This is a genomic window from Actinomycetospora callitridis (assembly GCF_028737265.1).
Lineage (GTDB): Bacteria > Actinomycetota > Actinomycetes > Mycobacteriales > Pseudonocardiaceae > Actinomycetospora > Actinomycetospora callitridis.
Map to the genome: position 1 here is coordinate 962253 of NZ_JAQZAK010000002.1, position 111261 is coordinate 1073513.

The 111261-nt window shown below is 74.1% G+C and carries 112 protein-coding genes, 3 tRNA genes and 1 pseudogene (1 of these 116 cut by a window edge); 44 read left to right on the forward strand and 72 right to left on the reverse strand.

Annotated elements, in window-relative coordinates; genetic code table 11:
* Positions 1 to 121, reverse strand: the start of a protein-coding gene (locus tag PH191_RS10545) for a type III secretion system chaperone family protein (RefSeq protein WP_274194521.1). It extends 383 nt beyond the left edge of the window; only the first 121 of its 504 coding nucleotides appear in the window; it begins with the start codon at positions 119 to 121; its stop codon lies off the left edge, out of view.
* The gene (gene mshA / locus PH191_RS10550) at positions 118 to 1410 is read right to left on the reverse strand and encodes a D-inositol-3-phosphate glycosyltransferase (RefSeq protein WP_274194522.1); all 1293 of its coding nucleotides are present in this window, start codon (positions 1408 to 1410) and stop codon (positions 118 to 120) included. The genes PH191_RS10545 and mshA overlap by 4 nt, the downstream gene beginning before the upstream one ends.
* A 138-nt stretch (positions 1411 to 1548) precedes the next feature.
* Between mshA and PH191_RS10555 the strand changes: the two genes are divergently transcribed.
* A complete protein-coding gene (locus PH191_RS10555; protein ID WP_274194523.1) occupies positions 1549 to 2325 on the forward strand; it encodes an SDR family NAD(P)-dependent oxidoreductase in 777 nt (258 codons plus the stop codon).
* On the opposite strand, the gene PH191_RS10560 is transcribed toward PH191_RS10555, so the two are convergent.
* The 3 genes from PH191_RS10560 to PH191_RS10570 form a co-directional block, all read right to left on the reverse strand.
* Positions 2322 to 3482, reverse strand: a complete 1161-nt coding sequence (locus tag PH191_RS10560; protein WP_274194524.1) for a L,D-transpeptidase — start codon at positions 3480 to 3482, stop codon at positions 2322 to 2324. The genes PH191_RS10555 and PH191_RS10560 overlap by 4 nt on opposite strands.
* A gap of 73 nt (positions 3483 to 3555) precedes the next feature.
* Positions 3556 to 4743, reverse strand: coding sequence for a L,D-transpeptidase (locus PH191_RS10565; RefSeq protein WP_274194525.1), 1188 nt, complete (start codon positions 4741 to 4743; stop codon positions 3556 to 3558).
* A 115-nt stretch (positions 4744 to 4858) separates the two neighbouring features.
* A complete protein-coding gene (locus PH191_RS10570) occupies positions 4859 to 5983 on the reverse strand; it encodes a UDP-N-acetylmuramate dehydrogenase (RefSeq protein ID WP_274194526.1) in 1125 nt (374 codons plus the stop codon).
* 25 nt (positions 5984 to 6008) lie between these two features.
* Here PH191_RS10570 and PH191_RS10575 point away from each other — a divergent pair, with 25 nt between their 5' ends.
* Both PH191_RS10575 and purU read left to right on the forward strand, forming a co-directional pair.
* Positions 6009 to 6509 (forward strand): DUF2505 domain-containing protein, encoded by a 501-nt coding sequence (locus PH191_RS10575; RefSeq protein ID WP_274194527.1) that lies wholly within the window; start codon positions 6009 to 6011, stop codon positions 6507 to 6509.
* A 2-nt stretch (positions 6510 to 6511) separates the two neighbouring features.
* Positions 6512 to 7411 (forward strand): formyltetrahydrofolate deformylase, encoded by a 900-nt coding sequence (gene purU / locus PH191_RS10580; protein ID WP_274194528.1) that lies wholly within the window; start codon positions 6512 to 6514, stop codon positions 7409 to 7411.
* 49 nt (positions 7412 to 7460) lie between these two features.
* Here the strand turns inward: purU and PH191_RS10585 are convergent, their stop codons facing one another.
* From PH191_RS10585 to PH191_RS10610, 6 genes are all read right to left on the reverse strand, one after another.
* Complete coding sequence (locus PH191_RS10585) at positions 7461 to 8438, reverse strand: pirin family protein (RefSeq protein ID WP_274194529.1); 978 nt, start codon at positions 8436 to 8438, stop codon at positions 7461 to 7463.
* Between the two features lie 81 nt (positions 8439 to 8519).
* Positions 8520 to 9080: a YbaK/EbsC family protein gene (locus tag PH191_RS10590; protein ID WP_274194530.1), complete on the reverse strand. Its 561-nt coding sequence runs from the start codon at positions 9078 to 9080 to the stop codon at positions 8520 to 8522.
* The gene (locus PH191_RS10595; protein ID WP_274190949.1) at positions 9077 to 9376 is read right to left on the reverse strand and encodes a DUF2516 family protein; all 300 of its coding nucleotides are present in this window, start codon (positions 9374 to 9376) and stop codon (positions 9077 to 9079) included. Before PH191_RS10595 ends, PH191_RS10590 begins: the two co-directional genes overlap by 4 nt.
* A 130-nt stretch (positions 9377 to 9506) precedes the next feature.
* Entirely contained in the window at positions 9507 to 10229 is a 723-nt protein-coding gene (locus PH191_RS10600) for a hypothetical protein (RefSeq protein ID WP_274194531.1), read from the reverse strand.
* 51 nt (positions 10230 to 10280) lie between these two features.
* Positions 10281 to 10745 (reverse strand): helix-turn-helix domain-containing protein, encoded by a 465-nt coding sequence (locus PH191_RS10605; RefSeq protein WP_274194532.1) that lies wholly within the window; start codon positions 10743 to 10745, stop codon positions 10281 to 10283.
* Between the two features lie 116 nt (positions 10746 to 10861).
* Positions 10862 to 12070 carry a DUF445 domain-containing protein gene (locus tag PH191_RS10610; RefSeq protein WP_274194720.1) on the reverse strand — a complete coding sequence of 403 codons (1209 nt, stop codon included), beginning with the start codon at positions 12068 to 12070 and terminating at the stop codon, positions 10862 to 10864.
* A 749-nt stretch (positions 12071 to 12819) separates the two neighbouring features.
* On the opposite strand from PH191_RS10610, the gene PH191_RS10615 reads away from it, so the two are divergent.
* Positions 12820 to 13404, forward strand: a complete 585-nt coding sequence (locus PH191_RS10615) for a TetR/AcrR family transcriptional regulator (RefSeq protein WP_274194533.1) — start codon at positions 12820 to 12822, stop codon at positions 13402 to 13404.
* Positions 13401 to 14306 (forward strand): annotated as a pseudogene (locus PH191_RS10620) (FAD-dependent monooxygenase); the annotation flags it as partial. The gene PH191_RS10615 and the pseudogene PH191_RS10620, both read left to right, overlap by 4 nt.
* Positions 14307 to 14586: 280 nt before the next feature.
* Here the strand turns inward: PH191_RS10620 and PH191_RS10625 are convergent.
* From PH191_RS10625 to PH191_RS10640, 4 genes are read right to left on the reverse strand one after another with little or no spacing between them, the layout of a single operon-like run.
* Positions 14587 to 16119, reverse strand: coding sequence for an ATP-binding protein (locus PH191_RS10625; RefSeq protein WP_274194534.1), 1533 nt, complete (start codon positions 16117 to 16119; stop codon positions 14587 to 14589).
* The gene (locus PH191_RS10630; RefSeq protein ID WP_274194535.1) at positions 16116 to 17783 is read right to left on the reverse strand and encodes an NAD(P)/FAD-dependent oxidoreductase; all 1668 of its coding nucleotides are present in this window, start codon (positions 17781 to 17783) and stop codon (positions 16116 to 16118) included. The genes PH191_RS10625 and PH191_RS10630 overlap by 4 nt, the downstream gene beginning before the upstream one ends.
* A 58-nt stretch (positions 17784 to 17841) precedes the next feature.
* Positions 17842 to 18762 carry a hypothetical protein gene (locus PH191_RS10635; protein ID WP_274194536.1) on the reverse strand — a complete coding sequence of 307 codons (921 nt, stop codon included), beginning with the start codon at positions 18760 to 18762 and terminating at the stop codon, positions 17842 to 17844.
* The gene (locus PH191_RS10640) at positions 18759 to 19694 is read right to left on the reverse strand and encodes a hypothetical protein (protein WP_274194537.1); all 936 of its coding nucleotides are present in this window, start codon (positions 19692 to 19694) and stop codon (positions 18759 to 18761) included. Before PH191_RS10640 ends, PH191_RS10635 begins: the two co-directional genes overlap by 4 nt.
* Positions 19695 to 19862: 168 nt before the next feature.
* Between PH191_RS10640 and mycP the strand changes: the two genes are divergently transcribed.
* Positions 19863 to 21317, forward strand: coding sequence for a type VII secretion-associated serine protease mycosin (gene mycP, locus PH191_RS10645; RefSeq protein WP_274194538.1), 1455 nt, complete (start codon positions 19863 to 19865; stop codon positions 21315 to 21317).
* Between the two features lie 70 nt (positions 21318 to 21387).
* The gene (locus PH191_RS10650) at positions 21388 to 22245 is read left to right on the forward strand and encodes a nitrilase-related carbon-nitrogen hydrolase (RefSeq protein ID WP_274194539.1); all 858 of its coding nucleotides are present in this window, start codon (positions 21388 to 21390) and stop codon (positions 22243 to 22245) included.
* A 7-nt stretch (positions 22246 to 22252) separates the two neighbouring features.
* Here PH191_RS10650 and PH191_RS10655 read toward each other — a convergent pair whose 3' ends face one another.
* A complete protein-coding gene (locus PH191_RS10655; protein WP_274194540.1) occupies positions 22253 to 23020 on the reverse strand; it encodes a GIDE domain-containing protein in 768 nt (255 codons plus the stop codon).
* Between the two features lie 117 nt (positions 23021 to 23137).
* The gene (locus tag PH191_RS10660; RefSeq protein ID WP_337994057.1) at positions 23138 to 23977 is read right to left on the reverse strand and encodes a PhzF family phenazine biosynthesis protein; all 840 of its coding nucleotides are present in this window, start codon (positions 23975 to 23977) and stop codon (positions 23138 to 23140) included.
* A 372-nt stretch (positions 23978 to 24349) separates the two neighbouring features.
* Here PH191_RS10660 and PH191_RS10665 point away from each other — a divergent pair, with 372 nt between their 5' ends.
* Positions 24350 to 25123 carry a coniferyl-alcohol dehydrogenase gene (locus tag PH191_RS10665; protein WP_274194542.1) on the forward strand — a complete coding sequence of 258 codons (774 nt, stop codon included), beginning with the start codon at positions 24350 to 24352 and terminating at the stop codon, positions 25121 to 25123.
* Between the two features lie 92 nt (positions 25124 to 25215).
* Positions 25216 to 26031, forward strand: coding sequence for a serine protease family protein (locus tag PH191_RS10670; RefSeq protein ID WP_274194543.1), 816 nt, complete (start codon positions 25216 to 25218; stop codon positions 26029 to 26031).
* Between the two features lie 3 nt (positions 26032 to 26034).
* On the opposite strand, the gene PH191_RS10675 is transcribed toward PH191_RS10670, so the two are convergent.
* Positions 26035 to 26238, reverse strand: coding sequence for a hypothetical protein (locus tag PH191_RS10675; RefSeq protein WP_274194544.1), 204 nt, complete (start codon positions 26236 to 26238; stop codon positions 26035 to 26037).
* Between the two features lie 197 nt (positions 26239 to 26435).
* Here PH191_RS10675 and PH191_RS10680 point away from each other — a divergent pair, with 197 nt between their 5' ends.
* Both PH191_RS10680 and PH191_RS10685 read left to right on the forward strand, forming a co-directional pair.
* The gene (locus PH191_RS10680; protein ID WP_274194545.1) at positions 26436 to 26834 is read left to right on the forward strand and encodes a nuclear transport factor 2 family protein; all 399 of its coding nucleotides are present in this window, start codon (positions 26436 to 26438) and stop codon (positions 26832 to 26834) included.
* Positions 26831 to 26962 carry a hypothetical protein gene (locus tag PH191_RS10685; protein ID WP_274194546.1) on the forward strand — a complete coding sequence of 44 codons (132 nt, stop codon included), beginning with the start codon at positions 26831 to 26833 and terminating at the stop codon, positions 26960 to 26962. Before PH191_RS10680 ends, PH191_RS10685 begins: the two co-directional genes overlap by 4 nt.
* Positions 26963 to 27328: 366 nt before the next feature.
* Here PH191_RS10685 and PH191_RS10690 read toward each other — a convergent pair.
* The 9 genes from PH191_RS10690 to PH191_RS10730 all read right to left on the reverse strand — a co-directional run bounded on the left by PH191_RS10690 (position 27329) and on the right by PH191_RS10730 (position 33368).
* Positions 27329 to 27402 (reverse strand) — tRNA-Phe (locus PH191_RS10690).
* A gap of 31 nt (positions 27403 to 27433) precedes the next feature.
* Positions 27434 to 27507 (reverse strand) — tRNA-Asp (locus tag PH191_RS10695).
* Positions 27508 to 27527: 20 nt separating this feature from the next.
* Positions 27528 to 27600, reverse strand: a tRNA-Glu gene (locus tag PH191_RS10700).
* Between the two features lie 74 nt (positions 27601 to 27674).
* Positions 27675 to 28415, reverse strand: a complete 741-nt coding sequence (locus PH191_RS10705) for a TetR/AcrR family transcriptional regulator (protein WP_274194547.1) — start codon at positions 28413 to 28415, stop codon at positions 27675 to 27677.
* A 79-nt stretch (positions 28416 to 28494) separates the two neighbouring features.
* Positions 28495 to 28665 carry a hypothetical protein gene (locus PH191_RS10710; RefSeq protein WP_274190983.1) on the reverse strand — a complete coding sequence of 57 codons (171 nt, stop codon included), beginning with the start codon at positions 28663 to 28665 and terminating at the stop codon, positions 28495 to 28497.
* A 354-nt stretch (positions 28666 to 29019) separates the two neighbouring features.
* Positions 29020 to 30264, reverse strand: coding sequence for a serine hydrolase domain-containing protein (locus tag PH191_RS10715; RefSeq protein ID WP_274194548.1), 1245 nt, complete (start codon positions 30262 to 30264; stop codon positions 29020 to 29022).
* Positions 30265 to 30268: 4 nt separating this feature from the next.
* Entirely contained in the window at positions 30269 to 31159 is an 891-nt protein-coding gene (locus PH191_RS10720; protein WP_274194549.1) for an alpha/beta fold hydrolase, read from the reverse strand.
* Between the two features lie 26 nt (positions 31160 to 31185).
* On the reverse strand, positions 31186 to 32451 hold the full coding sequence (locus PH191_RS10725) for an FAD-dependent monooxygenase (protein WP_274194550.1): 1266 nt from the start codon (positions 32449 to 32451) through the stop codon (positions 31186 to 31188).
* A 110-nt stretch (positions 32452 to 32561) separates the two neighbouring features.
* The gene (locus PH191_RS10730; RefSeq protein WP_274194551.1) at positions 32562 to 33368 is read right to left on the reverse strand and encodes a phosphatase PAP2 family protein; all 807 of its coding nucleotides are present in this window, start codon (positions 33366 to 33368) and stop codon (positions 32562 to 32564) included.
* A 104-nt stretch (positions 33369 to 33472) separates the two neighbouring features.
* Between PH191_RS10730 and PH191_RS10735 the strand changes: the two genes are divergently transcribed.
* Positions 33473 to 34333 (forward strand): hypothetical protein, encoded by an 861-nt coding sequence (locus tag PH191_RS10735; protein ID WP_274194552.1) that lies wholly within the window; start codon positions 33473 to 33475, stop codon positions 34331 to 34333.
* 54 nt (positions 34334 to 34387) lie between these two features.
* On the opposite strand, the gene PH191_RS10740 is transcribed toward PH191_RS10735, so the two are convergent.
* A complete protein-coding gene (locus PH191_RS10740) occupies positions 34388 to 34561 on the reverse strand; it encodes a CsbD family protein (RefSeq protein ID WP_274190989.1) in 174 nt (57 codons plus the stop codon).
* Positions 34562 to 34630: 69 nt separating this feature from the next.
* Positions 34631 to 36397, reverse strand: coding sequence for an MFS transporter (locus PH191_RS10745; protein ID WP_274194553.1), 1767 nt, complete (start codon positions 36395 to 36397; stop codon positions 34631 to 34633).
* A gap of 59 nt (positions 36398 to 36456) precedes the next feature.
* Here PH191_RS10745 and PH191_RS10750 point away from each other — a divergent pair, with 59 nt between their 5' ends.
* The gene (locus PH191_RS10750) at positions 36457 to 36831 is read left to right on the forward strand and encodes a VOC family protein (protein WP_274194554.1); all 375 of its coding nucleotides are present in this window, start codon (positions 36457 to 36459) and stop codon (positions 36829 to 36831) included.
* A 32-nt stretch (positions 36832 to 36863) separates the two neighbouring features.
* On the opposite strand, the gene PH191_RS10755 is transcribed toward PH191_RS10750, so the two are convergent.
* Together PH191_RS10755 and PH191_RS10760 are read right to left on the reverse strand one after the other, a co-directional pair.
* Positions 36864 to 37757: an LLM class F420-dependent oxidoreductase gene (locus PH191_RS10755; protein WP_274194555.1), complete on the reverse strand. Its 894-nt coding sequence runs from the start codon at positions 37755 to 37757 to the stop codon at positions 36864 to 36866.
* A gap of 9 nt (positions 37758 to 37766) precedes the next feature.
* Positions 37767 to 38405 carry a MerR family transcriptional regulator gene (locus PH191_RS10760; protein ID WP_274194556.1) on the reverse strand — a complete coding sequence of 213 codons (639 nt, stop codon included), beginning with the start codon at positions 38403 to 38405 and terminating at the stop codon, positions 37767 to 37769.
* A 98-nt stretch (positions 38406 to 38503) separates the two neighbouring features.
* On the opposite strand from PH191_RS10760, the gene PH191_RS10765 reads away from it, so the two are divergent.
* Together PH191_RS10765 and PH191_RS10770 are read left to right on the forward strand one after the other, a co-directional pair.
* The gene (locus tag PH191_RS10765) at positions 38504 to 39427 is read left to right on the forward strand and encodes a hypothetical protein (RefSeq protein WP_274194557.1); all 924 of its coding nucleotides are present in this window, start codon (positions 38504 to 38506) and stop codon (positions 39425 to 39427) included.
* A complete protein-coding gene (locus PH191_RS10770) occupies positions 39424 to 39783 on the forward strand; it encodes a DUF2834 domain-containing protein (RefSeq protein ID WP_274194558.1) in 360 nt (119 codons plus the stop codon). The genes PH191_RS10765 and PH191_RS10770 overlap by 4 nt, the downstream gene beginning before the upstream one ends.
* Before the next feature lie 50 nt (positions 39784 to 39833).
* Here PH191_RS10770 and PH191_RS10775 read toward each other — a convergent pair whose 3' ends face one another.
* From PH191_RS10775 to PH191_RS10785, 3 genes are all read right to left on the reverse strand, one after another.
* On the reverse strand, positions 39834 to 40982 hold the full coding sequence (locus tag PH191_RS10775; protein ID WP_274194559.1) for an acyl-CoA dehydrogenase family protein: 1149 nt from the start codon (positions 40980 to 40982) through the stop codon (positions 39834 to 39836).
* Entirely contained in the window at positions 40979 to 42952 is a 1974-nt protein-coding gene (locus PH191_RS10780; RefSeq protein ID WP_274194560.1) for an acetyl/propionyl/methylcrotonyl-CoA carboxylase subunit alpha, read from the reverse strand. The genes PH191_RS10775 and PH191_RS10780 overlap by 4 nt, the downstream gene beginning before the upstream one ends.
* A gap of 71 nt (positions 42953 to 43023) precedes the next feature.
* Positions 43024 to 44568, reverse strand: coding sequence for a carboxyl transferase domain-containing protein (locus tag PH191_RS10785; RefSeq protein WP_274194721.1), 1545 nt, complete (start codon positions 44566 to 44568; stop codon positions 43024 to 43026).
* 125 nt (positions 44569 to 44693) lie between these two features.
* On the opposite strand from PH191_RS10785, the gene PH191_RS10790 reads away from it, so the two are divergent.
* Both PH191_RS10790 and PH191_RS10795 read left to right on the forward strand, forming a co-directional pair.
* Positions 44694 to 45260: an SACE_7040 family transcriptional regulator gene (locus tag PH191_RS10790; protein ID WP_274194561.1), complete on the forward strand. Its 567-nt coding sequence runs from the start codon at positions 44694 to 44696 to the stop codon at positions 45258 to 45260.
* Between the two features lie 61 nt (positions 45261 to 45321).
* Positions 45322 to 45693: a YbjQ family protein gene (locus PH191_RS10795; protein WP_274194562.1), complete on the forward strand. Its 372-nt coding sequence runs from the start codon at positions 45322 to 45324 to the stop codon at positions 45691 to 45693.
* A gap of 16 nt (positions 45694 to 45709) precedes the next feature.
* Here the strand turns inward: PH191_RS10795 and PH191_RS10800 are convergent, their stop codons facing one another.
* The 5 genes from PH191_RS10800 to PH191_RS10820 form a co-directional block, all read right to left on the reverse strand.
* On the reverse strand, positions 45710 to 46192 hold the full coding sequence (locus PH191_RS10800; protein WP_274194563.1) for a hypothetical protein: 483 nt from the start codon (positions 46190 to 46192) through the stop codon (positions 45710 to 45712).
* A gap of 97 nt (positions 46193 to 46289) precedes the next feature.
* Positions 46290 to 48290, reverse strand: a complete 2001-nt coding sequence (locus PH191_RS10805) for a S9 family peptidase (protein WP_274194564.1) — start codon at positions 48288 to 48290, stop codon at positions 46290 to 46292.
* An 84-nt stretch (positions 48291 to 48374) separates the two neighbouring features.
* Complete coding sequence (locus PH191_RS10810) at positions 48375 to 49919, reverse strand: acyl--CoA ligase family protein (RefSeq protein ID WP_274194565.1); 1545 nt, start codon at positions 49917 to 49919, stop codon at positions 48375 to 48377.
* Between the two features lie 9 nt (positions 49920 to 49928).
* Positions 49929 to 51284, reverse strand: a complete 1356-nt coding sequence (gene gdhA / locus PH191_RS10815; RefSeq protein WP_274194566.1) for an NADP-specific glutamate dehydrogenase — start codon at positions 51282 to 51284, stop codon at positions 49929 to 49931.
* A gap of 58 nt (positions 51285 to 51342) precedes the next feature.
* The gene (locus PH191_RS10820; RefSeq protein WP_274194567.1) at positions 51343 to 52182 is read right to left on the reverse strand and encodes an Fpg/Nei family DNA glycosylase; all 840 of its coding nucleotides are present in this window, start codon (positions 52180 to 52182) and stop codon (positions 51343 to 51345) included.
* Between the two features lie 80 nt (positions 52183 to 52262).
* Here PH191_RS10820 and PH191_RS10825 point away from each other — a divergent pair, with 80 nt between their 5' ends.
* Positions 52263 to 52694: a nucleoside deaminase gene (locus PH191_RS10825; RefSeq protein WP_274194722.1), complete on the forward strand. Its 432-nt coding sequence runs from the start codon at positions 52263 to 52265 to the stop codon at positions 52692 to 52694.
* A 24-nt stretch (positions 52695 to 52718) separates the two neighbouring features.
* Here the strand turns inward: PH191_RS10825 and PH191_RS10830 are convergent, their stop codons facing one another.
* On the reverse strand, positions 52719 to 53399 hold the full coding sequence (locus PH191_RS10830; RefSeq protein ID WP_274194568.1) for a TetR/AcrR family transcriptional regulator: 681 nt from the start codon (positions 53397 to 53399) through the stop codon (positions 52719 to 52721).
* 83 nt (positions 53400 to 53482) lie between these two features.
* Here PH191_RS10830 and PH191_RS10835 point away from each other — a divergent pair, with 83 nt between their 5' ends.
* The 11 genes from PH191_RS10835 (at position 53483) to PH191_RS10885 (ending at position 67090) form a co-directional block, all read left to right on the forward strand.
* Positions 53483 to 54979 carry an acyl-CoA synthetase gene (locus PH191_RS10835; protein WP_274194569.1) on the forward strand — a complete coding sequence of 499 codons (1497 nt, stop codon included), beginning with the start codon at positions 53483 to 53485 and terminating at the stop codon, positions 54977 to 54979.
* Entirely contained in the window at positions 54976 to 56205 is a 1230-nt protein-coding gene (locus PH191_RS10840; protein ID WP_420791777.1) for an acyl-CoA dehydrogenase family protein, read from the forward strand. Before PH191_RS10835 ends, PH191_RS10840 begins: the two co-directional genes overlap by 4 nt.
* Positions 56202 to 57023, forward strand: a complete 822-nt coding sequence (locus PH191_RS10845; RefSeq protein WP_274194570.1) for a TIGR03084 family metal-binding protein — start codon at positions 56202 to 56204, stop codon at positions 57021 to 57023. Before PH191_RS10840 ends, PH191_RS10845 begins: the two co-directional genes overlap by 4 nt.
* The gene (locus PH191_RS10850; protein WP_274194571.1) at positions 57020 to 58645 is read left to right on the forward strand and encodes an acyl-CoA carboxylase subunit beta; all 1626 of its coding nucleotides are present in this window, start codon (positions 57020 to 57022) and stop codon (positions 58643 to 58645) included. The genes PH191_RS10845 and PH191_RS10850 overlap by 4 nt, the downstream gene beginning before the upstream one ends.
* Before the next feature lie 82 nt (positions 58646 to 58727).
* On the forward strand, positions 58728 to 60734 hold the full coding sequence (locus PH191_RS10855; RefSeq protein ID WP_274194572.1) for an acetyl/propionyl/methylcrotonyl-CoA carboxylase subunit alpha: 2007 nt from the start codon (positions 58728 to 58730) through the stop codon (positions 60732 to 60734).
* The gene (locus PH191_RS10860; protein WP_274194573.1) at positions 60731 to 62467 is read left to right on the forward strand and encodes an acyclic terpene utilization AtuA family protein; all 1737 of its coding nucleotides are present in this window, start codon (positions 60731 to 60733) and stop codon (positions 62465 to 62467) included. Before PH191_RS10855 ends, PH191_RS10860 begins: the two co-directional genes overlap by 4 nt.
* A complete protein-coding gene (locus PH191_RS10865) occupies positions 62464 to 63480 on the forward strand; it encodes a TIGR03617 family F420-dependent LLM class oxidoreductase (RefSeq protein WP_274194574.1) in 1017 nt (338 codons plus the stop codon). Before PH191_RS10860 ends, PH191_RS10865 begins: the two co-directional genes overlap by 4 nt.
* A complete protein-coding gene (locus PH191_RS10870; RefSeq protein ID WP_274194575.1) occupies positions 63477 to 64991 on the forward strand; it encodes a class I adenylate-forming enzyme family protein in 1515 nt (504 codons plus the stop codon). Before PH191_RS10865 ends, PH191_RS10870 begins: the two co-directional genes overlap by 4 nt.
* 1 nt (position 64992) lies before the next feature.
* Positions 64993 to 66135 carry an acyl-CoA dehydrogenase family protein gene (locus PH191_RS10875; RefSeq protein WP_274194576.1) on the forward strand — a complete coding sequence of 381 codons (1143 nt, stop codon included), beginning with the start codon at positions 64993 to 64995 and terminating at the stop codon, positions 66133 to 66135.
* Between the two features lie 49 nt (positions 66136 to 66184).
* On the forward strand, positions 66185 to 66667 hold the full coding sequence (locus PH191_RS10880; RefSeq protein ID WP_274194577.1) for a GNAT family N-acetyltransferase: 483 nt from the start codon (positions 66185 to 66187) through the stop codon (positions 66665 to 66667).
* A gap of 21 nt (positions 66668 to 66688) precedes the next feature.
* Positions 66689 to 67090: a hypothetical protein gene (locus PH191_RS10885; RefSeq protein ID WP_274194578.1), complete on the forward strand. Its 402-nt coding sequence runs from the start codon at positions 66689 to 66691 to the stop codon at positions 67088 to 67090.
* A 6-nt stretch (positions 67091 to 67096) separates the two neighbouring features.
* Here PH191_RS10885 and PH191_RS10890 read toward each other — a convergent pair whose 3' ends face one another.
* A complete protein-coding gene (locus tag PH191_RS10890; protein ID WP_274194579.1) occupies positions 67097 to 67330 on the reverse strand; it encodes a hypothetical protein in 234 nt (77 codons plus the stop codon).
* 171 nt (positions 67331 to 67501) lie between these two features.
* Between PH191_RS10890 and PH191_RS10895 the strand changes: the two genes are divergently transcribed.
* From PH191_RS10895 to PH191_RS10905, 3 genes are read left to right on the forward strand one after another with little or no spacing between them, the layout of a single operon-like run.
* Positions 67502 to 68137, forward strand: coding sequence for a hypothetical protein (locus PH191_RS10895; RefSeq protein ID WP_274194580.1), 636 nt, complete (start codon positions 67502 to 67504; stop codon positions 68135 to 68137).
* A gap of 38 nt (positions 68138 to 68175) precedes the next feature.
* Positions 68176 to 69489, forward strand: coding sequence for an O-acetylhomoserine aminocarboxypropyltransferase/cysteine synthase family protein (locus PH191_RS10900; protein ID WP_274194581.1), 1314 nt, complete (start codon positions 68176 to 68178; stop codon positions 69487 to 69489).
* Positions 69486 to 69989, forward strand: coding sequence for a CoA-binding protein (locus tag PH191_RS10905; RefSeq protein ID WP_274194582.1), 504 nt, complete (start codon positions 69486 to 69488; stop codon positions 69987 to 69989). The genes PH191_RS10900 and PH191_RS10905 overlap by 4 nt, the downstream gene beginning before the upstream one ends.
* Here the strand turns inward: PH191_RS10905 and PH191_RS10910 are convergent, their stop codons facing one another.
* The 9 genes from PH191_RS10910 to PH191_RS10950 all read right to left on the reverse strand — a co-directional run bounded on the left by PH191_RS10910 (position 69990) and on the right by PH191_RS10950 (position 78086).
* Positions 69990 to 70391 carry a hypothetical protein gene (locus PH191_RS10910; RefSeq protein WP_274194583.1) on the reverse strand — a complete coding sequence of 134 codons (402 nt, stop codon included), beginning with the start codon at positions 70389 to 70391 and terminating at the stop codon, positions 69990 to 69992.
* A 56-nt stretch (positions 70392 to 70447) separates the two neighbouring features.
* On the reverse strand, positions 70448 to 72049 hold the full coding sequence (locus PH191_RS10915) for an Hsp70 family protein (protein ID WP_274194584.1): 1602 nt from the start codon (positions 72047 to 72049) through the stop codon (positions 70448 to 70450).
* Complete coding sequence (locus PH191_RS10920; RefSeq protein WP_274194585.1) at positions 72046 to 72435, reverse strand: hypothetical protein; 390 nt, start codon at positions 72433 to 72435, stop codon at positions 72046 to 72048. The genes PH191_RS10915 and PH191_RS10920 overlap by 4 nt, the downstream gene beginning before the upstream one ends.
* A complete protein-coding gene (locus PH191_RS10925) occupies positions 72432 to 74282 on the reverse strand; it encodes a dynamin family protein (RefSeq protein ID WP_274194586.1) in 1851 nt (616 codons plus the stop codon). The genes PH191_RS10920 and PH191_RS10925 overlap by 4 nt, the downstream gene beginning before the upstream one ends.
* Positions 74279 to 74605 (reverse strand): nucleotide exchange factor GrpE, encoded by a 327-nt coding sequence (gene grpE, locus PH191_RS10930; protein WP_274194587.1) that lies wholly within the window; start codon positions 74603 to 74605, stop codon positions 74279 to 74281. The genes PH191_RS10925 and grpE overlap by 4 nt, the downstream gene beginning before the upstream one ends.
* A gap of 20 nt (positions 74606 to 74625) precedes the next feature.
* Positions 74626 to 74967 (reverse strand): hypothetical protein, encoded by a 342-nt coding sequence (locus PH191_RS10935; protein ID WP_274194588.1) that lies wholly within the window; start codon positions 74965 to 74967, stop codon positions 74626 to 74628.
* 107 nt (positions 74968 to 75074) lie between these two features.
* Positions 75075 to 75881 (reverse strand): serine/threonine-protein kinase, encoded by an 807-nt coding sequence (locus PH191_RS10940; protein WP_274194589.1) that lies wholly within the window; start codon positions 75879 to 75881, stop codon positions 75075 to 75077.
* A gap of 117 nt (positions 75882 to 75998) precedes the next feature.
* On the reverse strand, positions 75999 to 77501 hold the full coding sequence (locus PH191_RS10945) for a dynamin family protein (protein ID WP_274194590.1): 1503 nt from the start codon (positions 77499 to 77501) through the stop codon (positions 75999 to 76001).
* Positions 77502 to 77525: 24 nt separating this feature from the next.
* Positions 77526 to 78086 (reverse strand): RNA polymerase sigma factor, encoded by a 561-nt coding sequence (locus PH191_RS10950; RefSeq protein WP_274194591.1) that lies wholly within the window; start codon positions 78084 to 78086, stop codon positions 77526 to 77528.
* Between the two features lie 227 nt (positions 78087 to 78313).
* On the opposite strand from PH191_RS10950, the gene hrpA reads away from it, so the two are divergent.
* Positions 78314 to 82336, forward strand: a complete 4023-nt coding sequence (gene hrpA / locus PH191_RS10955; RefSeq protein ID WP_274194592.1) for an ATP-dependent RNA helicase HrpA — start codon at positions 78314 to 78316, stop codon at positions 82334 to 82336.
* 32 nt (positions 82337 to 82368) lie between these two features.
* Here the strand turns inward: hrpA and PH191_RS10960 are convergent, their stop codons facing one another.
* Positions 82369 to 82674 (reverse strand): DUF3040 domain-containing protein, encoded by a 306-nt coding sequence (locus PH191_RS10960; RefSeq protein ID WP_274194593.1) that lies wholly within the window; start codon positions 82672 to 82674, stop codon positions 82369 to 82371.
* 92 nt (positions 82675 to 82766) lie between these two features.
* On the opposite strand from PH191_RS10960, the gene glsA (PH191_RS10965) reads away from it, so the two are divergent.
* The 3 genes from glsA (PH191_RS10965) to PH191_RS10975 are packed head-to-tail and all read left to right on the forward strand — an operon-like array spanning position 82767 to position 85010.
* Positions 82767 to 83777, forward strand: a complete 1011-nt coding sequence (glsA, locus tag PH191_RS10965) for a glutaminase A (protein ID WP_274194594.1) — start codon at positions 82767 to 82769, stop codon at positions 83775 to 83777.
* Between the two features lie 35 nt (positions 83778 to 83812).
* Positions 83813 to 84817, forward strand: coding sequence for a glutaminase A (gene glsA / locus PH191_RS10970; RefSeq protein ID WP_274194595.1), 1005 nt, complete (start codon positions 83813 to 83815; stop codon positions 84815 to 84817).
* A gap of 7 nt (positions 84818 to 84824) precedes the next feature.
* Complete coding sequence (locus tag PH191_RS10975) at positions 84825 to 85010, forward strand: DUF1707 SHOCT-like domain-containing protein (RefSeq protein ID WP_274194596.1); 186 nt, start codon at positions 84825 to 84827, stop codon at positions 85008 to 85010.
* Here PH191_RS10975 and PH191_RS10980 read toward each other — a convergent pair.
* A complete protein-coding gene (locus tag PH191_RS10980) occupies positions 84979 to 85287 on the reverse strand; it encodes a hypothetical protein (RefSeq protein WP_420791778.1) in 309 nt (102 codons plus the stop codon). The two genes, PH191_RS10975 and PH191_RS10980, sit on opposite strands and share 32 nt — an antisense overlap.
* Positions 85284 to 85463 (reverse strand): PspC domain-containing protein, encoded by a 180-nt coding sequence (locus PH191_RS10985; protein ID WP_274194597.1) that lies wholly within the window; start codon positions 85461 to 85463, stop codon positions 85284 to 85286. The genes PH191_RS10980 and PH191_RS10985 overlap by 4 nt, the downstream gene beginning before the upstream one ends.
* A gap of 206 nt (positions 85464 to 85669) precedes the next feature.
* Here PH191_RS10985 and PH191_RS10990 point away from each other — a divergent pair, with 206 nt between their 5' ends.
* On the forward strand, positions 85670 to 86569 hold the full coding sequence (locus tag PH191_RS10990) for an IclR family transcriptional regulator (RefSeq protein ID WP_274194598.1): 900 nt from the start codon (positions 85670 to 85672) through the stop codon (positions 86567 to 86569).
* On the opposite strand, the gene PH191_RS10995 is transcribed toward PH191_RS10990, so the two are convergent.
* The 14 genes from PH191_RS10995 to PH191_RS11060 all read right to left on the reverse strand — a co-directional run bounded on the left by PH191_RS10995 (position 86550) and on the right by PH191_RS11060 (position 100686).
* Entirely contained in the window at positions 86550 to 88400 is a 1851-nt protein-coding gene (locus PH191_RS10995) for a sigma-54-dependent Fis family transcriptional regulator (protein ID WP_274194599.1), read from the reverse strand. The two genes, PH191_RS10990 and PH191_RS10995, sit on opposite strands and share 20 nt — an antisense overlap.
* Positions 88401 to 88558: 158 nt before the next feature.
* Complete coding sequence (locus PH191_RS11000; protein WP_274194600.1) at positions 88559 to 89089, reverse strand: bifunctional nuclease family protein; 531 nt, start codon at positions 89087 to 89089, stop codon at positions 88559 to 88561.
* Between the two features lie 11 nt (positions 89090 to 89100).
* Positions 89101 to 89358, reverse strand: a complete 258-nt coding sequence (locus tag PH191_RS11005; protein WP_274194601.1) for a hypothetical protein — start codon at positions 89356 to 89358, stop codon at positions 89101 to 89103.
* Entirely contained in the window at positions 89355 to 89960 is a 606-nt protein-coding gene (locus tag PH191_RS11010; RefSeq protein ID WP_274194602.1) for a hypothetical protein, read from the reverse strand. Before PH191_RS11010 ends, PH191_RS11005 begins: the two co-directional genes overlap by 4 nt.
* Positions 89957 to 90550 carry a hypothetical protein gene (locus PH191_RS11015; RefSeq protein WP_274194603.1) on the reverse strand — a complete coding sequence of 198 codons (594 nt, stop codon included), beginning with the start codon at positions 90548 to 90550 and terminating at the stop codon, positions 89957 to 89959. The genes PH191_RS11010 and PH191_RS11015 overlap by 4 nt, the downstream gene beginning before the upstream one ends.
* Positions 90551 to 90584: 34 nt before the next feature.
* Positions 90585 to 91298 carry a metal-sulfur cluster assembly factor gene (locus PH191_RS11020; RefSeq protein WP_274194604.1) on the reverse strand — a complete coding sequence of 238 codons (714 nt, stop codon included), beginning with the start codon at positions 91296 to 91298 and terminating at the stop codon, positions 90585 to 90587.
* The gene (locus PH191_RS11025) at positions 91295 to 92362 is read right to left on the reverse strand and encodes an amidohydrolase family protein (protein WP_274194605.1); all 1068 of its coding nucleotides are present in this window, start codon (positions 92360 to 92362) and stop codon (positions 91295 to 91297) included. The genes PH191_RS11020 and PH191_RS11025 overlap by 4 nt, the downstream gene beginning before the upstream one ends.
* Before the next feature lie 19 nt (positions 92363 to 92381).
* Positions 92382 to 93410 carry an NAD(P)-dependent alcohol dehydrogenase gene (locus PH191_RS11030; RefSeq protein ID WP_274194606.1) on the reverse strand — a complete coding sequence of 343 codons (1029 nt, stop codon included), beginning with the start codon at positions 93408 to 93410 and terminating at the stop codon, positions 92382 to 92384.
* Between the two features lie 29 nt (positions 93411 to 93439).
* Entirely contained in the window at positions 93440 to 95128 is a 1689-nt protein-coding gene (groL, locus tag PH191_RS11035; RefSeq protein ID WP_274194607.1) for a chaperonin GroEL, read from the reverse strand.
* 121 nt (positions 95129 to 95249) lie between these two features.
* Positions 95250 to 95573, reverse strand: coding sequence for an MmoB/DmpM family protein (locus PH191_RS11040; protein WP_274194724.1), 324 nt, complete (start codon positions 95571 to 95573; stop codon positions 95250 to 95252).
* Between the two features lie 56 nt (positions 95574 to 95629).
* Positions 95630 to 96820, reverse strand: coding sequence for a ferritin family protein (locus tag PH191_RS11045; protein WP_274194608.1), 1191 nt, complete (start codon positions 96818 to 96820; stop codon positions 95630 to 95632).
* A complete protein-coding gene (locus tag PH191_RS11050; RefSeq protein WP_274194609.1) occupies positions 96817 to 97875 on the reverse strand; it encodes an NADH:ubiquinone reductase (Na(+)-transporting) subunit F in 1059 nt (352 codons plus the stop codon). Before PH191_RS11050 ends, PH191_RS11045 begins: the two co-directional genes overlap by 4 nt.
* A 161-nt stretch (positions 97876 to 98036) precedes the next feature.
* Positions 98037 to 99689, reverse strand: a complete 1653-nt coding sequence (locus tag PH191_RS11055) for a ferritin family protein (protein ID WP_274194610.1) — start codon at positions 99687 to 99689, stop codon at positions 98037 to 98039.
* Between the two features lie 130 nt (positions 99690 to 99819).
* Positions 99820 to 100686, reverse strand: coding sequence for an IclR family transcriptional regulator (locus PH191_RS11060; RefSeq protein WP_274194611.1), 867 nt, complete (start codon positions 100684 to 100686; stop codon positions 99820 to 99822).
* 361 nt (positions 100687 to 101047) lie between these two features.
* On the opposite strand from PH191_RS11060, the gene PH191_RS11065 reads away from it, so the two are divergent.
* The 4 genes from PH191_RS11065 to PH191_RS11080 are packed head-to-tail and all read left to right on the forward strand — an operon-like array spanning position 101048 to position 104208.
* Positions 101048 to 101587: a DUF2505 domain-containing protein gene (locus PH191_RS11065; protein WP_274194612.1), complete on the forward strand. Its 540-nt coding sequence runs from the start codon at positions 101048 to 101050 to the stop codon at positions 101585 to 101587.
* Positions 101587 to 102489, forward strand: coding sequence for a nuclease-related domain-containing protein (locus PH191_RS11070; RefSeq protein WP_274194613.1), 903 nt, complete (start codon positions 101587 to 101589; stop codon positions 102487 to 102489). The genes PH191_RS11065 and PH191_RS11070 overlap by 1 nt, the downstream gene beginning before the upstream one ends.
* Position 102490: 1 nt before the next feature.
* Positions 102491 to 103678, forward strand: coding sequence for an MFS transporter (locus PH191_RS11075; RefSeq protein WP_274194614.1), 1188 nt, complete (start codon positions 102491 to 102493; stop codon positions 103676 to 103678).
* Positions 103675 to 104208 carry a GIY-YIG nuclease family protein gene (locus PH191_RS11080; RefSeq protein WP_274194615.1) on the forward strand — a complete coding sequence of 178 codons (534 nt, stop codon included), beginning with the start codon at positions 103675 to 103677 and terminating at the stop codon, positions 104206 to 104208. Before PH191_RS11075 ends, PH191_RS11080 begins: the two co-directional genes overlap by 4 nt.
* Before the next feature lie 39 nt (positions 104209 to 104247).
* On the opposite strand, the gene PH191_RS11085 is transcribed toward PH191_RS11080, so the two are convergent.
* The gene (locus PH191_RS11085) at positions 104248 to 104571 is read right to left on the reverse strand and encodes a TraR/DksA C4-type zinc finger protein (protein ID WP_274194616.1); all 324 of its coding nucleotides are present in this window, start codon (positions 104569 to 104571) and stop codon (positions 104248 to 104250) included.
* Positions 104568 to 105476 (reverse strand): diacylglycerol/lipid kinase family protein, encoded by a 909-nt coding sequence (locus PH191_RS11090; RefSeq protein ID WP_274194617.1) that lies wholly within the window; start codon positions 105474 to 105476, stop codon positions 104568 to 104570. Before PH191_RS11090 ends, PH191_RS11085 begins: the two co-directional genes overlap by 4 nt.
* 77 nt (positions 105477 to 105553) lie before the next feature.
* On the opposite strand from PH191_RS11090, the gene PH191_RS11095 reads away from it, so the two are divergent.
* Together PH191_RS11095 and PH191_RS11100 are read left to right on the forward strand one after the other, a co-directional pair.
* Positions 105554 to 106264: a DsbA family protein gene (locus PH191_RS11095; protein WP_274194618.1), complete on the forward strand. Its 711-nt coding sequence runs from the start codon at positions 105554 to 105556 to the stop codon at positions 106262 to 106264.
* A 1-nt stretch (position 106265) separates the two neighbouring features.
* Complete coding sequence (locus tag PH191_RS11100; RefSeq protein ID WP_274194619.1) at positions 106266 to 107081, forward strand: cytochrome c biogenesis CcdA family protein; 816 nt, start codon at positions 106266 to 106268, stop codon at positions 107079 to 107081.
* Positions 107082 to 107146: 65 nt separating this feature from the next.
* Here PH191_RS11100 and PH191_RS11105 read toward each other — a convergent pair whose 3' ends face one another.
* From PH191_RS11105 to PH191_RS11115, 3 genes are read right to left on the reverse strand one after another with little or no spacing between them, the layout of a single operon-like run.
* Positions 107147 to 107797, reverse strand: a complete 651-nt coding sequence (locus tag PH191_RS11105) for an HAD family hydrolase (protein ID WP_274194620.1) — start codon at positions 107795 to 107797, stop codon at positions 107147 to 107149.
* Between the two features lie 19 nt (positions 107798 to 107816).
* Positions 107817 to 108284 carry a CinA family protein gene (locus tag PH191_RS11110; RefSeq protein WP_274194621.1) on the reverse strand — a complete coding sequence of 156 codons (468 nt, stop codon included), beginning with the start codon at positions 108282 to 108284 and terminating at the stop codon, positions 107817 to 107819.
* 39 nt (positions 108285 to 108323) lie between these two features.
* Positions 108324 to 110687, reverse strand: coding sequence for a heavy metal translocating P-type ATPase (locus PH191_RS11115; RefSeq protein ID WP_274194622.1), 2364 nt, complete (start codon positions 110685 to 110687; stop codon positions 108324 to 108326).
* A 261-nt stretch (positions 110688 to 110948) separates the two neighbouring features.
* Here PH191_RS11115 and PH191_RS11120 point away from each other — a divergent pair, with 261 nt between their 5' ends.
* Positions 110949 to 111158, forward strand: coding sequence for a CsbD family protein (locus PH191_RS11120; protein ID WP_274194623.1), 210 nt, complete (start codon positions 110949 to 110951; stop codon positions 111156 to 111158).
* The last annotated feature ends 103 nt before the right edge of the window (positions 111159 to 111261 follow it).

Sequence of the window (111261 nt, forward strand, 5' to 3'; positions counted from 1 at the left end):
TCTTCGTGCCCGGCAGCGTCACGAAGAAGCGTCCCGGACCCGGGCGGGTGTAGGTCAGCTCGCGCTCGTCGAGGGCGTCGACGAGCACCTTCTCCAGCTCGTCCGGGGCAGGGGAGCTCACACCGCCATCCCTCGTGTCCGGTCGCGGTCCTTCGCCCGCGAGGCCTCGGCGTACGTCGCGAGCAGCGCGTCGGCCGTGCGGTCCCAGGAGAACATCGCCGCGTGCTCGACGGCGCCGGCGGAGAACCGCTGGCGCCCGGCCCGGTCGAGGCCGACGCGCTCGAGGGCGTCGGCCCAGTGCTCGGGGTCGTGGCCGTCGACCAGCAGTCCCGAGCGCTCGTGGGCGACCGCGGTGGGCAGCCCGCCCACGGCGGCGGCCACCACCGGGGTGCCGCAGGCCTGCGCCTCGAGGGCGACGAGACCGAAGGACTCCGAGTAGCTGGGCACCGCGACGACGTCGGCGGCGCGGTAGACCTGCGCGAGCTCGTCGCCGCGGCGGGGCGGGAGGAAGCGCACGACGTCGGCGATCCCCAGCTCCCGGGCGAGCGCCACCAGCGACTCCGGCTCGGCGAGCCCCGTGCCCGAGGGACCGCCGACGACGAGGACGACGAGCCGCGCACGCAGCTCCGGGCGGCGCGCGAGCATCGTCGCGGCGGCGCGCAGCAGGACGTCGGGCGCCTTGAGCGGCTGGATCCGCCCCACGAACGCCATCGCCGTGTCGTCGGGCCGGATCCCCAGGGCGGCGCGGGCGGCGTCGCGGTCGGACGCGGGGGTGAAGGTGCGCAGGTCGACGCCCGGCGCGATGGTGCGGACGCGGTCGGGGTCGGCTCCGTAGGCGGCGACGAGGTCGTCCGCCTCGGCCTGCGTCGACGTGACGAGGCGGTCGGCCTCGGCCACCACCTGCTCCTCGCCGACCACCCGCGACAGCGGCTCGGGCCGGTCGCCGTCGGCGAGCGACGCGTTCTTGACCTTGGCCAGGGTGTGCGCCGTGTGCACCAGCGGCACGCCCCACCGGTCCCGCAGGAGCCACCCGACCTGGCCGGAGAGCCAGTAGTGGCTGTGCACCACGTCGTACCAGCCCGGCTCGTGGCGGGCCTCGTCCCGCAGCACCCCGGCGGTGAACGCGCACAGCTGGCTGGGCAGGTCCTCCTTGCCGAGGCCGCCGTACGGCCCGGCGATGACGTGCCGGACCAGTACTCCGGGCGCCAGCTCGGCCACCGGCGGCAGGTCGGACGACGTCGCCCGCGTGAAGATCTCGACCTCCACGCCGCGCTGGGCCATCCGCCGGGCCGTCTCCACGACGTAGACGTTCATGCCGCCCGCGTCCCCGGTGCCGGGCTGGGCGAGCGGTGAGGTGTGCAGTGAGATGACCGCGACCCGGCGGGGTCGTCCCGGATGCGGACGAACCACCCGACCGGGGGGACGGGAACGGGTCGCCGGAGATGCCGTCGCCGTCGTCGCCGCCGGGGTCACCCCGCCAGCTTAGGTGTGCCGGGCCCTCGCGGGCTCGCCGAGGACCACGTGACGAACAGACCTAGGGTGCGGGGCATGAGCACGCCCACACCGGGAACCGACCGTCCCCTCGCCGTCGTCACCGGCGCCAGCTCGGGGATCGGGGCCGCCACCGCGCGCGCCCTCGCCGCCGACGGCTGGCACCCCGTCCTCGGCGCGCGCCGCGTGGAGCGCCTCACGGAGGTCGCCGACGAGGTCGGCGGCACCGCCCTGCCCCTCGACGTCACCGACGCGGACTCGGTGGCCGCCTTCGTCGACGGCGTACGCGACCTCGTCACCCCGCAGAGCCCGCTGCGCGGCCTGGTGAACAACGCCGGCGGCGCCAAGGGCACCGAGAAGGTGATCGAGGCCGACGAGGAGAAGTGGCGCTGGATGTGGGAGTCCAACGTCCTCGGCACCCTGCGCGTCACGAAGGGCCTGCTGCCGCTGCTGATCGACTCGGGCGACGGCCACGTCGTCACCATCACCTCGATCGCCGGCCTCGAGGTCTACGACGGCGGCTCGGGCTACACCGCCGCCAAGCACGCCGAGGGCGCCATGCACCGCACCCTGCGCGGCGAGCTGCTCGGGGAGCCCGTGCGCGTCACCGAGATCGCGCCCGGCGCGGTGGAGACCGAGTTCGCGCTCGTGCGGTTCGCGGGCGACGAGGACCGTGCGGCCAAGGTCTACGAGGGCATCACGCCGCTGGTCGCCGAGGACGTCGCCGAGGTCGTGGCGTTCGCCATGAGCCGGCCGTCGCACGTCAACCTCGACACCATCGTCCTCAAGCCCCGCGACCAGGCCACGGGGATGCGCTTCCACCGCACCACCTAGAGCGCGGACATCCCCTGCCACTCCGCCCACGGGATGGCCCAGTCGTAGATGTCGCCGTCCCTGGGCGAGTAGTTCACCCCGGAGTTGGTGACCTCCACCGGGTCGCCGTACTGGGCGGTGTCGTAGTACGCCCGGGCATCGGCCTCGGAGAGGTTGATGCAGCCGTGGGTGACGTTGCTGGAGCCCTGGGCGCCGGTGGACGCCGGGTTGGCGTGGATGAACTCGCCGTTGTTGCTGATGCGTACGGCCCAGCGCTCGACGAGGTCGTAGCCGTACTGCTCGCTGACCATCCGCTTGTTGGTGAACTTCTCGGTGACGACGTGGATGCCCGAGCGCGTGGTGCGGTTCGGGTCGGAGTCGGTCCCGTAGCTCGCGGGGACGTCCATCACCTGCTGGCCGTCGCGGATGACGACCATGCGGAAGCTGTTGACGTCGGCCTGCACGACCTGCGAACGGCCGATCCGGAACGACGTCGTGAGGTCCTCACGGCCCCACGCGCCGCCGCCGAACGGCGTGCCGAGGAGGTTCGCGCGGACGTCGACCTGCGTGCCGGGCCACCAGTACTCCTTCGGACGCCAGTGCACCCGCGACCCGCCGTCCTGGTCGGGCAGCCAGGCCCAGGAGCCCTCGGTGGGCACCGACGTGCGCACCTGCAGCGCCCGCTCCACCGCCGCCTTGTCCTCCACCGGGGCCGCGAACTGGATCGTGATCGGCGCCGCCACCCCCACCTCGCGGTCGTCCCCGATGTTCAGCGTGGCCCGGACGGTCTGCCCGGGCGCGACCGTGGTGAACGAGCCGGTGACCGGCGAGGAGCTCCCGCCGGGCCCGGTGGCCGTGCCGCCCCAGGTGTAGGTGGCGCCGTAGGCCAGCGGGCCGGACGGCGTCCAGCGCTTCCGGTCGGGCGACAGCGTGCCGGCCACGGCACCGCCCGGCGAGGCGGTGAGCGTGACGTCGGTGAACGTCCCCTCGGTGCTGGCCGCGACGGTGGCCCGCGGCGCGACGTCGGCGGCGTTCGCGGCCGGCTCGACCGCCACGCCGACCGGCGGCGGCGCCTCGGTGGACGCGCCGGGTGCGCCGGACGTCGGCGCCCCCGAGCCGCAGGCCGTCAGCACCACCAGCAGCAGCCCGCTGAGCACCGTGACGAGCGCCCGACCCATGCGTCCCCCGAACCTCTCCCGGTGCGTCGCCACCATCGTGGCACCGCACCCCGACGGCCCGCCGGGTCGAGGATCAGCTCAGCGCCGACATCCCGCGCCAGGTGTCCCAGTCGAGGGCCCAGTCGTAGACGTCCCCGTCGGCGGCGGAGAGCTGGACCGGGGAGTTCGTGACCTCGACGGGGTCGCCGTAGATGGCGGTGTCGTAGTACGCCCGCGCGTCGGCGGTCGAGAGGTTGACGCAGCCGTGGGTGACGTTGCTCGACCCCTGGGCGCCGGCCGAGGCCGGGTTGGCGTGGATGAACTCGCCGTTGTTGCTCATCCGCACGGCCCAGTGCTCGATGAGGTCGTAGCCGTACTGCGCGCTGGTCATCCGCTTGTTGTCGAACTTCTCGGTGACGACGTGGGTCCCGCTGCGCGTGATGCGGTTGGGGTCGCTGCCCAGCCCGTAGCTCGCGGGGACGTCCATGACCTGCTGGCCGTCCCGGATCACGACCATCCGGTGGCTGGCGACGTCGGCCCGCACGATCTGCGAGCGCCCGACGGTGAGGTGGTTGGTGAGGTCCTCACGCCCGTAGGCCCCGCCGCCCAGGTCCACGCCGTACAGGTCCGCCGCGACGTCGACGACCGTGCCGGGCTGCCAGTACTCCTTCGGCCGCCAGTGCACCCGCGATCCCAGCGCGTCGTCGGGCAGCCAGGCCCAGGAGCCCTCGGTGGGCACCGACGTGCGCACCTGCAGGGCCCGCTCCGCGGCGGCCTTGTCGGCGACCGGGCCGTCGAACTGGATGGCGATGGGCGCGGCCACGCCGACGGTGGCGTCGTCGGGCTGCGCGAACTGTGCGCGCACGACCCGCTCCGGGCTCACCGTGGTGAAGCCACCCGCGACCGGCGTGGTGGCCCCGTCGGCGCCCACCGCGACACCGGACCAGGTGTAGGGCTTGCCGTAGCCGAGCGCCTCCGTGGCGGCCCAGCGGTGTCCGTCCGGGGTCACGGCCCCGGCGATCGGGCGGCCGTCGGCGCCGGTCAGCGCGACGTCGCGCAGGGCGGCGTCCGGCGCCGTCACGCTGATCTCGCCGCCCGGGTCGACGTCGGCGCGCCCCGGTACGGCCGTCGTGGTCACGGTCGGGGGCTGCGTCGCGTCACTCCCCGCCGGCCGGGGCGTCGCACCCGCAGCCGCACACCCCGCGACGACTCCCGCGACGGCGACGAGCGCCACCACCACGGCCAGCACACCCTGCACGCGTTCCCGCACCCCGAGGGCCACCTCTCCTGATCGATCCCGAACGCATGACGCGAACGGCCCCGGGGCGGTTGTCAGGCCACGGGCACACTCACACCCGTGGCCCAGTGATCGTGAGGGGCGTCTCGCCGCAACTCGGTCAGAGGGCGCAGGCGACGAGCACGGGCTCGGGTTCGAGGAGGAGACCGAAGGCGGCGTCGACCCGGTCGCGCACATCACGGGCGAGCGCCAGGAGGTCGTCGGTGGTCCCGCCGCCGCGGTGGGTCAGGGCGAGCGTGTGCTTGGTGGAGACCCGCGCCGGGGCGTGCTCGCCCGGGTGCCCGCGCGGGACGCCCGCGCGCTCGATGAGCGCGGCCGCGGAGAGCTTGACCAGCCCTCCCGGCTGCGGCCACGCCGTGACAGGGACCTGGCCCGCCGCCTCCGTGCGGGCGGCGACGCGGGCCGCGGTGGCCTCGTCGACCACCGGGTTGGTGAAGAACGAGCCCGCGCTGCGGCTGTCGGGGTCCGCGGGGTCGATGACCATGCCCTTCCCGCGGCGCAGGGCGAGCACGGCGGCGCGCGCGTCGGCGACGGGCACCCGGGTGCCGGGCTCGACGCCGAGGGCGCGGGCGAGCTCGGCGTAGCGGACCGGGGCCGACAGGCCGTCGGTGGTGAGCCGGAAGCGCACGCCGAGGACGATCTCGCCGTCGACGTTGCGGGTGCCCTTGAGGCGGCTGGTGCGGTAGCCGAGACCGAGGTCGGCGGCCGGGACCGTGCCCCGGCGGCCGGTGCGGCGCGCGTAGAGGTCGACGTCGACGAGGAGATCCCCGACCTCGACGCCGTAGGCGCCCACGTTCTGCACCGGCGTCGCCCCGGTGCGCCCGGGGATGCCCGAGAGGCACTCGAGCCCGCCGAACCCGTCGGCGACGGTGTCGGCGACGAGCGCGTCCCAGTCGTGGCCGGCCTCGACGTGCAGGACGACGGAGTCGGCGTCGCGGCGCACGACCTCGTGGCCCTCGGTGTCGATGAGCAGCGCGGTGCCGGCGAACCCGGCGTCGCCGATGACGAGGTTGGAGCCCCCGCCGACGAGCAGCAGCGGCTCGCCCGCCCCGTCGGCGGCGCGGGCCCGCTCGACGACCTCGTCGGCCGTCGTCGCCCGCACCAGCCGGCGGGCGGGGCCGCCGAGACCGAGCGTCGTGTGCGGCGCGAGGAGCGTCGCGGCGTCGGTGTCGACGGGGCCGTCGCCCGCCGCGGGCGTCGTCTGAGCGGTCGGACCGGGTGCCACGGCCTCCGACGGTAACCTCCCGCCCGTGTCGACCCGCATCGCCCACCGCGCCACCTGGGACGTCCCCGCCGAGGAGGTGTACGCGGAGCTCGTCGACGGCGACCACCTCCGGGCACGCCTCGAGGAGCTCGGCGGCAAGGATCCCGCCCTCGTCGAACACTCCGTCGACGCCTCGGGCGCCCGGCTGGAGCTGCGCCACTCGGTGCCCGTGGAGTTCCTGCCGACGGCGGTCCGCCGCTTCACCGGCGACGACCTGGTCCTCGACCGCGTCGAGACCTGGCGCGTGCGCCAGGACGGCGGCTACGACGGCACGTTCGAGGTCACGGTCCGTGGCCTACCCGGGACGATGACCGGGACGCAGGAGCTCACCGACTCCGGCGGTGGCGCGGTCACCGAGATCCAGGGCGAGGCCACGGTGTCGGTGCCGATGGTCGGCGGGCGCATCGAGAAGGTCGTCGTCGAGCAGGTCGGCGCGCTGCTCGACGCCGAGGACGCCTTCACCCGCCGGCGGCTGGAGAAGCGCTGACCATGGCGACCCATCGCCTCGTCGTCACCCTGAGCTGCCCGGACCGCACCGGCATCGTCGCCACGATCACGGGACGGCTCGCGGCGCTCGGTGCGTCGATCACCGAGGCCGCGTACCACGCCGACACCGAGGCGGGCTGGTTCGTCACGCGCCAGGTCGTCGACGCCGCCTCGGTGCCCGGCGGGGCGGACGTGCTGCGCGTGGTGATGGGCCAGGTGGCCGCGGGCCTCGAGGTGCCCGGCGGCGACCCGGTGCGCTGGCAGGTGCGCGACGCCGCCGAGCCGCCGCGGGTGGTGCTGCTGGTCAGCAAGGAGTCGCACTGCCTGCACGACCTGCTCGGCCGGGTCTGGGGCGGCGAGCTCGAGATGGACGTGCGCGCGGTGGTGGGCAACCACGAGGTGCTGCGCCCGCTCGCCGAGGCCCACGGCGTGCCGTTCCACCACGTGCGGTTCCCCTCGCGCGCCGAGGACGACGAGGCCCGGTCCGGACGCGACGCCGCGTTCGCGCAGGTCGCCGCCCTCGTCGACGAGCACGACCCGGCGGCGATCGTGCTGGCGCGGTTCATGCAGGTGCTGCCGCCCGAGCTCTGCGAGCGGTGGGCCGGGCGGGCCATCAACATCCACCACAGCTTCCTGCCCTCGTTCGCCGGTGCCCGCCCGTACCACCAGGCCCACGCCCGCGGGGTGAAGCTCGTCGGCGCGACGTGCCACTACGTCACCGCGGACCTCGACGCCGGCCCGATCATCGAGCAGGACGTCAGCCGCGTGGACCACGCCGACACCGCCGAGGACATGGTCCGCCGCGGCCGCGACGTCGAGAAGCTGGTGCTGGCCCGCGGGCTGCGGGCCCACCTCGAGGACCGCGTGCAGGTGCACGCGGGCCGCACGGTCGTCTTCCGCTAGGTGCCTGCGGCATGTGAGCACTTTGCGGTGCTCTAGCACCGCAAAGTGCTCACGTGCGCGTGCGCACCCGCTCGGCGGGGATCGCGCCCAGCCGGCCGGCGTGGAAGTCGACCATCGCCTCCCGGACCTCCTGCTGGGTGTTCATGACGAACGGCCCGCCCCACGCCACCGGCTCGCGGATCGGGCGCCCACCGAGCAGCAAGACCTCCAGCTTCGGGTGCCGACCCTCCTGCCCGGGGTCCGCGGCGACCCGCAGCGACTCGCCCGGGCCGAAGACGACGAGCTGGCCGGTGCGCACCGGCCGCCGCTCGGCGCCGACGGTGCCGTCGCCGGACAGGACGTAGAGCAGCGCGTTCTGCTCGGGGTCCCAGGGCAGGTGCAGAGCGGCGCCGGGCTCGAGCGAGGCGTGCGCCATCGTCATCGGCGTGTAGGTCGAGCCGGGCCCCTCGTGCCCGCCGATCTCGCCGGCGATGACCCGCACGAGCGTCCCGGCGTCGGCGGAGGTCAGCAGCGCGGCCTGGCCCGAGCGGAGGTCCTGGTAGCGGGGCTGCACCCACTTCTGCGCCTGCGGGAGGTTCACCCACAGCTGCAGGCCGTGGAAGAGGCCGCCCGACGCGACGAGCGCCTCCGGCGGGCGCTCGATGTGCAGCACCCCGCCGCCCGCGGTCATCCACTGCGTGTCGCCGTTGGTGATCGAGCCACCGCCGCCGTGGTTGTCGGCGTGCTCGAACGTGCCGTCGATGATGTAGGTGACGGTCTCGAAGCCCCGGTGCGGGTGCCAGGCCGTGCCCTTGGGCTCGCCGGGCGCGTACTCGACCTCGCCCATCTGGTCCATGTGGATGAAGGGGTCGAGCAGCGCGAGGTCGACGCCGGCGAACGCGCGGCGCACCGGGAAGCCCTCGCCCTCGTAGCCCTGCGGCGCGGTGGTCACCGTGCGGACGCCCCGCTCGGTGACGCCGACGCGGGGTCCCGCGGGCTCGGGGATGCGGGGCAGGACCGTCAGGTCGGCGACCGTGAGAGCGGGCATCGTCCCCTCCTCAGTAGTTGAACGTTCAATGTGGAGCGGAGAACGTTCCCCGGGGGCGACCGATTCCCACCGGGACCCGCGTCAGCGGCCGAGGCCCTCGAGGGCCTCGGCCCCGGGCAGTGCACCCAGCGAGGCGCCGGGCACGAGGAGCTTGCTCTCGCGCCGGCCGCTGCCCACCACCACCGCGGGCGTGGCGAGCACCGCAGGGTCGACGAGGACGGGCCACGACGCCGGCAGCCCGAACGGGGTGATGCCGCCGTGGGCCATGCCGGTGAGCTCGACGGCCTCGTCCATCGGCGCGAACGACGCCTTGCGGACGTCGAGGCGCTTGCGGACGACGGTGTTGACGTCGGCGCGCATGGTGGCCAGCACGACGCAGGCGGCGAAGCGACGCTCGCGGGAGCGGGAGCCGGCGACGACGACGCAGTTGGCCGACGCCTCCAGCGGCGAGCCGTAGGCCTCGCAGAACGCGGCGGTGTCGGCGAGCGTGGGGTCGATCGCCGCGACCAGGCAGTCGGCGACGACGTCGGCCGGCAACGTGCGCAGGGCGTCGACGACGGGCCCGGCCAGCAGGTCGGTCCGCTCGAGGGCGGGCACCGGCTCCAGCGACCCGGCGATGGCCAGGGCGGCCGGCGACGTCACCAGCGCGGGCCCTGCTGGATCTCGATCACCCGCGGGCGCACGTCGACGATGTAGATGAGCACGGCGATGATGCCGACGAGCCAGAGGAAGCTGTAGGGGCCGCTGGTGGAGATCGCGAGGATCGCCAGGCCGACGCCGGTGATCGCGCACCAGACGGGCTTGGTCAGCTTGTCCGCGGCCGTGAACGCGTCGGAGCGCTGCATCAGGGCGTGCACGAAGGCGTACAGGCCCACCGGGATCCCCAGGAGCCACAGCACCAGCAGCACGTAGCCATCGAGGTTGTAGAGCACCGACACGCCACCACGATACGTGCCCCGTGCAGCGGGGCGACAGGCGCGCGGTCCTCCCCCGGACACACGACGACCCCGGGACGGCGGAGCGTCCCGGGGTCGTGTCGAGCAGAGCGTCACCGCACGGTGGCGGGAATCAGCCCTTGGGGGCCCGCTTGGCGCCGCCCGCGGTGGCCGCGGACTTCGGCGCGTTCTTCGGGCCCTGCTTCTTCGGCGCGGTGCGCGCGGCGGCCTTGCGCGTGGTGCTGCGCGTCTCGGACGCCACCTCGTCACCGGCCTCCTTGATCTCCTCGGAGAGCTCGGAGCCGGCCTCGGCGACGACCTCGGCGGCCTGGGCGCTGAAGCGCTGCGTGGTGCGGGCGGCGCGCTCGCCGACCGAACGGGTCTGCTTGGTGACCCCGGCGAGAGCGCTCTCACCGCGGACGCGGACACCCTCGACGGCGTCCTCGAGGCGGTCCTCGATCTCGCTCGAGACCTGGTCGACCGTGTTCAGCGCCTGCTTGACCTGCGGCTGCGACGTGATGTCGCGGTACGCGGACTCGCCGCGCTTGATGAGGTCGGTGTAGACGCTGCGGACGGCGGCCAGGTAGCTGTCGACCAGGCGGCGGAAGTCCTCCGCGGTCAGCTTGGTGCGCAGCTCCTGGACCTCGGCCGGGAGGTCCTCGACGCGGGCCTGCACCTCGGTGGCGCCGGACTGCACGCGCTCGGCGGCCTCACGGGCGGCGGCGACGGCCACGTCGCCGAGGCCCAGCACGGCCAGGGCGGGCTGGCGCAGCGGGTCGATGGCGTCCGAGACGGCCTTGCTGGCCTGGTCGCGGACCTCGCGGACGTCGAACTTGGTGGGGAAGGTGACAGCCATGGTCGTCCTCTCTCCTGAGTACGTGTGGGACGTGCGTGCCTGAGCGGTAGGTCAGGACGTGCGCGGGGCCGGTGCCTCGACTGCCTGGGCGGCAGCGTCGATGGCGGCCACGGCGAGCGCGGCGTCCTCGGTCCCGGTCGCGGTGCTGGTCTCGGCAGCGTTGCCGCGACGGAACGATTCGTAGATGTCGGTGAGCACCTGCTTCTGGCGCTCGGTCAGCTCCGTGTCCGACGCGAGGGCGTCGAGCACCGGGGAGTGCTCCCGGGGCTCGAGAATCCCTGCCCGGACGTACAGCGCCTCGGCGGAGATCCGCAGGCCGGTCGCGATCTGACCCAGGATCTCGGCGGACGGCTTGCGCAGCCCGCGCTCGATCTGGCTCAGGTAGGGGTTGCTGATCCCCGCGACCTTCGCGAGTTGACGGAGGCTGACCTCCGCGCCCTCACGCTGCCGGCGGATGTAGGCACCGATGTCCTCGACGGCCTGGCCGATCTTCTCGACCCCGTCCGTCCCGGACACCGATGACCACCTCCTCCGAACTCGCTGACACCCACGCTAACACGAGTGCTAGCTGGCGCAAGCACTGTGCTTGCGCAGGTCGCGTGGGCTGCCACACACACTTCCGGGGGACGGCGTCAGACGAGCAGCTCGCCCACCGTGTAGATCACCAGGCCCGCGAGGGCGCCGACGAGGGTGCCGTTGATGCGGATAAATTGGAGGTCACGGCCCACCTGGAGCTCGATCTTGCGGGAGGTCTCCGGGCCGTCCCAGCGGGCGACGGTGTCGGAGATCAGGGTGGAGATCTCGCTCGAGTAGCGGCCGACGACGTAGCCGGCGGCGTCGACGATCCAGCCGTCGATCTTGTCGCGGAGCTCGGGGTCGGTGTCGAGGCGCTCGCCGAAGCGGGCGACGCCGTCGGTGACCTTCAGCCGCAGCTGCGACGACGGGTCCTCGGCGGCGTCGAGCAGCATCGCCTTGCCGGTGGCCCACGCACGTGAGATGAGGGCCTGCACCTCGGGGTGCTCGAGGAGCTGGCGCTTGATGTCCTCGACCCGCGCGTTGGTGTCCGGGTCGTCCTGCAGGTCGGCGGCGAAGGAGATGAGGAAGCGGTCGACGGCCTTGCGCATCGGGTGGTCGGGGTCGGACTTCACCGCCCAGGCGAACGACAGGGCCTCGGCGTAGAGCCGGTCCCCGATCAGCCCGTCGACGAAGCGCGGCGACCAGCTCGGCGCCTGCTTGCTGACCAGCGCCATCACGGTGTCGTGGTTGTCGCGCACCCAGTCGTAGGCGCGGTCGCAGATCAGGTCGACGACGCGGCGGTGCGCCCCGTCGTCGAGCACCCCGGCCAGCAGCCGGCCCATCGGCGGGCCCCAGGGCTGGGCGACGACGCGCCGGGTCACGGCCTGGTCGACGACGGCCTGGATCTCGTCGTCGCGCAGCACGGTCACCGCGCCGCGGACGACGGTGGCGAGCTCGCCGGTCACGCGCGAGGCGTTGCCCGGCGTGGTGAGCCAGCCGCCGAGCCGCGCGGAGATCTGGGCGGCGCGCAGCTTCTCCCCGACGACCTTGGGGGCCAGGAAGTTCTCGCCGACGAAGCCCGAGAGGCTGGCGCCCAGCTGGTCCTTCTTGCGCGGGATGAGCGCCGTGTGCGGGATCTTGATGCCCAGCGGGTGACGGAAGAGCGCGGTGACCGCGAACCAGTCGGCGAGCCCGCCGACCATCCCGGCCTCGGCCGCGGCGCGCACATAGCCGGTGAACGCAGGCCCGCCGTTGCGCTCCCAGACGAGGAAGACGATCCAGATGATCGCGGCGCCGAAGAGGAACGACAGCGCCACGGCCTTCATGCGGCGCAGGCGGGTCCGCTTCTCCGGGTCGTCGACGAAATCCGGGATCAGGCCGCCCTCGCCGCCGGACGCGCGGCGGGAGGACGGGAGCGCGACGTCGTCGCGCCCACCGGTGACGGGCGGGCCGACGGGTTCGGTCGGCGGGTCGGCCTCCACGTCGCCACGTGTGCTGGCGCCGTCCGGGCCGTGGGCGGTCTGCACGTCTCCAGTGTCCCACCGGCGCCGTGCGGGGCCCGTCGAGCACAGGGACCTCGCATTCGGTCCAGTGAGGCGTCGAGGAGACGTGCGTCACGGCCGATTCGTCCCCCGGTCCGGTGAACCGGAGGACCACCCGGCGCGAATCGCGCACTGGGCGGCGAGAGTGCGTATCGCTCGGGCGACTTCGGTCGTTGGATAGATGCCGTTGTCGCCGTTGTTCGCGCCGAAGTCGTCGCACGGTCTCCACGGCCGCCGTCGTCCCACCGTGAACAGGGTCGTCGACACGTCCGAACGTGACCACCCGTGCCGTCCCTCGGGACGACCCGGTCCCCCGTGCGACCGACCGCGCCCGGCCGCACGGGGTCTCGCGTCCCCCGGTCGCCGTGCTGCCCCACGGTGACCGGGGGGCGCCCCCCTTCCGGCCTCCGGCCCCGTGCGCGCATGCCCGTGTCCCAGCACGGAGAAGCAGGCACGCGCCGACGCACACCCGCTCGACGACGTGCCCACCCACCGAATTGGGCAATCGTCCAAATCAGTGGTACTCCTCAGAGGTGTGCAGCGAACGCGGCCGGACCACCCGTGGTGCGGTGCTCGACGCCGCCGCCGACCTGATCGGCGAGCTGGGCTGGGGCCGGGTCAGCACGAGGGCGGTCGCGGAGCGGGCGGGTGTCCGGCCCGGCCTGGTGCACTACCACTTCGCCTCCCAGCAGGAGCTGCTCGCCGAGGCCGCCACCGGCCGCTTCGGCGTGTGGGCCGACGAGGGCCTCGCCGCGCTGGAGGCCACGCCCGACCTGCGCGCGGGCCTAACGCTGCTGCTGGAGTCGGTGGCGCACCTCGACCCCAGCGAACCGCTGCACCTCCTCGCGTCCGAGACCTACCTCGCGGCCTCGCGCGACCCCGCGCTCGCCGGCGCCCTGCGCCGGGTCGTGGCGGAGTTCCGGACGGGCCTCACCGGATGGCTGGTCTCCCGGGGCGTGCCGAGCGGCACCGCCGGGGAGTCGGCCGCCCTGCTCACCGCGGTCCTCGACGGGATCGCGCTGCACCGCGCCCTCGACCCGCAGCTGCCCCTGGACCGTGGCGTCGACGCGTTGCTCCGGACACTCACGACGACGGAGGCACCACCGTGCACGCAGTGATCAGTGGAGCGGGCATCTCGGGGCTCGCCACGGCGACGGGGCTGGCCGGTCTGGGCTGGCAGGTGACGGTGATCGAGGCCGCCCCTGCACCCCGCCGGGGCGGCTACATGATCGACTACTTCGGCCCGGGCTGGGCCGCCGCCGAGCGCCTCGGGGTGATGCCCGCCCTGCGCCGCCACGGCCGGATCTACACCGCGGCGCGTTACGTCGACCTCCACGGGCGCACGACCGGCCGGCTCCCCCTGGCGAGCCTCGCCCACGTGACCGGCGGCCGCTACTTCTCCGTCCTGCGCCCGGAGATCGAGGAGGCCCTGCGGGAGTCGCTCCCGCCGACGGTCGACGTGCGTTACGGGCGCACCGTGACGGCGGTCCAGCAGCCCGGGGCGGCCGGCAGCCCGGTCGGGGTCACGCTGGACGACGGCAGCACCCTCACCGCCGACCTCGTCGTCGCCGCGGACGGTCTGCACTCCTGCGTGCGGCGGCTCGTGGTCGGCGACGAGGTGGATCTGCTGCGCCCGCTGGGGTTCCAGACCGCGGCGTTCACCTGCTCCCATCCGGAGCTGGCGGCCCGGTTGGGTGACGAAGTGCTCCTGACCGACGTGGTCGGCGCGCAGGTCGGTCTGTTCGCCCTCGACCTCGGCGGCCGCGAGCAGCGTCCCGAGCCCGACCGGGGCCGGGTGTCCGTCTTCGTGATCCGCCGGGGCGGCAGCCGGCTCCCCGACGACCCCCGGAGCGCGGTCGTCGACGAGCTGGCCCGGCAGGGCGCGTGGGCCGCGGCGGTGGCCGACCGCGTACCCGACGCGCCCTACCTCGACGTCGTGGCGCAGTCGATCGTGCCGCGCTGGGTTCACGGCCGGGTGCTGCTGGCGGGCGACGCCGCGCACGCGGTCTCGCTGCTGGCCGGGCAGGGCGCGTCGCTGGCGATCGCGGGTGCGGTGGCGCTGGTCGACCGGATCGCCGCCGACGAGGACCTGGACGCCGCGCTGGCGGAGCACGAACGGACATGGCGTGCCGTCGTCGAGCCCGTGCAGGCCTCGGGACGCCGTGCCGCCGGCACGTTCGTCCCGCGCCACCGCCGGGACCTCTGGCTACGGCGGATCGTCCTGAGGGCGGCCCGCCTGCCCGTGGTGAGCCGCCGTCTGGCGTCCGGGCTCACCGGCGCCGCCACCACTGACCGGGTGCTCAGGCGTCCTCGAGCTCGTCGCCCGGCGTCGTCTCGCGCGTCGGACCGTCGATCGGCAGGCAGACCTCGAACGTCGTCCCGCCCGGGCCGGTGCGGACGCGGACGTCGCCGTGGTGCTTCTTGACGACGATGCGCCAGGAGATGTCCAGGCCCAGCCCGGTGCCCTCGCCGACGTCCTTGGTGGTGAAGAACGGCTCGAAGATGCGCGGGCGCACGTCCTCGGGGATGCCCGGGCCGGTGTCGGAGATCTCGACGACGGCGTTGCGGCCGTCGCGGCGCGTGCGGATCGTCAACGTCCCCCTATCGGCGTGCTCCCCTTGATCGTCGCCGGTCGACCTCATGGCGCCGACGGCATTGTCGATGATGTTGGTCCACACCTGGTTGAGCTCGGCGGCGTAGGCCGGGATCTTCGGCAGGTCGGGGTCGAGCTCCTTGACCAGCTGGATGCCCTCGAGCTTGCGGCTCATCATCATCAGCGTCGACTTGAGCAGCACCCGCAGGTCGACCTCGTCGAACGGCGCGCGGTCGAGCTGGGAGTACTGGCGCGCGGCCCCCACGAGGTTGGCGATGCGCCCGGTCGCGTCGGTGATCTCGCCCATCAGCGTCTCGGTCTCGACGGCGTAGGCGATCCAGCGGACCGCGGCCTCGATCGACCCCTCGGGCACCGCGCGCTCGACCTTGTCCAGCCACTCGGCGTCCAGGCCGCCCGCGACCAGGACCGGCGCGAGGTCCCAGGCACCGGCGACGCTGCGCTGGTCGAGCCAGTCGCCGAGCTCGTCCTCGGCGTCCGAGGCCTCCATCACCGAGAGGTCCGGGGCGGTCTCGGCCCGGCTGACGGCGTCCTCCTGCAGGTCGACGAGCTGCGCGATCGTCTCGCCGTCGAGCTTGCCGCAGGCCAGCATCCCGAGCTTGTGCCGCATCCCGGCGACCCGGCTGCGCAGCGACTCGGTGGCGCGCTGGGCCGCGGCTGCGGGGTTGTTGAGCTCGTGGGTCAGGCCGGCGGACAGCGAGCCGAGGGCGAGCAGCCGCTCGCGCTCGCTGGTGATCGTCGACGTGCGGCGCATGCCGACGACGAGGCCCTCGAGCAGGTGGATCGGCAGCGGGAACCACTCGCGCAGCGCCTCGGCCCACTCGGTGGCGGGCAGCGCGAGGAACGTCGCGTCCCGCGTCGCCCGCAGCGAGTGCATGTAGGTCTGCTCGGCGTTCGGGATGTAGGCCTGGGTCGAGCCGCCGTAGGTGCCGCGCTGGCTCGTGCGCGTGGTCTCGACCTCGTCGCCGCGCACCGTCTGCAGCATCGCCATCTCGCCGGAGAGCAGCACCCAGAAGCAGGCGGCGGGGTCGCCCTCGCGGCAGACCGTCTCGCCGGCGGAGGCCGTGACGACGTCCCCGTGGTGCGCGAGCCAGTCGAGCTGGGCGTCGTCGAGCTTCTCGAACAGGAAGAGCTCCCGCAGCTCGTCGCGGGTGAGCTTCTCGGGGATCTGCTCGGTCCCACCCGCGGAGCCCGCGGAGCGGGCTTCGGAAAGCTCAGTCATCGGTTCTCCAACCATCGGTGCACCAGACTCACGGCCATCGCGCCCTCACCGACCGCGGATGCGACGCGCTTGACCGACTCGGCCCGGACGTCGCCGACGGCGAAGACCCCGGGCACGGACGTCTCCAGGTGGAACGGATCCCGGTCCATTTCCCATCCCGCGGGACGCCGGCCGTTCGGACCCCCGGGCAGGTCGGGCCCGGTGAGGACGAAACCGCGGCCGTCGCGGGCCACGACGCCGTCCAGCCAGTCGGTGCGCGGGGCGGCGCCGATGAAGACGAACAGCCAGGAGGCCTCGACCGTCTCCTCGGCGCCGGAGTTCCTGTCACGCAACGTCAGCTTCTCGAGGTGCTCGGTGCCGGCCGCGGCGACGACCTCGGTGCAGGTCCGGACCTCGATCAGGGGGCTCGCCTCGATCTGCGCGATCAGGTAGTGCGACATGGACGCCGTCAGCGACGGACCGCGCACGAGCATGATCACCCGGCTCGCGTGCCGGGAGAAGTTCATCGCCGCCTGGCCCGCGGAGTTGGCGCCGCCGACGATGTAGACGTCCTGGGCGGCGCACGAGGCGGCCTCGGTGGCGGCGGCGCCGTAGAACACGCCCTGCCCCGTGTGCTCCTCGAGCCCCGGGCAGTCGAGCATCCGGTACGAGACCCCGGTGGCCAGGACGACGGCGTGCGCAGTGATCTCCGAGCCGTCGTCGAACGTGATCACGCGGGACCGCCCGCGCGGCTCCAGCGAGGTGACGGTGCGGGTGGTGAGCACCTCGGTGCCGAACTTCTCGGCCTGCAGGCGCGCCCGCGTCGTCAGCTGGTCGCCCGAGACGCCGTTCGGGAAGCCGAGGTAGTTCTCGATGCGGCTCGAGGTGCCGGCCTGCCCGCCCGTCGCCCGCGACTCGACGAGCACCGTGCGCAGGCCCTCGGAGCCGCCGTACACGCTCGCCCCGAGACCGCCCGGGCCGCCGCCCACCACGACGAGGTCGTAGACGGCCTCCGAGGCAGTGGTGGCGAGGCCCGCGGACTCGACGACCTGGGCGTCGGTCGGCTGGATCAGCGCCGTCCCGTCCTCGGTGATGACGACGGGCAGCTGGTCGGGATCCGCGCCGGCCGCCTCGAGCAGGCGGGCGCCCTCGGGCTCGTCGGCGCGCAGGAAGTCGTAGGAGAGCTGGTTGCGGGCGACGAGGTCGCGCAGCTCGTAGGAGCGCGACGACCAGCGGTGCCCGACGATGCGCACGGGGGCCGACGGCCGGTCCGGGGTGTCGCGCCACGCCGCGAGCAGGCTGTCGACCACCGGGTAGAGCTTCTCCTCCGGCGGGTCCCACGGCTTGAGCAGGTAGTGGTCGAGGTCGACGACGTTGATCGCGGTGATCGCCGCCTCGGTGTCCGCGTAGGCGGTGAGGAGCACGCGCCTCGCCCGCGGGAACAGGTCCATGGCCTGCTCGAGGAACTCGACGCCCGACATCCGCGGCATGCGCTGGTCGGCGAGGATCACCGCGACCTGCTCACCCCGCAGCGCGATCTCCTTGAGGGCGTCGAGCGCCGAGGGGCCGGACTCGGCACGCACGATGCGGTGGTGCTCGCCGTACTCACGTCGTAGGTCGCGGGCGACGGCGCGGGAGACCCCGGGGTCGTCGTCCACGGTCAGGATCACCGGGCGGGCTGGCACGTCTCCGAGCGTAGGCCCTCGACGGCCCTACTCGATCGATCGAGAAGGTCACTCCGGCCTAGTCGCTGCTGCTGCTCGACCCTCCGGAGTCGCCCGAGCCCGAGGAGTCACCGGAGCTCCCGGTGTCCCACCACGTCGAGTCCCCGCCGTCGTCCCCGCTGCCCCGCGTCAGCGTCGCGTCCCGCGCCGCGCGGATCTTCGCGTCGAGCTCGGCGCACACCCACACGACGAACGCCGCCGCGGCGGGCGAGAGGCGCTCGGGCACGCGGGCCTGGGGGTGGACGCGACCGCGGCGGCACGGGCCGAGGCGCACCAGCCAGGCCTCCCCCTCGTCGTCGACGAGGGTGCGCCGCGGCACGGGGTGGGTGCCACGGACCTCGAGGTCCAGCCGGCGGCCCTCGACCGCGATCTCCCAGCGACGCTGCCCGGCGGGGCCGAAGCGACGCGCGACGAACACCGGTCCACTCGCGCCGCTCGCGGTCATCTGCCCGGCGCGGGCCCGCAGGCGCAGGCGGCGCTCGCCGTCGTCGAGGAAGGCCGACGGGCCGCCGCGGTCCTGGCGTTCGTTGACCGTCACCGCCCCCGGGACGTGGTCGACGTCGACGACGTGGCGCACGGTGTCGCCCGGCCGGCCGACGTCCTGCGGGCCCGGGCGGCGGACGCGCACCGGCTGGCCCGTCCCGTAGGTCCGGACGTCGTCGCGCGCGCGCCGGTGGATCGCCGAGACGAGCTGGTGGACCAGACCCCACACGAGGATCGGGACGAGGACGATCACGGCGGTGAGGACGTTGACCGCGCCGTCGTCGGCGATCCCCGGCTCGGGCGAGGGGTCGAGGGTCACCGCGATCGCCGCCGCGACGCCGGCGAGCAGCAGCGCGCCCGCCCACCAGAGGTAGCGGTGATGCCCCAGGCGGCGCGGCGACCAGCGGGGCGCGGGGCCGCCGTGGGCGGGGCGGACCGGGTCGAGCGTGGCGGTCACGGGATCCTCTCCTGCTCCTCGTGGCCCGTCCACGTGTCGGCGACGGGCTCCGGTGGCGTGGCACCGACGTCGCGGCCGTAGCTGCGGACGCGCTCCTGGTGGGTCTCGAGCTCGCAGAACAGCCACAGGCAGAACGCCACGGCGTCCGGTGCCAGGTCCTCGGGCAGCCGCCCGTGCGGCCGCAGGCGGGCGGCGCGCCCGCCGCGCAACTGGTCGAGCAGCGACGGGACGCCCATCTGCACCAGCCAGGCCGTGCCGTCGGGCTCGAGCAGCGTGCGCCGCGGCACCGCCTGGATGCCGCGCACGTCGCAGGTGAGCCTGCGGCCGTCGAGGTCGATCTCCCAGCGGGCGCGGTAGCGGCCCGGGAGCGTGCGGCGGGTCGCCCGGTGGCGGACGGCACCGGCGCGGACGCTCGCGGTCAACGTGCCCCGCCCGCTGCGCAGGCGCAGCTCCTTGTCGCCGGCCTCGAGGAAGCGGTGACGGTTGCCGTGGGCGGCGCGCTCGATCACCCGTGCAGCGTCCGGGACGTGATCGACCTCGACGTGCAGCAGGACGTCCTCCGCCGGGCGGAGCCAGGAGGGAGCGTCGGGGTCCGGCGGGGGCGCGGCGCCCCGGACGGCCTGCCCGGTGCCGTAGAGCCGGACGTCGTCGGGGACCCGGCGGCGGAGGGCGCCGACGAGCTCGGCGCCCGCCATCCACACCAGCACCGGCGCGAGGAGGCCCACGGCGACCACGACGGTCAGGGCGCCGGCGTCGGTGATGCCCGCCTCCGGGGAGTCGGTGGACCCGACGGCGATCACGACGGCGAGGGCCGCGAGCACGACGGACCCGGCCCACCACAGATAGCGGTGGTGGCCCAGCCGTGCCGGGGACCACCGCGCGGCGGGGCCGCCGCCGGCCGGCCCGGGCTCGCGCGTCGTCGTCGCGGTCATCGTTCTCCTCCCTCACCGGCCAGCCTGGTGGCTACACAGAGAGACGACAAGTTCGGACAGTAGGCCGAACGGGTGGACGAGTCCAATGGATCACCGGCGGCAGCCACGGTGGGTGCAGCTTCCGCGAACGGCCCCGGCGATCCGCCCGGGCGCCCTACCATCCGCGGCGTGGGGGAGATCGCCCGTCGAGCGGTGCGCGGGGCGGTGGGGCTCGTCGCGGTGGCCCTCGTCGCGGTGGCCCTCGTCGCGGTGGCCCTCGTCGCGGTGGCCCTCGTCGCCCTCGGCCCGGCCGCCGTCCCGGCCGGTGCCGCCCCCGCCCTCCCCGTCGACGCGCCGGTGCCGCCGCCGCCCGACGCGCGGGCGCTCGCCGCCCTCGATCCCGAGCCCCACCCGTTGCCCGGCGTGCGGTCCCGCGTCCCGTGCGTGCGTTCGACCGGCGACGGCGTGATCCCCGGGGCGCCCTGGAGCCAGCAGCGTCTGCGGTTCACCGACGCGTGGCGCTTCACCCGCGGAGCGGGCCAGACCGTCGCGGTGATCGACACGGGCGTCAGCCCGCACCCGCGGCTGGCGGGACGCCTCGTCGACGGCGGCGACTTCGTCGGTCACGACGGCGGGCTGCTCGACTGCGACGGTCACGGCACCCTCGTCGCCGGCATCGTCGCCGCGACGTCCGACCCGGCCACCGGGTTCGTCGGCGTCGCTCCCGACGCGCGCGTCCTCTCGATCCGCCAGTCGAGCCTCACGGTGAGCACGACGAGCCCGGACGGCACCACCGGCACGGGCGGCGGGAACGTCGACACCCTCGCCGAGGCGATCGTGCGCGCGACCCGCCTCGGCGCCACCGTCATCAACGTCTCCGAGGCGGCGTGCGTGCCCGCGGCCTCGGCGGGTCCGGCGCTCGCGCCCCTACGTGCCGCGGTGCGGGCCGCCGTGGACGCCGACGTCGTCGTCGTGGCCGCGGCCGGCAACGTGGGGTCGGGAGCGTGCACCCAGGGCGCCGACGGGCAGGGCGCAGGCCAGGTGGTCGCGCCGGCGTGGTTCGGCGACGACGTGCTCTCGGTCGGCTACACGCGCCGCGACGGCCTGCCGTCGCCGCTGAGCCTGCGCGGCCCGTGGGTGTCGCTCTCCGCGCCCGGCTCGGAGATCGTCTCGCTCGACCCGGCAGGCCCCGGGGTGGTCGACACCGTCGCCCCGATCGGCGCCGAGCGCAGCGTGCCGATCGAGGGCACGAGCTTCGCGGCGCCGTACGTCAGCGGCGTGGTCGCGCTGGTCCGCGCCCGCTATCCGGGCCTCGACGCCCGCCAGGTGATGGCGCGCGTCACCGCGTCGGCCGACCGTCCCGGCGGCGCGCCCGCCTCCGGCGGGGCCCACGACGACGCGGTGGGCGCGGGCACCGTCGACCCCGTCGCGGCGGTCGCCGACGTCCGCCCGGACGAGTTCACCGGCGACGGTCCGGCGTCGGTCTCGCCCGCAGGGGCGGGCCGGGTCGACCTGAGCGACGGCCGCGATGCACACTCCGGATCGCGCACGGTGGCGCTGGCCGGGTCTGCAGCCGCAATGGCGCTGCTGGGCGGAACCGGTCTGATCGTCCTCGTCGCGCGACGGGCACGTCGGTCGCGCTGAGGCGACCGGGGGCCCGGGTGGAGTCCCCGTCCCCCCACGCCGCGTTCGGCGACGATCCCGAGGAGCCCGCGTGCGCATCACGCTCGCCCAGACCGACGCCACGCTCGGGGACGTCGACGGCAACATCAAGCGCACCGAGCGCGTGGTCGCCGAGGCGGCCGACGCCGGCTCGGACCTCGTGGTGTTCCCCGAGCTCGCGCTCTCGGGCTACCAGGTGGGCGACGTCCCGCACGACCTCTCGATGGCCCCGGACGACCCGCGGTTGCTGCGCATCTCCCAGCGCGCCGGCGGCGCCGGGGTGCTCGTCGGGTTCCCCGAGGCCGGCGGCCACGGCCTGCACACCTACAACAGCGCGGGCTACTACGAGGACGGCCGGCTCGTCCACACCCACCGCAAGCTCTACCTGCCGACGTACTCGACGTTCGAGGAGCGCAAGCACTTCCTGCCCGGGCAGCACTCGCGGGCCTACGGCGTGAAGGGCGGGCGGCACCGGGCGGCCACGCTGATCTGCAACGACGCCTGGCAGCCCCAGGTCGCCTTCCTGTCCACCCAGGACGGCGCGCACATCCTGCTCGTCCCGGCCAACTCGGCGCAGTCGATGTCGCCCGAGCGCTACGACTCCAAGGAGTACTGGCGCAACATCACCACGTTCTACGGCCGCATCTACCAGCTGTTCGTGGTGTTCGTGAACCGCGTCGGCGTCGAGGGCGGCCTGACGTTCTGGGGCGGCAGCCACATCGTCGACCCCTGGGGCGAGGTCGTCGGCGAGTGCGGCGAAGGCGCCGAGGCCGAGGAGACCTGCACGGTCGACATCGACCTCGCCGACGTGCGCAGGCGCCGTCGCGACATCCCGCTCGTGCGCGAGGCCCGCCTGGGCCTGCTGCGCCGCGAGATCGACCGTCTCCTCGACGAGGGCGGGGACCTGTGAGCTCCGCTCACAGCAGCCCGACGACCACCAGCACGATCCCGAGGACGGCGACCGCCGAGCCGCCCCACGCCCACCAGCGCTGAGCGCCGGCGGCGGAGGCCTTGAGCTCCTCCTCGGAGCGCGTGGACACGATGAAGGGTTCCGACGACGACTCCGGCTTGCCGATCACCAGCGGGCCGATGCGGTCGTGGACCTCGCCCAGGATGTAGAGCTGCTGGCCCGGGCGGATGACCCACTCCGTGTAGGTCATGCCGAGGGACTGGCTGCCGCCGCTGAAGAAGCCGCCGCCGCTCGGACCCTGGCCACCGGGGACGAAGTTCTCGTGGACCTTCTCGGGGCGGTCGGGGGCGACGCCGTTCGGGTCGACGCCGATGATCCCGGAGTCGTCGACCAGCGCGTAGCCCTGGCGCGAGGTGTCGTCGAGGACGGTGTCGTTCTGCTCCCGGCGCCGCCAGTCGCCGTCGGAGTCGCGGTACTGCTCGCTGTACTTGTGGACCACCGTCTGGCGGTACCAGACGCACTCGACGCCGCTCTGGGGCGCGCGCAGCGGGCCGTCGGGGTGCGGGTGCGCCGCGCCGACCACCTCACAGACCTTGCGGAAGCCCCCGACGGTCCCGAGGTCGGCCAGCGTGCGTCGGTGCTCCTCGAGCTCGGCGATCGGCAGGGTCTCGGCCGCGATCATCGCGTGCCGGCGTGCACGGGTGCGCTGCGCCATCAGGAAGCCCGCCACCCCGAGGGCGACGAGGACGAGACCGACGATCCACACGGCTGCCACTCCCGCTGTCCTCGGCCGGCGACGCTCGCCGACACCGCTCACAGAGAGTGACACATGGCGGATCGAGGCGCCAGTGAGAGACCTCTGAGGGGTGGGACGCCTACCCTCGGTGAGACGTCAGATCTTCGTCGCCTCGGCGAGCAGCTCGCCACGGCTGACGGTGACCGCGTCGCCACGCAGGTAGACGCGCTCGCCCGCGAGCTCGACGCCGACCTCGCCGCCACGCGGGGAGAGCTGGGCACCGACCAGGCGGTCCCGCCCGAGCCGCGACGACCAGTACGGGGCGAGGCAGCAGTGCGCCGAGCCCGTCACCGGGTCCTCGTCGATCCCCACGGCGGGCGCGAAGAACCGGGAGACGAAGTCGGGCGCGCCCGGCGTCGGGCCCTCCTCGGCGCGGGCGGTGACGATGACGCCCCGCCCACTGGCCGCCCGCAGCACCGAGAGGTCCGGCTCGAGGTCGCGCACCTCGTCCGCCGAGGGGATCTCGACGAGCACGTCGTAGCGGCAGCGGGCGATCTCGACGATCGCGGCGCCCAGCGCGTCGGCGAACTCGTCGGCCAGGTGACTGTCCGGCAGCGCGGAGATCGGCTCGTCCACGGGGAAGTCGAGCTGGATGCCGCCGCCCGGCAGCGCCTCGGCCCGCAGCACTCCCGACGCGGTGCGGAACGCGATCGGCGACTCGGCGAGACCCTGCTCGAACAGGACGTGCGCGCTCGCCAGCGTCGCGTGACCGCAGATCTCCACCTCGACGGTCGGGGTGAACCAGCGCAGGCCCACCTCGCCCGTCGACGCGAGGGTCGAGAGGTCGACGAACGCCGTCTCGGACACGTTCACCTCGGCGGCCACCGCCTGCATCCACGCGGCGTCGTCGGCGTCGGTGAGACACACGCCGGCCGGGTTGCCGGTGAAGGGCGAGGACGTGAAGGCGTCGACGAGGAGGAGCTGCACAGCCTCCATGGTGCCGTGTGCGACGCCGCTCGGGCAGTCGGATCGCTCGGCGCCCGCCGACACGGCCCCCCGACCGGGCCGGCCCGGGGCGTGGGCCGCCCCACCACGCCCCGGACTCGGGTTCCGGCGGGGACGCCGGGGGGTCAGGGCTGCGCTCCGACGTCGAGGGGCTGCGACATCGCGCGCTCCGATCCCGTGACCGTCACCTGCGTACCGACCGTCACATCCCACCCGTCCGGAAACAAGGATCTGCACCCCGACGGCCGAAGATCGACACCAGGAGCGACGGGTGGATCACGGCGTGCCGCAGCTCGTAGGGCAGGAGGTCGATCCGGGACTGCCCCGACGGGGTGACGCGGAGACGCCGCTACCGTGCCCGTCATGAGCACGGTCTTCCTCGTCACCGGCGCCTCGTCGGGGGTGGGACGAGCGCTCGCCCAGTTCCTGGGGCGCCACGGGGTGTCCGTCGTCGGACTCGACCGCCGCGATCCGCCCGACCGCGAGGTCTCGCACATCCCCTGCGACCTCGCGGACCCGTCGTCGATCGACACCGCCGTCGACCGCCTCGACGGCCAGGTCGACGCGCTCGCCAACGTGGCCGGCGTCCCCGGCACGGCTCCGGTCGAGACCGTGCTGTCGGTGAACTTCCTCGGCATGCGCCACCTCACCGAGCGCCTGGTGGGACGCATCCGCCGCGGCGGCTCGGTGGTCAACGTGTCCTCCTCCGAGGGGCGCCACTGGGTGGCACACCTCGCGGAGCTGCGCCCCCTGCTCGCCACCCGCACGTTCTCGGAGGGCCTGCGCTGGTGCCGGGAACAGCGCCCCGACCGCCCGATCTACGAGGTCTCGAAGGAGGCCGTCCTCGCCTACACGACGGCGTCGTCGACGCTGACCTGGGCGGACGGGGTGCGGATGAACGCGGTGGCTCCCGGGACGGTACGGACGCCGTCGCTGCCCGAGGTCGAGCGCTCCACCGACCCGCGGCGTCTCGCGCGCCAGCGCACCGCGGCGGGCCGGGACGCGGAGGCAGCGGAGATCGCCTCGGTGGTCGCGTTCCTGATGTCGAACGAGAGCCGCTGGGTCAACGGCCAGACGCTCGCTGCCGACGGCGGGGTCTCCGCGGCGACCACCTGGGCGGCGCTGCAGTCGCGGTGATCCCTTCTCCGCCGCGCCCCGATCGTGCGTCACCCGGTCGTGGGTGACGGCGTTGGTCCCCATGGACGCGACGGACGCCCCGGGGAGACCACATGCCTGCACGACGCTCGGCCCGCCGCACCCTCGCCGCGCTGGTGACGGGTGCCGCCGTGGCGGCGGGAGCCTGGCTCGCCGTCGCGCCCGCGGACGCCGCCCCGGGTGACGAGCCGGTGCCCACCGCCCCGGGCGTCCACCCCGGCGTGCAGACCCGCACCGACGGCGGGCAGTGCACCTCGAACTTCGTCTTCACCGACGGCGAGGACACCTACCTGGGGCAGGCCGCGCACTGCTCGGGCACCGGGGGCGCGGACCAGGTCGACGGCTGCACCGCGGGCTCGCTGCCCCTCGGCACACCCGTGGAGATCGCCGGCGCGAGCCGCCCGGGCGCCCTGGCCTACAACTCCTGGCTCGCGATGCAGGAGGCCGGCGAGAGCGACCCGGACGCCTGCGCCTACAACGACTTCGCCCTCGTGCGCCTCGACCCCGCCGACGCGGCGAGCGTCACCGCCGCCGTGCCGGTCTTCGGCGGCCCGACCGCCGTCGACACCGACGGCACGCGTCCCGGCGAGATCGTGCGCAGCTACGGCAACTCGGAGCTGCGCGGCGGCGTCACGCTGCTCAGCCCGAAGATCGGCACCGTCGTCGCCACACGGGGCGGCGGCTGGAGCCACGACGTCCTGACCGCCACCCCGGGCATCCCCGGCGACTCGGGCAGCGCCTTCCTCTCGGCCGACGGCACCGCCCTGGGCGTGCTCTCCACGCTGCAGTTCGCGCCGGTGCCCGCGAGCAACGGCGTCAGCGACCTCGCGCGGATGCTCGACTACGCCCGCGACCACGGCGCCGGCGGCGTCCGGCTGGTCGCGGGGTGACCGTCAGCCGCTGAGCACCTTGCGGCGCCGCCCGGCGCTGCGCGCGGCCGGCACCGGCGGGGCCGGGTACGCGGACGCCCGGCGCCGTGCCTCGGCGGCCAGACGCTCCGACCGCGTCGTCCACCGTGTCGCCACCAGGTACATCGGCAGGCCGATCACCATCACCGAGATGACCAGGAACGCCCCGACCGCCACGATCCACTCCACGCCGGCCCCCCTTCGACTCCACTGCCGGTTTCGGGGACCGTGTCGCTCGATCGGGTGACGGCGTTACGAGCGACTTCTCCGGCGTCGACGAACGTCCGCGCGTCTCGCCGTCCGGTGGGGAGCACGGGACGAACGGTCGGCGGGCGCCTCCTCGACGGGTCGTTGACGACCGTGTCGGCGCCCGCGACGCTGCCGCGGTGGCGCACCCGAACGAGGTCTTCGTCCGCGAGCTCTACGCGGCGATGGACCGGGGCGACGGCCGCGCGCTGGCCAAGGCGCTCCGGCCCGACACCCGGTGGGTCATCGCCGGCGGAGGGGCGCTCGCCGGGACCCACGTCGGCCCCGACGCGATCTTCACGTTCTGGCGCCGGATGGCCGAGGAGACCGGCGGCGGGCTCCGCCTGGCGGTGCGCGACGTCCTGGCCGACGACGACCGCGCGGTCGCCCTGGTCGACGTCACGGGCGTGCGCGGCGACCGGACGTTCACGTCGTCCCAGGTGGTCGTCTTCGAGATCGACGGGCGCCAGGTGCGCGAGGCCCGGTTCATCCACGAGGACCAGGCCGCCTACGACGCGTTCATGGCGTCGGGCGGGTGAGCCGGCTGCCCGATGATCAGGCAGCCCAGGTGGTCGATCTCGATCTCTCTGGTGACCGCACGGGCTGGCTGACCTCGGTACGGCGCCGGCTCGCGCTGACGTCCTCGAGTCAGGACCGCCGGCCGTGACCGCCAGGACCAGCTCCGTCGGACGTCTCCAGACGACGGCGCAGCTCCGCCGCGTCGGAGACGCGGTCGAGCGGGTCGCCGTCGCCGGTCCGGGTGTCGACGCGGGCGGTCGCGACGAGGCGCTCCTGGTCGAGCTGACGCCGCCGCCCGGGGGTAACCAGTCGTCCATCTCGGCGAGGCGCTCAACCACGACCCGGCCGGCTCCGCGACCACGTCGGACACGCAGGATCGCCGCCAGGAAGAGCACCACCAGGACGCCGAACATGCCGCAGACGACGCTCGCGGTCAGGACGGTGTCCACCGGTCCAGCCTGCCCGGTCACTGAAAGCACGAAGCCCACCGGGCGTTTCCGCTGGTGGGCTGGTGTGGCCAGGGGCGGGGTCGAACCGCCGACCTATCGCTTTTCAGGCGATCGCTCGTACCGACTGAGCTACCTGGCCGAGAGGTCGAGGAAGAACCTCGACCGTGGAGCGACCCAGACGGGACTCGAACCCGCGACCTTCGCCGTGACAGGGCGACGCGCTAACCAACTGCGCCACTGGGCCTTGATCGTGCTGACCTACCGTACCCCCAACGGGATTCGAACCCGCGTTGCCGCCTTGAAAGGGCGGAGTCCTAGGCCGCTGAACGATGGGGGCGCGACCCTCTGGCTGAGGACCCTACCCGCCAACGGCGTACCCGTTGGGAGCGGACCAAGCATAGGTGACGGAGCTCAGGACTCCGGCACCCACCCCCTTCCGTCCCGCCGTCCGGCCAGGAGATGCGGCCCGAGCACCGCCCCCATGCCGCCCTCGGCGCGCCAGCCTTCCAGCCAACCGGGGTCGGCCGTGCAGTTCAGGAGCAGCTCCCAGTTCTCGCACACCCGCTGGGCGAGGTCGGCGAGCCGGGTGATGCCGAGGGAGACGACGAAGGCGCCCGCGGACACGTCGACCACCGTGCGCGCGAAGGAGGCGGGGTCGACCTCGGGCCGCAGGAGTCCCGTCTCGCCGGCGCGGGTGAAGAGGTCGAAGAAGACCTCCTCCCAGAACCGGAAGGGCCATCCGGGGCGGTGGGGGCCGGCGAAGCCCTGGGAGCACAGCCGCTGCCCGGCGCGCAGCGTGGTGCCGGCGAGGGCGTCCTGGACCTCGCGGGCCACCTGGGCCGCCGTCCGGAGGGGATCGAGGCCGCGTGCCGCGGCGCGGTCGACGATCTCGCGGCACACGACCTCCATCTCGTCGACCACGGCGAGCGCGATGCTCTCCTTGGAGACGAAGTGGAAGTACAGGGCGCCCTTGGTGACCTTGCTGCGCTCGAGGATCCGCGAGAGCGAGGCCTCGTGGTACGACGCGTCGGCGAACTCCTCGGCGGCCGCGGCGAGGATCGCGCTCCGCGTCGCCAGCGCCCGCGCCTGGCGCGGCACGACCCCGCGCGTCCCGGCGGGATCGCGCGATGCGGCCTCGGCGTGGTCGGACATCGGCGGTCACGCTAGCGCGGGAGCGACCCGGGGAGGGGCCGCCCACGCGCAAATCCGTCCTGGCTCGGACGAATTCGTCTCAGCGCCGGACGGGAGGCGGGTCGCCCCCCTCGCCGATGAGTCCGAGCATGTCGAGCAGTTCGCGGCAGTCCTCGGAGTCGAGGGAGTTGCGCGCCACGGCGATCCGGGCGCGGTGCACCTGGTCGTCGCTCACCCCGTAGACGTCGGCCGCCGTGCGCTGCGCCGGCACCGTCGGCTCGTCCGGCGCGGTGCGCTCGGGATGCGGTCCGTTCGGTCGTCGGCGAGGTCCTGATGTCGCATTCATGCTGGCTCCCGGTGGCCGCCTGGTCCCGACCCGCTGCCACAGCTCGCGCGGCGGGATCACCCGTCACGACGACGGCACCGGTCACTGGCTGTGCCCGATGCCGTCCCTCGTCCGAGTCGCGACGACGCTACCCAGCCGCCCGCACGGACGCAGCCCCCTTCCCGAGTGACGATCGGAAAGATTTCCGTGCACCCGCTTCGTCCCGATCCGGTCACGCAGCGCAACGATCGGGGCCGGCACGGTGGCGCGCACCCGGCCGTGCGCCTCGGGCGGACGCGCTCAGTCGATCAGTGCCTGGTAGACGAGCCCGCGCAGCTGCGTGCGGATGGGGTGCGCGCTCGAGGGCAGCAACTGGGTGAAGAACATCGCCGAGATGCGCTCGAGGGGGTCGACCCAGAACGCGGTGCTCGCCGCCCCGCCCCACGCCATCTCGCCGGGGCTGGCGGGCGTGCGGTAGCGGACGGGATCGGTCACCACCGAGAACCCGAGACCGAACCCGACCCCGTCGAACGGCATCTCGGCGAACAGGGGCCGCCCGACCTGCTCGAGGTCGAGGCCGCCGGGCAGGTGGTTGCGGCCCATGTAGTCGACGGTGCGGCTGCCGAGCAGGCGGACGCCGTCGACCTCACCGCGGCCCAGCAGCATCCGCGTGAACCGGTGGTAGTCCCCGGCCGTCGAGACGAGCCCGCCCCCGCCGCCGAGCCACGTGGGCTCGAGGGCCTCACGGGCCATGGCGCCCATGCCGGCCGTCTCGGCGAGCAGGGCACGGCCCGTCGAGGGGTTCTGGAGGTACAGGGCGGCGAGGCGGTCGGGGTCGTCGACGACGAAGCCGGTGGCGTCCATGCCCAGCGGCCCGAGGACGTTCTCCTGGAGGAACGCGTCGAGCGGCTGGCCCGCGACGACCTCGATCAGCCGGCCGAGGACGTCGGTGGCGTGGCTGTAGTTCCACTCCGTGCCCGGCTGGAACACCAGCGGCAGCTTCGCCCACGCCTCGACGCAGCCGGCGAGGTCGAGGCCCGCGGGCGCGGACCACTCGAAGCCGGCGGCGCGGTAGAGCTCGTCGACGGGGTGGGCGTGGTGGAAGCCGTAGGTCAGCCCGGCGGTGTGGGTCAGCAGGTGCCACACGCGGATGGGCTCCGTGGCCGCCTCGAGCAGCGGCTTGCCGGACGAGCCCTTGACGTACACCCGCGGCTCGGCGAACTCGGGCAGCCAGCGGCTGATCGGGTCGGTCAGCTCGAAGAGCCCGCGCTCCCAGAGCATCATCGCCGCCACCGAGGTGATCGGCTTCGTCATCGAGTAGAGGCGCCAGCGGGTGTCGTCGGTGACCGGCAGCCCGGCCTCCACGTCGCGGTGGCCGGCGCTCGACGAGTGCACGACCTTCCCGTCGCGGGCCACCACCGCGTGCCAGCCCGCGAGACGTCCGTCGTCGACGTAGCGGGTGAAGTGCTCCTGGATGCGGTTCAGGCGCGCCGGGTCGAAGCCCAGCTCCTCGGGATCGGCCTCGATCTTCAGGGGGCTGCTCACACCCTCATCCTCCCTGCGCGAGGAAGCCCCGCAACTCCTCCAGCACCTCCGCGGGCCGCTCCTCGGGCACGAAGTGGCCGCAGCGCTCGATGGCCCGGCCGCGCACGTCGTCGGCGTACTCGCGCCACATGTCGAGCAGCGGCAGCGTCGTGCCCATCACCCCGTCGGCGCCCCACAGCGCGAGCAGCGGCTGGGTGACCCGTCGGCCCGCGGCGTGGTCCTCCTCGTCGTGCGCGGAGTCGACGGGGTGGGCGCGGTAGTCGTCGAAGCCGCAACGCAGCGCCCCGGGCTGCGAGAACGCGCGGACGTACTCCGCGATCGCCGACGGCTCGAGGCCCTCGCGCGCGTAGGTCCACTTCTCGAGGAAGTAGCGCAGGTAGCCCTCGACGTCGGCGCCGGCCAACCGCTCGGGCAGGTCGGGCTGCAGGTGGAAGAGCCAGTGCCAGTACTTCGCGCCCAGGTCGCCGTCCATGCGCTGCCACGTGGCGCGGCTCGGCGCGATGTCGAGGACGGCGAGGCGCGTGACCTGCTCGGGCCGGTCGAGTGCCCAGCGGTGCGCGATCCGCCCGCCGCGGTCGTGCCCGACGACGGCGACCCGCTCGTGGCCGAGGTGCTCGACGAGCGCGGAGATGTCGCGCGCCATCGTGCGCTTGTCGAAGCCGCCCGTGGGCTTGTCGCTGGCCCCGTAGCCGCGCAGGTCGGGGACGATCACGGTGTGCTCGGCGGCCAGCGGTCCGGCGACGTGGCGCCAGCAGTGGCCGGTCTGCGGCCAGCCGTGCAGCAGCACCACGGGCGGGCCGCTGCCCCCGATGCGGTAGTGCAGGCGCAGCCCGTCGAGGGCGACGGTGTCGGGGGTGAGGACGGCGTCGGTGGAGCTCTCGATGGGGGTGCTCACGCGGCCGCATCCTCCCGCCCCGGGCGTCACCCGGCCATCGGACCGGCGGGGCCGGAGGGATCCCGGGACGGCCCCGCCACGCCGGGACGCTCCGGGCCCGGCCACCGTCCGTCGGACGGCCTCGGGCGACCGGCAGGCCCGCCCGCGACCGGACCCCACCCGCTGGCGTCGACGACGGCCGCCGTGGCGTCGATGGCGTCGGTGCGCCAGAGCCGGTCGCGCAGGCGGCGCACCAGGCCCTCGGCGTGGCAGAGGGCGGCGAAGTCGTGCGCCCGGACGGCCGTGGCCGCCCGCGGGTCCGCGCGCACATGGGCGTACTCGTCGAGCGCGGGCACGATCCGGCCGTCCGCATGGTCGAAGGCGCGCCCGAGCGCCGCCGCGTCGAGGAGATCGACCGCGACGGCCTGCGCCGTGTGCGGCAGCATCGGCTGGGCCGCGGCACCGACGACGGTCATCCGGTGGCGCGCGCCCCGCTGCAGCGGCACGTGGTGGCGCAGCACGCGCGGCGGGCGCGTCCCGACGGCCTCGCCTGCCGCTGCGCGGACGTCCGGCGCCGTGGCCGCCATGAGCCGCCCGACGACGGCGGCGACGCCGTCGCGGTGCATCTCGTCGAGGGCGTCGACGCGCACCGTCACCGACACCGTGCCCCCGCCGCCCGGGACTCCGGCGTGCGTGACGTGCAGCGACGGGGAGGACCACAGCCGCAGGACGCCGTCGGGCGGCGCCGGCCCGGGCGCGCGGTGCAGCAGATAGGGCGCGGAGACGGCGTGACCGCCGGCCAGGTGCCCCCGCAGCCGGCTGCCGGGGCCGTCGGCGCCCACCACGGCCTCGGCGCGGTAGGTCCCGCCGGAATCGTCGGTGACGAGCACGGCGTCCCCGAGGTCGTCCACCGAGGCCGCGGTGCGGCCGTACTCGACGGTGACCATCTCGTCGGCCGCGCAGGCCGTGACGAGCAGGGCGCGGAGCACTGCGTGCGGGACCAGGACGTAGGGGCGGCCGAACCGTGTGCGGACGGCGTCACCGAGATCGGCGACCCGCAGCAGCGCGCCGGTCACGGCGTCGGCGTGCGTGAGCCGGACCGGCTCCCAGGCCCGGGCACAGACGGCGTCGGCGAGGCCGAGGACGGCCAGCTCCCGCAGCGCGTGCGGGGGCAGGACGGCGACGTCCTGGTCGCCGTCCACGGGCGGGTCGCGCTCGAGGACGTGCACGGGGAAGCCCTGGTGGGCGAGGAAGAGCGCCGTGACGAGGCCGGAGACGCGTGCGCCCAGCACGAGCAGCGGTACGGCAACCACGGCTCACCTCGTTCACCCGAGCGGACGAGACAAGCGTAGGCAGAGCATCTCGGACGGAGCAATCGGGCGCCGGTTGGTGATCGACGCGCCCGATCGGCACCCGCCCGGCGTCAGTCTTTCGGGGAATCCGCCACGGGGTCGCGGAGCCACGGGTCCGGGGCCGGGCTGTCGCCCAGCCGGTCCCGGGCGTCGAGCACGCGGGCCAGCGTGACGCAGGTCGTGGCCAGCGCCGCGCCGAGGAGCCAGCCGGCGGTCACGTCGGTGGTCCAGTGGACGCCGAGGTAGACGCGGCTGGCGCCGACCAGGAGCGCGCCGAGGACGGCGAGCACGACCGCCACCGTGCGCACGAGGGCGGCGTGCCGCGTCCCGACGGTCAGGGCGATCACCGCGGCCGCCGTGAGCCCCAGCCCGAGGGCGCTCATCAGGGCGTGGCCCGACGGCAGGGACGCCGTCGTCTCCGGGGCGAGGCGCAGGAACTCGGGCGGGCGCGGACGCTCGACCGCGAGTTTGACCAGCCGGATCGTCACGGCGCCCGCGACCACGCCCAGCACCCAGATCAGCGCCGTGCGCCGGTGGCCGCGCCCGAAGAGCACCACGGCCGAGAGGACGGCGAGCCCGCCGGTGCCGACGGTGCCGCCGACCAACGAGACGCCCTCGGCGGCGGCGGTCAGCCCGGCGGCGCGGTTCTCGACGACCCAGCCCAGCACCGGTGAGTCCGCCGCGGCCAGGGCCTCGTCGGTGGCGACCAGGGCGAACGGGACACCCGCGAGGGCGACCAGGACACCGACGATCGCGGTGTCGCGCACCGCGCCGGGGACGGCGGCCAGGGCCCCGCCCGCGAGGCGGTCCGCGAGCGCCGCCAGCACGATGAGCAGTCCGAGGACCACCAGCGACACGGCGGTGGCGTCGAGAGCCACGGATGCTCCTCCTCCAGGTGTCGGGCACCGATCCGGTCGACGAACGATCGGACGCGCCGGTCCGGCGCCGGTATGGGGCGATCATCCCAAGGCAGACTGGGTGTGTGCTCCTCCTGGGCCTGCTCTTCGCGCTCGCCTCGGCAGGAGCCAACGCGGGTGCGGCGCTGCTGGAGGCGAGCGCCACCCGTCGGGCGACCCGGGCCGCGACGGTGGTGCTGCACCCGATGTACCTCGGCGGGCTGGCCCTCGACATCGGCGGCTGGGTGCTCACGGTGCTCGCCCTGCGCTACATGCCGATCGTCGCCGTGCAGGCGATCGTCGCCGGCCAGGTCGGCATCACGGTGATCGCGTCGCACTGGGTGTTCGACACCCCGCTGCGGCGTCTCGACCTCGCGGCGGCGGGGGCGAACGTCCTCGGCCTCGCGCTGCTGGTGGCGAGCGCGAGCGTCGACGACGAGCGCGTCCGGCCCACGACGGCCGGGATCGTCGCGCTCGTGATCGTCTTCGTGGTCCTGCTGGGGGTGTCGGTACCGATCGCCATCCGCAGCCGCCGCGCGATGCTCGTGTCGTTCCTCGCCGGGCTCGCGTTCGGCGGCACCGCCGTGGCGGTCCGGATGATCGACCTCGACGGGTCCCTCGGCGAGATGGCCCGCCAGGCGGTGGCCGACCCGGTGATCTGGACCCTGCTCGGCTTCGCGCTGCTGGGGCTCGCGCTCTACACGGTGGCGCTGGGTCGGGGGTCGGTCGGCCCGGTGGTGGCGGTGCTCGCGGTGACCGAGACGCTGGCGCCGGGCCTGCTCGGCCTCGTGGCGCTGGGCGACTCCGTGCGGCCGGGCTGGACGCCGGCCTTCGTGCTGGGACTGGTGCTCGCGCTCGGGGGCGTCGTGGTGCTGGCGCGCTCGCCGGCGCAGGCGTCCCTGTCGGGCGACGACGGCGCGGCGCCGCCGCCCCTCAAACGACTGTGAGGGACCGACGGCGGGGCGACCCGGTCCGGGCCGCCCCGCCGTCGGTGTCCGGCGTCAGTCGCGGAAGGCGTCCTTGACCTTCTCGCCCGCGTTCTTGAGGCTGCCGGCGGTCTGGTCCTTCTTGCCCTCGGCCTCGAGGCGCTCGTTGCCGACCGCCTTGCCGACGCCTTCCTTGACCTTGCCCTTGAGTTCCTGGGCCTTGTTGTCGACCTTGTCTTCCTGCGCCATGAGAGCCTCCTCACCACGCGCCGCCTCCGGCGCGCTGGACGGACGGGTAGGTACCCCCGGACGGACGCCTCAATCCGTCGCCGACGACCGGGTGCCCAGCGCGACGTCGCGGACGACCTCGCCGGACGCCGGGACGGCGACCCAGCCCACCTCGGGCGGGTGGCCGTCGGCCCGGGCGACGAGCTGGAACGTGCCCGCCTCGTGCGGCTCGAGGTGGAAGGCCCCGTCCTCGTCCACCGCGGCGACGGCCACCTCGTGGCCGTCGGCGCCCACGAGCGTCACCGTCGCACCCCCGAGCCCGTCCCCCTGCCGGTCGGTGACCCGGCCCCGCAGCGTCGACCCGTCGACCGCGACGGGGTGGTGCGGGACGGGGGTGTGGGCGGGGTCCTCCTCCGTCGTCGGCCCCTCGGCAGCGGTGGCGGCGCGCCGACGCCGGCGGTCGAGGGCGAGGTCGGCGAGCCCGAGCAGCAGCGCGAGGACGACGAACGCGACGGCGCCGATCAGGCCCTGGCTGATGGCCAGCGACCAGTCGCCGCCCGTCGCGGTGAGCTGGCCGAAGAACACCGCGCCGACCGCGGAGATGCCGACCGCCGAGCCGATGCGCTGCCCGGTCTGCAGGACGCCGGCCGCCGTGCCGCCCTCCCGCGGGGGCACCTCCTCGAGTGCGAGGGTCTGGTTCGGCGCGATGACGAAGCCGCTGCCGATGCCGGCGAGCAGGAGCGGCGCGGCGATCGCCCAGCCGACCTGCTGGGGATCGAGCCGTAGGACGACGTCGACGGCGATCAGCCCGACGGCGACCGCGAGGAGCCCGAGGACGACCAGCGACTTGCCCAGCCGCGACACCAGGCGCCCGCCGATCGCCGACGTCACGGCGGAGCCCAGCGCGAACGGCGTCAGGGCGAGTCCCGCCTCGAGCGGGGTGTAGCCGCGGCCGTTCTGCAGGAAGAGGGTGACGACGAAGAAGATCGCGGTGAAGCCGGCGAAGTAGAGCAGTCCCAGCGAGGTGCCCAGCGCGTAGCTCCGGGTGCGCAGCAGGCCGAAGTTCACCAGCGGGTGCCCGTGCGTCCGGCGGGCCCGGCGCTCCCAGGCGACGAACGCCAGCAGCAGGACGAGGGCGACCCCGAGCAGCCACCACGGCGCGCTCGTCGGGTCCTGCTCGGAGAGCACGAGCGGGGTCATGAGCGCCACGACCGCGCCGCCGAGCAGGACGGCCCCGACGAGGTCGAGCGGCCGCCGTTCCGTCGCCGTGGGCGCGTCCCTCGGGAGCAGGCGGACGCCGAGGACCAGGGCGGCGACACCGATCGGGACGTTGACGTAGAACACCCAGCGCCAGCCGTCGGCCTCGCCGCCCCACTGCAGCAGCAGCCCGCCGAGCAGCGGGCCGATGGCGGTGGAGATGCCGATCGCGGCGCCGAACAGCCCGAAGGCCCGCCCGCGCTCGCGGCCGGTGAACAGCTGCTGGATGAAGCCGATGACCTGCGGGTTGAGCATCCCGCCGGCCGCGCCCTGCAGCAGGCGGGCGGCGACGAGCGTCTCCGCGTTCGGCGCGATCCCGGCCGCGGCGCTCGTCAGCGTGAACAGCGCGAGCGCGAGCAGGAACATCTTCTTGCGCCCGCGGTCGTCGCCCAGACGTCCCGAGGCGACGAGCACCAGCCCGAAGGTCAGGGCGTAGCCCGAGACGACCCAGGACAGCTCGGCCGACGACGCGCCGACCCCCCGCTGCATCGCCGGCAGGGCGACGTTGACGATGCTGACGTCGAGCAGCGTCATGAACCCGGCGATCAGGCACACCGCCAGGGCGCGCCAGCGCCTCGGGTCGGGCTCGGGAGAACTCACCCCGCTGAGGTTCCCGCCGGTCACCGGGCCAATCGTGACACGAGACGGAGGGAACGCCCGTGGAGATCCTCTCGAGCCGCATCCTCGTGCGTCCGCGCGACTGGGAGCTGTCCCGGACGTTCTACGCCGAGACCCTCGGCCTCGCCGTGGCCCGCGAGTTCCCCGGCGGCGTGGTGTTCTTCCTGGGCACCGGCTACCTGGAGCTCTCGAAGGCGGGTGCGGTCGCGGTCGGCGACGACGCCCTGTGGCTGCAGGTCCGCTCGCTGCCCGACGCCGTCGCCGAGCTCCGGGGCCGGGGCGTGACGATCACGCGCGAGCCGGCCCGCGAGCCGTGGGGGCTCGACGAGTGCTGGATCGCCGACCCCGACGGCCGCGCGATCGTCCTCGTCGAGATCCCGCCCGGTCACCCGATCCGGACCGACCTGCGTACGTGAGCGAAGTTCACGGCTATAGCCGTGAACTTCGCTCACAGACCGAGGGCGCCCGCCAATTCGCGCAGGGCCGGGCGGGGGTCGGACATGGGGTTGTCGCCCAGGGCCTGGACCAGCACGTGGTCCGCGCCGGCGTCGAGGTGCGCGGTCACCGACGCCGCCACGGTCTCGAGGTCGCCCATGCCCACGAGGGCCCGCGCGAGGCGCTCCGAGCCGCCGCGGACCAGGTCGGACTCCTCGAAGCCCTGGCGCAGCCAGGAGTTCCGGTAGTTCGGCAGTCCCGAGTACACCTCGAGGTGCGCGTGGGCACGGCGCATCGCGTCCTCGGCGTCGTCGCCCACCGCGACGGCCTGCTCGGTGACGACCCACTTGTCCGGCCCCAGGGCCTCGCGAGTGACGCGGCTCTGCTCGGGGAGGACGAGGTAGGGGTGCACGCCGTCGGTCTCAGCGCCCGCGAGTTCGATCATCTTCGGGCCGAGGGCGGCGACGAGACGGGCGGGACGGCCCACGCCGGGCTCGATCTGCTCGGGCACCGCGGCCATCCGTGCGAGGTAGTCGCGCATCGTGGCCAGCGGCTTCTCGTACGTGCCGCCGCGGCCGCGCTCGACCAGCGGCGCGTGGCTCACCCCGAGCCCGAGCACGAACCGCCCCGGGTGCAGCGCGGTGAGCGTGCGCGCGCCGGACTCGGCGGCGATCGGGTCGCGGGCGTGGATGTTGGCGATGCCGGTGCCGACGACGAGGCGGTCGGTGGCGGCGAGGAACGCGCCCGCCTGCGTCAGCGTCTCCTTGCCGTAGGCCTCGCCGTAGAACAGCGAGCCGTAGCCCATCGCCTCGATGTCGCGGGCTGCCTGCTGCGCGTCCGGCATCGACCAGGTGTCGCTGGTCCACCAGACGCCGATGCGGGACGGGAAGTCGATCGGTGCGGCCACGCCCGGACGCTATCGCTGCTCGCCGGGGCCCACCCGCCGGGCCGACGCCGACTCCTCGGCCATCCCGCGCAGCGCGGCGATGAGCGCGCCCCCGAGGACGATGCCGACGACGACCCGCTCGACCGAGCCCTCCCGCTCGTCGCGGTCGACCACCGCCGCGACCTCCCGGTCGCCGACGGCCTCCATCGCCTCGGCGTAAACGTCGAGCAGCCCGACGACCTGGTCGCCACCGAGCCGGTCGAGGGTCGCGAGGACGTCGACCGCGGCACGCCGGCCCGCGTTGTTCTCGGTCACCCGCCACCCGCGGCGGGCGACGAGGTCCGCGACGACCTTCTCCGCGCGCACCGAGGCGTCGTCCTCGACGGGCTGCACGCGCGCCATCACCGCGTCCTGCGCGGTCCCGAGCGCGTGGTGCAGGTCGACCTGCTCGTCGTCGACCGTCGCGAGCACATCCCGAGCGCCCGCGACCGTGAGCCCGCCGACGTCGAGCAGCGCGCGCACCAGGCGCAGGCGGCGCAGGTGCTCCTCGTCGTAGTGCGCCTGGTTCGGGCTCGTGAGCTCGCCGGGCGGCAGCAGACCCTCGCGCAGGTAGTACTTGATCGACGCGACGCTCACGCCCGACCGGCGGCTCAGTTCCGCGACCCGCATCCCGCTCCCCTCTGGACGTCCGACGCGGATAGTTCTACTCTCCGTTCATGGACAGTGCCACTATCCGATCACTCGCTCGGGAGTCACGCTCCCTGGCCGTGTTCACCGTCGCCATGGCCGTGCTCGCCGCCGTGTGCCTGGCCGGGCTCGCGCTCGACCCCCGCCTCCTCGGCGGCCAGCCGATCTGGGCCAAGCCCCTGAAGTTCTCGGTCAGCTTCGTCCTGTACGGCGCGACGCTGGTGTGGATGATCTCGCTGGTCGCCTCGCCGGCGGCACGGCGGTGGGCCCGCCGCGCCGGCGCCGTCGTCGCCACCGCCGGCACGATCGAGATGATCGCCATCGTCGGGCAGGTGGTCCGCGGGCGCGCCAGCCACTTCAACGTCGCCACGGCGTTCGACACGGCCGTCTGGGCGGTCATGGGGACGACGATCGTCGTGCTCTGGGTCGCCACCGCCGGGCTCGGCGTCCTGCTGCTGCGCGAACGGACGCTGCCCGTCGACATCGCCCGGGCGGTGCGGCTCGGGCTCGTCGTCACCCTGCTCGGGATGGCCACGGCGTTCTTGATGACGAGCCCGACGGGGGCGCAGATCGCCGCCGCGAGCTCCACGGGGTCGATGCCGACGGCCGGGGCGCACGCGGTCGGTGTGCCCGACGGCGGCGCGGCCCTGCCCCTGGTCGGCTGGAGCACCACCGGCGGCGACCTGCGGATCGGTCACTTCGTCGGCCTGCACGCCCTGCAGGGCCTGCCGTTGCTCGCCTTCGCGCTGCTCGCCCTCGCGCCGCGCGTGCCGGTGCTGCGCGACGTGGCGGTCCGGGCGCGGCTGGTCGGCATCGCCGGCGGGTTCTGGGCCGGGCTGACGCTGCTCCTGGTCTGGCAGGCCCTGCGCGGCCAGTCGATCATCGCCCCGGACGGCCCGACGATCGCCGTCGGCGCGGCGCTGGTCGTCGTCACGGCGCTGGCCACCGCCGCCGTCCTGCGCCCCCGCACCACCCCGACGACCGTCCTGGAGACCCAGCGATGAGCACACCGACCACCGTCGCCCCCGCCCGCACCGGCCACCCCGCCCTCGTCGCCGTCTACCTCGTCCTGTCGCTCGTCGGCCTCGTCGGGACGTGGTGGTTCAACCTGAGCTTCTTCGCCACGGGCGGCACCGACTACCTCGGGGGCTGGTTCGCCAACGCCGCGAGCTCCTCGGCGGCCGTCGACATCATCGTCATGGCCGTCGCGGCCTGCATCGTCATCGTCGTCGAGGGCCGTCGGCTCGGCTTCCGCCCGCTGGGCCTGGTGCTGCTCGTGGTGCTCAGCTTCGTGATCGCCGTGGCGTTCACGTTCCCGCTGTTCCTGGCCCTGCGGGAGAGGCGCCTCCGGCGCACGTGAGGGATCTGGGTCGACGGGACGACCCGGATCACTCACGTGGCCTCCGGCCCTCAGAGCCCGAGGTGACGGGCGATGAGGATCTTCTGGACCTCGCTCGTCCCCTCGCCGATCTCCAGGATCTTCGAGTCGCGGTAGTGCCGGGCCACGGGGTACTCGTTCATGAAGCCGTAGCCGCCGAAGATCTGGGTGGCGTCGCGGGCGTTGTCCATCGCCGCGTTGGAGCTCACGAGCTTCGCGATCGCGGCCTCCTTCTTGAACGGCACCCCGGCGGACATCTTCGCGGCGGCGTCCTGCCAGGCGAGGCGGGCGCAGACGGTGCGCGACTCCATCTCGGCGATCTTGAACTGGATGCCCTGGTAGCTCCCGATCGCGGCACCGAAGGCCTCGCGCTCGCGGGCGTAGCGCACCGACTCGTCGACACAGCCCTGGGCGGCGCCGGTGGACAGCGCGGCGATCGCCACACGGCCCTCGTCGAGGATCGACAGGAACTGCGCGTAGCCCCGTCCCCGGGTGCCGACCAGGTTCTCCTCGGGCACCCGGCAGTCGTCGAAGGCGAGCTCGTGGGTGTCGGAGGCGTTCCAGCCGACCTTCGAGTACGACGGGGCGACGGTGAAGCCGTCGGTCCCCGACGGGACGAGGATCGCCGAGATCTCCTTCTTCCCGTCCTCGCCGCGGTCGGTGACGGCGGTGACCGTGACCAGCGAGGTGATGTCGGTGCCCGAGTTGGTGATGAACGCCTTCGTCCCGTTGATCACCCACTCCCCGCCGTCGAGCTTCGCGGTGGTTCGGGTGGCCCCGGCGTCCGAGCCGCCCCCGGCCTCGGTGAGGCCGAACCCGCCGAGGGTCCGGCCGGCCGCGAGGTCGGGCAGCCAGCGCTGCTTCTGCTCGTCGGAACCGAACCGCAGCAGCGGCATGATCCCCAGCGACACCCCGGCCTCGAGCGTGATGGCGACCGACTGGTCGACCCGGCCGAGCTCCTCGAGCGCGACGCACAGCGCGACGTAGTCGCCGCCCATGCCGCCGTACTCCTCGCCGACGGGCAGGCCGAACAGGCCCATCTCGCCCATCTTCGCGACGAGCGCGTACGGGAACTTCTCCTTGATGTAGAAGTCGCCGATGACCGGGGCGACCTCCTTCTGCGCGAAGTCCTCGACGGTGGCGCGCAGGGCCTCGTGCTCCTCGGACAACTGCATGATCATTCTCCTGATTCGGGCACGACGGTGACGAGCGGCGCGTCCAGGGCGACCGCTGCGCCGGCCTTCGCGGCCAGGTCCTTGACCACCCCGTCCACCGGGGCGGAGATCACGTGCTCCATCTTCATGGCCTCGACGACGACGAGGCGCTGACCGGTGGTGACGTGGTCGCCCTCGGCGACCTCGACGGCGGTCACGGTGCCGGGCATCGGGGCGGTGAGCGGACCGTCCTGTCCCCCGGCGGCGGTGCGGGCCGCCCGCAGGCGTTCCTGCTCGCGCAGGGCCCAGGCGTCGCCGTCACGCGCGAGCCAGCGCACCCCGCCGGCGATCGCGGTGCGGTAGCCGCGGGTGGCACCGTCGAGGGTGACGACGAGGGTGGGGCCCTGTCTCCGGGCCGAGACTCCTCTGGTGGCTCCGTCCTCGCCGATCGTCACGCTCGCGTGGTCCGGCGGACCGGCCACGGCGACGTCGACGGGGTCGCCGCTCGCCCCCGCGGCGGGGACGAGACGCCACCGCGCCGGCGCGGGGTCGGCGCCGAGGCGCCACCCGCCCAGGCGGTCGAACGGGGCGTCGCCGGCGGGCAGGTCGAGCAGGCCGGCGAGCGCCGCGGCGGCGAGGACGTCCTCGGGGATGTCGTCGGCGGGCGGGTCGAGACGGGCGATGAGCCCGGTGTCGAGACGGCCGGCGCGGACGTCCTCGTCGTTCAGCAGCGTGCGCAGCCAGGCGAGGTTGGTGCGCACGCCGAGCACGGTGGTGGCGGCGAGCGCGGCGTCGAGGCGGTCGAGGGCGGCGGCACGGTCCGGACCGCTGGCGATGATCTTGGCGAGCATCGGGTCGTAGCGGGACCCGACCTCGGTGCCGATCTCCACCCCGGCGTCGACGCGGGTGTGCGGCGGCCACACCAGGTCCAGGACCGTCCCGCCGGTGGGCAGGAAACCGCGGGCGGGGTCCTCGGCGTAGAGGCGGACCTCGACGGCGTGACCCTCGAGCGTCACGTCGTCCTGGCCGTAGCCCAGCGCCTCGCCGGCGGCGACGCGCAGCTGCTCGGCGACGAGGTCGAGCCCCGCGCCGCGCACCCGGACGACCTCCTCGGTGACGGGGTGCTCGACCTGCAGGCGGGTGTTCATCTCGAGGAAGAAGAACTCGCTCGCGTCGGAGTTCGTCACGAACTCGACCGTGCCGGCGCCGACGTAGCCGCAGGCCCGGGCGGCCTCGACGGCGGCCTTCCCCATCTCGAGTCGCTGCGTCTCGTCGAGGACGGCCGACGGGGCCTCCTCGACGACCTTCTGGTGGCGCCGCTGCAGGGAGCACTCGCGCTCGCCGAGGTGCACGACGCCGCCGTGCCGGTCGGCCAGCACCTGGATCTCGACGTGGCGGGGGTCGGTGACGTAGCGCTCGACGAGCAGCGTGTCGTCGCCGAAGGAGCTCCTGGCCTCGCGTCTCGCCGCGGCGATGGCGCTGTCGAGGTCGGCGTCGCGCTCGACGACGTGCATGCCCTTGCCGCCGCCGCCCGCGCTGGGCTTGAGCAGCACCGGGAAGCCGACCTCGCGGGCCGCGGCCGCGACGGCGGCGTCGTCGAGACCCGTGCCGTCGGACCCGGGCACCAGCGGCACACCCGCGGGGCCGACGGTGGCCTTCGCGCGGATCTTGTCGCCCATGGCCTCGATGGCCTCGGGGGGCGGGCCGATCCACGTCATCCCGGCCTCGGCCACCTGGCGGGCGAAGCCGGCATTCTCGGCGAGGAAGCCGTAGCCGGGGTGCACGGCGTCGGCACCGAGCGCCGCGCCGGCCGCGAGGATCGCCGCGCCGTCGAGGTAGTCGGGCACGCGGACCGCGACGTCGGCGGCGCCCACGTGCGGCGCGCCCGCGTCGGGGTCGGTGTAGACGGCCACCGCGCGCAGGCCCCGGGCGTGCAGGGTCCGCGTGATCCGCACGGCGATCTCGCCGCGGTTGGCGATCAGCACGCTGGTGAACACGGTGGCCTCTCTGACGGGGCGAGGATGCGGATTTCCTGGCGTTGAGTGCAAGCGAGGACGCAGGGCTTGCACTACATCCGGAACACGCCGAAGTGCGGCGCGTCGAGGGGGGCGTTGGCGCACGCCGAGAGGGCGAGGCCCAGGACCGTGCGGGTCTCGGCGGGGTCGATGACGCCGTCGTCCCAGAGCCGGGCGGTCGAGTAGTACGGGTGGCCCTGGTGCTCGTACTGCTCGCGCACGCCCTCGGCGTCGGACGACCCGACGGTGCCCAGGACCGTGGCCGCCTGCTCGGCGCCCATGACGCTGATCCGCGCGTTGGGCCACATCCACAGGAAGCGCGGCGAGTAGGCCCGCCCGCTCATCGCGTAGTTGCCGGCGCCGTACGAGCCGCCGATGACGACGGTGAGCTTGGGGACGCGCGTGGTGGCGACGGCCGTGACCATCTTGGCGCCGTCCTTGGCGATGCCGCCCGCCTCGTACTCGCGCCCGACCATGAAGCCGGTGATGTTCTGCAGGAAGACCAGCGGGATCGCGCGCTGGTCGCACAGCTCCACGAAGTGCGCGCCCTTGAGCGCCGACTCGCGGAAGAGCACGCCGTTGTTGGCGACGATCCCGACCGGGTGCCCGTGCAGCCGCGCGAACCCCGTCACGAGCGTCGTCCCGTACTCCGGCTTGAACTCGGTGAACGCGCTCCCGTCCACGAGACGCGTGATCACCTCGTGCACGTCGTAGGCGGTGCGCCCGTCGACCGGGACGACGTCGTAGAGCTCACTCGGGTCGTGCGCGGGCTCGACGGTGGGGCGCCGCTCCCACGGCGGCGCGACGCGCGGGCCCAGGGTGTCGACGATGTCGCGCACCATCGACAGCGCGTGCGCGTCGTCCTCGGCGAGGTGGTCGACGACGCCGGAGGTGCGCGCGTGCAGGTCGCCGCCGCCGAGCTCCTCAGCGGTGACCTCCTCGCCCGTCGCCGCCTTCACCAGCGGCGGGCCGCCCAGGAAGATCGTGCCCTGGTTGCGGACGATCACGGCCTCGTCGCTCATCGCCGGGACGTAGGCCCCGCCGGCGGTGCACGAGCCGAGCACGGCGGCGATCTGCGGGATGCCGAGCCCGGACATCGTCGCCTGGTTGTAGAAGATCCGGCCGAAGTGCTCGCGGTCGGGGAACACCTCGTCCTGCTGCGGCAGGAACGCCCCGCCCGAGTCGACGAGGTAGATGCACGGCAGGCGGTTGTGCAGCGCCACCTCCTGCGCGCGCAGGTGCTTCTTCACCGTCATCGGGTAGTAGGTGCCGCCCTTGACGGTGGCGTCGTTGGCGACGACGACGCACTCGCGCCCCGCGATCCGCCCGACGCCGGTGATGATCCCCGCACCCGGCGCCGCGTCGCCGTACATCCCGGTGGCCGCCAGCGGCGAGAGCTCGAGGAAGGGGCTCGACGGGTCCAGCAGGGCGTCGACCCGCTCGCGGGGCAGCAGCTTGCCCCGCTCGACGTGCCGGACGCGGCTGCGCTCGGGGCCGCCGAGACGCGCGACGGCCAGCCGCTCGCGCAGGTCGGCGACGAGGGCGTGGTGCCCGCCCTGTGCGCGGTCGTCGTGGCTGTCGCCACGGATTCCGCTCACGTGGTCGGTGCTCGGCGCAGCCACGGGCGACCTCCTCGTCGACGTCGACGTGCGGACCGCACGTTAACGCTCGCTCACGTTAGTGACCGTTCACGTCCCCTGGCAAGAGGCCGTAGGGTGCGAGCGTGCCCGTCACGACGTCACGCCGCGAGCAGATCCTCGTCGAGGCCGCCCGGCTGTTCGCCCGCCACGGGTTCCACGGCGTCTCCATCGACGGGATCGGCGCGGCGGTCGGCGTCAGCGGGCCTGCGCTCTACCGGCACTTCCCGTCGAAGGAGGGCCTGCTCGCCGAGATGCTGGTGGGCATCAGCGAGCACCTGCTCGCCGGCGGCCAGGAACGCGCTGCGGAGACCACCGACCCCGTCGAGCTGCTCGAGGCGCTCATCGCGTTCCACACCGACTTCGCGCTGCACCAGCCCGAGCTCATCACCGTCCAGGACCGCGACCTCGCGAACCTCCCCGACGCCGCCCGGCGCCGGGTCCGCGGGCTGCAGCGCGCCTACGTCGAGGTCTGGGTGGACGCGCTGCGCCGGGCCGGGTTCGCCGCGACCGAGGAGGCCGCGCGGGTCCGGGCCCACGCCGCGTTCGGGCTGATGAACTCCACGCCGCGCAGCGCCGGGCACACGCGTCCGGACGTCGCCGCGCCGCTGCTCGTCGCCATGGTGCGCGCCGCCCTGCACGCGCTCGTCTGACGGACCGACCGCCCGGCGGACGGCCCGCCACGCGGCCGGTCGCGTCGCTACGCTCCGCCACATGAACCAGCCGCAGGGACAGTTCCAGGGTCAGCGGTACCCGATCCTGCTCTCGACGATGAACGACCTCCCGGGCTACGAGGTCACGCGTGTGTTCGGCGAGGTCTTCGGGCTCACCGTCCGCAGCCGCAACATGTTCTCGACCATGGGCGCCGGCTTCAAGGCGATGGCCGGCGGCGAGCTCAAGGGCCTGTCGAAGCTGCTGTCGGACTCCCGCCACGAGGCCCTCGGACGGCTGGCGGAGGAGGCCCAGGCCCACGGCGCGAACGCCGTGCTCGCCCTGCGCTTCGACTGCAACGAGATCGCCCAGACCGCCAGCGAGATCGCCGCCTACGGCACGGCCGTCTACGTCGTGCCGCACACCCAGCGCTGAGTCACCCGGCCCTCGCTCACCGGCGCCCGCGGGCCGTCTGCGCGTCGAGGCCCCGGGCGAGCTCCTCCTCGGTCTGGACCAGCCGGTTGCGCCGCAGCGTGGCCTCCTCCAGACGCGAGCGCACCGCGATGCGCCGCGACAGGAGCTCGCGCACGTAGTCGTACCGCTCGGCCTCGGTGGCTTCGTGGATCTGGGCGGTCAGCTTGGCGTCGAAGCGCTCGAAGACGCCGACCTGCTGATCGGCCGCACGCCGGTCCCGGCCGGCTCGCTCGTACTGCGCGGGCGTCACCGAGCCGTGCGGCGACGGTGCGGGCCGCGGTACCTGCGCCGGCGGCATCTGCCGGGTCGGCCGGGCGACGGGCGCCGGGGCATCCGGGGCTCCGGGGGGCGGGTCGTAGGGGCGGGGCGCCCCCACGCCGGTGTAGGCGGGCGGCGCGGTGTCGGCCTCCCGCTCGTCGTGATCGCGGCCGAAGAGCCGACGCGGTCGTGAGGTCGCCATGGCGCACCCTCCTCACCCGGAGTGACCTCGTCACTGTGCACCCGACGCGGCCCTCGACGGAAGTGGACACCACCCGCGTCCGCCGGACGGACCGGACTCAGTCGAGGTTCTCGATCGGCACCGGGTCGATGCGCTCCCCGGCCGGCAGCGTGAAGCCGAACAGCCGCGCGTAGAAGGCGAGCTCGGCGTCCAGCGCGCGGCGGATGTTGCCGGCCTGGCGGAAGCCGTGCTGCTCGCCGGCGAAGAGCAGGTACGCGACGGGCACGCCCCCGCGGCGCAGCGCCTCGACGATCATCTCCGACTGGCCGGGCGGGACGATCGCGTCCTCGTCGCCCTGCAGCACGATCAGCGGCGTCGTGAACCGCTCGACGTGCGTGATCGGCGAGCGCTCCACGTAGACCTCGCGCGCCTCCGGGTACGGGCCGATCAGGCCGTCGAGGTAGCGCGACTCGAACTTGTGCGTCTCGAGGGCGAGGGCCTCGAGGTCGGCGACCCCGAAGTGGTCGGCGCCCGCGGCGAACGGGGTGTCGTCGCGGGCCAGCGCGGCGAGCGTCGTGAAGCCACCCGCGGAGCCACCGCGGATGGCGAGACGCTCCGGATCGACCCGGCCGGCGTCGGCGAGTGCGCTCGCCGCGGCGAGGCAGTCGGCGACGTCGACGACGCCCCAGGCGCCCCGGAGCTGCTCCCGGTACGCGCGGCCGTAGCCGCTGGAGCCTCCGTAGTCCACGTCGACGACCCCGAAGCCCCGGCTCGTCCAGTACTGCACCCCGAGGTTGAGCACCGGCGACGCCGACCCGGTCGGCCCGCCGTGCAGGACGACGAGCAGCGGCGGGAGCTCGCCGTCGGGGCCGGCGTGGGCCGTGGCCGGCGGGTAGTAGAGCGCGTGGGCGTCCCGCGGGGCGCCGGCCGCGTCGGTCGAGGTGAACGTCATCGGCTCGGGCACCGAGATCGTCGCGGGGTCGAGCCCGAGGTCGCGCGGGGCGCGCAGCGTCTCCACGGTCCCGTCGACACCGACGCGGTGGACCCCCGGCTCGGAGGTCGGCGACCCGGCGACACAGACGACGGTCCCCGGCCCGTCGGCGCGCACCGACCGGATCGTCGTGAACGGGGTGTCCAGCTCGGTCACCGTGCCGTCGAGCGCCCGGACGGCGAGGGCGTCGAAGCCGTCCGAGGACCGCGCGACGACCACCCGGCGGTCCGGCAACGTCGCGTGGCGCGCGCCGGCGAGCTGCCAGGCGGGCAGCCCGATCTCGGCGTCCATGACGACGAGCGGGGTCACGCCCTCGTCGGGGTGCCAGCGGTAGAGGTTCCACCACCCGTCCTCCTCCCCCGTCGCTGCGCTCTCCCTGGCGCGGTCGGAGAGGAAGTGCAATGCGCTGTCGGCCTGCCACACCGGCTCCCCGACCGACTCGCCGGGCCCGCCCGCGACGACCGTCTCGGTGCCGCTCGCGAGGTCGCGCACGGTGAGCACCGTGTCGTCCCACGGCATCGACGGATGGTCCCAGGAGACCCAGGCGAGCCGGCGGGCGTCCGGGGACAGGCGCGGGGCGGCGACGAAGTCCGGGCCGGTGACCAGCACCTCGGGCTCGCTCGGCGCCCGCGCGTCGAGACGGACGATCTCGTTGACCACCTCGGTGGCCGGGGCGCCCTCGCGCGGGTGGTGCTCGCGCACGCAGACGAGCCACGTGCCGTCGGGCGCGACGTCGCCGTCGGCGAACCGGTCGCCCCGCGGGACCGTCGGCTCCGGGGTCAGGACGACGGGGTCAGCGTCCGGGGCGTAGCGGCGCAGGCGCTGGTCGGCCCAGTCGACGGCGAAGACGGTGTCCTCGTGCAGCCACCACGCCCCGCCGCCGTACTCGTGGACCGCGGTGCGGGCGTTGGCGTCCTCGGGCAGCAGGTCGGTCACCCTGCCCCCATCGGCGTGCTCCCCTTCCACACGGCGCACCAGCTGGACCCGGCCGCCCTCGCCGGCGCGCCCCTCACCCCACACGACGCCGCCGCGCCCGTCGGGGCGCACGCCGTCGAGCCGCACCCCGGCGGTGACGACGAGCTCCGAGGTGATCGGTGTCGGCCAGGATCCGTAGGGCAGCGGGGTCACGCCGTCACGGTAGGCGCCGTGATCGACGGAAGAATACGGACACTGGGTGTCAGCGACGGTCCGCCGCTGACACCCAGACCGCACTCAGCCCCGGTCGCGCAGCACGTTCTTCTGGATCTTCCCCGTCGACGTCTTGGGCAGCTCGCCGAAGACGATGCGCTTCGGTGCCTTGAACCGCGCCAGCTGGGTGCGGACGAGCTCGACCAGCTCGTCGGCCTCGACCTCGGCGGAGACGGTCACGTACGCGACGGGCACCTCGCCCCACCGTTCGTCCGGGACGCCGACGACCGCCGACTCGACGACGGAGGGGTGGCTGTCCAGCACGCGCTCGACCTCGACCGACGCGATGTTCTCGCCGCCCGAGATGATCACGTCCTTGCTGCGGTCGCGGATCTCGACGTAGCCGTCGGGGTGGACGACACCGAGGTCCCCGGTGCGGAACCAGCCGTCCGCGTCGACCTCCGCGGTCGCCTCCGGGTCGCGGTAGTACCCGAGCATCACGTCGTTGCCGCGCAGCACGAGCTCGCCCATCGTCTCGCCGTCCGACGGGACCTCGGCGCCGGTCTGCTCGTCGAGCACCCGCAGACGCTGCGCCACGACGTTGCCGACGCCCTGGCGTGCCTTGAGCCGCGACTGCTCGTCGGCGTCGAGGTCGTCCCACTCGGGGTGCCAGTCGTTGACGGCGGCCGGGCCGTAGGTCTCGGTGAGCCCGTAGAGGTGGGTGACCGACATGCCCAGCTCGTTCATGCGCGCGAGCAGCGTCGGCGTCGGCGGGGCGCCGCCCGTCGCGACGGTGACGCGCTCGGGCGCCGGCCCGTCCTTCGCCGCCTCGGCGTGGGCGATCATCGTCAGCACGGTCGGCGCCGCGCAGTAGTGCGTGACGCCCTCGGTGCGGATCAGGCGCCAGATCTCCTCGGCGTCGATCACGCGCAGGCACACGTGCAGCCCGCCCGCCGCGGTCACCGCCCAGGGGAAGCACCAGCCGTCGCAGTGGAACATCGGCAGGGTCCACAGGTAGCGCGACGCCGGCTCCAGACGCATGTGGAACGCCATGGCCAGCGCCTGCAGGTTCGCGCCGCGGTGGTGGTACATGACGCCCTTGGGACGCCCCGTCGTGCCCGACGTGTAGTTGATCGCGAGCAGGCCGCGCTCGTCGGCGACCGGCACGACGCGCTCCGGCGAGTCGGCGACGAGCGACTCGTAGCGCTCGCCCTCCTCGACCAGCGCGACGCCCGTGCGCTCGGCCACGGCGCGGGCCTGCTCGACGAGCTCGCGGGTCGCGATCAGCAGGCGGGCGCCCGAGTGCTCGACGATGTGGACGATCTCGTCGACCGAGAGCCGGGTGTTGAGCGGCACGAGGACGGCGCCCGCGTAGGGCACGCCGTGGTGGCACTCGAGCATCACGTGGCTGTTGGTGGCGAGCGCGGCCACGCGATCTCCGGGCTCGACGCCCAGCTCGTGCAGGGCGCCGGCCAGCCGCCGGGACCGCGCGCCGAACTCGGCGTACGTGAAGCGCTGCTCGCCGTCGACGATCGCGGGGCGCGCGGCGAACGCGTGCTCGGCGCGGTCGAGGAACGCCGTCGGGGTCAGCTCGGTGAAGCTGAACGGGGCGGGGGTGACGTGTTCCATGGCGCCGGTCTACACCACCCCGAGGGCTGTCATCGCCTCCGCGACGCGCAGGAAACCCGCGGCGTTCGCGCCGTTCTCGAGGTCCCCGGGGTCGCCGTGATAGCGCTCGGCGGCCTCGCGCACGCGGTCGTAGGCGTCGCTCATGATCGTGGAGAGCCGCGCGTCGACGTCCTCGGCGCTCCAGCGCTCACGGCCGGCGGCCTGCTGCATCTCGAGCGCCGACACCGCGACGCCGCCGGCGTTGGCGGCCTTGCCGGGACCGAAGCCGACCCCGGCCTCGCGCAGGATCTCGCGCGCCTCCGGGGTCACCGGGCCGTTGGCGCCCTCGGCGACGACCCAGCATCCGTGGTCGATGAGCGCGCGCGCCTCGTCGGGGCCGATCTCGTTCTGGGTCGCGCAGGGCAGCGCGACGTCGCACTCCAGCGTGAACGGCGAGCCCTCCGCGGCCGTCGCCCCCGAGCGCTTCTCGGCGTAGTCGGCGACCGAGCCGCCCTGGCCCTTGATCTCGCGCAGGAGGTCGACGTCGACGCCGTCGGGCTCGGAGACCGACCCGCGCGAGTCCGAGCAGCCGACGACCGTCCCGCCCGAGTCGATCACCTTGGCCATCGCGTGGAGCGCGACGCTGCCGCTGCCGGAGACGACGACGCGGGCGCCGTCGAGGTCGCGGCCCTGCTCGTCGAGCATGCGGCGGGTGAAGTAGACGACGCCGTAGCCGGTCGCCTCGGGGCGCAGCGCAGAGCCGCCGAGCACCGCGGGCTTGCCGGTGAACGCGCCGGGCTCGTGGTAGCCGATGAGGCGCTGGTACTGCCCGTAGATCCAGCCGATCTCCCGGGAGCCGACGCCCATGTCCCCGGCGGGGACGTCCACCGCGGCCCCGACGTGGCTGGCGAGCTCGGTGGCGAACGACTGGCAGAACCGCATGAGCTCGCCCGTCGACAGCGCCTTCGGGTCGACGTCCGCGCCGCCCTTCCCGCCGCCGATGTCCTGGCCGGTCAGGGCGTTCTTGAACACCTGCTCGAAGCCGAGGAACTTGACGACGTCGAGGTCGACCGACGGCGCGAAGCGCAGGCCGCCCTTGTACGGGCCGAGCGCGGAGTTGAACTGGACGCGGAACCCGCGGTTGACCCGCACCCGTCCGCTGTCGTCGACCCACGGGACCCGGAAGACGATGACCCGCTCGGGCTCGCAGAGCCGCCCGACGACGTCGGTGTACTCCGGGTGCTCGACGAGCACCGGTCCGATGCTGCGGAGCACCCCACGGACGTCGGAGTGGAAGAACTGCTGGTGCGGGTCGCGGCGCAGGACGTCCCGCCAGACCTCCCGCAGTACCGCGTTCTCGGGTTCGTCGTCGCGTGCGCGCGCCATCGCCGTGCCTCCGAAACGTCGTTGTTCCGGTCGGCGTGGTACCCCTGGGTGATCGGTCTCAGTCCGATTGTTCGGCCGAGCACCACCACGTCGTCCGGCCGCCGACGACGCCGCGCTCCATCGGCGCACCGCACCGGGGGCACGTCGCGTCCTTCTTCCGGTAGGGGATGACCTCGCCCGTGTGGACCCCGCCCTGCGCGATCGCGGCGCGGGTGGCCCGGCGCAGGACGCGTCGGAGGTCGTCGAGCTCGTCGGTGGAGAGCTCGCCCGCCGGGCGCGACGGGCGGAGCTTCGCCTGCCAGAGCGTCTCGTCGGCCAGCAGGTTGCCGACCCCGGCGAGCACCGACTGGTCGAGCAGCTTCGCCTTGATCGCGACGATCCCCTTGCCGACGCGGGCCCGGAACTCGTCGCGCGTGATCTCGGCGGCATCCGGGCCGAGGGCCTCGACGGCGGGTTCGAGGTGCACGCGGCCGAGGCGTCGCTTGTCGAAGAGCCGCAGTGCCCCGCCGTCGTCGAAGGTGATCGTGACGCGGTCCCACTCGGGCTTGTCCGGGCGCTCACCGGGCTTCTTCGGCATCCCGCCCACGTGCGGGTCGCCCCCGGCGTAGAGGCTGCTGGCGTCGCCCGTCGGGCCGGTGACGAAGATCCGGCCACCCATGCCGAGGTGGATGCCGAGGTGCGGGCCCTCGTCCCCGTCGGCGGTCACGGTGTCGCACCACATCGTCTTGCCCCGGCGGTGCGCGGCGACGAGCCGACCGCCCTTGAGCGCCTGGTCGATCTCGCCGGGGTGGTGCGGACGGCACACGTACTCGTCGGTGTCGTCGACACCCGAGATGGTGCGGTCGAGGGCCTTCTCGACGACCTGACGCGCGTTCTCGACCTCGGGCAGTTCGGGCACGGCTCCAGCATGCCCCGCCGATCGGCCCTTCATCCTCGCGGCGCTGCTGGCACCGTGGACCCGTGATCGAACCTTCCGCCATGCTCGCCGTCGCCCTCGAGGAGGCCCGGACCGGTGCGGCCGAGGGGGGCGTGCCGGTCGGCGCGGCCCTGTTCGGGCCCGACGGCGAGCTGCTCGGCCGCGGCCACAACCGTCGTGTCCAGGACGGCGACCCCGCCACCCACGGCGAGACCGCCGCCTTCCGGGCCGCCGGGCGCCGCCCGGACTACCGCGGCACGACGATGGTCACGACGCTCTCGCCCTGCTGGTTCTGCGCCGGGCTGATCCGCCAGTTCCGCATCCCGCGCCTGGTGGTCGGCGAGGCCGAGAACTTCGGCGGGCAGCACTCCTGGCTGGCCGACCACGGCGTCGACGTGACCGTCCTCGACGACCCGGACTGCGCGGCCCTCATGCAGCGCTTCGCCGTCGAGCACCCGGAGGCGTGGCTCGAGGACATCGGCGGACCGGAGTAGGTCCCGACGGCCTCGCCGGCGCCCTCAGCCCACGACCACCTCCCGCGCGCACACCGCCGCCGGACCGTCCGGGTCCGCGGCCTGCGCGACGGCCGTCTCCGGCACGCCGAGCCCCCGCAGCAGCGTCCGGCAGAACTCCGCGGCGACGGCCTCCGGCGCGAGGCGGCCCTGCGGGTCGAACCAGGTCCACATCCAGTGCAGCGAGCCGAACATCTGCAGGCTGCGCAGCCGGGCGTCGCCGGGGACGAACACCCCGGCCGCCTCGCCGTCGCGCAGCACGCCGACGACGAGGTCGCGGTAGGCGTCGCGCTGGGCGCGGGCGGTCTCCATCCCGGGCTCGTCGGTGAGGCGGACGACCTCGCGCTGGAACGCGATGGTCGTCGCCGGGTCGTCGGTCTGGTAGCGCACGCCGGCGTGGACGAACGCGGCGAGCCGGTGCTCCGGGCGGTCGAGCCGGGTGAGGAACGCGCGCGCCTCGTCGAGCGCGCGGCGCATGTAGCGCTCCTGGACCTCGGCGAGCATGCGGTCCTTGGTGCCGAAGTGGTGGACGATCGTCCCCTTCGACAGGCCCAGCTCCGACGCGACGTCGCCGAAGTTCGCGCGATCGTACCCGCGCTCCGCGACGTGGCGGGTGAAGGTCACGAGGATCTCGTCGCGCCGCCCGCCCCGCGCGCGGCCCGGGGCCACCGTCGCCGGCTCCGTCATGACGCCCCCTTGTGAACTGACCGCACGTACGGGCAGAGTAGCTCAGGTCACGTCGGCGTGGGGTCTCTCCGAGGAGGACGGCGATGGACGGCGGGATCGCCGACTGGATCGCGAGGCGAGCGCAACGCCAGCCGGGCGCGGTGGCGCTCGTGGACGTCGCCACCGGCGCTCGCCTGACCTACGCCGACCTCGACCGCCGTGTCGGGGCCCGCGCCGCGGCGCTCGCCGCGCTCGGGATCGAGGCGGGCGCGCGCGTCGCCCTGCTGGGCGAGAACTCCGCCGCCTACCTGGAGTGGCTCTTCGGGGCGGCCCGCCTGGGGGCGATCGCGGTGCCGATCAACCACCGGCTGTCCCCGGGCGAGGTCGCCCACGTCCTCACCGACTCCGGCGCCGCGGTGCTGGTGCGCTCGACGGCGTTCACGGGGCTCGCCGGGGACGCGCTCGCGGTGGCCGGCGCCCTCCCGGTGGTCGAGCTCGGCGAGGAGCCGGGCGACGGGGTCGTCGAGGCGCGTCCCGTCGCGGGCGACGACCCCTGCGTGATCATGTACACCTCGGGCACCACGGGCGTCCCCAAGGGCGCGGTGCTCACGCACGACAACATGCTGTGGAACGCGATCAACATGGCCGTCGCCGGCCCGGGCATCGGCGGCACGGACATCACGGTCGCGGCGGCCCCGCTGTTCCACATCGGCGCGCTCGGGCTCTCCGCGCTCCCCCTGCTCTACGCGGGCGGGACCGTGGTCGTCGTGCCGTCGTTCGACCCGGCGGCCTTCGTCGATCTGCTGGCGCGCGAGGGCGTCACCACCCAGTTCCTCGTCCCGGCGATGTGGGCGGCGCTGACGCGTCTGCCGTCGCTGCCCCCGCTGCCCGCCCTGCGCTGGGCGATCTCGGGCGGGGCGCCGTGCCCCGTGACCGTCATCGAGCACTTCACCGAGCGCGGCTGGACGTTCACCGAGGGCTTCGGGATGACCGAGCTCTCCCCCGCCGCGCTCTTCCTCGACGCCGACGACGTGCTCACCCACGCCGGCTCGGTCGGGCGGCCGTTCATGCACGTGGACGCGCGGCTGGTGTCGGAGACCGGTGATGAGGTCGAGGTGGGCGAGGTCGGCGAGCTGGTCCTGCGCGGGCCGACCGTCTTCGCGGGGTACTGGAACCGGCCCGAGGCGACGGCGGAGGCCCTGCGGGAGGGGTGGTTCCGCTCCGGGGACCTCGGCGTGCGCGACGCCGAGGGCTTCGTGACGCTGGTCGACCGCAAGAAGGACATGATCATCACGGGCGGGGAGAACGTCTATCCGATCGAGGTCGAGCAGGTGCTCCACCGCCACCCGGGCATCGCCGACGTCGCCGTCGTCGGCGTGGGCGACCCGCAGTGGGGCGAGACGGTGCTGGCCGTCGTCGTCGCGTCCGGGGAGATCGACCCGGCCGAGGTGATCGCCTACGCCCGCGAGCGCATCGCGCACTTCAAGGCGCCGCGGCGCGTCGAGGTCGTCGACGAGCTGCCCCGCAACGCCACGGGCAAGCTGCTCAAGCGCGTGCTGCGCGAGCAGTTCGCGGGCCAGGCCTCGGCGGTGGCGCGGTGAGCGCGTCCGCCGTGTCGCGCGAAGGGCACCTTCGGCCGGACAGAGCGCGCGAGGGTGCCCTTGGGCCGGCGGTCTCCGCGCACGACGCCTGGGCGACCCCCGAGCGGCGGGCGCTGCGCGAGCTCGTCGCCGACTTCACGACGCGCGAGATCGTCCCGGACCTCGAGCGCTGGGAGGACGAGGGCGCGCTGCCGCGGGCGCTGCACGAGCGCGCCGGGGACCTGGGGCTGCTCGAGCTCGGCTTCCCGGAGGCCGCCGGCGGGGTCGGCGACCACCTCGACGCATGCCTGGTCGCCGAGCAGCTCATCCTCTCCGGCGGGTCGAGCGGGGTCTGCGCGGGCCTGTTCACCCACGGCATCGGGGTCCCGCACATCGCGGCCGCGGGCGACGAGGAGCAGGTCGCTCGCTTCGTGCGCCCCGTCCTGGCCGGCCGGGCGATCGCGAGTCTCGGGATCACCGAGCCCGAGGCCGGCTCCGACGTCGCGGCGATCACGACCCGCGCCGAGCGCGACGGCGACGACTACGTCGTGACCGGCGCCAAGACCTTCATCACCTCGGGGACGCGGGCGGACTTCGTCACCACCGCGGTACGGACCGGCGGGCCCGGGCACCGCGGGCTCTCGCTGCTGGTGATCGAGACCGACCGGCCCGGGGTGGCGCGCTCACGCCTGCGCAAGATGGGCTGGCACTGCAGCGACACCGCCGAGCTGCGCTTCGACGGCGTGCGGGTGCCGGCGACGAACCTCGTCGGCGCCGAGGGCTCCGGCTTCCGCCAGATCATGGTCAACTTCGCCGCCGAACGGCTGTCGATGGCCGTGCAGGCCTACGCCACCGCGCAGCGCTGCGTGGACCTGACGGTCGCGTGGACCCGGTCCCGGCGGACCTTCGGGTCAGCGCTGGCACAGCGCCAGGTCGTGCGCCACCAGGTCGCCGAGATGGCGCGGGAGACGGCCGTCGCGCGCACCTACGTCCGGGACGTGCTCGCTCGGTGGCAGGCCGGGTCGTCCGACGACATCGTGACCGAGCTCGCGATGGCCAAGAACACCGCGGTCGCGGCGTGCGACGCCGTCGTCGACCGCGCGGTCCAGCTGCACGGAGGGATGGGCTACATGCACGGCGTGGAGGTCGAGCGCCACTACAGGGACGCGCGCATCCTCGGCATCGGCGGTGGCACGACCGAGATCATGAACGAGGTCGTGGCGGGCCGGTTGGGGCTGGACGCGTGAGCGGGCCCTCGGTCGAGGACCTGCTCGCCGACCTCGACGACGAGCGCGCGGCGGTGATGGCGCTGGTGCGCGGGCTCCCGCCGGCGTCGTGGACGCTGCCCACCCGCGCCGAGCCCTGGACCGTGCGCGACCAGATCGCCCACCTCGGCTGGTTCGACGCGGCGTTCGCCCGCGCGATCTCGACGCCCGCGGAGTTCGAGGCCGAGCGCGACGCGATCACCGACCTCGAGGGCTTCGTCGACGCCGCGAACGCCGCGGTGCCCGAGGCCGGCCCGGCGGCGCTGGCGTGGTGGCAGGACGCGGCGCGGGCGTTCGACGCCGCGGCGTGCGCGTGCGACCCGTCGACCCGGCTGCCCTGGTACGGGCCGCCGATGTCGCTCCGGTCGGCGATCACCAGCCGGATCATGGAGACCTGGGCGCACGGCAGCGACGTCGCCGATGCGTTGGGGACCCGGCTCCCGCCCACCGACCGTCTGCGCCACGTCGCCGACATCGCGGTCCGCGCGCGGGCGCAGGGGTACCGGGTGCGGGGTCTCGAGGTCCCCGCGACGCCGGTGCGCGTCGAGCTGACCGGGCCGTCGGGCGAGGTGTGGCGATGGGGCGAGCCCCACGTGAGTGGCTCGGGTCGTCATGACGACCCGAGCCACTCACGTGGCGACGCCATCACCGGGGACGCCGAGGAGTTCTGCCTCGTGCTGATCCGTCGCCGGCACGTCGACGACACCGGCCTCGTGGTCACCGGCGACGTCGCGCGGGAGTGGATGGAGATCGGCCAGGCGTTCGCCGGGGCGCCGGGGACGGACCCGGTGCGGGCATGAGCGCTCCTGAGATCTCGCCCAGCGCCGTGCTCGGGTCGCGCCTCGACCCGTCGTCGGCGGAGTTCGCGGCGGACCGCGAGGCGATGCTCGCCGCGCTCGCGGGCGTCGACGAGGTGGCCGCGACGGTGCTGGCGGCCGGCGGGGCGAAGTACGTCGACCGCCACCACGAGCGCGGCCGGCTCACGGCGCGCGAGCGCGTCGACCTGCTCCTCGACCCCGACGCCGCGCTCCTCGAGATCGGCGCGCTCGCCGGCGCGCACGAGCCCGACCTGACCACCCCGGGCGCCGGGCTCGTCGTCGGGATCGGGGCGGTCAGCGGCGTCGAGTGCCTGATCGTCGCCAACGAGCCGACGGTGAAGGGCGGCTCGATCACGCCGATCGGGGTGACCAAGCAGCTGCGCGGCCTCGAGATCGCCGAGCGCAACCGGCTGCCGGTGGTGGCGCTCGTCGAGTCCGGCGGCGCCGACCTCCCCCGCCAGGCCGACCTGTTCGTCCCGGGCGGGCGCACGTTCCGCGAGATGACGCGACTCTCGGCGCAGGGCATCCCGACGATCGCGCTGGTCTTCGGCTCGTCGACCGCCGGCGGCGCCTACATGCCGGGGATGAGCGAGTACACGGTGTTCGTCCGCCACCAGGCGACGGTCTACCTGGGCGGGCCGCCGCTGGTGAAGATGGCGATCAACGAGGACGTCGACGACGAGACCCTCGGGGGCGCGGAGATGCACGCCCGCGAGTCGGGGCTCGCCGATCACCTGGCCGCCGACGAGCGCGACGCGCTGCGCATCGGGCGCCGGATCGTCGCCGACCTGGGCTGGCGGCGCGGCGGACCCGGACCCTCGCTACCCGCCGACCCGCCGCGGTACCCGGCCGAGGAGCTGTTGGCCTGCGCGGCATCGGACGCGAAGAGGAGCGTCGAGGTGCGCGACGTGCTGGCCCGCGTCCTCGACGGCTCGCGCTTCGACGAGCACAAGCCGCTCTACGGGACGACGCTCGTCTGCGGCTGGGGATCGATCGGCGGCTTCCCGGTCGGCGTGCTCGCGAACAACGGGATCCTGTTCTCCGAGGAGTCGCAGAAGGGCGCGCAGTTCGTCCAGCTCGCCAACGCGCGGTCGATCCCGCTGCTGTTCGTCCAGAACATCACGGGGTTCATGGTCGGGTCGGCCTACGAGCGTGGCGGGATCATCAAGGACGGCGCGAAGCTGATCAACGCGGTGTCGAACTCCGAGGTCCCGCACCTGACGCTCATGGTCGGCGCGTCCTACGGCGCGGGGAACTACGGCATGTCCGGGCGCGCCTACGACCCGCGCTTCGTCTTCACCTGGCCCAACCACCGCATCGCGGTCATGGGCGGCACCCAGCTCGCCGGGGTGATGTCGATGGTGCAGCGCCGGTCGGCGGAGCGAGCCGGGCGTCCGTACGACGAGGACACCGACCGCGCCACGCGCAAGGCGATCGAGGACGGCGTCGAGGCGCAGTCCAACGCGGTCTACGCGTCCGGGCGGATGTGGGACGACGGGGTCATCGACCCCCGCGACACCCGCACGGTCCTGGGCCTCGCCCTCTCGGCCGTCCACTCGGCCCCCATCGCCGGCGCGACCCGCTTCGCGCCGTTCCGGATGTGAGCGGGGTGGCGGCTCTCGCATGCAAGCCCTGCGTCCTCGCTTGCACTCAACGCCAGGAAATCCACATCCTCGAGGTGCGCCGGTGATCAGCACGCTGCTCGTGGCCAACCGCGGGGAGATCGCGCGCCGGGTGATCCGCGGCGCCCGGACGCTCGGCATCCGCACGGTCGCGATCTACTCCGAACCCGACGCCGACGCACCGCACGTCGCCGAGGCCGACCGGGCCGTGGCGCTGCGGGGCTCGACGGCGACCGAGACCTACCTCGACGTCGCCCAGGTCCTCGCCGCGGCGCGGGCGACGGGCGCCGACGCCGTGCACCCGGGCTACGGCTTCCTGTCGGAGAACGCCTCGTTCGCCCGCGCGTGCGCCGACTCCGGGTTGACGTGGGTGGGTCCGGGCCCGGCGTCGATCGAGGCGATGGGCGTCAAGCACACCGCCAAGGCCCTGGCTCGCGAGGCGGGCGTGCCGACGCTGCCGGATGCGCTGCTGGACTCGGACGATCCCGACGACTGGGCGCGCGCCGCGGAGGGCGTCGGGTTCCCGTTGCTGGTCAAGGCCTCGGCGGGCGGTGGCGGCAGCGGGATGCGCGAGGTCCGGGCCGCGTCGGAGTTGCCCGACGCCGTCCGCTCCGCCCGCGCCGAGGCCGCCCGCAGCTTCGGTGACGACACCGTGTTCCTCGAGCGCCTGCTCGACGCGCCCCGACACATCGAGATCCAGGTCGTCGGCGACGCGCACGGCCACGTCGTCCACCTCGGCGAGCGTGAGTGCTCGATCCAGCGTCGGCACCAGAAGGTCGTCGAGGAGGCGCCGTCGCCCGCCGTGTCGCCGGAGCTGCGCGCACGGATGGGCAGCACGGCCGTCGCGCTCGCGGAGAAGCTCGGCTACGTGGGCGTCGGGACCGTCGAGTTCCTCGTCGACGATGCGGATTTCCACGCACCCAGTGCAAGCGAGGACGCAGGGCTTGCACTCCCCGGCTACTACTTCCTCGAGATGAACACCCGGCTGCAGGTCGAGCACCCGGTCACCGAGGAGGTCTACGGCGTCGATCTGGTCGCCCTCCAGCTCGCGATCGCCGACGGGGAGCCGCTGCCCTTCACTCAGGACGACGTGCGGCCCCGGGGACACGCGGTCGAGGTCCGGCTCTACGCCGAGGACCCCGCCCAGGACGACCGCCCCGCGCCCGGCACCCTCCACCGCTACGCGCATGATCAGACCCTCCGCTGGGAGGACGCGCTCGGCGCCAGCGGCGAGATCAGCGCCTTCTACGACCCGATGATCGCCAAGGTCATCGCCCACGCCCTCACCCGGGCCGCCGCCGCGCGGCGGCTCGCCGCCGGTCTCGCGCAGGCGGAGATCCACGGGCCGCCGACCAACCGCGACCTGCTGGTCGCCGTCCTGCGCGACGCCGACTTCCTCGCCGGCGCCACGCGCACCGACTTCCTCGACCGCCACCCCCACCTGCGCACCCCGGCGCCCGCGACCCCGCCCGTCGTGCACCTCGCTGCCGCCGTCGCCTGCACCAGCGCGGCGCGCCGAGAGCACGACCCCCGCGCCCACCTCGCCCCGCCCGGCTGGCGCACCCTGCGCGGCGCGCCCCGTCCGACCGTGCACTGGGCCGGACCGGACGGCGAGGTCGCGGTGAGGTCCACGATCCGCCCGGACGCGATCGCGCTGGACGTCGACGGCGTCGAGCACATCCTCGACCTCCGGGACCTCACCGCGGGGTCGGTCCGCCTGACCCACGACGGCGTCGAGTACCGCTGCCGCGTCGCCCAGCACGACGGGACCGCGTACGTCGACGACACCGAGGGCCACGGCGCCTGGCGGGAGCTGCCGCGCCTGCCCGCCCCCGACGCCGCGGCGGGCGGGGCAGGGCCGGTCAGCGAGGTCCCGGGCACGGTCGTCGAGGTCCTCGTCCGCGAGGGCGAGCAGGTCGTCGCCGGCCAGAAGCTCGTCGTCCTCGAGGCCATGAAGATGGAGCACCCCGCGCTCGCCGCCGCCGACGGGATCGTCGAGACCGTGCACGTCGCGGTCGGCCAGTACGTCGAGGCGCACGCCACGCTCGTCACGCTGGGAGCGCCCGGATGATCGCGATCGCCAACGTCTCCGGCTTCTACGGCGACCGCCTCGCCGCGGCCCGCGAGATCGTCGACGCGCACAGGGAGGGCCGCGTCCACGTCGACGTCCTCACCGGCGACTGGCTCGCCGAGCTGACGATGGGGCTGCTCGCCAAGCAGCGCGAGCGCGGCGCCGGGGGCTGGGCGACGACGTTCGTGCGCCAGATGCGCGACGTGCTCGCCGACTGCCTCGACGCCGGCATCCTCGTCGTCGCCAACGCCGGCGGGCTCGACCCGGCCGGGTGCGCTGCGGAGATCGCCGCGATCGACGAGCGCGCGAAGGTCGCCTGGGTGGGCGGGGACGACGTCACCGAGCAGGTCCGCGCCCTGCCGCCCGAACACACGGCGCACCTCGACACCGGCGAGCCGCTGCCGGACACGCCGGTCGTCGCCAACGCCTACCTCGGGTGCCGCGGGATCGTGGCCGCGCTCGAGGCCGGCGCGAACGTCGTCGTCACGGGCCGGGTGACCGACGCGGCCGTCGTCGTCGGCCCCGCCGCGTGGCACCACGGCTGGGGTGTCGACGACCTCGACGCGCTCGCCGGCGCCGTCGCCGCCGGGCACGTCATCGAGTGCGGAGCCCAGGCCACCGGAGGCAACTTCTCCTTCGCCGCCGAGCTCGACGGCACCGAGCACGTGGGCCTACCCGTCGCGGAGATCGAGGCCGACGGGTCCGCGGTGCTCACCAAGGCCGCCGGGACGGGCGGCGCCGTGACCGTCGAGACCGTCACCGCCCAGCTGCTCTACGAGGTCGACGGCTCGCGCTACCTGACCCCGGACGTCGTCGCCCGCCTCGACACGATCACGCTGACCCAGGAGGCCCCCGACCGCGTCCGCCTCGCCGGCACCCGCGGCGAACCGCCGCCCGACACCGTCAAGGTCGGCGCCGTCGTGCCCGCCGGGTGGCACAACGAGATGACGTTCGTGCTCACCGGCCTCGACGTCGAGGCGAAGGCCGAGCACGCGCTCGCCGCGCTGTGGGCCGGGGTGCCGGGGGGTCGCAAGGCCTACGACCGCGTCGAGACCCGCCTGCTGCGCGCCGACCGGCCCGATCCCGCGCGGATGACCGAGGCGGTCTCCCTGCTCACGGTCGCCGTCGCGGGGTCGAAGGAGGCCGTCGGGCGGCTGTCCCGGGCGGCCGTCGAGACCGCGCTCGCGGGCTACCCCGGCTTCTTCGCCACCGCCCCGCCCGGCCCCGGCAGCGCCGCGAACGTGTTCTGGCCGATCCTGCTGCCGGCCGCCGACCTGCCCCAGCTCGTGGGCCTCGCCGACCGGACGTGGACGGTGCTCCCGCCCGCGGTCGAGGCGAGCGAATGGGGAGTTCCGGCGCCTAGAAGCAGCGAACAGCGCGTTCGCTCCGACAGCCCGACCACCCGCGCCCCGCTCGGGCGGCTCGTCGGCGCGCGGTCGGGCGACAAGGGCGGCAACGCGACGCTCGGGCTGTGGGCGCGGGACGACGCGGGGTACGCGTGGCTGCGCGCCTGGTGGGACGACGAGCACGTCGCCGACCTGCTCGGCGAGGACGCCGCGGGGTGCGCGCTGCGCCGCTGGGAGTTCCCCCTGCTCCGGGCGGTCGGCGTCACCGTCGTCGGCTTCCTCGGGCGCGGGGTGGCCGACAACCTCGCGCTCGACGCACAGGCCAAGGGGCTCGGCGAGTTCGTCCGGGCCCGCCACGTGGACATCCCTGAGGAGCTGCTGCGATGAAGGTCGACGCCACCGTGGTCACCGGCGGGCTGGGCGACTTCGCCGACGACGCCGTCACCGCGGAGAAGGCCGGGTACGACGCGGTCTGGGCCTCGGAGACCCAGCACGACCCCGCCGTCATGATCACCCTGGCCGCCACCCGCACCGAGGCGGTCACCCTCGGCACCGCGATCACCGTCGCGTTCGCCCGGACCCCCATGACGACGGCGATGACCGCCAACGACCTGCACCTCGTCACCGGCGGGCGGTACGCGCTGGGGCTCGGGACGCAGATCAAGCCGCACGTCACCAAGCGGTTCTCGATGCCGTGGTCGGAGCCCGCGCGCCGGATGCACGAGTACATCCGCGCCGTCCGCGCGATCTGGGACGCCTGGGCCACCGGCGAGCGCCTGGACTTCCGCGGCGACTTCTACACGCACACACTCATGACGCCGTTCTTCTCGCCCGGGCCCAACGCGTTCGGCAACCCGCCGATCCACCTCGCCGGCGTCGGCCCGCGGATGACGGCGGTGGCGGGCGAGGTCGCCGACGGCTTCATGGCGCACGCGTTCTCCACCGAGCGCTACCTGCATGAGGTGACGCTGCCGGCGCTGCACCAGGGCTTCGAGAAGGCGGGGCGCGACGGCCGCGGCTTCGAGTTCTCCGCGACCGCGCTCATCGCCACCGGCAACACCGAGGAGGAGTTCGAGGAGTCGATCCGCGACGTCCGCCGCCAGGTCGCGTTCTACGGCTCGACCCCGGCGTACCACCCGGTGCTCGAGCTGCACGGCTGGGGCGACCTCGCCCGCGAGCTCAACACGCTCTCGAAGCGGGGCGAGTGGGAGGCGATGGGCGAGGCGGTCGATGACGAGGTCCTGCACACCATCGCGATCGTCGCCGAGCCCGACGAGGTCGGGCCCGCCCTGGAGCGGCGCTTCGGCGGCGTCGCCCAGCGGATCCCGCTCTACGCGCCGCGCGGGTCGCAGACCGACCGCTGGGGCCCGGCCCTGGCGCACCTGCAGGCGCTCCCGTGAGCCTCCCCGGCCTCCTGCGCACCGCCGCCCGGGAGCGCCCGGACGCGGTGTTCCTCCGCGAGGCACCCGGGACGATCACCCTGTGGGAGCTCGACGAGCACGCCGACCGGCTCGCGGCCGGGCTCGCGGCGCGCGGCGTCGGGCCCGGCGACCGGGTCGCGGTCGCGCTGCCGAACGGCGCGGCGTGGATCGGCCTGCTGTTCGCGACGACCCGCCTCGGCGCCGTGCTCGTCACCCTCAACGTCCGTTACCGGGGCAGCGAGCTCGAGCACATGCTCGCCGACTCCGGCGCGCGCGTCGTGGTCACGGTGCCCGAGGCCGGCGGGACCGACCTCGTCGCCCTCTACGCCGAGCTCGAACCGGCGCTGCCCGACCTCGAGCACGTCGTGGTCGACGTCGACGAGCTACTCGGGGACGGGCCGAGGGAGACCCGCGGTGACGACGCCGACCCCGGCGACCCCGCCGTCATCCTGTACACGTCCGGCACCACCGGGACGCCGAAGGGCGCGGTGCTCACCCACGGCAGCCTGCTCGCGTCGGCGCGCGCCGAGGCGGAGCACCTCGGTCTCGGACCGGACGACCGGTTCCTCGCGACGATGCCGTTCACGCACGTCGGCGGCCTGACGTGCACGTTGTTGTCGGCCCTCGTCGCCGGGAGCGAGGTCGTGCTCACCCCGGGGTTCTCGCCCGCTGGCGCGCTGCGGGACGTCGTCGAGCACGCGGTGACGGTCTTCGCCGGGGTCCCGACGATGTGGACGCTGCTGCTGCGCGAGCTCGGCCCGGACGCCACGCTCCCGTCGCTGCGCTACGCCGTGGCCGGCGGCTCCAACGTCGAGCCCGCCCTGTGCACCGCGATCACCACGGCCGCGCCGCACGCCCGCGTCGTCAACCTCTACGGGCTCTCCGAGACCTCCGGCGCCGCGGTGATGTCGGCGCTCGACGACGACGCCGACACCGTCGCGAGCACCCTCGGCGTGCCGCTGGCCGGGATCGAGGCCCGGATCGTCGACCCGGTCGGGGGGACCGACGCCCCGGGAGACGGGGCGGAGGGCGAACTGTGGCTGCGCGGCGCGCCCGTCGCCGCCGGTTACTGGCACCGCGAGGAGCCGACGACGTTCCGCCCCGGGGGCTGGCTGGCCACGGGTGACGTCGTGGCCCGCGTCGGCGGCGACCACCTGGCGCTGCGGGGGCGGCTCAAGGAGATGTTCATCAGCGGCGGCTACAACGTCTATCCCGTCGAGGTCGAGAACGTGCTCGGCGCCCACCCGGGGGTCGCGATGGTGGCCGGCGTCGGGGCGCCCGACGACACCCACGGCGAGGTCGGGCACTTCTTCGTCGTCCGCACGCCCGGCAGCGACGTCACCGCCGACGAGCTCGTCGCCCTCGCCGCGGGCCGGCTGGCGAACTACAAGGTCCCGAGGGTCGTCGAGTTCGTCGACGACCTGCCGCTCACCCCCGCCGGGAAGATCCAGAAGGCTGTCCTGCGACAGCGTGTCCAGAAGGGGACCTGAGATGGTCGCGTTCACCGAGGAGCACCAGGCGTTCCGCAAGACGGTGCGGACGTTCGTCGAGCGGGAGATCGACCCGTACGTCGACGGGTGGGAGCGCGACGGGCGGATGCCGACGCACGAGCTGTTCGCCAAGCTCGGCGACCTCGGCTTCCTGGGCCTCGAGTACGACCCCGCGTACGGCGGCGGGGGCGCGGACCACCTGTTCGCGGTGGTGCTCGCCGAGGAGATCGGGCGCTGCGACGCCGCCGGCGTCGGGATGGCGATCGCCGTGCAGACGGACATGGCGACCCCGTCGCTGCACCGCTTCGGCACCGAGGAGCTCAAGCAGCGCTACCTCGTCCCGGCGATCCGCGGCGAGATGGTCAGCGCGATCGCGGTGACCGAGCCCGACGCCGGCTCGGACGTCGCCGGGCTGAAGACCCGCGCGGTCCGGGACGGCGACCAGTGGGTGATCCACGGGTCGAAGCTCTACATCACCAACGGGGTGGAGGCCGACTGGCTCTGCCTGCTCGCCCGGACCTCCGACGAGGGCGGCGCGCGCGGCATCAGCCAGATCGTCGTCCCGACGTCCACGCCGGGCGTGAGCGTGTCCCGCAAGCTCGACAAGCTCGGCAACCGCTGCTCGGACACCGCGGAGCTGGCGTTCGACGGGGCGAAGGTCCCGGTCGACCACACCATCGGCGAGGTCGGGCGCGGCTTCCAGCAGCAGATGTCGCAGTTCCAGAACGAGCGGATGGTCGCCTGCTACGGACGGGTCGGCGCCTGCGAGCGGGCGCTGGACCGCACCGCCGCCTACCTGCGTCAGCGCGAGGCGTTCGGCGGGCCGTTGATCAAGAACCAGTACCTGAGCTACCAGCTCGCCGAGCTCTACGCCCGTCTCGACATGTGCCGGCACTACAACTACGCCTGCGCCGAGGCCTTCATGCGCGGCGAGGACACCTCGCGCTTCGCGACGATCGCCAAGCTCGCGATCGGTCGGCTCTGCGAGGACGTCGCCCGCACCTGCCTGCAGTACCACGGGGGCCTGGGCTACATGGAGGAGACGTGGACCGCGCGCTTCCTGCGCGACATGCGGATCACGTCGATCGGCGGCGGCGCCGACGAGGTCATGCTCCAGGTCATCGCGAAGATGCACGGCATGTGAGACCCCTCCGTGAGTGAAATTCCCGGCTATAGCCGAGAACATCACTCACATGGGGATCGAGGTCGTGCCGCTGAGCGCCGAGCAGGCGGTGACGCTGCTGACGGAGCCGGAGGAGTTCGCCGGGCGCTTCGGGCTCACGCTCGTCGACGGCTTCCTCGCCTTCCCCGAAGCGCTCGAACCGACCGTCGAGGCGCTCGAGGGCGGGATCGCGCCCGCGTGGTTCGCGCACCTGATCGTCGAGGGCACGCAGGTCGTGGGCCTCGGCGGCTACACGGGGCCGCCGGTGGACGGCGTCATCGAGATCGGCTACTCCGTCGCGCCCTCGTGCCAGGGCCGGGGGATCGCGACCGCCGCCGTCGGCCGGTGGCTCGAGCACGCCGCGCGGGCCGGGGTGCGGCGCGTCGTCGCCCACACCCTGCCCGCGGAGAACGCCTCGAGCGCGGTGCTGCGCCGCAACGGCTTCGTCCGCGACGGGATCACCGTCGACCCGGACGAGGGCACCGTGTGGTGCTGGGCCTGGCATCCGGCCTGATCCCCACTACGGTGGCCGACCGTGACCCCGCCCACCCCCGTGCAGCGCTCCTTCCAGCTGTGGATCGCCGCGGTCGTCGTCGGCGTCGTCGGCAGCGCGCTCTCGCTCGCGACCGCCACGGCGGCGCCGAGCCCGCTGGCCGCGACCGGCAGCGTCGTCGGCGTCGTCATCGGCCTGCTCTTCCTCGGCGTCGTCGTCTACCTCGCCCTGCGGCTGCGGGCGGGCGACCACTGGGCCCGCCTGGCCCTGACGATCCTGGGCGGCATCTCCGCGGTCTTCACCGTGCTCGGTGTGCTGCTCACCGCGGGCCTCGGGGTCAGCATCGGGGCCGTGTCGACGATCGTCAGCCTCGTCCAGGCCGCCCTCATCGTCGCCGCGATCCTCTTCGCCTTCCAGGGCCCGGCCAACGCCTACTTCCGCTGACGGCCCTCAGACGTGGTCGACCGTCGACGCGCCCTGTGACGCGGAGGCGCAGTGGGCGCAGCAGAAGAAGCGGCCGTCGACCTGGTGGCCGTGTCCGAGGATCGTGACGCCGCAGTGCTCGCAGCGCGGGGCCATCGTGTGGATCGCGCACTCGAAGCTGTCGAAGGTGTGCGAGACACCCTGCGCGCGCACCTCGAAGGCCATCTCGTAGTCGTTCCCGCAGCTCTCGCAGACGGCCATGACGGTCCTCCTCGCGTCGTGCGGCGGCGCGGGCGCGCCGACCGAGGCCGACGGATGCCCGACGAGCCCGCCCGACAACCCGTGGGACGTGAGTACTCCCGCCTGGCGGCGCGGAGGAATGAGTAATCGACTCCTCTGTCCGGGTCATCGACGTCGACCTACGTTCGGGCCATGGGCGCGCCGGGGGGACCGTTCGATCCGTGGGACGACGAGCCGCCGTCGGGCCCGCCGGGCTCCGGGCCGCGCGGACCTCATGACGCCCGCGGGCGGCCCCCCTCGGAGTTCGGCTCGGAGTTCGGCTCGGAGTTCGGCGAGGAGTTCCCCCGGCCCCGACGGCGACGGGGTGGCCCGCCGGAGCCCGGGCCTCTGCCCGGTGGACAGCCCGGTCCGCGTGCGCTCCCCCGCGGTGAGGGCCCGTTCGGGCTGCTCCCGCCGGGCCTCGGCGTCGGTGCGCCGGTCGGCGCCTCCGACCCCGCCCGGCGCGCGTTCCGGCTCGCGGTCGCGATGATCGCGGCGGACGCCGTCCGGCGGCTCGTCACGACGACCGGCGGCGGCGAGCTCGTCGTCACGCTCCTCGTCCTCGTGGTCGGGGGGTTCGTGGCCCTGCACTTCCGCGGCGGGGCGGCGTGGGCGCAGCTCGCCCTCACCGTCCTCGCCGGGCTCGTGATGCTCTCGACCGTCTTGGCGCTGCCCGACGCCGTCGCGCTCCTGACCCCCTCGCCGGCATCCGGGCTCGTCGCTCTCGTGGCCAGCGCGGTGGTCCTCGGCTGCGGCGTCGGGACACTGAAGAACGCGTGGAGCACCTGAGCCCGGCCGTCGCGGCCCCGCTGCGGTAGAACGGCGGGGTGGCCACCGACCGTCCCTGGGGATTCCGCACGCGCGCGGTGCACGCGGGCGCCGTGCCCGACGCCGCGACCGGCGCCCGCGCCGTGCCCATCTACCAGTCCACGAGCTTCGTCTTCGAGGACACCGCCGACGCCGCGAACCTGTTCGCGCTGCAGAAGTACGGCAACATCTACAGCCGCATCGCGAACCCGACGGTCGCCGCGCTCGAGGAGCGCCTGGCCAGCCTCGAGGGCGCGCTCGGCGCCGTGGCCACCAGCTCGGGGCAGGCCGCAGAATTCCTGACGTTCGCGACGCTCGCGGGCGCCGGCGACCACATCGTCGCCGCCGCCGCGCTCTACGGCGGCACGGTCACCCAGCTCGACGTGACGCTGCGCCGCTTCGGGGTCGACACGACGTTCGTGCCCGGCGACGACCCCGACGCGTTCCGCGCGGCGATCACCGACCGCACCCGCTGCGTGTTCGCGGAGATCGTCGCGAACCCCTCGGGCGAGGTCACCGACGTCGCCGCCCTGGCCGAGGTCGCCCACGAGCGCGGCCTGCCGCTGATCATCGACGCCACGATGGCCACGCCGTACCTGTGCCGGCCCATGGAGCACGGGGCCGACATCGTCATCCACTCGGCGACGAAGTTCCTCGGCGGACACGGCACGACCCTCGGCGGGGTGATCCTCGAGTCGGGGCGCTTCGACTGGGGCAACGGCCACTTCCCGCAGATGACCGACCCGATCCCGTCGTACGGCGGGCTGACGTGGTGGGGCAACTTCCAGGAGTACGGCTTCCTGACCAAGATTCGTTCCGAGCAGCTGCGCGACGTCGGCGCCACGCTGAGCGCCCACTCGGCGTTCCTGCTGCTGCAGGGCATCGAGACGCTGCCCCAGCGCATGGACTGCCACGTCGCCAACGCGCAGCGGGTCGCGGAGTGGCTGGAGGCCGACGAGCGGGTGGCGTGGGTCAGCTACGCCGGCCTGCCGGGCCACCCCCACCACGAGCGGGCGAAGCACTACCTGCCGCAGGGCCCGGGCGCGGTGTTCAGCTTCGGGGTCCGCGGCGCCGACGAGGACGCCGCGCGCGCCGCGGGCCGGCGGTTCATCGAGTCGGTGCAGCTCTGCAGCCACCTCGCCAACATCGGCGACGCCCGCACGCTCGTGCTGCACCCCGCGTCGACCACCCACCAGCAGCTGACCGCCGACCAGCTGCGCGAGGGCGGCGTCCGGCCCGACCTCATCCGCATCAGTGTCGGGATCGAGGACGCCGACGACATCCTCTGGGACCTCGACCAGGCCCTGACCGAGGCGACGAAGGAGGGCGCGTGAGCACCTGGACCCCGCCGTCCGCGCAGGAGCGCCAGGCGATCCTGCGCCGGACCCGGAGCGTCGCGATGGTCGGGGCCTCGCCGAACCCGGCGCGCGCCTCGAACTTCGTCGCGACCTACCTGCTCGGCTCCACCGGCTTCGACGTCTACTTCGTCAACCCGAACGCGAGTGAGATCCTCGGCCGGCCGGTGTACCCGTCGTTGGACGCGCTGCCGGTGACGCCCGACCTCGTCGACGTGTTCCGCCGGCCCGAGGACCTGCCCGACGTCCTCGACGCGACCATCGCGGCGACTCGTCCCGTCGCTTCGCTCGCCCGGGAAGGGGCCTCGACGTTCTGGACGCAGTTCGGGCTCTACGACGAGGAGCTGGCCGAGCGCGGCGTCGAGGCCGGGCTGACCGTGGTCATGGACCGTTGCCTCAAGGTCGAGCACGCGCGCTTCCACGGCGGGCTGCACCTCGCAGGCTTCGACACCGGGGTGATCAGGGCGCGCAAGCGCTGATCAGCGCCGGGCGTGCGCCGAGCCGCCCGTGAACGACCAGGCGGCGACGACCACGGCGCCGACGGTGAGGACCATCGCGCCGGGGACGTGCGCGGAGATCGGCCCGTTGCTGCCGAGGTAGGCCTGCACGAAGGTCAGCGCGAACACCACCAGGGCGAGCACCGCGGGCCACAGCGGCGCTCCACCGCGCCACACCAGCACCGCGACGATCATGGTGAGCCCGGACAGGACGTGCAGCACGATGGCGCCGGTGGCGTGGGTGTCCGCGGACTGGGACCCCTCGACCAGCGGGCCGGCGGTGACGAACTGCCACAGCAGCGCCAGGACCGTGAGCGTCGCGACGACGCGCAGCGCGGTGAGCAGGGCGGGCGTCGTGGCACGGCCCGTGGCGGTGTGGGACACGCTTCCTCCGTGGTGGTGGGGGTGCGCCTACTCGACCACGTGGGGCCCGCTCGCGCTCACCACGCGGCGAGACGCTCCGCGACTCCGTCCAGCCGGGTGAGGCACTGACCCAGCGCGCCCAGCTCGCCGCGTCCCTCGCGCAGGACCTGCAGCGCGATCTCGGGCGGCAGCCCCGGGAACGGGCTGAAGCGCGTGCCGATCGCGACGCCGAGGCCGTCGAGGGCGACGAGGAGCGGCCGGCGCGCGGCGGCCGCGGTCCGGCCCGCCCGGACGGTCGGGGCGGACGCGCCGACGAGGTCGGCCACCCCGGCCGCCTCGGCGATCGCCGCGATCTCGCGGGCGATCTCGCGCGCGGCGGCGTCGTCGGGGGACGGTGACGGCGGGGTCGCGTGCCGGCCGCCCTCGGTCGGTCCGCTCGCCGGGCGGGGGACCCTCGCGGTGGCCTCGGCCGGCGCGGGCGGGACGGGGAAGCCCGACGGGGTCAGTGGCGGGGTCGGTGCTGCGGGGGGCTGGGCCGCGAACCCGCCGGGTCGGTGCGGGCGGTGCGACGGGAGCCGGACGTGCATCGTCGCGCTCACGGACCCCGGGACGGTGGCGAGCGCCCCCAGCGCGACGACGGCCTTGGGGTCGTCGCGCATGCCGGGGACGTGCCCGAGCAGCTCGGCCAGCAGTGCGCTGATCCGCGGGGTCCGGCTCGTGCTCCCGGTGAGGTAGACGTCGACGAGCGCGTCCGGCGTGGTCCCGGCGCGGGCGATCGTGTCGGTCAGCTCCTCGACGCTGCGGGCGAGCAGGGGCTCGACGGCGCGTTCGTACTCGCGGCGCGTCACGCGGATCTCGTCGTCGTAGCCCGGCACCCACAGGTTGACCGCGGGCAGCCGCGAGAGCGCCTCCTTGGCCTGGGTGACGTCGCGGCGCAGCAGCGTGCGGTGCCGCTCGGCGACCCGGCCGGTGGCCTCCCACAGCTCGTTCCAGGCGTCGGGGTCGAGCGCCTCGGCGTGCTCGGCGAGGATCTCCATGAACGTCGCGTCGAGGTCCTCGCCGCCCAGCGCGACGTCCCCGCCCGGCGAGCCGGCCAGCTCGAAGCCGTCGCGGCGGCGGCGCAGGACGGCGGTGTCGAAGGTGCCGCCGCCGAAGTCGTAGACGCCGATCATCCCGCCGTCGGGCACCGGGTCGCCGCTGCGCACGTAGTGGTGCGCGGCCGCCACGGGCTCCGCGACGAGGTCGGGCTCGCCGAGCCCCGCGCGCTCCGCGGCCTCGGTGAGCCGGCGCAGCTCCGGGCCGCCCGCCTGCCAGCGGGCCGGGTGGGTGAGCAGCACGCGACCGGGCCGCCGACCGGAGAACCGGCGCGTCGCCTCGCCCGCGACCCGGGCCAGGACGGCCGCGACGAGGTCGACGGTGGCGATCGTGCGCCCGCCGAGGAGCACCTGCTCCGAGGCGACCAGCGCCCGCTTGGGTACGCGCTCCGTGCGCTCCGGGGCCATCACGGCCTCGTTGACCGCGTCGCGGCCGACCAGGATCGTGCCGTCCTCGTCGACGCACACCAACGACGGGACGTACTTCGAGCCGTCGATCTCGAGGACCTCGGTGCGCCCGTCGGCGAGCGTCGCGGTGGTGGTGAACGAGGTCCCGAAGTCGACCGCGAGGTCCCAGCCGTTCACACCCAGCCGCCGTCCCAGCCGCCGTCGTCGTGCGGCGCGGGGTCGTGGACCGCCGGGTCGTCCCCGGGGTCGCCGGGGTCGTGCTCGTCCACCACGTCCGCCGCGGGGTCGTCGACGGGGTCGTCGGCCGGGTCCTCGGGAGACGCGGCCCCGGCGTCGACCTCCCCGTCCCCGTCCCCGGGCACGTCACCCACCACGACCGCGAGCATGTGCTCCCAGACGGAGTCGGGCAGCTCGGCGTCGTCGACCGCGAGCGAGGTGGTCAGCAGGCTGTGGTCGTCGGACGAGAGCACGGTGTCCGGGTCGGTGTCGGGGTAGCGCGACATGTCCAGCCATGCGCCCTGGCCCCCGGCGTCCTGCTGGCCCCCCTCCTGCGACACGGTCACGACGACTCCTCTCGGTCGGCGGGCAGCCGCGTCGCGAGCTGCTCGGCGGTCTCCCTCAGTGCGTTGCGGCGGCGCAGGCGGGCCTCGACCTCGGCCTTGCGGCGGGCCACGGCGCTCTTCTCGCTCGCCAGGTTCTTCTCGTGCTCGGCGAGGCTCGCGGTGAGCCGTTCCTTCTCCGCGGTCAGCGCCTCGGTGATCTGGCGCCCCAGCACCTCGCGGGCCCCGGCCACCGCCTGCGAGACCACCGGGGGAATCTCGTTGTTCAGCCGGGTCGCGACCTCGCCGAGGTAGCGACGGGCGTCCTCGCGGCTGCGGGCGCCGCGCTCCTTGCTCCAGCGTCGCCAGCTGAAGAAGCCGACCGCGCCGACGCCGGCCAGGATGCCGATCGGCGGCGCGACCACGAGGGCCACGAGGTGCCCGAGGCCCATGCCGAGGCCCGCGGCCATGATCCCCTGCTCGGCGAAGCTCGTGCTGCCCGCGCCGCGGGCGGCCTCGGGCAGCTGGGCCAGGCGCTCGGGCGCGTCCGGCACCACCCCGGTGACGTCGAGCTCGACGCCCTCGAGGTCGGCGAGCAGGGCCTGCCCGAGCGCGGTGAGCTCGCGGCGCAGCAGTGTGTCGAGCTCGATCCACAGCGCCTGCGCGCGCGGCGGCAGGTCGGTGCCGACCTCGTCGAAGATCCTGTTGTTGCCGACGGCGATGCGGTCGCCGACCTCCTTGCGCAGGTCCTCGAGGCGCCGGTTGAGCTCGGTGCGCATCCGCTGCTCGAGGCGGGCCGAACGCTCCCCGAGCGTCTGGCGCCATGTCGCGTTCTGCCCCTGCAGCGCCGTGAGCGCCGCCTTCTCACCCTTCACCAGCTCGGCGAACTCCGGGCTCGGCGAGAGCGACAGCGCCCGCCGCACCTGCAGGGCGGACAGACGCTTCACCGTCGCCGACGCCTGGTGCAGCAGGTTCGCGAGTCGCAGGCCGTCGGCACCCTCGGCGAGGCCGGCGAGGTGCGCCGAGAGCGGGTCGATCCCGCTCGCGGCGCGCTCCTGCGCCGCCTCCTCGAGCTCGCCGTCGGCCTCGGCGGCGAGGGCGTCGGCGACGGCACGGCTCGAGACCCCGAACCACGGGGCGTCGGCGTAGCGGGGCGCGTGGTGGGCGATGAGCTCGATGTCCCGGGCGCGCACCGCCTCCCAGGACGGGAACTGGTCGATCTTGGTGATGGCGAAGACCACGGTCGCGATGCGCTCGGTGGCGCGCTCGAGGAAGGCGAGCTCGGAGGCGGTGATCTCGCTCGACCCGTCGAGGACGAACACCAGCGCGTCGGCGCGGTTCAGCGTCGCGAGGGTCAGCGCGGCGTGGCCGGCGACGAGACCGCCGACCCCGGGGGTGTCGATCAGCTCGAGACCGCCCTCGAGCAGCGGGGCGGGCACGCGGACCTGGACCTGGCTGACGTCCTCGTGCTCCGGGGCGCGGGCGCCGGGGTCGAGCGCGGCGTACTCGGCGATGGCGTCGAGCCCCACCTCGCGGCCCTCGGGGCCGCCGCCGAGCACCACGGTCGCGCCGTCCGGGCCGTGGCTCACGACGATGTGCACGCAGGTGGCGACGTCGGCGTCGACGGGCAGCAGGCCCGGGCGCCCGATCAGCGCGTTGATGAGCGAGCTCTTGCCGCGCTTCTTCTCCCCGACGACGACCACCGCGGCGTTCCCGGCCTGAACGCGGGCGACATCGGCGTCGAGCGCCTCGGCGGCGCCGGCCTCGTCGTCCTCAACCGCGGTTGCGCGGACGTCGGCCACCAGCGCGAGGACCTCGTCGGTCAGCGGGTGGCGGCCCCGCGTCGTCGTCGCGGGTGGCTGGATGGTCATCGGTGGTCTCCGGAGCTGGTCTCCCAGGCGTACACCACGACCTCCGGGCGGCGCAGGACGCTGCCGTGGTCGAGGTAGCCGGTGCGTGCGGTGCTCGCGACCGTGCGGTCGCGGGCGGGGTCGGTGGTCGGTTCGCGGCCGACGGCGTCGTGGTGGGCCCCGTCGAAGGGCGCGCCGTCGGGTTCGAGCGGGGTGACCCCCACGTCGGCGAGGCCGCGGTGCAGCCGGTCCCGGAGCCCGGGTCCGGCGGAGCGCAGCCGGTCGGCGAGGTCGAGGCAGAGCAGGACCAGCGCCGCGCGTTCGTCGTCGAGGGACACCGTCATGACCGTCGTCCCTGGGCCGCTCAGAAGCCGGCGGGGTCGTGGGCGGTGGAGTCCGCGGTGCCGTCGCGGTCGGTGTCGACCGCCGCGGTGTCGAAGTCGCCGTCGCCGTCGGTGTCCACGACCATCGTGTCGTAGTAGCCGTCGCCGTCGGTGTCCACGACGCCGGTCTCGAACGTCCCGTTGTGATCGGTGTCGGTGACCGTCGTGTCGAGGACGCCGTCGCCGTCGGTGTCGCTCGAGACCGCGTCGACGTTGCCCGCGGCGTCGGTCTCGTAGGTGCCGATCATGGTGCCGGAGGCGTCGTACACGCCGCCGTCGGCGCTGAAGTACATGTCGCCGGAGGCCCCGGTCGTCCCGCTCATCGTGTCCGCCCTCGCCCTCGAGGCCCGCCGCCGTGGTGGACCGCTCGTCCCTGTGACGGCGCGGGCCCACCCGGATGTTCCGGCGACGGCCGACTTTCTCCGGTTTCCTACGCGAGCGCGGACCGGGCCGCGGCCGCGAGCGTGCCGACGGTCGCCGTGCGCTCGCCCGGCGTCTTGGCCAGCGCGCTCGCGACGACCGCGTCGAACCCCGACGGGACGTCCGGGCGCTGTTCCGACGGCCGCGGGATCGGGCTCTCCAGGTGCCCCCGCATCCGCTCGGGCAGGCTCCGGCCGGGGTAGGGCCGGGCGCCGGTGAGGCAGGTGAAGAGCACGCAGCCGAGGGCGTAGACGTCCTCGCGGTGGTCGGTGGCGCCGCCGCGGAAGCGTTCGGGTGCTGTGTGGTCCAGCGAGAGGCCGTTGCGGGACACGAGCCCGAAGTCGCCGACGCGGACCTCGGCCGCGGAGGCGTCGGTGAACAGCACGTTCGACGGCTTGACGTTGCGGTGCGCGAGCCCGCGCGCGTGGGCGGCGGCCAGCGCGGCCGCGACCTGCTCGACGACGGCCACCGCCCGCTCCGGGGCGAGGACCTCCTCGCGGGCCAGCACCGCGCCGAGATCCGGGCCGGCGAGCAGGGGCGTCGCGACGAAGAGGCGGCCGCCCGCCTCGCCGTGGTCGAGCACCGGCAGGACGTGGGGCTCGCGCAGCGTGCGGACGGTGCCGCAGGCCCGGTCGAAGCGGGCGCGGAACTCCCGCTCGGCGGTGTCGGGCGCGAGGAGCTTGAGGGCGACGACGCGGTCGCGGGCGGTGTCGTGCGCGCGCACCACCTCGCCGGAACGGCCCCGGTGGACGACGTCGGACAGCACGTAGGGCCCGAGGGCGGACCGCGGAGGGCCGGCACGCGGCGGCACGCCCACGACGACCTCCTCCCGGGACCCGGCGATCACCGGCTCTCCGATCGAGCCTGCCAGGTCGGAGGCTCGTGTGTGCTATCCGCCGAAGCGACGACCCGTCCCCCTATCGGCGTGCTGAGCTCATCTCAGTCGCGCGACGGGCAGGTCGCCGGCGGGGGACGGGCCGGCGAACAGGATGTGCTCGCACATCTCGCGGGCGGTGCGGGCGTGACGCTGCAGCACCCGCGACGGGCGGGCCTCGAGCGCACGCCACGCCGGGATCTGGGCGGTGGCCGCGGCGACCACGGCCTCGCGGTCGGCGCCGGGGTCGAGCCCGAGACGCCGGGCGTCGTCGCTGCCGGTGGCGAGGTCCCGCAGGCGGGCGACGTGTTCGTCGGCGAGGCGCATCCGCCCGGCCTCGAGGTCGACCAGCGCGGCGGCCAGGTCCACCTGGCGCAGGGCGGGCTCGAGACGCAGCCGGTCGAGCTCGGACTGGAGGGAGAGCAGGCTGCGGCGGTCGACCTCGTCGGTGGCGTCCCACCCGAGGTGCTCGAGGGCCGCGATGCCCGCGCTCGCGCGCAGCCGGTCGGCGCCCGCGACGAACACGGTGTCGATGCGCTCGAGCACCGTCTCGATCCCCGAGCGCCGCGCGAACCCCTCGAGCAGCGCCGGCGTCGCGCGCCGGCCCTCGTCGAGCAGCTCGAGGCCGACCCGGATGCCGTGCAGGCCGAGCAGCTCGAGCAGCCGCTCGCGGTCCCCGACGTCCACCGGGGCGTCGTCCCAGCCGCGGAAGCGCTGCACCGTGCGCAGCGCGCGGGTGGTCCGCCCGCGGTCGCCGTCGGCGAGGGAGCGCAGGAGCCGGGCGTCGGCCTCGCCGAAGTCCGGCCCCCGGGCGGTCTCGGCCAGCAGCCCGGCCACGGGGACGACGTCGGAGAGCACGGCGCGGAGCTCGCGGGCGTAGCGCTGCGCCACCCGGTGCGCGGTCGGCCAGGGGTCGTCCTCGCCGGACAGGGTGTCGATGCGGCTGAGGACGCCGATCATGTTCGCCGCGCCGAGGCGCAGGCCGCCGGTCCAGCCGCGCACCGCGTCGATCGCCTCGACGTCACGCTCGCCGGGGTGCGGCATGAGGTAGACGACGGCGTCGGCGTCGCCGAGGGCACCCAGCGAGTCCGGGTCGAGCCTGCTCAGCGAGTCGGTGCCCGGGGTGTCGACGATCGTGTGGCGGCTCAGCGCGTCGTTGGGCGTCTCGACGGTGAGGTGGGCGATCCCGGCGACGTCGGAGCCCGCCCCGGCGACCGTCGCGCCGACGCCGCCCCCGGGGGCGAGCGGCAGCAGCCGGTCGGTGCCGTCGCGGTGGTGCACGCGCAGGCGCGCCTGGTGGGAGTGCCGGAACCACGTGACGAGCCGCGTCGTCTCGGTGGCCCCGGTGGCCGCGAGCCGCTCCTGGAGCAGGGCGTTGACCAGCGTCGACTTCCCCGCGTTCATCCGGCCGCCGACGGCCACGCGGATGCTCGGCTCCCCGAGGCGCGCGACGAGCCCGTCGAGACGCTCGCGCAGCTCCGGGGTACGCAGCCGGTCGCGGGTGCGGGTGCAGACCGCGATGAGGCGGGAGGTGACCGGGCCGACCGGCCCCGACTCGGTCATGCCGTCCTCGTCATGCGGCACTCGTCATGCGGTCCGGGCGGCGGGACGGTCGGTGAGCAGCTCGACGAGGGCCTGGCGACCGCGGGACAGCTGGGACTTGACGGTGTCGATCGGGATCTCGCGCAGCTCCGCGATCTCGGCGTAGGTGAGGTCGCACAGCTCGCGGAGCACCACGACGGCACGGTACTGCGGGGGCAGCTGGGCCAGGGCGCGGTCGACGTCCATCCGGGCGACGACGGCGCCGTCGGCGCCCCGGTGCGGCGTCGGCTCGGGCATCGACCCGGCCTCGGTCGGCTCGGGGGTGCGCTTGCGCCTGCGGACCTCGTCGATCGCGGCGTTCGTGGCCACCCGGTAGAGCCAGGTGCCGACCGCGGAGCGGCCGTCGAACTCGCCGAGGCGCTTCCAGGCCAGGAGCATCGTCTCCTGGAGCGCCTCCTGGGCGTCCTGGTCGTGGCAGGTGACGCGCCGGCAGACCGCGTAGAGCCGGGGCCGGTGACGGGTCATGAGCTCGGCGAAGGCGGCCTGGTCGCCGCCCGCGGCGAGCACCACCAGCTCGGTGTCCGCCCGCCCGTCCGACACGCTCACCGACCCCTCCCGCTCTGATCACCAACGGTGACCACGACGTCGTGCTGCCGCCGCCAGACGTTACTGTCCGTCGACCACGCCTGCCATCGCGATCACTCCAACAGCCTAATGATGGTTTCGTTGCGTGACCAGACGGGTCGGGAACACCGGCGCGGCCCCGCGCGCTGACAATGGGGACAGGGCCGTCTCGTGCCCGGATCCCCACCGCCCGCAGGAGGAGTCCCGCCGTGCCCGCCGCGACCGACAGGCAGACCGACGTCGGCGGCGACCTCGCCGCGCGCGTCGCCGCCCTCGGTACTGCGGACGCCCACCGGTTGCAGCGCCGCCTGCAGGGCGCCGGCCGGATCGACGACGACGGGCGCCGCGAGAACACGCTGGCGACCATCGGCCGCGACGTCGCCGCCGCCGAGGCGCGCCTCGAGCGCCGCCGGGCGTCGGTCCCCGCCGTCTCCTACCCCGACGAGCTGCCGATCAGCGGGCGCGTCGACGACATCCGCGCGGCCCTCGAGGCCCACCAGGTGGTCGTCGTGGCCGGCGAGACCGGCTCCGGCAAGACCACGCAGCTGCCGAAGATGGCGCTCGAGATGGGCCGCGGCGTGCTCGGCACGATCGGCCACACCCAGCCCCGGCGGATCGCGGCGCGCACGGTGGCCGAACGCGTCGCCGAGGAGCTCGGCACCACCGGCACCGACACCGTCGGCTACCAGGTCCGCTTCACCAGCCGCGCGAGCGAGGACACGCTGGTCAAGCTCATGACCGACGGCATCCTGCTCGCCGAGATCCAGCAGGACCGGATGCTGCGCCGGTACGACACGCTGATCATCGACGAGGCCCACGAGCGCAGCCTCAACATCGACTTCCTGCTCGGCTACCTCGCCCAGCTGCTCCCGCGCCGCCCGGACCTCAAGGTCATCATCACCTCGGCGACGATCGACCCGGAACGCTTCTCGCGCCACTTCGGCGACGCCCCGATCATCGAGGTCTCCGGGCGCACCTACCCCGTCGAGGTCCGGTACCGGCCCCTGGTCGACCCGGACGACCCCGCAGGCGACCAGCGCGACCAGGTCGACGGCATCGTCGACGCCGTCGACGAGCTCCGCCGGGAAGGTCCGTCGGGCGACGTGCTCGTCTTCCTGTCCGGTGAGCGGGAGATCCGCGACGCGGCCGACGCCCTGCGCGAGCACGCAGCCCAGGCCCACGTCGAGGACCTCGACGTCCTCCCCCTCTACGCCCGCCTGTCCTCCGCCGAGCAGCACCGCGTCTTCGAGCCCTCGTCGGGTGGCCGACGACGGGTCGTGCTCGCGACGAACGTCGCGGAGACGTCGCTGACCGTGCCGGGCATCCGCTACGTCGTCGACCCCGGCCTCGCGCGCATCTCGCGGTACTCGCGGCGGACCAAGGTGCAGCGGCTGCCGATCGAGCCGATCTCGCAGGCGTCGGCCACCCAGCGCGCCGGGCGCTGCGGGCGCGTCGCCGACGGCATCTGCATCCGCCTCTACGCCGAGGACGACTTCGACGCGCGCCCGGAGTTCACCGACCCGGAGATCCAGCGCACGAACCTCGCGTCGGTGATCCTGCAGATGGCCGGCGCGAAGCTCGGGCCGGTCGAGGAGTTCCCGTTCGTCGACCCGCCCGAGCGGCTCGCGGTACGCGACGGCGTGCGACTGCTGACCGAGCTGGGGGCGCTCGTCGACGGCGACGCGACGCGGCTGTCGGAGACCGGGCGACGGCTGGCGCGGCTGCCCGTCGACCCCCGCATCGGACGCATGGTGCTCGAGGCCGACAAGCTGGGCTGCCTGCACGAGGTCACGGTCATCGCGGCCGGCCTCTCCGCGCAGGACCCTCGCGAGCGGCCGGCCGACAAGACCGACGAGGCCGACACCGCGCACGCCCGGTTCACCGACCCGCGCTCGGACTTCCTGTCCTGGGTGCACCTCTGGGAGCACGTGCGCTCGGGGCGCCGCGAGCTCTCGTCCAACCAGTTCCGCAAGCGCTGCGGGGCCGAGTTCCTCAACTTCCTGCGCATCCGTGAGTGGCAGGACCTCGCGGCGCAGATCCGCCAGCTCGGCGACGAGCTGGGGCTCACCCGCAACGAGCCGGGTGCCGAGCTGACCAAGGACCTCGCGGACCGCGTCCACCAGGCCCTGCTCACCGGCCTGCTCTCCCAGATCGGCCTGGCGCAGGAGCCGCCGAAGGACCCGAAGACCGGGAAGCCGCGGCGTCGGGCGCTCATCGAGTACGAGGGCTCGCGCGGCGCCCGGTTCGCGATCTGGCCGGGATCGACCGTGGCGAAGCGCCCGCCGACGATGGTCATGGCGGCCGAGCTGGTCGAGACCTCCCGGCTGTGGGCGCGCACGGTGGCGGGCGTGGACCCGGCGTGGGTCGAGGCCGCGGCGGGCGAGCTCGTCACCCGCACGTACTCCGAGCCGCGCTGGTCGAAGCGGCGCGGCAGCGCCGTGGCCACCGAGCGCGTGTCGCTGTTCGGCGTCCCGCTCGCCATGGACCGCACCGTCGACTACGGGCGCATCGACCCCGAGGTGGCCCGCGAGCTCTTCGTGCGCCACGCGCTGGTCGAGGGCGACTGGAACACCCGGCACGCGTTCGTCACCCGCAACCGTGAGCGCCTCGAGCAGGTCGCCGAGATGGAGCGCCGCGCCCGCCGCGAGCTGGTCGTCGACGACGACACGACCTACGCGTTCTACGACGCGCGCGTGCCCGCCGACGTCGTCTCGGTGCGGCACTTCGACCGCTGGTGGCAGAAGGCCGCCCGCCGCGAGCCGCACCTGCTCGACCTCGACGAGGCGACGCTGCTGGCCGGCGAGGCCCCCAGCACCGAGCAGTACCCGGACACCTGGAACGCGGGCGGGCTGACCCTGCCGCTGTCCTACGCCTTCGAGCCCGGCGCCGAGACCGACGGCGTCACCGTCAGCGTGCCGCTCGCGGTGCTCGGGCAGGTCCGCGCCGAGGACCTCGCGTGGCAGGTCCCGGGGCTGCGCGACGAGATGCTCACCTCGCTGGTGCGCTCGCTGCCCAAGAACCTGCGTCGCTCGCTGGTGCCCGCGCCGGACACCGCCCGCGCGCTCGCGGCCCGGCTGGCCCACGACGGCCGGCCCGCCGCCGACGAGCCCCTGCTGCCGGCCCTGTCCGACGCGGTCCGCCGGCTCTCGGGCCTCACCATCCCCACCGACGCGTGGAACGTCGCGGGCCTCCCGTCGCACCTGCGGCTGACGTTCCGGGTGGTCGGCGACTCAGACGAGCACGCCGATAGGGGGGTGACGATCGACGAGGGCCCGGACCTGGGCGCCCTGCGCCGCCGGCACGCCGCCCAGACCCGCGCCGCCGTCGCCGCGGTCGCCGACGGGGTCGAGCGCCGCGGGGTCACCTCGTTCGCCGAGATCGGGACGCTGCCCCGCACCCGCGAGCAGCAGCGCCCCGGCGGCACGGTGACCGCACACCTCGCCCTGGTCGACCGCGGGGACGCGGTGGACGTGCGGGTGTTCGACTCCGCGCTGGAGGCCCGCGACGCGATGCGCGCCGGCACCCGGCGGCTGCTGCGGCTCGCGTTGTCCTCACCGGCGAAGTCGCTGGTGCGCTCGCTCGACAACAGGGCCGTGCTGCGCCTGCGGGGTGCGATGGCCACCGGCGGCTACCGGGACGTCGCGGCGCTGGCCGAGGACTGCGTGGACGCGGCGATCGACGCCCTCGTCGCCACCGGCGGCGGGCCGGCGTGGGACCCCGAGTCGTTCGAGGCCCTGCGCGCCCACGTCGCCGCGCGGCTGCCGGCCGCGGCCGCCGAGGTGCTCTCGCGGGCGGAGTCCGTGCTCGGCGAGGCCGGGCCGGTGGAGCTGGCGATCGACCAGCTCGGCGCACGGTCGGTCGGGCACGCCCTCGACGACGTGCGCGAGCAGCTGCGGACCCTGGTGGGCGACCGGTTCGTCGCGCGCACGCCGGTGGCGCGCCTGCCCGACGTCGTGCGCTACCTGCGGGCCGCGCGCCGGCGCCTCGAGAAGCTCCCGACCGCCCCGCGGCGGGACGCCGAGGCCACCGAGGAGATCCACCGCGCCGAGGCGGCCTACCGCGCGCAGCGGACCCGGGCCGCCGCCGAGCCGCGCACCTTCGACCGCGACGCCTACGACGCGATCGGCTGGATGCTCCAGGAGCTGCGGGTGAGCCTGTTCGCCCAGGACGTCGGCACCGCCGGCCCCGTGTCCGAGCAGCGCATCACGAAGGCGCTGGCCAAGCTCACGTGAGTGAAGTTCCCGGCCATAACCGGGAACATCGCTCACATGGGGGGTCGGTCGCCCTGGCCCAGGGCCCAGGCGATGAGGGCCACGGGCACGACGACGATCACGAGCGTCGCGACGCCCGCCAGCACCCAGGGGCCGGGCACGAGCAGCAGGGCGACGCCGATCACCGCGAGCGCCGCGGCCACCAGCCACGGCACGCGGCCCCCGCGACGACGGGGCCGCGCGCCCATCCGCTCGGCGAAGGCGGGATCGGCGGCCGACTCGTGCGCGGCGAGCTGCGCCAGGGCCTGCCGCTCGCGGTCGGTGAGCGGGCCGGGACGGGGCTCGGGCAGGCGTTCCATGGCGGGACCTCGGTGCGGGACGACGTCGGTGTCGAACGCCACTGAGCATGCCCCGGATCCCCCCGCAGCGCACCCACCGGACGGGAGGGAGGATGCCGATCGTGGTGAGCGATGCCGAGGAGGCGCTGGTCCAGGAGCAGCTGGAGCAGCTGCACGATCACCATTCCGAGGCGCACGAGGACGACATCGTCTCGATCGCCCTCCCCGCCGCCGACGGCGAGGAGGACATCTTCGGGCTGGCCGGCACGGCCGTCGACGGCACGCAGTGGACCGTCGGCGACTGCGAGCACCGGTTCGCGCTGCAGTCGATCTCGAAGATCGTGACCTACGCGCTCGCGCTCGAGGACAACGGCCGCGAGGCGACCCTGCGCCACGTCGGCGTCGAGCCGTCGGGCGACCCGTTCAACTCCATCACCTTCGACGACGAGCACCAGCGCCCGCACAACCCGATGATCAACGCAGGCGCGCTCGTCGCGGCCTACCTCGTCGCGGGCGACTCGCCCGAGGAGAAGGTCGCGCGGATCCTGGACCGGCTGCGGGTGTTCACCGGCGTCCCGGACCTCGTGGTGGACCGCGACCTGCTCGCCGACCAGCTCGTCTCCGCCGACCGCAACCTCGCGATCAGCTACCTCATGCGGTCGCTGGGCATGATCTCCGGCGGCATCGAGGACAACCTCGCGGTGTACCTGTCGATGTGCTCGGTGAGGGTCACCACCAGCGAGCTCTCGGCCCTCGGCGCGACGCTCGCGAACGGCGGGGTCAACCCGCTCACCGGCGAGCGCGCGCTCGACACCCGCCACGTCCGCGACGTCGTCAGCGTGATGATGACCTGCGGGATGTACGACGCCACCGGCGAGTGGGCCACCGACGTCGGCATCCCGGCGAAGAGCGGGGTGTCGGGCGGGATCGTCGCGGTGATGCCGGGACGCCTGGGGCTGGCGACGTACTCGCCCGGTCTCGACGAGCACGGCAACTCCGTGCGCGGCCAGGCGGTGTTCCGCGAGCTGTCCGAGCGCTACGGGCTGCACATGTTCTCGTCGCCCGACCAGACCCGCTTCGGTCGCCTGCGCCGCACCGGAGGGCCCCGCCTCACCCGGGTCTGACCCGCGTGTGACGCGCGGCGGGCACAATGCCGCTCGTGGTCGCCGTAGGAGAACGGGAACTCGTCCGACAGCAGCTCGACGAACTCCACGAGAAGTACCGGCTGACCGGCGAGGACGAGGTGGTCAGCTTCTACCCGCCCGAGGCGGAGGCCGACCGCCACCTCTTCGGGCTCGCCGGCACCAACGTCGACGGGACGCAGTGGCAGGCGGGCGACTGCTCGGTGCCGTTCCCGCTGCACTCGGTCTCGAAGGTCTTCACCTACGGGCTCGCCCTGGAGGACAACGGTACGGAGGAGACCCTGCGCCACGTCGGCGTCGAGCCCTCCGGGGACCCGTTCAACTCGATCACCTTCGACGAGATCCACCACCGGCCCCACAACCCGATGATCAACGCGGGGGCGCTCGTCGCGGCGAGCCTCGTGGCCGGCAAGGACGTCGACGAGAAGGTCGACCGCATCCTGGAGCGCTACCGCGTCTACGCGGGGAACCCCGCGCTCGCCGTCGACCAGCGGATCCTGCGCCAGCAGCTGCGCAGCAACGACCGCAACCTGGGGCTCTGCTACATCATGCGCTCGCTCGGCATGATCGACGGCGACATCGACGAGGTCGTGGAGACCTACCTGTCGGCCTGCTCCATCACGGTGACCGCCGCCGACCTCAGCGTCATGGGCGCCACGCTCGCCAAGGGCGGGATCAATCCGTTCACCGGCGAGCGCGCGGTCGCCCGCGAACACGTCCGGAGCATCGTCAGCGTGATGATGAGCTGCGGGATGTACGACGCGGCGGGCCAGTGGGCCAACGAGGTCGGCATCCCGGCCAAGAGCGGCGTCTCGGGTGACATCGTCTGCGTCCTGCCCCGCTACTTCGGGTTCGGCGTCTACTCGCCGGGCCTCGACGAGCACGGCAACTCGGTGCGCGGGGTGAACCTCTGCCGCGAGCTGTCGGCGACCTTCGGTCTCCACGTGTTCGCCGACCCGGCGGACTCGCGGTTCGGCCGGGTCGCGCAACCCACGGAGGCGGGCGTCCCGGCCGAGGGATGATGGGGCCGTGCAGAGGGACGTACGGGCCTCGGACGCGGAACGCGAGCTCACCGTCGAGCGGTTGCAGCGGGCCGTGGGCAACGGACGGTTGAGCATCGAGGAGTTCGACGACCGTGCCGCCCGGGCCTACGCCGCGCGCACCCGCGGTGAGCTCGCGGACCTCACCCGCGACCTGCCGGGGAACCTGTGGTGAGCGGCTCCGCGACGGCGTCGATCGCCCGCTGCACGGCCGCGGTGTCGGTCCCGGCCTGACCTGGCCCGTCCTGACCCGGCTCGTCCGCCGGACCCGGCTCGTCCGCTGAGGCCGGCCCGGCTGCCCCGGGCGCGGAGGCGGCCGCGGGGGCGCCCGTCGTGTGCTCGAAGAACCGCAGCAGCTCCACCGGCAGCGGCATGACCAGCGTCGAGTTCGTGTCCGACGCCACGTCCGTGACGGTCGGCAGCAGCCGCAGCTGCAGGGCCCTCCTGATCACCGCTTCGGCATGATCACCCAGAGCGCGATGTAGATGATGAACTGCGGGCCCGGCAGCAGGCAGGACAGCACGAACAGCAGTCGCACCACCCCCGCGGACATGCCGAACCGCTCCGCGAGCCCGGCACACACCCCCGCGATCACTTTGCCGTGCTGCGGTCTGGTCAGCGTGGCCATGACGTCTCCGTTCCTCGTGCGGCGGGACCGTCCCCGCCGTCACCTCCGACACTCCCCCAACGTCCGGGCGCCCGCCCCGGTGCCCGACCCCCGGGTTCGACGGGGTGCCGTGACGGCACCCACGGGGGTCCCGCGCCCCCACCCGGTCGGGCGCCGTCCCACATTGAGACAGGTGTCACCCCTCCGGCGGTCCTAGATTCAGGCACGTGGACGACGACGGTGTGTCGACGGGCGGCGGCTCGCGGTCTCTGAAGACCGCGGCCACGGTCCTGCGCGCGCTGCGTCTGCTCGGCGACCACCCCGCGGGCCTGTGCGCCGCGGAGCTGGCCGAGCGCCTGGGCAAGAGCGCCTCGACGGCGCGATACATGATCAACACCTTGTGCGAGGCCGGCTACGCCGAACGCGACCGCTCCGGTCGCGTGCGGCTCACCGAGGCCCCGCCCTGGGGCCGGTGGGGTGCCTCCCCGAGTCCCGTGCCCGGCGATCCCGACCCGGGTGCCGTGCTCGCAGAGGCGACCACCGAGCTCTACCGGCGCACGCGACAGAGGTCCTACCTCGTGCGCCGCACCGGCACCCTGGTGGCCACGGTGACCGACTCCCGTGGCCATCAGGGCCTGGCCAAGCTGCCCGGCCTGGGGACGCACGTCCCGCCGCACCACGCCCACGCGCTCGCGATGACCAAGGTGCTGCTGGCCACGTCGCCGGCGTACCGCGAGGCCATCGCGGCCGAGCAGCTGACCGACCTCACGCACGCGACGATCACCGACCAGGCCGAGCTCGGCGCCGAGCTGGAGCGGGTGTGCCGCGACGGGATCGCGCTCGACCGCGAGGAGTACGCCGAGGGCCTCGCGACGATCGCCGCCCCCGTCGTCTCGCCCTCCGGTGCCGCCACCGTCGCCCTGGGCCTGTCGTGCTCCGCGCGGCGCCTCGCCACCGACCACGACGAGCTCGTCGACGCCGTGCACGAGGTGGCGCGGTGGGCGAGCGAGCAGTGGGCGGGCGAGGGGACGCCCCCCGCGGCGCTGCGCGGCGGGCCGGACGGCTCGGTCGCGGCCGAGGACGTCGCCGACGACGAGGACCGCCTGGTCAGCGGCCGACGTCGGTGATCCCGAAGGCCCGCAGCCGGCGGTAGAGCGTCGCGCGGCCGATCCCGAGGACGGCCGCCGCCTGCGACCGGTTGCCGTTCGCCTCGACCAGCGCGGACACGATGAGGTCGCGCTCCGCGGCCTCGAGCGGGGTCAGACGGCGCCGGGTGCCCGAGACCGCGAACTCCCCCGGGAGGTCGGCGGGGGTGATGTCGCCGGCGGGCCGCGCGGCGAGGGCGCGGCGCAGGACGTCGGCGAGCTGCGTGACGTTGCCCGGCCAGCGGGCCCCCGCGAGCAGGGCCGCCGCCTCCGGGGTGCAGCCGGCACGCCGCGCGGGGGCGAGCCGGGCGAGCAGCGCGGTGGCGAGCAGCGGGACGTCCTCGGGCCGGCGGCGCAACGGGTCGACGAGCACCGAGGTGGCGAACCCGGCCAGCACCTCGCCGATCTGGCCGTGCTCCGGGGTCCGCTCGGCGGTGACGAGCCCGACCACCCACCAGGTGGGCGGGACCTCCTCGAGCAGCGCGGTGAGCGCGCCGGCCCCGGCGGCGTCGAGCGCCTCGGCGTGGCGGATCGCGACCGTGGCCGCGCTGCGGCTGCCCTGGGGCGAGGCGGACGCCTCGGAGGCGTATCCGGCCAGGACGACCGCCGCCTCGGGGTCGGACCCGTCGACGGTGACCCAGCGGGCCGTCGGGCGCATCTCGCCGTGCACGGCCCGGACCGCCGCGGCCTTGCCGGTGCCCGGCTCGCCCAGCACCACCGTGCTGCGCGCCGCCGACGCCGCCGTCCGCAGCGCCCTCGCCGCGGTGCGCCAGGCCCGGGAGTCGCCGGCGAGCCCGGCGAGCGGCCGGTCGAGGCCGGGCCCGGGGTTGGGCAGCGCGCTGCTGCGCGCCGGGGCGGGCGGCGCCGGCAGCACCCGGTGCAGGGGTTCCTCGCGGCCGGCGAGGCGCAGGTTGCTGCGGCTCGGCACCACCTCGATGACCACCCCGACGGGGCGCCCGGTGGGCACCGGCGTGATCATCAGGCGGGCGGGGCCGTCGGCGAGCAGGACGCGTTCCTGCCACGGCCGCGCCCCGGTGCCGACGTCGATCGCCCGCATCGTCACCTGGTCCTGGTCGCCCGCCGGCAGGGCCCGCGCGGCCCGGTTGGCCATGACGATGTCCTCGGTGACCGCGAGCACCGGGCCCCGGGCCCGCGCACACGTCGCGCGGAACGCCGCCATGACCCGGCGCACCCCGGCGCCGCCGCGCTCGCGCAGGACGTCCTCGATGTCGGTGGCCGCCTGGTGGGCGAGGAAGCGCATGAGGTCGTTCGCCTCGGCGCGCAGGCACGTGACGTCGAGGATCCCGGCCAGCGCGCCGTCGGGGCCGCGGACGGGCGCGCCGGCACACGCGAAGGCCTGCAGCCGCTCGCTGAAGTGCTCCGCGCCGACCACGAGGGCCGGGGTCGCGCCCTCCAGGGACGTGCCGACCCCGTTGGTGCCGGCGAACTCCTCGGCGTAGCTGAAGCCCGGGGCCAGGGAGATCTCGTCGAGGCGGCGCTGGAGCTCACCCTCGCCGACGCGCCGCTCGAGCACCCGCCCGTCGGCGTCGGTGAGCACCACGGCGACCGACATCCCCGACAGGCGCTCGGCCAGGTCGTCGAGGACCGGGCGGGCGCAGTGGGTGAGGCTGCCGTCGAAGTCGAGGTCGGGCTCGTAGGGCAGGGCCAGCTGGGTGGCGTCGACGCCGGCGTTCCGCGATCGCTCCCAGGAGTCGACGATCTCGGGCCGGACCACGCCGCGGGCGTTCACGGAGCCGCGGTCGACGAAGTACTCACGCGCGCGGTCGAGGGCGCTCCGGGAACGTCCGTTCATCGGCCACCTCGCCATCCGACACCACTCGATCGACCCGACACCGTGAGTGATGCGCAACACGGCATCGTACGGCGCGAACGGGCTCCGCAGGGGGTTTCGGGGTGTCTCGGATCGAGACGATGTCGCAGGTCAGATCGCTTCATCCCGGACGGGCCGGGTCAGCCGGGGTCACGACCCTCGGCATCCGGCGCACCGGGCGGCCGCCCGAAGTCCTGGGCGGTCGCCTCCTCGAGGAACGCGCGCATCCGCTCGACCTCCTCGGCCGCCTCGCGCGCCGGCTCGGGACGGTCACCGCCGAGCGCCGAGAAGGACTGGCCGACGGCGTCGAGCACGGCGTCGGCGACCTCGATGCGCAGGGCCTCCCGGACCGCCACGGCCAGCACGTCGCTGGGACGCGCGGGCAGGCGCGTCCCGTCGTCGAGCACCAGCTGGGCGTGGAAGCGGTCGTCGACGAGGTCGGTGATCTCGGCGTGGTCGAGACGCCGGCCGAGGATCCCGGCGAGGTCGGCGATCAGGTCCTGGGTGAGCCTGCCGTCGTCGTCGGTGACCGCCGAGCGGAGCCCCCGGTCGATGACCTCGGCCTGCGGGCCGCGCACCGACACGACCAGGCACCGGTCGGCCTCGTCCTCGACGAGCAGCGCCAGCGGCTCGCGGGTCATGCGGTGGACCGCGAGCCGCGCCAGGCGCATGGCGACCACGGTCAGTCCCGCCCGGACGGGGGCGAGTCGTCCACCGGGTCGAACGCCGCCCGCACCGCGGCGAGGTCCGCCCGGACCCGCGCGGCGTCCTGGCCCTCGCCCCACGACGGGTCGCCCGGGGTGATCCCGAGGGTCGCCAGCAGCTCGGCCGCGGCCGCCGACGGGTCGCCCGCCTCCCCGAGCACCGGGTGCAGGCCCTCGTCGGCGAGATGGCGGAAGACCAGGTTGACGACGGTCCAGGGGTTGTACTTCTCGATCATTCCTCGCTCCCGGGGGTCTCGGTGAGCTCGACCTCGTCCAGGGTCTCGAGCTCGACGGGGCTCAGGCTGCGGGTGCCCTCGAGCACCGTCGCCTGGTGTTCGGCGATGCGGCCGTCGACCAGCTGGCTGAGCCGGTAGGCGATCGCGCCGGTCTGGTGCACCGACACGGTGTCGGGCAGGGCCTGGCGGGTGGAGGTGATGGCGACGCCCTGGGGCGTGCCGTCGGAGACGGCCACCCCCACCTCGAAGGTCTCGCGCGGATTGGTCGCCGGGTCGGCGTAGTGCTTCTTGAGCTGACGGAGCATCTGGTGCCAGGCGAGCACCTCGCCCTCGAGCTCGAGGCCCTCGACGTCGGCCTCGACGAGGCCCATGCCGCGGCCACCCGGGGCGAAGCACCGCGAGTAGGACAGCAGCGCGGTGGTCCACAGCGACTCGACGACGGTGGCGTCGGGCTCCGGGACGCTGAGCTGCTGCACGAGGCGCTCGCAGCACAGCAGCGTCATCTGCAGGTCGTCGAAGATCGCGGCGAGGTCGGCGAGCGCCGCGGCCGCCGGGGATCCGATGCGCCGGACGGTGCGCGGGGTCTCGCTGGGGGCGGTCATGCGGCGGTCTCCAAGCGAGCGGGGGATGGGGTCGGGACGGGACGGCCCTCGTCGAGCACCTCGTCGAGGGCGGCGTCGAGCAGGGCGACGAGCACGATGTCGCGTTCGGGCGACGACGGCGGGCCGGAGACCGCGACCACGTGGTGCAGGGCCGCGACCAGCTCGTCGAGCGCGGCGACGCCGCGGGCGGCCCGCACCCACCGCGGGAGGCGGTGCACCAGCGCCCGGGGCACCACCGCGCTCCGGATCCGCTGGTGGCGACGGGCACGGGCCAGGCGCCGCGTCGCGACGCGCTCGCGGGGACGCCGGGTGAGCACGGTCTCCGCGGCGACGCCGACCAGGCGCCAGGTCAGCGCCGGGTCGTCGCTGTCGGCGAGGACGAGGGCCTCGGCCCGGCGCAGCAGCGCCGTCCGCCCCTCCGGCGAGCAGTGGTCGTCGACCTGGGCGGCCAGCGCCGCCACGGCGGGGTGCGTACAGCGGGGCCACGCCCGGAACGCCTCCCCCGCGAGCATCGAGACGTGCTCCATGAGGCAACGGCCGGCACCGGGGTCGTCGTGGCCGGGGTCCAGTGGCACCGGGTCAGACGGCATGACGGAAGCCTCTCCTCTCGGCGGGACCCTGTGGTCAGAGCCCGTAGCGGGCAGCGAGCTGACCGCGGCAGATGCTGGTGTTCGCGTCGACGCCGACCTGGTAGCTGCGCGCCTTGCGCAGGTGCAGCGGGAGGTCGTCGATCCCGACCGCGCGGCCCACGGCGTCGACCACCAGGGGTGCGTCGTCCCCGGCCGGGATGCCGAGCTCCCGGCGGCGGGCCCGCAGCCGGGGCAGGTCGTCGCTCGGCGGGGCGTCCCCGAGCGTCATCGTCACGAGCGCCTCCGGCGTCGTCCCCGCCCGCACGAGCGGACGGACGACGAGGTCGGTGCCCGCCAGCATCGCCCGCTCGGTGAACGAACGACGCAGGTCGTGCAGCTCGTCGACGGCCTCCCCCACGGCCGAGCCGGCCATCGACGACACGAAGCCGGCCCGCGCCGCCACGCCCGAGTTGATGGCCTCGGAGGCGAAGTGGTCGAGCAGCTCGACGTCGACGTCGGTGAGGCCCGGCACCTGGGACACGGCGTCCCACGCGTCGGCGACCATGAGGAACGCGAAGTTCGGGGCGCAGAAGTAGGTGGGCAGGCGCAGGCGCACGTGCGCGACCCCGTCGTCGGACACCGAGGCCGACGCCACGAAGTCCAGGCTGACGACGTCGGTGTCGAGCTCGGGATCCCGCACCGTGCGCAGCGCCTCCCACACCCCGTCCACCGCGGAGGCGGTGGACGGGGTGTCGGAGGTGACGGTCATGCCTGGGCCACCGACCGGTCCTCGACCAGCTCGGCGTCGTCGGGCGACGCCGGGGCGGAGCTCTCCGGGGAGATCTGGCACTCCGCCGGGACCTCGATGCCGTAGAGCTTGGCCGCGTTCAGACCGAGGATCTTCTTCTTGCCGTCGACACCCAGACGCGGGTAGTCGGCGAACTCGTCACTCTCGGGCATGGTCCAGTCGACGAGGCCCTCGACCTGCCACTTCGGCTCCCAGATGTTGTAGTCCGAGCCGAAGGTCATCTTGTCCTCGCCGACCCAGAACAGCAGCTCGCCCATGACCTTGGCGAAGAAGCGCGGGCGGGCGTGCATGAGGCCGCCGACGACGACGGACAGCCCGGCGTAGACGTTGGGCTCCTGCGTCGCCATGAAGCAGAAGTCCTCGATACGCGGCAGGCCCACGTGCTCGACGATGAAGTTGAGACCCTGGAAGTCCGTGGCCGCGTGGTCGACGTCGGAGACGTCGAACGCGTCCTTGTCCAGGGGCCAGATCGTCGGGCCCTTGTGGACGTGGACGTTCTTGATGCCGAGCTCCTGCGCGCGCTCCAGGAACCGGTAGGCCTCGGGGTCGGTCAGCTTGTAGCCGCGGGAGTCGCCGTTCCACTCCGCGGTGTAGAGCTTCGCGCCGATGGACCCGTACTTGCGCACGTTCTCCTCGAACTCGCGCATGCCGGCGTCGCCGTCACGCGGGTCGAAGCGCGTGTTGACGATGAACTTGCCGGGGTACTTCTCGGCGAGGTAGCCGTTCTGCTCGGTGGTGTTGAAGCCCTTCTTGTACCACTCGCGCAGGTAGGTCGACTGGAAGATGGCCACGTCGACGTGGCCCTCCTCGAACTCCTCGCGCATCAGCTGCTCTTCGGAGACCTTCTGGAACTCCTCGATCGGCTGGTGCGTCTCCGCCGGGCCGAGGCCCTGGTAGGCGTGGAAGCACTCGATCCAGCCCTTGGCGTACTGCTCGGCGCCCTCGACCCAGTTCTCCGGCGACGCGTCCCAGAAATGCATGTGGCTGTCGACGATGAAGTACTTCTCGCCGTCCTTCTCGTACATGTGGTGGTGTCCTTCCTGACTACGGGACCAGGATCGCCCGGCCGCGGACCTTCCCCGCGTCCAGGTCGTGCAGAGCGTCCAGCGCCGAGTCGAGCGAGTACTGCACGGTGTGCAGCGTGACCTTTCCGGCCTGGGCCAGGACCATCAGTTCGGTGAGGTCGTTGTACGTCCCGACGATGTTGCCGATCACGTTCTTCTCGCCCGCGACGAAATCGAGCGTCGGGGCCTGGAACTGTCCCCCGTACCCGAGGACGAACTGGTAGCCCGCCGGCCCGGTCATCTGCCAGGCCTCGAGCTCGACGCCCTGTTCGGCGACGAAGTCGAAGACGACGGTGGCGCCGCCGCCGGTGAGCTCCTGCACCTCGCCGACCTGGTTGCCGTCGGCCACGACCGTCTCGTCGGCGCCGATCTGGGAGGCGAGCTTCAGGGCGTCCGGGTTCTTGTCCACCACGATGATCTTCGTGGCGGTGAGCGCGGCGAGCGCCTGGACGGCGATGTGGCCGAGGCCGCCGGCCCCGATCACGACGGCCGTGGTGCCCGGGTAGAGCAGCGGCACGGCCTTGCGCACCGCGTGGTACGCGGTGATCCCGGCGTCGGCCAGCGCGGCCACGTCGGCCGGGTTGGTGTCCGGGTTCAGCTTCACGCAGGCCCGGGCGGTGGTCCGCAGGTACTCGGCCATGCCGCCGTCGTTGTTCGACAGGCCCGGGAAGAACGCGTCCCCGGTGCACTGCATGTCCCGGCCCGCCCGGCAGGCGAGGCACAGCCCGCAGGACGGCTGCGGGTGGAGGATGACCGTGTCGCCGACCTTGACGTTGGTGACGGCGTCGCCGACCTCGTGCACCCACCCGGCGTTCTCGTGGCCGATCACGTAGGGCAGCGACGGGTTCTGGATCGCCTCCCAGTCCCCGTTCACGATGTGGAGGTCGGTGCGGCAGACGCCCGCGCCGCCGATCTTCACGATGACGTCGAGCGGCCCCTGGAGCTTGGGCTCCGGGATGTCGTCGATCGACGGGTCCTTCTTGTACTCGTGCACCCGCACGGCCTTCACGACTGTCTCCTCTCGGCAGTGATAACGAGTCAGCCCATCGACGGGCCGAGGCCCAGCGACTGCGGGGTGCTGGAGTCCGGCGGCGGCTGGGGCAGGCCCTCGTCGAGCTGGCCGAACTCTGTCATGAGTGACTTGTTCCAGGGGGTCTGTTCCTCGGCCACCAGGGAGTTCGTGGTGAGGATGAGACCCGCGACCGAGGCGCCGTTCTGCAGCGCCGACCGCACGACCCGCAGCGGGTCGATGATGCCCAGCTCGAGCATGTTGCCGAAGCGGCCCTCGAGGGCGTCGAAGCCCTCGTCGACGCCCAGGTCGCGGGCCTGCTTGACGACGTCGGCGCCTTCGTAGCCGGCGTTCGTGGCGATGAGGTTGGCCGGCTCGGAGAGCGCGGCGCGCACGATCTCGGCGCCGATGCGGCCGTCGCCGGTCAGCCCCTCGAGGTTGTCCAGCGCCCCCTCGGCGTGCAGCAGTGCCGCGCCGCCGCCGGCCACGATGCCCTCGGCCATCGCGGCGCGCGTGGCCTGCAGGGAGTCGTCGACGCGGTGGCGGACCTCCTTGAGCTCCGCGTTCGTCGGGGCCCCGACCTGCAGGATCGCGGCCTTGCCGGAGAGCCGGGCGATGCGCTCGGAGAACCAGTCCTCGTCGGTGCCGATCGTCGTGCGATCCATCTCGGCGCGCAGCTGGGACAGGCGCACCTCGCGGGCCGCGGGGTCGCCGCCGCCACCGATGATCGCCGTCTGGTCGCTCGTCGCGCGGACCTGCCGCGCCCGGCCGAGGTGCTCGACGCCCATCTGCTCGATGGAGAACGCCGAGGCCCGGGAGAACACCTGGCCGCCGCAGAGCGCGGCCATGTCCTCGAGGAGGTGCACGCGCTTCTCGCCGAAGCCCGGGGCCTGGATGGCGGTGGTCTTGAGGTGCCCGTTCACATGGTTGTGGACGAGCATCTGGAGCGCGGAGCCGTCGACCTTCTCGGCGATGATCACGAGCGGCGCGGGGTTCCGCATGATCCGCTCGAGCATCGGCATGAGCGTGCGGACGTCGGAGATCTTCTCGGCGGAGAAGAGGATGTACGGGTCGTCGAGCACCGCGAGCATCGAGCCCGGGTCGGTGACCAGGTACGGCGAGACGTAGCCGTTGTCGAACTCGAAGTCCTCGACGAAGTTCACGTTCAGGCCGATCATCGGCCCGTCGTCGACGGTGATGACGCCGTCGTCGCCCACGGTGTGCAGGGTCTCCGCCACCACGCGGCCGATCGCGTCGTCGTCGTTGGCCGAGATCGCGGCGACCCGGGACAGCGCCTCGACGTCGTTCACCGGGTGCGCGACCGAGGCGAGGTGCGCGACCACACGCGCCACCGCGGCGTCGATCCCGCGCTTCACGAGCACCGGGTTGCCGCCCTGGCCGATGGCCTTGAGGCCCTCGCGGACGATCGCCTGGGCGAGCACGGTCGAGGTCGTGGTGCCGTCACCGACCACGTCGTTCGTCTTGACGGCGGCTTCCTTGAGCACCTGGGCGCCCATGTTCTCGAACTGGTCGCGCAGGTAGATCTCCCGCGCGATCGTCACACCGTCGTTGGTGACCTCCGGCGTACCGGTGATCTTCTCGAGGATGACGTTGCGCCCCTTGGGCCCCAGCGTGGATTTGACCGCCTCGGCGAGCTGGTCCACTCCAGCCTGGAGAGCCCTGCGCGCGTCGGCGCCGAATCGCAGTTCCTTGGCCATGTCCTCACTTCTCCGGTGCTCAGGGGCGCGAACGGGGAGTCATCGGGTGCTGCGGTGGAACGGCCACCGGGCCGTCGCACGCCCGCCCCGTGCGAGCGTGCGACGACCCGGGGCCGCGGTGCTACTTCTGGTTCACCACCGGGGGCAACATGTCGCCGATGAACTCGGCCGCCTCCTCGAGATTCCCGAACATGATCGTCCGGTCATCCATGTGGATCATCTTCCCGTAGTGGGTCGACATGTTCTCCTCGAACTCGGCGGCGTTGTAGAAGTCGGGGTCCTCCCCGAGCGCCTCGGAGATGTCCGCGTACACGAAGTCCATGCGACCCACGCAGTCGACACGGATCATCGAGGGGAGGTGCTTGACCGTCACGTTCTCCTGGCGGTCCATCACCTCCGCCACCACGACGCCGACCTGGTTGTTCATCAGGGTCACCCCGGCCATGCCGGACTCGGTGTTGTCCTGCTTGAACGGACTCTCGGCCGTCTTGAAGCTCTTCGTCACTGGTTCAGCTCCTTCGGGGTCTCGAGCCCGAGATCGGTGAGGATCCCGGCGAATCGGTTCTTGGCCCGGTCGAGGCTGTCCTCGAATCGCGGAGGCTTCGCGTCGGGCTGCGACCAGAGCGGCTGCATCGTGCGGGCCGCCTCGATCGCCAGCGGCACCCAGTGCGCCAGCCAGCCGTTGAAGATCTCCTTGTTGTGGTCCGCGAACTCGCGGTCCTGGGTCAGGGGGGCGAACGCGGCCACGGTCCAGCGCAGGTCGCGCTGGGCGTAGTCGTACTCGCCGGAGCCCATGACCGTCGGCGTCACGTAGTCGCCGTTGCCGGCCGCCGACTGCATGACCAGGCCGGACCGGAAGAGCTCGCCGAGCAGCGACTCGAACACGATGTTGGTGGCGAAGATCATCTCGCCCCAGTCGTTGTCCACCGCCGTCAGCGCCTCGACGACCCGACGGACGCCCTGCCACTCCGGGTCGGAGTTCCACGCCTCGATGTGCGCGGCCCCGTCGAAGCCCTCGATCTCCTCGGTGAGGGTGAGGTTGTACAGCGCGAGGTCCTGGGCGAAGCGGATCTTGTGCTCGCTGTTCACGGCCATGACCGTGTTGTGCATGTTCGTCGGCCCGCTGCGGTTGCAGGCGGCGAAGACGTACAGGCCGAGGATGTGCTCGATGTGCATCCAGGCGCCGACGTTGCGCTCGACGAAGCGCACCCAGTTCGGGGTCCACTGCTCGAACGCCTTGCTCTGGCGCGCGTTCTCGACGTTCTGGGTCACCTGCCGGACAACGTTGGCGTTGTACCGGTACATCGTGAGTTCCCACTCCTCGTTGGGATCACGGAACTCGTGCCAGCCGTGGGCCGGCCAGTCGGCCACGTGGCGCCCGCCGGAACCGGGGCCGCGCTCGGGCTCGGGGTCGTCGACACCCCACGCCTTGAGCTTCGTCCAGGTCAGCGGGTAGCCGGCCGATCCGTCGGCGAAGCCGTAGATCCAGCCCTGGGAGAGGTAGTGCCGCGGGTCCGGCTGGACCTCGACGGTGACGTCCTCGTAGTGGGTCTGCTTGCGCTTCGCCGGCTTGAAGTAGTTGTAGCGCCGGGCCGAGGGCCCCGAGTCGGGGAACTCCTTGGCGCCCGCTTCCGCGTCGGTGAAGACGGGCTTCGGAACGCTCCGCTCCGGACGTTCTTCGGTGCTGGTCATGAGGTGCCCTCGTCCTCCGGCTCTCCAGTGGTGGTGAACTTGTCGTAGAAGATGTTCCGGGTGTCCATGCCGCGCTGCGTCAGAAGTGCGATCGCCGCGTCGACCATCGGCGGCGGTCCGCACACATAGGCGTCCATGCCTTCGAGGTTCGGTTCGCCGTCCCGCACCACCTCCGTGATCAGGCCCGTCGCCCCGTCCCAGTCGTCACCGTCGTGGTGGGACAGGGCAGGGACGTACTTGAATCCCGGAATCTTCTCCTCGAGGGCACGCAGTTCGTCCTCGAAGCACAGGTCGCCCTTCGTGCGGGCGCCGTAGTAGAGGCGTGCCTTGCGGTCGCCGTCCTTCTCCGCGAGGGCACGCAAGAGGCCCAGCATGGGAGCCATGCCGGCGCCGCCGCCGATGAAGACGATGTCCGACGTCCGGTTCTCGCGGAGGGTGCACGTGCCGAACGGCGCCTCGACCTCGAGGCGGTCGCCGATCGACACCTTGTGCTCCAGGAACTGCGAGAACGCCCCGTCGGGGTAGATCTTGATGACGAACTCGAACACGCCTTCGCGGTTCGGGAGGTTCGCCATCGAGAACGACCGGACCTCCCCGGTGTCGGGGACGGTCAGGTCCATGTACTGGCCGGGGAAGAACTTGATGTCCTCGCCGGCGATCTGCTTGACCACCAGGTGGCGCATGTCGTGGGTGACGGCGTCGTTCGCCAGCACCTCGACGGTGCCCTTCCGCAGCGGCAACCCCGACCGGATGATCTCCTCGTCGTAGTTGAGGAGCTCGATCACGAGGTCGTTGTAGGCGTGGGCGCGGCAGAGGAGTGTCTGGCCCTCCTCGCGCTCCATGTCGGGCAGGGCGAAGGTGGAGTACTTGTCGAGGTCGATGTCGTCGATGTCGCCCTCGAGGACGAAGGACTTGCAGGCGGCGCACTGGCCTTCCTTGCAGCCGTGCATCAGCTGGAGGCCCTGCTCGGAAGCGGCCCGCAGGATCGTCTGGTCCTCGTCGACCTCGATCTCGATGCCCACCGGCTCGAAACGCACCAGGTGCTTGTCACCCATCGATGGCCTCTCCGTTCGGGAGTCAGATGCCGATATCCGGACGAAACGGTCGGTCGCGGCCGGACGAGGGCGTGAGGGATCGAGGGAGGGCCGGGTTCCCCCGGCCCTCCCTGTCACCTCACCGTGCTACTGCGTCGTGCACACGCGTCGGACCACCGGCGTCAGCTGGTCGCGTCGGCCGGGCGGCCGGCGGGACCCTGACGGTTGTAGTCCGCCACGAACGCCTCGCGGTCCGCATCGCTCATCTCGTTGAGGATGACGTTCGGGCTCGCGACCGGGCCCATCCGACGAAGGTGGTCCGTGGTCCACATCTTCTTCGGGTCGAGGTCCAGGTGCGGCTGTGCCGTGAGGGTCTTGCCGTCGTCGCGGACGAAGCCCATGTCCTCGACGACGTCGGCCCAGTTCCAGCCGTGGTAGAGCGTCTCCCACTCGCGGTGACCCACGAGCTTGCCCATGTTCGGGGTCTCGCGACCCTGGTACGTGGGCCGGAAGGCCTCGGCGTCGGTCCAGCGGCAGGCCTCGTGGCAGTACGTCCGCCACTGGCCGTCCACCTTGTCGACGACCATGTCCTCGCGCACCAGACACGGGACCATGCAGGTCCAGCAGCGGTGCGGGTACACGTAGTCGACGTCCTCGGCGACGATCGGGTGGTGCCCGTTCGGCCGGGACAGGCGGTTGTAGTTCTCCCACCACTTGCCGTACTTGTCGTACCAACCCGGGTACTTGTACTCGAACCACTCGAAGTCGTCGTCGGTCATGCCGTCGATGCGCCAGTAGTTCGCGAGCCACCCGGTGGCGAAGAACTGGGCCACCTCGTGCACGTAGCCCTTGTTCCAGATCTGGTTCCACGACTCCTCGATGAGGTCGTGGGGGATCACCAGGCCGTACTTCTCGAGCGGCAGCAGGTAGGCCCGGTAGTAGTCGTCGTAGATCCAGCGACGCCACATCTCCGCGTAGGACTCACGGTCCTTGCGGCGGTCCTTCGTGCCGTACTCGATGAACGTGCCGATGGCGGCGTCCACCACGCGGTGGTTGTTCCACCACGCGTAGCGCAGGTCGCGCTCGAGCAGCTGGCGGTTGTCCTCGTCGGACAGCGCCATGAGGAGCGTGGCGTAGCCGTTGGAGATGTGCCGCGACTCGTCCGACTGCACCGAGTGGAACACCGTCGGCAGCAGGTAGTCACCGTTCGCCGCCGCCTCGGCCGGCATGGCCACGAACAGGGTGTTCGTGAAGGCCGTCTCGGCGACGATCGTCAGGTAGATGCTGGCCGCGGTGATCGCGTCACCGGTGATGAACCCCTCGGCGAACTGACGGCCGATGGTGCCGCAGTAGTCCGAGTGGAAGTTCCGGAGGGTGTTGTTGAAGCCCGCCGGGTCGATGTAGTTGTTCATGTACAGGCGCTTGAGGTTCTGCTGGATCGTGCTGTGCCGAACCTCGTCGATCATCTGGATCGCCTGGCCGTTGTGCAGTTCCGGGTTCGGAACCGCCTGGAACAGCATCGGCATCGACCGTGCGGCCGAGATCTCCGGCAGTGGGATGATCGAGAGGAACAGCTTCTGCCACTCCAGCCAACGCTCCTGGACCTGGCGGAACATGTTCCCGCGGATCGCACCGTCGGACGCGCCGTAGACGCGGTTGTCCTTCTCCTCCTGCATGGGGAAGTAGGACCGGAGGACCTGCTTGAGCGGGTCCTTCTTGGCCGCCTTACGGAACGTGTAGTCCGTCCCGTACTTCATGTACGGCTCGTGGTACTGCGGCTCCCAGGAAAGTTCCTGGATCTTCTGGTGAGCCTTCGCCAAACTCTGACGGCTCATCTCTTCTCCTTGTGGAGTTCCAGCTCGGCCTACGGGGTTCCGCAGCCGTGGTCCGTGGTGGTGGCCGGCACCCCCTGGTGAGGGGCGACGGCACGGCCGGCGTCGTGTCCGGTCGCGCGTGCGAGAGGGGTCAGTGCCCCCCGGGGACGGGATCGGCGGGCCGAGGTGGCGGGAGGTCGGTGTCGGCCTCGAGCCAGGATCGGGTGGCGGTGGTGGCGACATCGCGGACCGCGCCGGTGAGCTCGTCACCGTGGGTCTCGAAGCGGCGCGCCGGGGTGGAGATCGCGATGCTCGCGGCGACCCGGCCCTCGGGATCGAAGATGGGGGCGCCGATGCAGCAGAAGCCCTCGGCGTACTCCTCGCGGTCCACCGCGTAGCCGCGGCGGCGGACCCGGGCGAGCTCCAGCTCGATGGCCGGGGTGCTCGTGATCGTGGTGCCCGTGAAGGACGTGAGGTCCCGCTGCTCGCGCAGACGATCGGCGCGGGCGCCGGAGGAGGCGACGAGGGCCTTCGTCACGGCGAGCGCGTGGGCCGACGCGAGCGGGATGCGCTCGGTGAGGTCCGGGATGCGGGCGAGGCCCTGGTGGCCGCGGGCGTCGACGATCACCGTCGCGTCGTCGTCCTCCCAGCGGGCCAGGTAGGTGCGCTGGCGGGTGCGCCAGTAGAGCTCGGTGACCGCGTCGGAGAGCCGCTCGGGCAGCTCGTAGCGCGTCAGGTCGTCGCGGGGAGCGGGGTCGCCCCACGCCTCGCCCCACGGCGGGGACTCGTGGAGGCGGACGGTGCCGGACTGCTTGTCCCGCACCGCGTAGCCCTCCTGGCAGAGGGTGTTGAGCAGGTACCGCGCCGTCGCGGTGCTCTTGCCGAGCTCCGCGGCCAGGGCCTCCGGCGTGATCCCCTCGGGCGAGGCACCGAGGATCCGGAGGGCGGACAGCGCCTCGGCGGCGGTCTTGAGGGAGCGGCCCCCACCGACACCGCGGGCAGGGCGCGGTTCCGTCATGGTCGCTCCCTCCCGTCGTCGGTGGACCTTGCTCCGACCGGCCGCTCGCTCGCCGTCCTGCGATGGCCACTGAACGCGGTCGCGGACCTTGTGGTCAACATCACGGTTAACGCGTGCAGCATCTGCAATCGCCGCTGACCGCACGGGGTGCGCCGTTGCTCGCCGACCGCTCCGTGGACCGCCTGCGACGGGCGCGCGACGGGCGGTGCGGCGACCGACGTGGGGCCGGGGGCATCCGGGGGAACGGTGCTGCGGCCGGCCCGCGCGTCCCGGCGCTCGGTGGACGCCGGGGCCGCCCGGTCGGGGGCCGTCCGCGCCGTGTCCGGGAACGGACGGCCGCTGACGATTAGGGTCGATCCACGTGAGCACCCGGCTGGCGCTGAGTCGCGACTACCCGCACGGCGTGCCCGCCTTCGCGGCCGCGCTCGCCGAGCCCGACTTCCACCGCGTCAAGCTCGACGTCGACGGTTCCGGGCGCATCGAGGTGATCGCGTTCGAGCGCCGTGACGCCGACGCCCGCGACGGGGAGGGGGCGCGGCGCGTGCGGGTCGTCCTGCGCCAGCCCGTGCCGCCCGGCCAGGTCCCCGCGGTGCTCGAGCGGATGCTCTCGGGGATCCTGGTGATCGAGCGCACCGAGGAGTGGACCCTCACGCCCCGGCGCTGCGACGGCCGGGCGCACGTCGCGGTCCCGGGCACGCCGATCACCGCGGCGGGCACGATGGCCGTCGTCCCGCAGGGCGCCGACGGCACCCGGCTCTCGATCGACCTCGACATCACCGCGGCCGTCCCGCTGCTCGGCGGCGGCATCGAGCGCACCGTCGTGGCCGGCATCCGCGGGCTCACCGGCAGCGAGCACGACCGGATCTCGCGCTGGCTCGTGCGCGCCGAGCAGGCCGGCTGATGCCGGCCCGCCGCCGTCGCCGGCTCGGGGCCGACCGGCTGTACGTGACCTCGGCCGACGGCCTGCCGCTCGGGCACCTCGACCTGTTCAGCCGCGTCGCCCACGACGTCCCCGCCGGGTACCGGGAGACCTTCGTCAAGGAGGCCAACGCCTGGCTCTGGCAGAACAACATGCCGCCGATGGGCAGCCCGAGCGAGGTGGCCCCCGAGCCCCCGCCCGCACTCGGCGCGGGCGTCGAGCCGCCGGAGGGCGGGTGGGACCCGGGCGTCGACGACCTCGCCCTGCGCCGGCCCGGGCACGGGCTGCTCGACGAGGCCGCCCAGGCGCGGGCCACGCGCGGACCCGACGCCGACCGCCCGCTGCGCCTGCGGGCCGACGGCCAGCACGCCGTGGCCGAGGCGCTGGGCAAGCTGACGCGCCCGCCGGCCCTGCGGCGCGGGCGCGGCGCCCGCTGGCGGATCCTCCACCGGGTGCCGATGGCGTTCGCCGAGGGCGACGTCGTCCTCGACCACGTCGTCGTCGGACCGCCCGGCCTGTTCGTCATCGAGGTCGTCAACATCCCCGGCGGCCGGGTGGTCGTGGAGGACAACAAGCTCGACCTCGCCGGCACCTCGATGGACCTGGAGCGGCACCGCCGCATCGGCGCGGAGGCCGCCGACCGCGTGTCGGTCGCGCTCGCCCGCGCCGCGGGGGCCGCCGAGACCCTGGACCCGCCCGCGGTGCACCCCGTCATCGCCGTCGTCGGCGCGATCCTCGCCGGCGACGGACGCCACCGTGGCGTCACCGTGACCCGCGTCGGACAACTGCCGCGCCTGCTCACCGCGTTCGGGGACCCGCTGTCCGACCTGGCGGTCGCGCAGACCTACGAGGTGGCCCGCCGGTCGGTGACGTGGAGCCCGTGACATGACCCCGGTGACCACGTCCCTGCGCCGAGCGCGGGTCGCGGTCATCGGGATGTTCGTCGTCAACGGGGCGACCTACAACAGCATCGTCCCGCGGCTGCCGAACATCCGCGACGACCTGGGCCTGTCGAACGCCGCGCTGGGCACGGCGATCGCCGCCTTCCCCGCCGCGGCACTCCTGTTCGGGGTGCTGGCGGGCCCGCTGATCGCGCGGGTGGGCAGCGGCCGTGCCGGCGCCGGGGTGGGCCTGGCGGGCGCGGTGCTGCTGCCCGCCGTGGCGCTCGCGCCGTCCTGGCTCGCGCTCGCCGCCGCGCTGTTCGTGCTGGGGCTGACCGACGCGTGGGCGGACGCCGCGATGAACGCCCACGGGCTGCGGGTGCAGACCGGCTACGGTCGCTCGATCGTCAACGGTCTGCACGCGGTGTGGAGCATGGCCGCGGTCGGTGCCGGCCTGCTCGGCGCGGCGGCGGCCGGGCTCGGGGTCCCGCTGCTCGTGCACCTCGGGGTCGTGGCGGTCGTGCTGGTCGGGGTGTCGGTGCTCGCCTGGCGGTGGGCGCTGCCCGGGCCGGAGCCGGAGGCCGAGCACGAGGACGGGGCCGCCCGCCAGGGCCCGTGGCGCGCCGTGGTCGTCGCCGCGGGACCCCTGCTCGCGCTGGCCGCCCTGCTCGTCGCCTCGGGCGGCATCGAGGACTCGGCGGCGTCGTGGGGCGCGATCTACGTCCGCGACGACCTCGGCGGCGGCCCGTTCGTCGCCGGCCTGCCGTTCGTCGCGTTCCAGATCGCCATGACCCTCGGGCGCCTCGCCGGCGACCGCGTCGTCGACCGCTTCGGCGGGGTGGCCGTGGCGCGCGCGGGCGCGGCGCTGGCCGCGGTGGCGATGTCGACGGCGCTGCTCATCGCGCACCCCGTCGCCGCCGTCGTCGGCTACGCCCTCACCGGGCTGGGCGTGGCGACGCTCTTCCCGCTCGGGTTCGCGGCGGCGGGCCGCGTCCCCGGGGTGCGGCCCGGCGACGGGATCGCCGTGGTCGGGTGGCTCGCGCGCCTGGGCTTCCTGACGTTCCCGCCGCTGATCGGGCTCGTCGCCGACCGCGTCTCGGTCGGCGCGGGGCTCGTGCTGGTCCCGATCGCCGCGGTGGCGGCGATGCTGCTGGCCGGGGCGCTGCGACCGGCGCGCACACTGCGGACGTGACCGTCACCGACGCCGTCGCCGCCCTGTCGGCCCCGCTCGCACCCCTCGACGAGACCGTCGCCTCGCTCGGCCGGGACCCCGGGCTCGTGGCGTGGTGGGGCGCCGGCGTTCCGGTGTCGGGTCCGGCGCACCCCGTCGACGACGCCTGGGTGCTGCTCGAGGTCGGTGACGCGACGATGCTGCGCAACCGCGTGACCCGCCAGGACCTCTACCGGACCGGCGTCTCGACGCTGCGCAAGACGCTCGCCGGGCTGCTGCTCGACGACCTCGGGCTCGCGCCCACCTGGGCCGCCGAGGTGATCCTGCCGCGCGCCGACGAGGACCGGCTGACGGAGTGGATGCGCGCGCACCTGCGGCTCACCGTGACGGTGCGCGAGGACCGCACGCTGCTGCTCGGGCCGGTGCGCGACGCGATGGCCCCGGGGCTGCGCGACGACCGAGAGCCCGCCCGGTCCGCGCTCGCCCGCTTCGACGCGGCCGCCGGCGAGCGCCCCGTCCGCGACCCCTCGGTCCCGTTCCGCCGCCCCTGACCCGTGAGCGAAGTTCCCGGCTATGGCCGGGAACTTCGCTCACGTACAGGTGACGCACGTGCGCGCGGCGGGGCGGGCCTCGAGGCGCTCGGGGGCGATCGGGCGTCCGCAGCGCTCGCAGACCCCGTAGGTGCCGGCGGCCACCCGCGCCCGGGCCGCGGCGAGCTCGTCGAGGTCGCGGCGCGCCCCCGCCAGCAGCGCGGCCGCCTGCGCCCGCTCGTAGGCGATCGTCTGGCCCTCGGGGTCGTGCTCGTCGTCGCCGGAGCTCGCCGACGCCGTCTCGACGATGCCCGCGAGCTGGGCCGTCAGCGCCACGACGCGCGCCCGTGCCTCGCTCTCGGCCTCGTCCAGCGGACCGGTCATACGACCGTCGCCAGGGCTCCCGGCGCGATCGTCACGGTGACGGAACGGTCGGCGGGGAGGTCGAGCACCTCGCCGTCGACCTGCACCGGCATCGGCTTGAGCGTGGTGAACGCGAACCGGTCGGTGTGGGGCTGGGGCCCCAGCCCGCGCACGGCCGCCCGCACGGCGAAGGCCAGCAGCCGGAGCCGCGACCGGTGCGGCAGCGTGATCACCTCGAACTGCCCGTCGGCCGGGTCGCCGTCGGAGAGCGTCGCGTACTTCGCCATCTCGGGGATGTTGGCGAGGATGAGGCTGTCGAAGCGCCGCGGCCCCTCCCCCTCGACGTCGACCGCGAAGGGCTTGAAGCGGGAGAACGCCCGGAGCGTGGTGATGACCTCGCGGATCGACCCCTTGCCCCCGCGCTCGATCTCGAGCGCGACGGTGGGCGTGATCCCGAGACCGAAGTAGGAGTGCGCCCAGCGCGGCCCGTCCTCGCCGGCGATCTCGATGCGCATCAGGTCGAGGCGCCGCACGTCGCCCGCGGCGATGGCCTCCACCAGCGGGCGCTCGCGCGTGGCGCGGCGGTGGTCGTTGGCGTTGCCGGCCGCGTGCACGGCCGTGACGGCCGCGGAGGTGGTGCCGTCGCCCGCGGCCATGACGCCCTCGACGACCTCGTGGTAGCCGCCGTCGCCGCTGACCGACACCACGAGCGCCCGGCCCGCGCGGGCCTCCTGCTCGGCGATGACCCGCGCGTGCCCCGCGTACTCGGTGGGGACGGCGACCACCTCGAGGTGCGGCGCGGCGTCCGCCAGCTCGGACCTCGCGCGCACCGCGCGCTGGGGGCCGTCGCCCGTGCTCTCCGGGTTGTAGACGAGCACCACCCGCTCGTAGGCGGGCACCGGGGACGGTTCGGACGGCAGGGCCACACGCCGAGGATACGGCGCGGACGCCGACGGACGGCGCAGCGCGCGCGGCCACGTGCCCACCGTGGGACGGTCGGGCGATGAGCACCGGGCCCGGCACGCGCCGTCGCGCCGTGATCGGCGGCGTGATCGCCCTCGTCGTGCTCGCCGTGCTGGGCGTGCCGTTGCTGCTCGGGACGGGGCCGTCCCCGCCGACGTCCCGGCCCGGCGAGGTCACCCGCGCCCCGCGGGCGCAGGCCCGCCTCGACGTCCCGCGCCGGGAGGCCGGCGACCCGCTCGCGCTCGGCCGCCCGGACGCCCCGGTCGTCATGGCCGAGTGGGGCGACTTCCAGTGCCCCTTCTGCCGGCTCTTCGCGACGACGACCGAGCCCGAGCTGATCCGCCGGTACGTCGACGCCGGGCTGGTGCGCATCGAGTGGCACGACTTCGCCTACCTCGGCCCCGAGTCGGTGCTCGCCGCCCGCGCGGCGCGGGCGGCCGCGCGCCAGGACCGCTTCTGGGAGTTCCACGCCGCGCTCTACCGCGACCAACCGTCGGAGAACCGGGGTGCGGTCACCGAGGCCTCGCTGGCCGCGACGGCCGCAGGACTCGGACTCGACGTCGACCGCTTCCGCCGCGACGCCGCCGACCCGGCGATCGCCGATGCCGTCACCGCCGACCAGGAGCTGGGCGCGCGGCTCGGTGTGGGCGGCGTGCCGAGCTTCGTCGTCGGCGACCGACTGATCTTCGGTGCGCAGCCGCTGGCGACGTTCACCGCCGCTCTCGACGACGCGCTGGCCCGGGCCCGCTGACGTGCTCGACATCGGCTACCTCGCCGCCTTCGTGGGCGGGGTGCTCGCGCTGCTCAGCCCGTGCAGCGCGCTGCTGCTGCCCTCGTTCCTCGCCTACGCCGTCGCCGGACGTACCGAGCTCCTCGCGCGCACCGGCGTGTTCACCCTCGGGCTGCTCGTCGTGCTCGTGCCGCTCGGCGCGGGCTCGTCGGCGCTGACGGGGCTGCTCACCGGGCACCGCGCGACCGTCGTGCTCGTCGCCGGGCTCGTGGTCATCGCGCTCGGCGTCGCCCAGATCCTCGGCGGCGGGTGGGCGTTCGCCCCCGCCGCGCGCGCCCAGCAGGGCCTCGCCCGCCGCGGCACGTGGCTGGCGACGGCCGGGCTCGGCGCGGTCTACGGGCTGGCCGGCTTCTGCTCCGGACCCATCCTCGGCGCGGTGCTCACGGTCGCCGCGGCGAGCGGGCAGCCCCTGCGCGGTGCGGCCCTGCTCGCGGTCTACGCGGTGGGGATGACCGTGCCCGCGTTCGTGCTCGCCGCACTCTGGGTGCGCTTCGACCTCGGACGACGCCGCTGGCTGCGCGGTCGCGAGTTCCGGGTCGGCCCGCTGCGGCTGCACACCACGTCGACGATCTCGGGGCTGCTGTTCGTCGGGATCGGCGTCCTCTTCCTGGTCGCCGACGGCACGGCCGGGCTGGTCGGTGCCGACCCCGCGACGTCCGCCCGCGCCGAGGACGCCGTCGCCGGGCTCGGCGCCCGGGTGCCCGACGGGCTGCTGCTCGTCGTCCTGGCGCTGGTGGTGGTCGCGGTGACCGTCTGGCGGGTGCGGCGGGCGCGGTAGGTCAGGGCATCGGCAGGTCAGGGCATCGGCAGGTCAGGGCATCGGCAGGTCAGGGCATCGGCAGGTCAGGGCATCGCCAGCACGTGCTCGACCGCCTCGGGCAGCGTCGCGACGGCCGGGGCGACGGTGCGCAGGTCGGCCTCGTGGTGGGTGGAGTGCTCGGCGACGAGCACGCAGGCGCTGCCGACCGCGGCGGTCGCCGCGGCGTCGTCGAGGGTGTCGCCGACCAGCACCACCCGGGCCGGGTCGAGGCCGAGCGCGTCGAGGTGGGCGGCCAGGGCCGCGGCCTTGCTGCGGCCGTCGTGGTGGTGGTCGCCGTCGACGCGGGCGAACCAGTCGTGCAGGCCGCGCCGTCCGAGCGTCGCGTGGAGCTCGTCGTGGGCGAGCATGCTCAGCACCGACTGGCCGAGCCCGGCGTCGGCGAACCGCTCGAGCGCGTCGGTGGCGCCGTCGGCCAGCGGCAGGCCGGGCTCGACGCCCAGGTAGTGCGACCCGAACGCGGCGTTGGCCCGCGCCCACTCCGCGTCGTCGACGGGACGTCCGACGAGGTCGGTGTAGAAGTCCCGCAGCGGCCGCCGGAACGTCGACCGGTACCGCTCCAGGTCGAGGCCCGGCTCGACGCCCATCACCGCGAGGCTCACCGCCGTGGCGTCGACGACGGCGTGCACGTCGGCGAGCAACGTGCCGTTCCAGTCCCAGATGACGTGCTCGACCACGCCACCATGATCCCTCGGATCAGGTGCCGAGGTGGTCCAGCAGTGCCTGGAGGGAGCGCTCGCGGGTGCACCGCAGGACCTCCTGCGGGTCGTCGGTCCCGAACTGCTCGACCCACGCCTGGGTCTCGCCCCGGTCGTCGACCGCGAACCAGACGGTGCCCGGGGGCTGGTCGTCCTGGGGCTCGGGCCCGCCCGCGCCGCTGACCGCGAGCGTCAGGTCGGCGCCGAGCATCCCCGCGGCCTTCTCGGCCATCGTCCGCACCGCGGGCTCCGACACCACCGGACCGTCGGGCACGCCGAGCGCCCCGTGCTTGGTCGTCCGGTCGTACGCCACGACCCCGCCGCGGAACCACTCGCTCGAGCCGGGCGACGCGGCGAGGTCGCTGCAGACCAGCCCCCCGGTCAACGACTCGACGATCGCCACCCGGCGTCCGTCCCGCGACGCCGCCTTCGACACCGACTCCGCCAGCTCCTCCGGATCCGCCATGCACGGGGCCTTGCCGATCTCCCGCGGACGGAAACGCCGTCAGGGTGTGAAGCGCCGCAGCCGCAGGCTGTTGCCGACGACGAAGACGCTCGACAGCGCCATCGTCACGCCGGCGATCATCGGGTTCAGCAGCCCGGCGACGGCCAGCGGGAGCGCCGCGACGTTGTAGGCGAAGGCCCAGAACAGGTTGCCGCGGATCGTGGAGAGCGTGCGGCGGGCCAGGCGCAGGGCGACGGGCACGGCACGCAGGTCGTCGCGGACGAGGGTGACGTCGCCGGCCTCGATGGCCATGGCGGTGCCGGTCCCCATCGCCACGCCGAGGTCGGCCTGCGCCAGGGCCGCGGCGTCGTTGACGCCGTCGCCGACCATCGCGACGGTCGCGCCGCCCTCCTGGAGACGACGGACCTCGTCGGCCTTCTCGGTCGGCAGGACCTCGGCGACGACGTCGGCCGCGTCGATGCCCACCTCCGCGGCGACCGCGCGGGCCGCGGCGGGGTTGTCGCCGGTGAGCAGCACCGGACGCAGGCCGCTCGCCCGCATCTGGGCGACGGCTTCCTTCGAGCCCTCGCGCACCCCGTCCGCGACCGCGAGCACCGCGCGGGCCCGCAGGACGCCGCTCTCGTCGTCCCAGGCGACCAGCACCGTCGTCGCGCCCCGGGCGGCGGCGTCGTCGAGCGCGCGCTGCAGGTCGGCCGGGACGTCCACACCGCGCTCGACGAACAGGCGGTGGCGGCCGGCGAGCACCCGCACGCCGTCGACGGTCCCGACGACGCCGAGCCCGTCGAGCGGCGCGACGTCGGTGACCTCGGCGGATATGGACGCGACCTCGTCCCGGGCCGCCGCCGCGATCGCCCGGGCGACGGGGTGCTCGAGGCGCGCCTCGAGGGCACCGGCGCGGGCGAGCACCTCGTCACGGCCGACGCCGTCCGTCGTGCGCAGCGTCTGCAGGGTCATCCGGCCCGTGGTGACGGTGCCGGTCTTGTCCAGCACGATCGTGTCGACCCGTCGCGTCGACTCGAGGACCTCGGGCCCCCGCAGCAGGATGCCGAGCTGGGCACCGCGGCCGGTGGCGACGGCGAGGGCGGTCGGGGTGGCGAGGCCGAGCGCGCAGGGGCAGGCCACGACGAGCACGGCCATGCCGGCCGCGACCGCGAAGCCCCAGCCGGCGCCCGAGACGCCCCAGAAGAGCAGGGTGTTGATCGCGACCAGGATCACGACCGGCACGAACCACGCGGAGATGCGGTCGGCGAGCCGCTGGATCGCGGTCTTGCCGGCCTGCGCCTCCTCGACACGACGCGCCATCCGGGCCCACTGCGTGTCCCCGGCGGCCCGGGTGGTCTCGACGACGAGGCGGGCGGTCTCGTTGCGGGTGCCGGCGAGGACCTCGGTGCCGGGCTCGACGTCGACGGGCGCGGACTCGCCGGTCATGGCGCCCGCGTCGACGGTCGACCGTCCCTCCACCACGCGACCGTCCAGCGGGAAGGGCTCGCCGGCGCCGACCGCGATGCGGTCACCGGGCTGCACGCCGGCGACCGGCACCGGCAGTTCGCGGTCACCGACGACCACCCGGGCCTCGGTGGCGGGCGGCGCCATGAGCGACGACGACACCCCAAGCGCACGGCGTCGTCCGCGGAGCTCGATCCAGCGCCCGAGCAGCGCCGCGGTGGTGATGGCGGCCGCGGCCTCGAGGTAGACCGTCCGCGAGCCGTCGAACTGGTCGGGCCGCGGGATGAGGTAGAGGGCGTGGCGCATTCCGCCGAGTCCCGCGCCACCGAAGAAGAGGGTCCACAGCGACCAGCCGAACGCGGCGAGCGTGCCCACCGAGACGAGCGTGTCCATCGTCGCCGAGAGGTGGCGCAGGTGTCGGGCCGCGGCCTTGTGGAAGCGGTACCCGCCCCAGATCACGACGGGCGCGGTGAGCACCAGGCAGAACCACTGCCAGTACCGGAACTGCCAGTCGGGGTTCATCGCGACCGCCATCACCGGCAGCGTCAGCGCGAGGCAGACGAGGGCACGGTGGCGCAGCTCGGAGAGCTCGGGGTCCGGCGCCTCCTCGGCCTTCGTCGCCGTCGTGGGCGACGACGTGGGGCGCGGCGCGCTCTCGGGAGCGGTCCGCGGCGCGGGGACACCACCGCCGGCGGGTACCAGCGGCTGCGCCGCCGTCGCGCCGAAGCCGAGGGTCCGGACGGCCGCGACGAGCTCGTCGGTGTCCTGCTCCGGGGGGTGGGTGACGCGGGCGCGGCCCGTGGCGTAGTTGACGCTGGCCTCGACGCCCGGCAGCCGTCCGAGCTTGCGCTGGATGCGTGCGGCGCACGTCCCGCAGGTCATGCCGGTGACGGCGAGCTCGGTCGTCACCGTCTCCGCGCTCGCCGCTGCCGTGCTGTCCGCGACATCGGTCGCCACGCCGCCACCTCCTGCTCGTCGCCGGGGATCGACGGCGCGACGTTAGGGGGCGGTCACGTCGCGGCCGCCGGAGCTGAGAGCGCCTGAGGACCCGTCCGCCGACCGCTGGTCGGGAAGGGACGAGCGGTCGTTCCGGACGCCCGTCCGGTCGTCGACGTACACCCGATCGGTGCAGCCGTCTCAGCCGCTCCGTGTGTGCGGCGACGTGATGATCGGGTAGGCCCGGCGACGACCGTGCACCGTTCATCCAGGAGGCACCGCATGGCCGAGGACACGTCCGCCGAGGACCTCAAGGGCCGCGCCAAGGAAGCCGTCGGCGCCGTCACGGGCCAGGACGACTGGGCCCGCGAGGGCAAGGAGCAGCAGAAGAAGGCCGACGCCGAGGACACCGCCCGGGAGAAGGAGGCGGAGGCGCAGAAGGCCCGCGCAGAGGCCGAGAAGAAGGACGCGGACCAGAAGAAGCACCAGTAGTTCCCCGCACACGCCGCGCGGCCCCGGACCGGTCACCGGTCGGTCCGGGGGCGTCGTGTGCCCCGCCCCCGACCCGCGCCGGACGCGCTGCGTAACGAACTTC

What these genes read in the sequence shown, in the direction of transcription:
- PH191_RS10555 (WP_274194523.1), top strand. Translation starts at nt 1,549, where the DNA reads ATGAGCACGCCCACACCGGGAACCGACCGTCCCCTCGCCGTCGTCACC.
- PH191_RS10560 (WP_274194524.1), bottom strand. Translation starts at nt 3,482, where the DNA reads ATGGGTCGGGCGCTCGTCACGGTGCTCAGCGGGCTGCTGCTGGTGGTG.
- purU (WP_274194528.1), top strand. Translation starts at nt 6,512, where the DNA reads ATGGCGACCCATCGCCTCGTCGTCACCCTGAGCTGCCCGGACCGCACC.
- PH191_RS10585 (WP_274194529.1), bottom strand. Translation starts at nt 8,438, where the DNA reads ATGCCCGCTCTCACGGTCGCCGACCTGACGGTCCTGCCCCGCATCCCC.
- PH191_RS10600 (WP_274194531.1), bottom strand. Translation starts at nt 10,229, where the DNA reads ATGGCTGTCACCTTCCCCACCAAGTTCGACGTCCGCGAGGTCCGCGAC.
- PH191_RS10610 (WP_274194720.1), bottom strand. Translation starts at nt 12,070, where the DNA reads ATGAAGGCCGTGGCGCTGTCGTTCCTCTTCGGCGCCGCGATCATCTGG.
- PH191_RS10625 (WP_274194534.1), bottom strand. Translation starts at nt 16,119, where the DNA reads ATGACTGAGCTTTCCGAAGCCCGCTCCGCGGGCTCCGCGGGTGGGACC.
- PH191_RS10640 (WP_274194537.1), bottom strand. Translation starts at nt 19,694, where the DNA reads ATGACCGCGACGACGACGCGCGAGCCCGGGCCGGCCGGCGGCGGCCCC.
- PH191_RS10660 (WP_337994057.1), bottom strand. Translation starts at nt 23,977, where the DNA reads ATGGAGGCTGTGCAGCTCCTCCTCGTCGACGCCTTCACGTCCTCGCCC.
- PH191_RS10665 (WP_274194542.1), top strand. Translation starts at nt 24,350, where the DNA reads ATGAGCACGGTCTTCCTCGTCACCGGCGCCTCGTCGGGGGTGGGACGA.
- PH191_RS10670 (WP_274194543.1), top strand. Translation starts at nt 25,216, where the DNA reads ATGCCTGCACGACGCTCGGCCCGCCGCACCCTCGCCGCGCTGGTGACG.
- PH191_RS10705 (WP_274194547.1), bottom strand. Translation starts at nt 28,415, where the DNA reads ATGTCCGACCACGCCGAGGCCGCATCGCGCGATCCCGCCGGGACGCGC.
- PH191_RS10740 (WP_274190989.1), bottom strand. Translation starts at nt 34,561, where the DNA reads ATGGCGCAGGAAGACAAGGTCGACAACAAGGCCCAGGAACTCAAGGGC.
- PH191_RS10760 (WP_274194556.1), bottom strand. Translation starts at nt 38,405, where the DNA reads ATGCGGGTCGCGGAACTGAGCCGCCGGTCGGGCGTGAGCGTCGCGTCG.
- PH191_RS10770 (WP_274194558.1), top strand. Translation starts at nt 39,424, where the DNA reads ATGAGCACACCGACCACCGTCGCCCCCGCCCGCACCGGCCACCCCGCC.
- PH191_RS10775 (WP_274194559.1), bottom strand. Translation starts at nt 40,982, where the DNA reads ATGATCATGCAGTTGTCCGAGGAGCACGAGGCCCTGCGCGCCACCGTC.
- PH191_RS10795 (WP_274194562.1), top strand. Translation starts at nt 45,322, where the DNA reads ATGAACCAGCCGCAGGGACAGTTCCAGGGTCAGCGGTACCCGATCCTG.
- PH191_RS10800 (WP_274194563.1), bottom strand. Translation starts at nt 46,192, where the DNA reads ATGGCGACCTCACGACCGCGTCGGCTCTTCGGCCGCGATCACGACGAG.
- PH191_RS10810 (WP_274194565.1), bottom strand. Translation starts at nt 49,919, where the DNA reads ATGGAACACGTCACCCCCGCCCCGTTCAGCTTCACCGAGCTGACCCCG.
- gdhA (WP_274194566.1), bottom strand. Translation starts at nt 51,284, where the DNA reads ATGGCGCGCGCACGCGACGACGAACCCGAGAACGCGGTACTGCGGGAG.
- PH191_RS10825 (WP_274194722.1), top strand. Translation starts at nt 52,263, where the DNA reads ATGCTCGCCGTCGCCCTCGAGGAGGCCCGGACCGGTGCGGCCGAGGGG.
- PH191_RS10830 (WP_274194568.1), bottom strand. Translation starts at nt 53,399, where the DNA reads ATGACGGAGCCGGCGACGGTGGCCCCGGGCCGCGCGCGGGGCGGGCGG.
- PH191_RS10835 (WP_274194569.1), top strand. Translation starts at nt 53,483, where the DNA reads ATGGACGGCGGGATCGCCGACTGGATCGCGAGGCGAGCGCAACGCCAG.
- PH191_RS10850 (WP_274194571.1), top strand. Translation starts at nt 57,020, where the DNA reads ATGAGCGCTCCTGAGATCTCGCCCAGCGCCGTGCTCGGGTCGCGCCTC.
- PH191_RS10860 (WP_274194573.1), top strand. Translation starts at nt 60,731, where the DNA reads ATGATCGCGATCGCCAACGTCTCCGGCTTCTACGGCGACCGCCTCGCC.
- PH191_RS10865 (WP_274194574.1), top strand. Translation starts at nt 62,464, where the DNA reads ATGAAGGTCGACGCCACCGTGGTCACCGGCGGGCTGGGCGACTTCGCC.
- PH191_RS10875 (WP_274194576.1), top strand. Translation starts at nt 64,993, where the DNA reads ATGGTCGCGTTCACCGAGGAGCACCAGGCGTTCCGCAAGACGGTGCGG.
- PH191_RS10880 (WP_274194577.1), top strand. Translation starts at nt 66,185, where the DNA reads ATGGGGATCGAGGTCGTGCCGCTGAGCGCCGAGCAGGCGGTGACGCTG.
- PH191_RS10890 (WP_274194579.1), bottom strand. Translation starts at nt 67,330, where the DNA reads ATGGCCGTCTGCGAGAGCTGCGGGAACGACTACGAGATGGCCTTCGAG.
- PH191_RS10895 (WP_274194580.1), top strand. Translation starts at nt 67,502, where the DNA reads ATGGGCGCGCCGGGGGGACCGTTCGATCCGTGGGACGACGAGCCGCCG.
- PH191_RS10925 (WP_274194586.1), bottom strand. Translation starts at nt 74,282, where the DNA reads ATGACCATCCAGCCACCCGCGACGACGACGCGGGGCCGCCACCCGCTG.
- grpE (WP_274194587.1), bottom strand. Translation starts at nt 74,605, where the DNA reads ATGACGGTGTCCCTCGACGACGAACGCGCGGCGCTGGTCCTGCTCTGC.
- PH191_RS10935 (WP_274194588.1), bottom strand. Translation starts at nt 74,967, where the DNA reads ATGAGCGGGACGACCGGGGCCTCCGGCGACATGTACTTCAGCGCCGAC.
- PH191_RS10945 (WP_274194590.1), bottom strand. Translation starts at nt 77,501, where the DNA reads ATGACCGAGTCGGGGCCGGTCGGCCCGGTCACCTCCCGCCTCATCGCG.
- PH191_RS10960 (WP_274194593.1), bottom strand. Translation starts at nt 82,674, where the DNA reads ATGGAACGCCTGCCCGAGCCCCGTCCCGGCCCGCTCACCGACCGCGAG.
- glsA (WP_274194594.1), top strand. Translation starts at nt 82,767, where the DNA reads ATGCCGATCGTGGTGAGCGATGCCGAGGAGGCGCTGGTCCAGGAGCAG.
- PH191_RS10985 (WP_274194597.1), bottom strand. Translation starts at nt 85,463, where the DNA reads ATGGCCACGCTGACCAGACCGCAGCACGGCAAAGTGATCGCGGGGGTG.
- PH191_RS10995 (WP_274194599.1), bottom strand. Translation starts at nt 88,400, where the DNA reads ATGAACGGACGTTCCCGGAGCGCCCTCGACCGCGCGCGTGAGTACTTC.
- PH191_RS11000 (WP_274194600.1), bottom strand. Translation starts at nt 89,089, where the DNA reads ATGCGCCTGGCGCGGCTCGCGGTCCACCGCATGACCCGCGAGCCGCTG.
- PH191_RS11005 (WP_274194601.1), bottom strand. Translation starts at nt 89,358, where the DNA reads ATGATCGAGAAGTACAACCCCTGGACCGTCGTCAACCTGGTCTTCCGC.
- PH191_RS11010 (WP_274194602.1), bottom strand. Translation starts at nt 89,960, where the DNA reads ATGACCGCCCCCAGCGAGACCCCGCGCACCGTCCGGCGCATCGGATCC.
- PH191_RS11015 (WP_274194603.1), bottom strand. Translation starts at nt 90,550, where the DNA reads ATGCCGTCTGACCCGGTGCCACTGGACCCCGGCCACGACGACCCCGGT.
- PH191_RS11020 (WP_274194604.1), bottom strand. Translation starts at nt 91,298, where the DNA reads ATGACCGTCACCTCCGACACCCCGTCCACCGCCTCCGCGGTGGACGGG.
- PH191_RS11025 (WP_274194605.1), bottom strand. Translation starts at nt 92,362, where the DNA reads ATGTACGAGAAGGACGGCGAGAAGTACTTCATCGTCGACAGCCACATG.
- groL (WP_274194607.1), bottom strand. Translation starts at nt 95,128, where the DNA reads ATGGCCAAGGAACTGCGATTCGGCGCCGACGCGCGCAGGGCTCTCCAG.
- PH191_RS11040 (WP_274194724.1), bottom strand. Translation starts at nt 95,573, where the DNA reads ATGGCCGGGGTGACCCTGATGAACAACCAGGTCGGCGTCGTGGTGGCG.
- PH191_RS11045 (WP_274194608.1), bottom strand. Translation starts at nt 96,820, where the DNA reads ATGACCAGCACCGAAGAACGTCCGGAGCGGAGCGTTCCGAAGCCCGTC.
- PH191_RS11050 (WP_274194609.1), bottom strand. Translation starts at nt 97,875, where the DNA reads ATGGGTGACAAGCACCTGGTGCGTTTCGAGCCGGTGGGCATCGAGATC.
- PH191_RS11055 (WP_274194610.1), bottom strand. Translation starts at nt 99,689, where the DNA reads ATGAGCCGTCAGAGTTTGGCGAAGGCTCACCAGAAGATCCAGGAACTT.
- PH191_RS11060 (WP_274194611.1), bottom strand. Translation starts at nt 100,686, where the DNA reads ATGACGGAACCGCGCCCTGCCCGCGGTGTCGGTGGGGGCCGCTCCCTC.
- PH191_RS11070 (WP_274194613.1), top strand. Translation starts at nt 101,587, where the DNA reads ATGCCGGCCCGCCGCCGTCGCCGGCTCGGGGCCGACCGGCTGTACGTG.
- PH191_RS11075 (WP_274194614.1), top strand. Translation starts at nt 102,491, where the DNA reads ATGACCCCGGTGACCACGTCCCTGCGCCGAGCGCGGGTCGCGGTCATC.
- PH191_RS11085 (WP_274194616.1), bottom strand. Translation starts at nt 104,571, where the DNA reads ATGACCGGTCCGCTGGACGAGGCCGAGAGCGAGGCACGGGCGCGCGTC.
- PH191_RS11095 (WP_274194618.1), top strand. Translation starts at nt 105,554, where the DNA reads ATGAGCACCGGGCCCGGCACGCGCCGTCGCGCCGTGATCGGCGGCGTG.
- PH191_RS11110 (WP_274194621.1), bottom strand. Translation starts at nt 108,284, where the DNA reads ATGGCGGATCCGGAGGAGCTGGCGGAGTCGGTGTCGAAGGCGGCGTCG.
- PH191_RS11120 (WP_274194623.1), top strand. Translation starts at nt 110,949, where the DNA reads ATGGCCGAGGACACGTCCGCCGAGGACCTCAAGGGCCGCGCCAAGGAA.